Source organism: Mesorhizobium sp. NZP2234 (assembly GCF_013170765.1).
GTDB lineage: Bacteria > Pseudomonadota > Alphaproteobacteria > Rhizobiales > Rhizobiaceae > Mesorhizobium > Mesorhizobium loti_D.
Genome location: NZ_CP033364.1, coordinates 5657516 through 5772858 on the forward strand (window position 1 = coordinate 5657516; position 115343 = coordinate 5772858).

At 62.8% G+C, this 115343-nt stretch carries 68 protein-coding genes and 3 pseudogenes (2 of these 71 running past the window's edge); 38 read left to right on the forward strand and 33 right to left on the reverse strand.

All coding sequences use genetic code 11. The features are described from left to right. On the forward strand, positions 1-1443 hold the 3' portion of the coding sequence (locus EB230_RS27770) for a hypothetical protein (RefSeq protein ID WP_172374319.1). 591 nt of this gene lie to the left of the window's left edge; 1443 of the gene's 2034 nt are visible here — the last part of the coding sequence; its start codon lies off the left edge, out of view; its stop codon occupies positions 1441-1443. A gap of 22 nt (positions 1444-1465) precedes the next feature. On the opposite strand, the gene EB230_RS27775 is transcribed toward EB230_RS27770, so the two are convergent. The 4 genes from EB230_RS27775 to tssH form a co-directional block, all read right to left on the reverse strand. Next, on the reverse strand, positions 1466-1870 hold the full coding sequence (locus EB230_RS27775; protein WP_056564951.1) for a hypothetical protein: 405 nt from the start codon (positions 1868-1870) through the stop codon (positions 1466-1468). Between the two features lie 17 nt (positions 1871-1887). Further along, positions 1888-3417, reverse strand: coding sequence for a peroxidase family protein (locus EB230_RS27780; RefSeq protein ID WP_162258873.1), 1530 nt, complete (start codon positions 3415-3417; stop codon positions 1888-1890). A 381-nt stretch (positions 3418-3798) separates the two neighbouring features. After that, a complete protein-coding gene (locus EB230_RS27785; RefSeq protein WP_056564955.1) occupies positions 3799-4473 on the reverse strand; it encodes an N-acetylmuramoyl-L-alanine amidase in 675 nt (224 codons plus the stop codon). A 251-nt stretch (positions 4474-4724) separates the two neighbouring features. After that, the gene (gene tssH / locus EB230_RS27790) at positions 4725-7535 is read right to left on the reverse strand and encodes a type VI secretion system ATPase TssH (RefSeq protein ID WP_056564958.1); all 2811 of its coding nucleotides are present in this window, start codon (positions 7533-7535) and stop codon (positions 4725-4727) included. Between the two features lie 336 nt (positions 7536-7871). Here tssH and tssA point away from each other — a divergent pair, with 336 nt between their 5' ends. The 15 genes and pseudogenes from tssA (at position 7872) to EB230_RS27865 (ending at position 26187) form a co-directional block, all read left to right on the forward strand. Then, positions 7872-9035, forward strand: coding sequence for a type VI secretion system protein TssA (gene tssA, locus EB230_RS27795; protein ID WP_056564960.1), 1164 nt, complete (start codon positions 7872-7874; stop codon positions 9033-9035). A gap of 6 nt (positions 9036-9041) precedes the next feature. Beyond that, positions 9042-9581, forward strand: a complete 540-nt coding sequence (gene tssB / locus EB230_RS27800; RefSeq protein WP_056564962.1) for a type VI secretion system contractile sheath small subunit — start codon at positions 9042-9044, stop codon at positions 9579-9581. Between the two features lie 3 nt (positions 9582-9584). Beyond that, positions 9585-11090 carry a type VI secretion system contractile sheath large subunit gene (gene tssC / locus EB230_RS27805; protein ID WP_056564964.1) on the forward strand — a complete coding sequence of 502 codons (1506 nt, stop codon included), beginning with the start codon at positions 9585-9587 and terminating at the stop codon, positions 11088-11090. A 48-nt stretch (positions 11091-11138) separates the two neighbouring features. Beyond that, positions 11139-11594 (forward strand): Hcp family type VI secretion system effector, encoded by a 456-nt coding sequence (locus tag EB230_RS27810; RefSeq protein ID WP_056564966.1) that lies wholly within the window; start codon positions 11139-11141, stop codon positions 11592-11594. Continuing rightward, positions 11581-12336, forward strand: a complete 756-nt coding sequence (tssE, locus tag EB230_RS27815) for a type VI secretion system baseplate subunit TssE (RefSeq protein ID WP_172375183.1) — start codon at positions 11581-11583, stop codon at positions 12334-12336. The genes EB230_RS27810 and tssE overlap by 14 nt, the downstream gene beginning before the upstream one ends. 1 nt (position 12337) lies before the next feature. Then, positions 12338-14212, forward strand: a complete 1875-nt coding sequence (gene tssF, locus EB230_RS27820) for a type VI secretion system baseplate subunit TssF (RefSeq protein WP_172374320.1) — start codon at positions 12338-12340, stop codon at positions 14210-14212. Further along, positions 14176-15279: a type VI secretion system baseplate subunit TssG gene (gene tssG / locus EB230_RS27825; RefSeq protein ID WP_056564972.1), complete on the forward strand. Its 1104-nt coding sequence runs from the start codon at positions 14176-14178 to the stop codon at positions 15277-15279. The genes tssF and tssG overlap by 37 nt, the downstream gene beginning before the upstream one ends. Then, positions 15276-16741: pseudogene (tagH, locus tag EB230_RS27830) on the forward strand (type VI secretion system-associated FHA domain protein TagH). Before tssG ends, tagH (EB230_RS27830) begins: the two are co-directional and overlap by 4 nt. 3 nt (positions 16742-16744) lie before the next feature. Beyond that, the gene (gene tssJ / locus EB230_RS27835) at positions 16745-17197 is read left to right on the forward strand and encodes a type VI secretion system lipoprotein TssJ (protein WP_056564974.1); all 453 of its coding nucleotides are present in this window, start codon (positions 16745-16747) and stop codon (positions 17195-17197) included. 39 nt (positions 17198-17236) lie between these two features. After that, a complete protein-coding gene (tssK, locus tag EB230_RS27840) occupies positions 17237-18571 on the forward strand; it encodes a type VI secretion system baseplate subunit TssK (RefSeq protein ID WP_056564976.1) in 1335 nt (444 codons plus the stop codon). Positions 18572-18575: 4 nt separating this feature from the next. Further along, entirely contained in the window at positions 18576-19898 is a 1323-nt protein-coding gene (gene icmH, locus EB230_RS27845) for a type IVB secretion system protein IcmH/DotU (RefSeq protein WP_056565768.1), read from the forward strand. 1 nt (position 19899) lies between these two features. Next, positions 19900-23436, forward strand: a complete 3537-nt coding sequence (tssM, locus tag EB230_RS27850; protein WP_056564978.1) for a type VI secretion system membrane subunit TssM — start codon at positions 19900-19902, stop codon at positions 23434-23436. Beyond that, positions 23418-23960: a type VI secretion system-associated protein TagF gene (gene tagF, locus EB230_RS27855; protein ID WP_244493915.1), complete on the forward strand. Its 543-nt coding sequence runs from the start codon at positions 23418-23420 to the stop codon at positions 23958-23960. Before tssM (EB230_RS27850) ends, tagF begins: the two co-directional genes overlap by 19 nt. Positions 23961-24040: 80 nt before the next feature. Further along, a complete protein-coding gene (locus EB230_RS27860) occupies positions 24041-25096 on the forward strand; it encodes a DUF2169 domain-containing protein (RefSeq protein WP_056564982.1) in 1056 nt (351 codons plus the stop codon). Next, positions 25096-26187: a beta-ketoacyl synthase N-terminal-like domain-containing protein gene (locus tag EB230_RS27865; protein WP_056564984.1), complete on the forward strand. Its 1092-nt coding sequence runs from the start codon at positions 25096-25098 to the stop codon at positions 26185-26187. Before EB230_RS27860 ends, EB230_RS27865 begins: the two co-directional genes overlap by 1 nt. Here EB230_RS27865 and EB230_RS27870 read toward each other — a convergent pair. The 6 genes from EB230_RS27870 to tssI are packed head-to-tail and all read right to left on the reverse strand — an operon-like array spanning position 26174 to position 32530. After that, positions 26174-27196: a type VI immunity family protein gene (locus EB230_RS27870; protein WP_081294657.1), complete on the reverse strand. Its 1023-nt coding sequence runs from the start codon at positions 27194-27196 to the stop codon at positions 26174-26176. The two genes, EB230_RS27865 and EB230_RS27870, sit on opposite strands and share 14 nt — an antisense overlap. Next, positions 27165-27719: an SMI1/KNR4 family protein gene (locus EB230_RS27875; RefSeq protein WP_056564989.1), complete on the reverse strand. Its 555-nt coding sequence runs from the start codon at positions 27717-27719 to the stop codon at positions 27165-27167. The genes EB230_RS27870 and EB230_RS27875 overlap by 32 nt, the downstream gene beginning before the upstream one ends. Positions 27720-27729: 10 nt before the next feature. Next, positions 27730-28689 carry a DUF4150 domain-containing protein gene (locus EB230_RS27880; RefSeq protein WP_065004919.1) on the reverse strand — a complete coding sequence of 320 codons (960 nt, stop codon included), beginning with the start codon at positions 28687-28689 and terminating at the stop codon, positions 27730-27732. Positions 28690-28693: 4 nt separating this feature from the next. Beyond that, complete coding sequence (locus EB230_RS27885; protein ID WP_056564991.1) at positions 28694-29767, reverse strand: HEAT repeat domain-containing protein; 1074 nt, start codon at positions 29765-29767, stop codon at positions 28694-28696. Further along, on the reverse strand, positions 29767-30192 hold the full coding sequence (locus EB230_RS27890) for a DUF6484 domain-containing protein (protein WP_056564993.1): 426 nt from the start codon (positions 30190-30192) through the stop codon (positions 29767-29769). Before EB230_RS27890 ends, EB230_RS27885 begins: the two co-directional genes overlap by 1 nt. Before the next feature lie 10 nt (positions 30193-30202). Further along, positions 30203-32530 (reverse strand): type VI secretion system tip protein TssI/VgrG, encoded by a 2328-nt coding sequence (gene tssI / locus EB230_RS27895; protein WP_056564996.1) that lies wholly within the window; start codon positions 32528-32530, stop codon positions 30203-30205. Between the two features lie 246 nt (positions 32531-32776). Here tssI and tagH (EB230_RS27900) point away from each other — a divergent pair, with 246 nt between their 5' ends. From tagH (EB230_RS27900) to EB230_RS27930, 7 genes are all read left to right on the forward strand, one after another. Further along, the gene (gene tagH / locus EB230_RS27900) at positions 32777-33832 is read left to right on the forward strand and encodes a type VI secretion system-associated FHA domain protein TagH (protein WP_172374321.1); all 1056 of its coding nucleotides are present in this window, start codon (positions 32777-32779) and stop codon (positions 33830-33832) included. Positions 33833-34132: 300 nt separating this feature from the next. Then, complete coding sequence (tssL, locus tag EB230_RS27905) at positions 34133-35614, forward strand: type VI secretion system protein TssL, long form (protein ID WP_056565002.1); 1482 nt, start codon at positions 34133-34135, stop codon at positions 35612-35614. A gap of 22 nt (positions 35615-35636) precedes the next feature. Further along, positions 35637-39194, forward strand: coding sequence for a type VI secretion system membrane subunit TssM (gene tssM / locus EB230_RS27910; RefSeq protein ID WP_172374322.1), 3558 nt, complete (start codon positions 35637-35639; stop codon positions 39192-39194). 159 nt (positions 39195-39353) lie between these two features. Beyond that, entirely contained in the window at positions 39354-40127 is a 774-nt protein-coding gene (locus tag EB230_RS27915) for a protein phosphatase 2C domain-containing protein (RefSeq protein ID WP_172374323.1), read from the forward strand. A gap of 5 nt (positions 40128-40132) precedes the next feature. Next, the gene (locus EB230_RS27920) at positions 40133-42715 is read left to right on the forward strand and encodes a serine/threonine-protein kinase (protein ID WP_172374324.1); all 2583 of its coding nucleotides are present in this window, start codon (positions 40133-40135) and stop codon (positions 42713-42715) included. Between the two features lie 12 nt (positions 42716-42727). Continuing rightward, on the forward strand, positions 42728-43228 hold the full coding sequence (locus EB230_RS27925) for a DUF1036 domain-containing protein (protein WP_244493916.1): 501 nt from the start codon (positions 42728-42730) through the stop codon (positions 43226-43228). Next, positions 43225-45633 (forward strand): M23 family metallopeptidase, encoded by a 2409-nt coding sequence (locus EB230_RS27930; protein ID WP_056565012.1) that lies wholly within the window; start codon positions 43225-43227, stop codon positions 45631-45633. The genes EB230_RS27925 and EB230_RS27930 overlap by 4 nt, the downstream gene beginning before the upstream one ends. A 179-nt stretch (positions 45634-45812) precedes the next feature. Here the strand turns inward: EB230_RS27930 and EB230_RS27935 are convergent, their stop codons facing one another. Further along, complete coding sequence (locus EB230_RS27935; RefSeq protein ID WP_172374325.1) at positions 45813-46349, reverse strand: OmpA family protein; 537 nt, start codon at positions 46347-46349, stop codon at positions 45813-45815. Positions 46350-46538: 189 nt separating this feature from the next. Here EB230_RS27935 and EB230_RS27940 point away from each other — a divergent pair, with 189 nt between their 5' ends. Beyond that, a complete protein-coding gene (locus EB230_RS27940; protein ID WP_171883327.1) occupies positions 46539-47117 on the forward strand; it encodes a hypothetical protein in 579 nt (192 codons plus the stop codon). Positions 47118-47161: 44 nt separating this feature from the next. On the opposite strand, the gene EB230_RS27945 is transcribed toward EB230_RS27940, so the two are convergent. From EB230_RS27945 to EB230_RS27960, 4 genes are all read right to left on the reverse strand, one after another. After that, positions 47162-48400 (reverse strand): caspase domain-containing protein, encoded by a 1239-nt coding sequence (locus EB230_RS27945; protein WP_246738862.1) that lies wholly within the window; start codon positions 48398-48400, stop codon positions 47162-47164. Between the two features lie 7 nt (positions 48401-48407). Then, on the reverse strand, positions 48408-49436 hold the full coding sequence (locus EB230_RS27950) for an OmpA family protein (RefSeq protein WP_246738863.1): 1029 nt from the start codon (positions 49434-49436) through the stop codon (positions 48408-48410). Between the two features lie 274 nt (positions 49437-49710). Continuing rightward, positions 49711-50034 carry a hypothetical protein gene (locus EB230_RS27955; protein WP_210261322.1) on the reverse strand — a complete coding sequence of 108 codons (324 nt, stop codon included), beginning with the start codon at positions 50032-50034 and terminating at the stop codon, positions 49711-49713. Positions 50035-50051: 17 nt separating this feature from the next. Beyond that, positions 50052-52601, reverse strand: a complete 2550-nt coding sequence (locus EB230_RS27960; protein WP_172374327.1) for a caspase family protein — start codon at positions 52599-52601, stop codon at positions 50052-50054. A gap of 397 nt (positions 52602-52998) precedes the next feature. On the opposite strand from EB230_RS27960, the gene EB230_RS27965 reads away from it, so the two are divergent. Beyond that, entirely contained in the window at positions 52999-53472 is a 474-nt protein-coding gene (locus tag EB230_RS27965; protein WP_172374328.1) for a hypothetical protein, read from the forward strand. Between the two features lie 86 nt (positions 53473-53558). Next, positions 53559-55637, forward strand: coding sequence for a sigma-54-dependent Fis family transcriptional regulator (locus tag EB230_RS27970; protein WP_172374329.1), 2079 nt, complete (start codon positions 53559-53561; stop codon positions 55635-55637). Positions 55638-55744: 107 nt separating this feature from the next. Here the strand turns inward: EB230_RS27970 and EB230_RS27975 are convergent, their stop codons facing one another. From EB230_RS27975 to EB230_RS28010, 8 genes are all read right to left on the reverse strand, one after another. Next, entirely contained in the window at positions 55745-56788 is a 1044-nt protein-coding gene (locus EB230_RS27975; protein WP_027045789.1) for an NAD(P)-dependent alcohol dehydrogenase, read from the reverse strand. 37 nt (positions 56789-56825) lie between these two features. Further along, positions 56826-58457: a molecular chaperone GroEL gene (locus EB230_RS27980; RefSeq protein ID WP_172374330.1), complete on the reverse strand. Its 1632-nt coding sequence runs from the start codon at positions 58455-58457 to the stop codon at positions 56826-56828. 77 nt (positions 58458-58534) lie between these two features. Next, the gene (locus EB230_RS27985) at positions 58535-59332 is read right to left on the reverse strand and encodes an iron-sulfur cluster assembly protein (RefSeq protein ID WP_172374331.1); all 798 of its coding nucleotides are present in this window, start codon (positions 59330-59332) and stop codon (positions 58535-58537) included. A 5-nt stretch (positions 59333-59337) separates the two neighbouring features. Continuing rightward, positions 59338-60360, reverse strand: coding sequence for an amidohydrolase family protein (locus tag EB230_RS27990; protein WP_172374332.1), 1023 nt, complete (start codon positions 60358-60360; stop codon positions 59338-59340). Between the two features lie 75 nt (positions 60361-60435). Further along, positions 60436-60807 carry an MmoB/DmpM family protein gene (locus tag EB230_RS27995; protein WP_056565037.1) on the reverse strand — a complete coding sequence of 124 codons (372 nt, stop codon included), beginning with the start codon at positions 60805-60807 and terminating at the stop codon, positions 60436-60438. A 17-nt stretch (positions 60808-60824) separates the two neighbouring features. Beyond that, positions 60825-61883, reverse strand: coding sequence for an aromatic/alkene monooxygenase hydroxylase subunit beta (locus EB230_RS28000; protein ID WP_172374333.1), 1059 nt, complete (start codon positions 61881-61883; stop codon positions 60825-60827). A 47-nt stretch (positions 61884-61930) separates the two neighbouring features. Then, positions 61931-62992, reverse strand: a complete 1062-nt coding sequence (locus EB230_RS28005) for a 2Fe-2S iron-sulfur cluster binding domain-containing protein (RefSeq protein WP_172374334.1) — start codon at positions 62990-62992, stop codon at positions 61931-61933. 51 nt (positions 62993-63043) lie between these two features. Beyond that, positions 63044-64711 carry an aromatic/alkene/methane monooxygenase hydroxylase/oxygenase subunit alpha gene (locus EB230_RS28010; RefSeq protein WP_056565045.1) on the reverse strand — a complete coding sequence of 556 codons (1668 nt, stop codon included), beginning with the start codon at positions 64709-64711 and terminating at the stop codon, positions 63044-63046. Between the two features lie 121 nt (positions 64712-64832). Between EB230_RS28010 and EB230_RS28015 the strand changes: the two genes are divergently transcribed. The 5 genes from EB230_RS28015 (at position 64833) to EB230_RS28035 (ending at position 67422) form a co-directional block, all read left to right on the forward strand. Next, positions 64833-65036, forward strand: coding sequence for a hypothetical protein (locus EB230_RS28015; protein WP_172374335.1), 204 nt, complete (start codon positions 64833-64835; stop codon positions 65034-65036). A 245-nt stretch (positions 65037-65281) separates the two neighbouring features. Further along, positions 65282-65755 carry a hypothetical protein gene (locus EB230_RS28020; protein WP_172374336.1) on the forward strand — a complete coding sequence of 158 codons (474 nt, stop codon included), beginning with the start codon at positions 65282-65284 and terminating at the stop codon, positions 65753-65755. After that, on the forward strand, positions 65752-66075 hold the full coding sequence (locus EB230_RS28025; protein ID WP_056565051.1) for a hypothetical protein: 324 nt from the start codon (positions 65752-65754) through the stop codon (positions 66073-66075). The genes EB230_RS28020 and EB230_RS28025 overlap by 4 nt, the downstream gene beginning before the upstream one ends. Next, the gene (locus tag EB230_RS28030; RefSeq protein ID WP_210261323.1) at positions 66038-67216 is read left to right on the forward strand and encodes a WD40 repeat domain-containing protein; all 1179 of its coding nucleotides are present in this window, start codon (positions 66038-66040) and stop codon (positions 67214-67216) included. The genes EB230_RS28025 and EB230_RS28030 overlap by 38 nt, the downstream gene beginning before the upstream one ends. Positions 67217-67248: 32 nt before the next feature. Beyond that, positions 67249-67422, forward strand: a complete 174-nt coding sequence (locus EB230_RS28035; RefSeq protein WP_171883328.1) for a hypothetical protein — start codon at positions 67249-67251, stop codon at positions 67420-67422. Between the two features lie 12 nt (positions 67423-67434). Here EB230_RS28035 and EB230_RS28040 read toward each other — a convergent pair. From EB230_RS28040 to EB230_RS28075, 8 genes and pseudogenes are all read right to left on the reverse strand, one after another. Next, positions 67435-68377 (reverse strand): IS630 family transposase gene (locus EB230_RS28040; protein ID WP_156394344.1). Its coding sequence is split into 2 segments (ribosomal slippage): positions 67435-68040 and positions 68042-68377, totalling 942 coding nucleotides; the frame shifts between segments, so codons are not numbered across the junction. A gap of 616 nt (positions 68378-68993) precedes the next feature. After that, a pseudogene (locus EB230_RS28045) lies at positions 68994-69475 on the reverse strand (arginine deiminase family protein); the annotation flags it as partial. 5 nt (positions 69476-69480) lie between these two features. Continuing rightward, positions 69481-99699, reverse strand: coding sequence for an LEPR-XLL domain-containing protein (locus EB230_RS28050; RefSeq protein WP_172374338.1), 30219 nt, complete (start codon positions 99697-99699; stop codon positions 69481-69483). A gap of 118 nt (positions 99700-99817) precedes the next feature. Continuing rightward, positions 99818-100600 carry a SapC family protein gene (locus tag EB230_RS28055; protein WP_056565063.1) on the reverse strand — a complete coding sequence of 261 codons (783 nt, stop codon included), beginning with the start codon at positions 100598-100600 and terminating at the stop codon, positions 99818-99820. 89 nt (positions 100601-100689) lie between these two features. Next, positions 100690-101628: a radical SAM protein gene (locus tag EB230_RS28060; protein WP_056565065.1), complete on the reverse strand. Its 939-nt coding sequence runs from the start codon at positions 101626-101628 to the stop codon at positions 100690-100692. Positions 101629-101646: 18 nt separating this feature from the next. Continuing rightward, positions 101647-102510 carry a hypothetical protein gene (locus tag EB230_RS28065; protein WP_244493920.1) on the reverse strand — a complete coding sequence of 288 codons (864 nt, stop codon included), beginning with the start codon at positions 102508-102510 and terminating at the stop codon, positions 101647-101649. Then, positions 102503-103945, reverse strand: a complete 1443-nt coding sequence (locus EB230_RS28070) for a hypothetical protein (RefSeq protein WP_172374339.1) — start codon at positions 103943-103945, stop codon at positions 102503-102505. Before EB230_RS28070 ends, EB230_RS28065 begins: the two co-directional genes overlap by 8 nt. Continuing rightward, complete coding sequence (locus EB230_RS28075; protein WP_246738864.1) at positions 103936-104964, reverse strand: methyltransferase; 1029 nt, start codon at positions 104962-104964, stop codon at positions 103936-103938. Before EB230_RS28075 ends, EB230_RS28070 begins: the two co-directional genes overlap by 10 nt. Before the next feature lie 215 nt (positions 104965-105179). On the opposite strand from EB230_RS28075, the gene EB230_RS28080 reads away from it, so the two are divergent. From EB230_RS28080 to EB230_RS28110, 7 genes and pseudogenes are all read left to right on the forward strand, one after another. Then, positions 105180-106487 carry an outer membrane beta-barrel protein gene (locus tag EB230_RS28080; protein ID WP_172374340.1) on the forward strand — a complete coding sequence of 436 codons (1308 nt, stop codon included), beginning with the start codon at positions 105180-105182 and terminating at the stop codon, positions 106485-106487. Between the two features lie 262 nt (positions 106488-106749). After that, positions 106750-107067: a DUF3467 domain-containing protein gene (locus tag EB230_RS28085; RefSeq protein WP_172374341.1), complete on the forward strand. Its 318-nt coding sequence runs from the start codon at positions 106750-106752 to the stop codon at positions 107065-107067. Between the two features lie 13 nt (positions 107068-107080). Further along, positions 107081-108964, forward strand: coding sequence for an HlyD family efflux transporter periplasmic adaptor subunit (locus EB230_RS28090; protein ID WP_172374342.1), 1884 nt, complete (start codon positions 107081-107083; stop codon positions 108962-108964). 1 nt (position 108965) lies between these two features. After that, a complete protein-coding gene (locus EB230_RS28095) occupies positions 108966-111119 on the forward strand; it encodes a PqqD family peptide modification chaperone (protein WP_172374343.1) in 2154 nt (717 codons plus the stop codon). Continuing rightward, a complete protein-coding gene (locus EB230_RS28100) occupies positions 111112-113100 on the forward strand; it encodes a preprotein translocase subunit SecA (protein WP_172374344.1) in 1989 nt (662 codons plus the stop codon). The genes EB230_RS28095 and EB230_RS28100 overlap by 8 nt, the downstream gene beginning before the upstream one ends. A gap of 4 nt (positions 113101-113104) precedes the next feature. Beyond that, positions 113105-113929 carry an efflux RND transporter periplasmic adaptor subunit gene (locus tag EB230_RS28105; RefSeq protein ID WP_172374345.1) on the forward strand — a complete coding sequence of 275 codons (825 nt, stop codon included), beginning with the start codon at positions 113105-113107 and terminating at the stop codon, positions 113927-113929. A 122-nt stretch (positions 113930-114051) separates the two neighbouring features. Beyond that, positions 114052-114299: pseudogene (locus tag EB230_RS28110) on the forward strand (ribonuclease activity regulator RraA); the annotation flags it as partial. A gap of 119 nt (positions 114300-114418) precedes the next feature. Here EB230_RS28110 and EB230_RS28115 read toward each other — a convergent pair. Then, entirely contained in the window at positions 114419-115012 is a 594-nt protein-coding gene (locus EB230_RS28115) for a DJ-1/PfpI family protein (protein ID WP_056565099.1), read from the reverse strand. 63 nt (positions 115013-115075) lie between these two features. Beyond that, positions 115076-115343: the 3' portion of a substrate-binding domain-containing protein gene (locus tag EB230_RS28120; protein ID WP_172374346.1), read on the reverse strand. Its footprint extends 683 nt past the window's final position; the window shows 268 of its 951 coding nt (coding positions 684-951); its start codon lies beyond the right edge, outside the window; the stop codon is at positions 115076-115078.

Consider the following 115343-nt stretch of genomic DNA (forward strand, 5'->3'; position numbering starts at 1 on the left):
GACCCTTTCCATGAATCGGCGGTCATCACCATGTTGGGCGCGCTGCATCGGGAAGGCGGCTATGCCAGGGCCCGCGTTTTCTTCGAACGCTATGTCAGCGATCTGAGATCGGAACTCGATCTCGCACCGCCACGCGAAATCATTCAGCAACTGGAGCGGTTCAAGACAGCGGCCGTGGATGCGACGGATGCGCAGCCGCAAGTCGCCCTCGACCCTGCCGCGCCGCGCCAGCTTGTCGAAAGGCCGACGATCGTGCTCGTCACGGAAAAACACAGGAGCACCGACGCGCACATTCAGTTCGCCCTGGTCAGTGAACTTTCCGCCACCCTCTCGCGGTTCAGGCATTGGACCGCAATCCACACCGAGCTTGATCGCGACACGATACGATCAGGGTCTGTCGAGACGCTTCGTGCCGCCGTGGGGGAAACCGCTGACCTTGCCGTGGTCATAACCGCGTCCGACGGCGAGGACGAACCGCATTTCGATATTTCATGCCGCACGATCGCAACGGGCGTCTTGCAGTTCTCCACCACCGCGCCTCGAGAACCGGCGGCATGGAGACCCGTCTTCAATGAAATCTGCGCGCGGGTTGCTTCACGCCTCCAGTTGGTGATTTCCACCACGCGCCTCCATCGCATCGACGAACAGTCGCCAAACTACATCTCGGCCTATGACAATTGGCTCGACGGACAGCGGCTTTCGACGTTGTGGCGCAAAGACACCGACGCCATCGCGATCGCGCGTTACGAAGAAGCCATTCGCCAGGACCCTAGCCTGGCCTGCGCCTATTCGAGCCTGGCTGTGATCCTGAATTCGCGGTGGATCGTGCTGCCCGGCTATCCGGTCGAGAGCGCCGACCTCGACCGCGCATTCGACCTCGCCAAGAAGGCGGTCGCGATCGATCCTCTCGATCATCGCAACCAGGTCAACCTGGCTTGGAGCCACCTCCTGGCGCGGCGCTGGGAACTGGCGGAATTTCATTTCGGACTGGCGCACGACCTCAACGCCGCCAATCCGGCGACCCTTATCGCCTATTCGCTTTTCAGCGCGTTCATCGGAAACCATCAGCGGGCGGTCGACCTGTCGCGACGGTCGTTCGAGCTCAACCCGCTGCATGAGCCGCACTACCACGGTTACCATGCGACCGTTGCATTCCTGGCGGGCGACCTGCAGGGCTGCGTCGAGGCTGTCGAAAAAAGCGACGGCCTGTTTCCCGATATCCGAGGCTGGTCGGCTGCCGCGCATGCCTTCATGGGCGATGACGCGAAAGCCGCCACCGACTTCAGAATATTTCTGAAGGGTATCACGACCGCATGGCACAATGGCGAGCGCCCGACCCGGCGAAGCGCGATCGACTGGTTCAAGAACGTCTTCCCGATCCGCCTGGATGCCGACCGCGCGAGACTGAGCGAAGGCATCGACCGCGCCTCACGGCTGGCATGACGCGGCCGAAGCCCGGCGCATCCTATCTGCAGCGCGACATGACATAATCGCCAAGCCGGCAACGGTAGCCCCGGAGCCGGTTTGCCTTCTTCTCCTCGACCGTCGCGCCTGCATTGGGATCGAATTTGTAGTGGGCCGGGAAAGGATAATCCTCTCCGGGGCCGACCTCGGGCGCGATCGTCCGCACGGTCTCCTCGACGTCCCCGGTGAAAGGAAAGGCAATGTTGACGACGTTTTCTTCATCGAAATGCGCGATGATCTCGATCTCGTCCCAGGTCTTGCCGCGCGGGTTCATGAACCCTCTGAGCAGGTCTTTCTTCTCGTCCTGCGTGCCTTTCCTGAATATCTCCATGGTGGCGGGATCCTTTATGGCTTCTCGAATAAAGGCTCCCAACGCTTCGAACTGCACATTCTCGAATTTGGCCATGACCCCTCTCCATTTCTTCAGGTTGCGACGTTGCCGGTTCTTCGATAGGCCCGCCCCGGCATGTCCAGGTTAGCGTACCGCTGGAAGTATTCGTAGAGCTGGTCGTCTGAAACCAGCCTGTCGTCGGCCAACCCCAAGAGCCCCGCCAGATTGCCGGGTTCGGCCGATGACAGGGACAGCGGCATCTGGATTTCGCTGTCTCCGGCATTGAACAGTGCGGCGGCGACGGTGGCCGCGACGATGAACGAGCCGGTCGGTCCCAGCCGGTTGCCGTCATCGCCGAGCACGGCGGCTTCCTGCATGATGTAATAGGACAGAGGGGTCTCGGTCAGGAACTGCGGATGGGCCAGCAGCGTCTTCTCAAGCGCGCCAGCCTGGAAGCTGTAACGCTTCCTGCAGCTTTGCGTGGGCAGCATGGCAGCGCCGGAAAGTACAGGCACATCCGCGGAAAGCGCAGCAGCGACGGCGCCGGCAATCGTCTGGCCTGATGCGATGCCTAGATCGTAACAGCGCCAGCAATCCATGAAGGCGATGGACCGAGGGGCCCCGTCGAAGTCGGCGGCGTGCTGAACCACCGCCATCTCGTAGTTGAGAAACGGGCTGATACGGCGTGCCTTCAGCGCCTTCGCATCGTCCGACTCGATGAAACGGCTCCAGTCGACGGCCCAATTCACGCGGACCGGAACGTCACCATTCGGGCGCTGGCTCGAAAATGCCAGGATCTCGCGCAAGGTGCCGGCTTCCTCTTCGAATGCCTTGTTGAGGGCATAGCGGTCGCGGACCATCGAATGCGCAAACCGCGAGGCGCCAAATGTGAATTCGATCGGCAAGTCCGCCAGCGGCCTCAGCGATGCGACGCCGGGTCCGCGAAACTCCTCGCCATCGAAGAAGTGCGCCCAGACCGCCGGGGCCAGAATTCGCCTGAGATAGTCGTCGACGACGACGCGGCGATAGACACCGGTCAGGTAAAGCCGCGCTTGGTCGAAGGCGGTCTGCGGCGGTACAGCGCGTCGCGCCATCAGCAAATCGACGAGACGGTTGTGCACCAGCATCAACGAGCATTGCAGCTGCGAGAGAATGAGATTGTCGTCGTTCCTGGGGTCGCCGATCAGCGGACGGTAAGGCGCCTTTCGTCCGCACACGCTCAGAAAACCGCTGGAGGCGTCGACGCGCGGGACGTCTCGCGCCCTTTCGACCGCACCATCGACGGGAAGTTTGACCTGCTTGTCGCTGACCCCGGGCAGGCCGATCGGGAATCGACACAGGGTGGTGTCGCTTTCCGATGCGGAGTCATAGAGATGCGAGTCCACAACCAGGCCTCGTCCATAAAGGCCCGACAGATCGAGACTGCCCGAGACGGCGTTCCTCAAGGTGCGCCCGGCATGATCGCCCGGCATGCCAAATATGCGGCTAAAGACGATGTCGTGAAAAGCGAACTGGCCGAAATAGGTATAGGCAGCGGGATTGTCGCTGAGGTCGGGGGAATCGATGGGACCGAGCATGGAGTTCGAGATGTCGGTGAGCGCCGCCTGGGTTCTCTCCGTCATGGAGCCATCTTCTCCAGCCGGCATGAGGCTTATCGGCTTTTCGGCGAGATCGGGAAACAGGAGCCGGCGCCGAAGAGCGTCGCCCGCGTCCGCACCTGCCGCTTCGACGGTTTGACCTCCAGCAGTCCTCGCCATCGCGTTGAGCGCGCGGCGGTGATTTACCAGGGTTTCATATGCCGCATACTCGCCGTGTCTCATCACCACCTCTTTTCGTCAAAGACTATTCCATTCGCACGCGCTCGGCGATGCCAGCCGGCCATATCTTGCGCCCCCGGCCGAACGGCCCAGTCCGAGGGCGGGACGGATTATGTTGGGAGGCCCAAAATCCGTCCCGCCGCCGACCCCCCGGCCGACTTGAGATGCATGGTTGAAGCCTGCCGATCACCCGGTGCAACAGGTCCGGACATCAGTTGGCGCAAGTTTGCCCATCGGGGTCACGCCGCCAATCATCGACGACACGGATTCCGTGCCGGGAGGCGATATGACGAGCTGGCGAAAACGGTTCCAGTCGAAGCTCATGCCTGGATCGGGCCGGCGGGCCGGATCGAGCGCGGCATGCGAAACGATGGTCTTGAGGTTCGGGTATTTCGCCCAGCAATAGCGCACAATCCTCGCCGTCACTTCGACCTGCCAGCTCGAGAATGGGGCCGCGACCTGGCTGTTGACGACTTCAATGCCAAGGCTCCAGTGATTGACGCGCTTGGCGCCGCCATTGACCCGCGGATGGCTCTTGTCGTTTCCTACATGCCAGGCCGCCCGCGATTCCGGCGCACACGCCCAGACAATGTTTCCGTGCTGGCTTTCGTTCTCATCGGGAACCAGCCAGTGAAAACTGGCGGTGCCGGCCTGCATCACCGACATCGCCCCGGCCGAGCTGCCGCCGGCAGTCGCATGAATGACAACCGCCTCGATGCCGAGGATCGGATCGAAACGCCGCAAGGACGTCGAGCCCGCCCAGTAATCTTGGACGCCGGGATAGAGCACCTCCGGGATCGCAAATGGTGCCGGCCTGCCCGCGGCCGGCAAATCGAACAGGTACGTCTTCGGATCCGGCATTGCTTGCTCCTGCAAAGCTCGCGTTTGACGCCCCGGTATCGCAACGTTGGCGTGAAACCAGCGTGAACCATGTTCCGCCGCCTCGGAGGCATCACTGGCCATCAAGAGATGGTCCATCGGCCAGCAGCGCCTGATCAATCCGATTCTCGATAGAATCCAGCACGTTCTGGGAGTATGATCGCCGCGGATACGCTATACTCGAAGCGGCTGCGCCACCATGGCAATCCTTGCTTGACCGGCATTCGCCCGAGCTACTCGAAGGAATAGGTGAAACCTTCCTTAGAGGCGCCAACGGTGACCTTTGACATTTTCTCGCCCGCGAGCGACCGGTCGAGCACGCCCCGGCTCAGTTCCGGCAGCAGCGTGTTGGTCAGGATGGCATCGATCATCCGTCCGCCGGATTCGATCTCGGTGCAGCGGGCCTTGACCAGATCCATGACACCGTCGCCGATTACCAGTTCCGCATCGTTGGTCGTGCGCAGCCGGCGAGCGATCTTGGCAAACTGGTGACGGGTGATGGCTTCGATCATCCCGTCCGAGAGCGGGTAATAGGGAATGGTCACCACCCGGCCGAGGAAGGCAGCCGGGAAGACCTTCAGCAGCGGGCTGCGCAAGGCGATGTCCAGATCGTCAAGTCCGGCCCGTATAGTGCCGTTCCCGGTCCGCTCCATGATGACCTCCGAGCCGACATTGGAGGTAAGCAGGATCAGCGTGTTCTTGAAATCGATCCGTCGCCCCTCGCTGTCGTCCATCATGCCCTTGTCGAAAACCTGGAAGAATATCTCGTGGACGTCGGGATGCGCCTTCTCGACCTCGTCGAGCAGGATCACCGAATAGGGTTTTCTGCGCACGGCCTCGGTCAGGATGCCGCCCTTGCCGTAACCGACATAGCCGGGCGGCGCACCTTTCAAGGTGGACACCGTATGCGCCTCCTGGAACTCGGACATGTTGATCGAGATCAGGTTCTGTTCGCCGCCATAGAGGGTTTCGGCCAGCGCCAGCGCGGTTTCAGTCTTGCCGACGCCCGAGGGGCCGCAGAGCAGGAACACGCCGACCGGCTTTTCCGGTGCACCGAGCCCGGCGCGGCTGGTCTGTACGCGCCTGGCGATCATCTCCATGGCGTGATCCTGGCCGACGACCCGCTCCGAGAGCGTGGTGGCGAGCTTGAGCGCCTTTTCGGTCTGGCTCGACAACATCCGTCCAGTCGGGATTCCCGTCCAGTCCTGGACCACGGCGGCCACGGCATTGCGGTCAACCGAGGGCAGGATCAGCGGTGTCTCGCCTTGCGCCGTGGCCAGTTCGGCCATCAGCTCGCGCAACCGAGCAAGGTCGGCCGCCGGATCCGACGGCGCCGGATCGGCAGCCGCCGGCGCCTCGGCCCTGGCTTTGGCCGCCTTGGTCTTCGTCGTTTCCGCCTTCGCCGTTTCCGTCTTGGGCGGCTCAGTCTTGGGCACCTTGGTCTTTTCCGCGTCCGTCACTGCCGTTTCAGTGTCAGCCTCAGCGGTCGCCTCCGCATCGAGCGGCACGCCCTCACCGCGCAGCCGCGCGCGCAATTCGAGTATCTCGGCGACCAGCGCCTTTTCACGCTCCCAGCGCCCCTCGGCGGCAGCCAGCGTGGTCTCGGTTTCGGCTAACCCGGCTTCAACCCGCGCCTGCCGCTCCGCCACCTCGATGCCGATCGCAGCCTCGCGACCGATGATGCCGCGCTCGACCTCCAGCGCCTGGCGGCGGCGAATGATGTCCTCGACCTCGGCCGGCGTCGCGTGCTGCGATATGGCGACACGGGCACAAGCGGTATCGAGCAGGCTCACCGCCTTGTCCGGCAGTTGCCGCGCCGGGATGTAGCGATGCGACAGGCCGACCGCCGCCTCGATCGCCTCATCGAGTATCTGCACCTCGTGATGCTTCTCCAGAACGCCGGCCACACCGCGCAACATCAGCACGGCCACCGCCTCCGACGGTTCGTCGATCTTGACCACCTGGAAACGGCGGGTCAGCGCAGGGTCTTTCTCGATGTGCTGCTTGTATTCGGCCCAGGTCGTCGCCGCGATCGTGCGAAGTTCACCGCGCGCCAGCGCCGGCTTCAAGAGATTGGCCGCGTCGCCTGTTCCAGCCGCGCCGCCGGCGCCGATCAGCGTGTGCGCCTCGTCGATGAACAGGATGACCGGCGTCTCGGACGACTGAACCTCGTCGATGACCGCCTTCAGCCGTTTTTCAAATTCGCCCTTCACGCTGGCGCCCGCCTGCATCAATCCGACGTCAAGCATGCGCACGCTGACGCCTTGCAGTGTGGGCGGCACGTCGTCCGCGGCGACACGCAAGGCAAAGCCCTCGACCACCGCGGTCTTGCCGACACCGGCCTCGCCGGTCAGGATCGGGTTGTTCTGCCGGCGCCGCATCAGGATATCGACGATCTGCCGGATTTCCGGATCGCGGCCGACGACCGGGTCGATCTTGCCGTCGCGGGCGCGCTGGGTCAGGTCGGTGGCGTATTTCGCCAGCGCCGAATCCCCGCCTGGCCCCCGCCGCGGCGCTTCAGGGGCGGAGACCGTGGTCGAGGCGCCGGCTTCGAGCGAACCTTCCACGACGTCGGCGAACCGCGCAATGACCGCGTCGGCGTCGATCTTGTCGAACTCGCCGCTGATCTTCGACAGCAGGCCTTCCAGCACCGGCGTCCTCAGGCAGGCAAGCAGAATATGTGCGCTGCGGACTTCCTCGACGCCGAACTCGAGCGTTGCCAGGTTCCAGGCCTCCTGGATGGCATGAAAGATGTGGTCGGAGAATTCCTCGATCGAGGTCGCGCCATAAGGCAGCTTGTCGACGGCGCGGGTCATGTCGGCCGTGAGCCGGCTCGCATCCACGCCCGCATCGGCGATGATCATCTGCACATCCGAGCGGTCGGAAAGCACCAGTTGCTCGATGAAATGGACCAGTTCGACATAGGGATTACCGCGCAGTTTGGCGGCATCGGCGGCAGCCTTGAAGGCGCGGACACCGACAGGATTGAGCTTGCCGACCAGTTCCTTGCGTTTGAAAGTCTGCGATGACCGGCGCTGTTCCATCGAACGTGCTCCTGCAGTCTGCCAGCTGATAAACTGCCACATAAGACGTCACTTGACAAAGAGCGTCATGGACGATGTCCCGATGCCCGGTTTAGCCGGCTCCTTTCCATTTGTGGAAAGTCCCGCACCCTTGACTGCAAAAAGCCACGGCACTGGACGCCCCTCCGCAACGCGGTTCGCATGCTGCCAAGGCAACCGCGCCGTGGATTTCAGCGCTCGTGAGGCGATCGCGTTTAGCTTCTGTTAATTTTTGAGCGCTCGTTGAATTGTGGTAAAGTGCAACCGTGTGATAACGTTGCGTCACATATGGCTTGAGGCTGGTCGCTGGGGGTTTGTGTGATTGATGTCGCACTCTGGCTTAGTCCGCTCGACGGTGAAAATCCGTCAGGGGAAGACTTGCGCAACGACCCGGCTTTTCACGAGCTGGAGCGCCTGACCGAACCCGAGATCAAAGTCGTCCACGACGGCAACAACAAGCCCACGTCGCAAAGCACCATTCCGGTCGACTGGTCCGCCGTGCTGGCGAAGGCGGGGGAATTGCGTGCGCATGGCCGCGACCTGCGGCTGCTGGTCATCGTCACCCGCGCGCTGGCCAATGAAGAAGGACTGGCCGGGCTCGCGCAGGGGCTGACGCTTATTGCGCAGACCTTCGACCAGCATTGGGAAACCATGCATCCGGCACTGCGGCCCAACGCTTCGCCTCGCGATGCCGCCTTGCGCCGTATCAACGCGCTGCTCGACCTCCAGAACAGTCAGGACGGGTTGTTGGCGAACCTGAGGCAAATGATTTTCTTTACGCCACGCTCGATCGGGCCGGTCAGCGGACGCGACCTGGAACAAAGCGCGCTCGACGACCGCGTCATGCTCCAGGAAGCCGCGTCGGGATTGAACACCGCGGAAAAGGCCGCACTGGTCAGCGCACACGGGCAATTGTTGAACCGGGTGCGCGCCGGATGCGCGGCACAGATCGATCAGGCCGGTGCGGAGATGGTCTCGCTCGTCGCCGACGCCCGGGCGGCGATCGCGGCCCTCGACGCGGTCGAAACGGCGCTGGACGCCCGTCTCGAAGGCGGCGGCGCTCCCGTTCCGGAATTAAAACGGTTCCTGCAGCGTTTGCTGACGACCCTCGAACGGAATTCGGCAGCCGGCGCCGTGGCGAATGGCGTGGCCAAGCCGGCTGAACCGGTAACACCTGCTCGAAACGGTCATGGAGCCGAGACTATGACAAGTGCGGCAAGCTACGCGGACTCGAGCACGGGGCTTCCCGACCGGATCTCCTCTCGCGACGACGTGGTCAAATGCCTGGACCTGGTCGTCGCCTTCTATGACCGCACCGAACCGTCGAGCCCCATACCGCATCTGGCGCGGCGCGTGCGCCGGATGGTGCACATGGATTTCGTTGAACTGATGGAAGATCTCGCCCCGTCTGGGCTGAAGGAATTCCGGCTTCTTGCCGGCGTTCCCGATGTCAAGAAGACGGCTCAGAAGGATGAAAGGTAACAGCACATGCCAGCCGAAAGCAAAGCGAAGGTCATCGAACGAAATCGCGCGCCGCGGGTGCAGATCGCCTACGACGTGGAAACCTACGGCAGCCCGACGACGATCGAATTGCCGTTTGTGATGGCCGTGATGGCCGACCTTTCCGGCGCTTCGCAGACCAGGGAAGCATCGAAATCGGTGCTCGACCGATCCTTCGTCGAGACCGACGCGAACCGCTTCCCCAAATTCATGGAAGCGCTCGGGCCGCGCGTCAAAGCCCGGGTGAAGAACACGCTGCCGCAGGCCGAAGGCCAGGAGCGCGACGAGGAACTGGCGCTCGATCTCACCTTCACCAAGATGGGTGATTTCGCCCCCGACAAAATTGCCGAACAGGTGCCGCAACTGGCCGAGATCCTGAAGATGCGCCGCCAGCTCGAAGAGTTGCTTGGCTTCATGGACGGCCGCGTCGACGCCGAAAAACGCATCGCGCAGCTTCTGAACAACGAGCCGCTGCTTGGCAAGATCGCCAGCCAGGCACTGGCCGACGACGACAAGGCAGGGGAGTAAACCATGGCCGAACAGCAAAAGACCGCCGCCGTCACCGCTGATGCCGAAGCCATAAACCTCGACGAATTCAGCGGGCTCCTCGAGAAGGATTTCAAGGTCAAGAAGGACGACAGCGAGAAGCTGCAGCAACTCGTGCGCAATCTCGCGCTCGCGGCGCAATCGCGTTCCGACACCACGACCATCTCGTCCAATGCGATCAAGTCGATCAAGTCGCTGATCGCGGGCATCGACAAGATGCTGACGACACAGGTCAACGAGATCCTGCACGCGCCGGAAGTGCGCGAGATGGAGGGCACATGGCGAGGCCTCTGGTATCTCGTCAACAACACCGAGACCGACCAGAAGCTGAAGATCCGGGTGATGAACATCTCCAAGGAACAGCTGGCCGACACGCTCGAAGACTATGAAGGCCAGATGTGGGACCAGAGCCCGATCTTCAAGAAGGTCTACACGGACGAGTATTCGATGCTGGGCGGCGAGCCGATCGGCTGTGTGATCGGCGCCTACGAATTCTCCAACCACCCGCGCGATGTCGGCTTGCTGCGCAATATTTCCGGCATCTGCGCCTCGGCGCACACGCCGTTTATCGCCGCCGCCTCGCCCCGCCTGTTCCGCATGGACAGCTGGCAGGAACTGCCGAATCCGCAAGACCTGCAGCAGATCGTCTCCAACCCGGCCTATGCCTCGTGGCAGTCGCTGCGTGAGAGCGAGGACGCACGCTATATCGGCCTGACCATGCCGCGCGTCCTGGCCAGGTTGCCCTATGGCACCGATACCGTCCCGGTGAAGGGCTTCACCTTCGAGGAAGAGGTGCAGGGCGATCACAACAAATATGTCTGGATGAACGCCGCCTTCCCGATGGGCGTCAACATCAACCGCAGCCACAAGCTTTTCGGCTGGGGCACGCAGATCCGCGGCGTTGAGAATGGCGGCACAGTGCTTAACCTGCCGGTGCACAGCTTCCCGACCGACGACGGCTCGATCGCGATGAAATGTCCGACCGAAGTCGCCATCGACGACCGGCGCGAGGCCGAACTGGCCAAGCTCGGCCTGATGCCGATCCTGCACCGGAAGAACACCGATCTCGCGGCCTTCATCGGCGCCCATTCGCTGCAGGACGACGAAACGCGCGCTGGCCGGCTAGTCGACCCCGATGCCCAGTCGAACGAGCGGCTGAGCGCCAACCTGCCCTATCTCTTCCCGGTCTCGCGCTTCGCGCACTACCTCAAGGCGATCGCGCGCGACAAGGTCGGCTCGTTCAAGGAACGCTCCGACATGCAGATCTGGCTGACCGAGTGGATCAACCGCTACGTGCTGGCCAACCCTGCCTTCGCCGACGACAAGGCGCGCGCCAAGCGCCCGCTGGCGGCGGCGGAAGTCCAGGTGGACAGCGTGGAGGGGCGGCCGGGCTACTACAACGCCCGCTTCTACCTGCGCCCGCATTACCAGCTGGAAGGCATCAACGCCTCGCTGCGGCTGGTATCGGAACTGCCGTCCGTGAAGACCTGATTTGCAGCAACCAAACCTTGTTTTGTTTGAAAGCGGTGGAGAAAGACAATGCCAGTCAAGATTGATGGTTTTCTGAAGGTTCCCGATATCAAGGGCCCAAGCACCCGCGACGGCCACTCGGACGAAATCGAAATCCATGGCGTCGACTACAAGATGGTCGCGCCCTATGACCCGAATTCGCTCTCACGCCGCGGGCGCGTGTCGATGGGCATGATCAAGTTCATCAAGCATTACGACAAGTCCTCACCATACCTGGCAAAGGCGTTGTTCGAGAACAAGGCGCTGGATGAAGTGGTGTTCTCCGCACGGCGGACCATCGATGGCGAGACCAAGGATTACCTGGTCGTCACGCTCACCGACGCCTCGATCATGGAATACGACATGTCGCAGGCCGAGGACGAGGAAGACCTGATCCAGGAAGAGGTCAGCTTCGCCTACAAGAAGATCAAGTTCGTCTATGACGGCAATGATGAAGCCGAAATGGATGTCTATGTCGGCAAGTGAGGTTCGGCGGCCCGGCGCGGGCAAGCAGCAGATAGCCGGCAGCTTGCGGGCAAAAAGCGAGGCCGTCCAGCCATCGCTATGGGATCGTCTTGTCAACGACCTGCCGGGCCTGACCTCGGAGATAGACGGGCTGCGCCATGTCCTGCTGGACGAGCTTGGCGCGGACCGCCTCGACACCTTCGTTGCCGGCAGTGCGCGGACCATCGACGCCGATGCGGAGCTGACGCCAGACCAGAAGCGGCGTCTGCATCGCCTGGCCTTCCAGACCCAGCACCGCGCCGAGATCGAAAGCCGTGGCGTGGTGGTATCGGCGCGCGTCCTCAGGGAAGCAGTGCGGCGCGACATCGAGGCTCTGTTCAACACCGAGCGTTTCGAGGCCACGCCGTTGCTTTCCGACCTGGAAAACGAGCAAATGGCGGACAATCCGCCGTCGCTCGCCGATTTTCCGGAGGTCCGTCGAAGCGTGGTCAATTACGGCGTGCCCTCCTTCTCGGGCCGGTCGTCCCGCGACTTTGACCGCGACGTGCTGGCGCGCGAAATCCGCTTAGTGCTCGCCACCTTCGAGCCCCGCCTCAAGGAAAGCGCGACGAAGGTTACCGTCACCCTGGGCGACAAGACCGTGGGCCTGAAGATCGAGATAGACGCCGTGCTGATCATGACGCCCACACCGGAACGCATGCGCCTGCGCACCACGATCAATCTCGACAACGGCTTGGCGCGGACCGAAATTAGGGACGCCTGAGATGGATCGGGTCTTCGTCGAATATTACGAGGAGGAACTTACCCATATCCGCGGCCTCGCGGCGGAATTTGCCGACATGCATCCGGCGGTGGCGCGCAACCTTTCCCTCGATACGGTGCCCTGCCCGGATCCGTATGTCGAACGGCTGCTGGACGGCGTCGCCTTCCTCGCCGCGCGCACCCGGCTGAAAGTCGACGCCGAGCGTTCGCGATTTTCGCGCAGCGTGCTCGAAGTCCTCTATCCCGATCTGGTCACGCCGGCGCCGGCAACGGCGATGGCCGTGCTGAAACCCGGCCAGCAGGTGCAGACCATGCCCGCCGGCCACGTCGTCAAGCGCAACACGCGGCTGGTCTCCAGCCTGCAACCCGGACTGTCGACGCGCTGCACTTTCTCCACCGCGCAGGACATGACGCTGTGGCCGATAGCGATCACTTCGGTCAGCTATTCTCAGGATCGAAGCGCGCTAGCCGCGGCCGGCATAGGACCGATCGGCGGTACCGGCGGCGCGGCGGCGCTGCGCCTGGGGTTGACGCGGACGGGAAAAGGCAAACTCGACGAATTGGCGCTCGACCAGCTTGACCTCTATTTTGCCGGACGCACCAAGGCGCCGCTTCTGTTCGACGCGATCTTCGGCGCCTGCGTGGCTGTTGGCGCACGGCCGGAAGGCAAGACCAACCGGCTGTCGCCCTTGCCGGCACCCGAAATGGTCGGCATCAGCGACGACGAGGCCTTGATGCCGCGCACCCGCCCGACATTCGAAGGGTACCGCCTGTTGCGCGAATACTTCGTCATGCCGGAGCGCTTTCACTATGTGCGGGTCCAGGGGCTGCAGACCGTGGTGCGCAAATGCGAGGCCGGCCTGGAGATCATCTTCCTGTTCCGCCGCCCCGTGCCCGAACTCGCCGACCTGACGCCGGCGGATTTCGAACTTTTCGCAACGCCGATCATCAATCTGTTCGAGCGTGAGTGCAATGTCGTAGAGCTCGACGCGCGCAAGACGCGGCAGGTGATCCACGCCGACCGCACACGGGCGCGCGACTTCGAGATTTATCGCGTGATCCGCGTCGAGGATGCCGACAGTGAAGGCAGCGACGCCGAGATACCGGAGTTGTTCAGCCTCGGGCAGAACCGCGGCAGTGGCTGGGTCTATTCGACGGAACGACGCCCTAGGCGAGCAACGGAGGATGAACGGCGCGAAGGCCTGACCCGCACATCATACACCGGGGACGACGTTTTCCTGGCCGTATCGCGGCCGCTCGCAAGTCCCGCGAACCGGCCGCTGAAGCGTCTCGACATCATGGCGCTTTGCACCAATCGCGACCTGCCGATCCTCGACGACAATCCGACCTTGACGCTCGAGGCCGGTGACCCGGTCGAATCCGTTCGGCTGCTTGGTGCGTTGCGTCCGCCACAGGCAGCCATCCCGGCGGCGCTTCCCGCCGGAGCCGATGGTGAATCCCGCGCCGACGATCTCGCCTGGCGGCTGGTCGCGCAGCTGGCGCTCAACTTTCTCAGCCTTGCCAGGGAAGGCCGCGGCGTCGATCCGCTGCACGCGCTGCTTGATCTCTATGCCGACCGGGGCGACCCCGGACTTGCCCGCAACGTGCATTCGATCGTGCGCATAGACTCGCGGTCGGTGGTCGAGCGGCTGCAGATCGATGGACCGATGTGCTTCGGGCGCGGCACTGAAGTGACGCTGCATGTCGATCAGTCGGTGCTGGCGGGGCAAAGCACCTTGCTGCTTTCGGCCTTGCTGGCGCGGCTGTTTGCCCGTCATGCCGGAATAAACGGCTTCGTGCGAACTCGCACGCGGCTATTGCAGAAGCAGGAGGATGTGCCATGGCCGATGACGCCCGGCAATCGCTACCTGATCTAGACAAGACACCTGAACCGGACAAGACACCCGAGCTGGACAAGACTGGCCCGGACCGGGCCGAAGGTCTGTCCGAAGCATTCGACTTTTTCGAATTGCTGCGCCGTCTTGAACAGCGCAGCGGTCTGTTCGGCCATTCCGGACGACCCGACCGCGAGCCCGCGAGGCTCGGCCAGCATGTGCGGCTCGCCTTTTCCGCGCGGGACCTGGTTCAGTTCCGCGAAGCCAACGACAAGGCGCCGGCACGGGTCACGGTTGCAAATCTCGGCCTGTTGGGCCCCGAGGGCCCAATGCCGCTGCATCTGACGCGCTGGGTACTCGACCGCCTGTCGCAGCGCTGGTTCGCCGGCGCCGACGCACAGCACACCAGCGACACGACATTCGTGGACTTCGTCAACATCCTTCAGCACCGCATGATCGCCCTCTACTACCGGGCCTGGGCGGATGCGCATCCCGCTGTCCAGGTCGAGCGCGCGGTGGGTGGCCGCGTTCGCGCCATGCTTGAGGCGATGGCGGGGATCGGGCTTCCCGGCACCCAAAATCCTGATCTCGACACCGTCAAGCTTCGCCAGGCCGCGGCGCTCGCCAACCAGGTCGACGGACCGGAAAGGCTCACGTTGTTCCTGGCCGAAGCGTTCAAGGTACCGGTTCAAATCAAGGAATTCATCGCCGCCTGGATAACCATCCCGACGGGGCTCCAGACCCGGCTCGCAAAAGCCTATGCGGGGCTCGGCCGGGGAGCGACCATCGGTCCGCGCGTTTTCAACCGCCAAAGCAGGATCGAACTGCGCATCGGCCCTCTCGGGCTTGAGGAATTCAAGGCATTCCTGCCGGGAGGGTCGCGCCTCAAACTGTTCAAGCAGGCGGTTCGCGACATGGTTGGGGAAACGCTCGACGTCGACCTGCGCATCGTGCTGGCGCGTGAAGCCGTGCCGCCGCCTTGTATCGGAACGGTCCAGCTTGGCCGGACCGCCTGGCTTGCGCGGCCCACCGAAAGGGGGGATGCTGACGATCTGCGGCTGCGGACAATTGTCGGATGGCGGCCGGAAATGGCGGAGGGCGCGGCATGAGCCTGCTGCTGACGCTGGAGCAAGGGCCACGCACCCAGACGGTACGGCAGACCCGGCTGGACGAGGGCGAGCTGGTGATCGGCCGCAGCGCGGACGCAGGCTGGCAGATAAACGATCCCGACATGTTCGTTTCCCGGGCTCATTGCAAGATTTCGGGCGGCGGGACGGTTATTTCGTCACCGACACGTCGAGCAGCGGACTGTTCATAAACGATTCCGACAGCCCGCTTGGCCCCGGCAAGTCGACGCGCCTTCAAAACGGCATGCGGCTGAGACTGGGCGACTACGTCGTCCATGTCGACTTGCAGACGCCAACCGCCCAGGCACAAGCAGCCAGCCTGCCCATTCCGGAACGCCTGCCGCCGGCATCGCGGGCGCCGGTGAGCATCGGCCGGGATGATTTCTTTTCCGCCAAGGTCGAGGAAGAGCCGCGACGGCCGCGTCCGGCCGATCTGCCCAACCCGTTCGAGCAGCCGATTGCGGGCGCGTTCGAGCGTGCCGCGTCCAGCCAGCGCAGTTCGCCTGCTTTCGATGACCCGTTCAGCCTCGATCCGGTTTCGACGCCTGTGTCGAAAGACGCCGCTCCTTACCTCGAACCCGGCGGCCACGAGAACCAAACGGACCCGTTCAGCCTCGAGCCCTTGCCATCCCTCGGACGCGGATCCCAGCTCGCTCGGGGAAAGCCGTCCGATTTCAATGATGATTTTGGTTTCGGGCCAGCCGCCGCAACCGGGTCGGCAAACGGCGCCGGATCGGCCGGACAGCGCGAGCGCGTTGTCCAGCGATCCGCCAATCCCTGGGATTTGCCCGTGCAAGCGGCAGATGGTCCGTCTCCGGCGCGCGCGGGCGCCGCTGCCGCGCCCGCTCGCCTGCCGGCGGCGGCCCAGCCGGGAGGCATGGCGCTTCGTTCCGCGTTCCTGCGCGGCATGGGCGTCGAGGAAGCCGATTTCCCCGGACGCGACAGCATCGCGGAAATGGAGAAATTCGGCCGTGAATACCGGCTGATGATGGAAGGCCTGATGCAGCTTCTGCGCAAGCGGGCCGAGGAAAAGGGAAACGCCCGCGTCGCCCAGACCATGGTCGGGGCTTCCGAGGTCAATCCGCTCAAGTTTCTGCCAACGGTCGACGACGCCATCGTCACGCTTATCGCCGAGCGCAGCCCCGGATTCCTCGCCGCCGAAGCGGCCATCGCCGACGCGGTTCGCGATCTCGCCCAGCATCACGTGCGCGCCTGGCGCGGCGTGCAAGGCGCCTTGCGACGGATGATCGACCGCTTTGACCCGGCGGCGATCGAGGAAGAGCTGAAATCGAATTCGGCGATCGGCACCCTGCTTTCGGGCGGGCGCGGCGCCAAGCTGTGGGAACTCTACCAGAAACGCCATCGTGAAATCGCCGAGAGCGCGGAGAAAAGCTTCCTTGGCGAAATCGGCGCTGATTTCCGGGACGCATATGAGGAGGAGTGAAACATGATCGATCGACGCGAATTTATCGTTGCCCTTGGCGCAACGGGGCTGCTTGCGGCTTGCCAGAGCGGCCCGCCAAAACCTTCGGTGATCACCGTCAACGTGTCCGGCGGGGCCGGCATGAACCCGGGACCGGGCGGCGGTGACCGGCCAGTGACTGTCCTCGTGATGCGGCTGCGCGGCACCGGCAAATTCAATTCCGCCGACTATTTCGCCTTGCAGGGCGATGCCGGTACGGCGCTGGCAGGCGATCTTATCGGATCCGACCAGATCGCCGTCGGGCCGGGAAAATCCGCGTCCAAAACCATCACCGTCGAGCCCGATGCCACGGCGCTGGGCTTCGTTGCGCTGATCCGCGAGCCCACAGGCAGGAACTGGCGGACGACCAAGTCGGTGTCCCCGGGATCCAAATTCACAATCAACGTCACGCTTGGCAGCGGCGGTATTTCCGCCTAGCGGCCAGGGCAAGGAGAGCTCGATGCAGAGAGCAGCGGCATGAGCGATGCAAACAGGGTGCTGTGGTCCGAAGGCCTTTTCCTGCGGACCCAGCATTTCCAGCAGCAGGATCGTTTCTTCGAGGCGACGGTGCGCGGCGCGTTGCAGGCCGGGCAACTGCATACGTTCGGCTTTCAACAGCTGACGCTGGACCAGGCATTGCTGGAAGCCGGCCAGGTCTCGATCCTCTCCGCTCGGGGCATCTTCCCGGACGGGACGCCGTTCTCCATTCCCGACATGATGGATGCGCCGCGACCGTTGCCGGTCACCCCGGACACAGGCGCCGGACCGGTGCTGGTCGCCTTGCCGCTGGAACCTCCCGGCGGTGTCGGCTTCGATCCGGCACACGCGGCCGCTTCGGGAGCACGCTATCATGGGCGGATCGTTTCGGTGCGCGACGCCGTCCAGGGCGGTTCAGACCCAGAAGAAATCGAAATCGCGCGGCCGCAGGCGCTGCTGCTTGCGCCCGGCAGGTCGGTCGGCGGCTACACGGCCTTGCCGATAGCCGACCTCAAGGGAATCCGAGCCGATGGCGGCGTCTCGCTGGACGAGACCTTCCTGCCACCGACACTGGTTACCGGGGCGGTGGCCTGGTATCGGCAATTGCTTCTGGAAGTGGTCACGGGTCTCGATCAGATCGCCGAGGCGCATGGCAAGATGGTGATGGGCGGACCGGGGCGCAGCGTCGAAGACCTGCTGATGCTCAACCTCGCCAATGCGGCGCGGCCGCGGCTGGCCCACATGCTGGCGCAGGATGTCTTCCATCCGGCCGAGCTTTACCTGGAGCTTGCCGGGCTCGCCGGTTCGATGGCCACATACGGATCCAGCTCGCGGCGGCTGGGCGAGTTGCCGGCTTACGATCACATGGCGCCGGGGCCGGCATACATGGCGCTGGCGGATGCACTGCGCTCGCTCATCCTCAGCCTGCGCTACATCGAGCCGAAATCGCGGGCGCTGCCGGTCATGCGGCATTCGACCAACGTCTGGAAAATCCGCATCGACAATCCGAAGTTGCTGGTCGCCAGCCGCATCGTCATCCGGGTCGGCTCGGAGTTGTCGGAAGACGCGCTGCGCAAGATCTTCGTCAATCAGGCGACTGTCGGCTCGGCCGATCAGTTCGAGGGCCTGTGGAAATCGCGTTTGCCCGGCATTCCGCTGAAACCGCTCCACTCCCAGCCGCGCGAGATCCCTTACGACGGCGATCGGCTATGCCTCGAACTGGACCAGAAGAGCGAGCACTGGGCGTCGCTGCTCGATGCTCCCGGCTTCGTCATCGGCGTTTCGGGCGTGTTGCCAAGCGAGCCGCAGGTGGACTGCTATTCGGTGAACAGGTGAGATGATGAGCCGCGATGATCCTTTCGGACTGTCGGAGGATCGCGAACGAACCCGCATACGGCTGACCGGCGCGCCGATGCCACGGCCGATGGCGCCGCTCTTGCCGGGCACGGCGGTCAAGCGATCGCGCACGCATCCGAACGCGCTTGTCAACGCGTTCGCGCCCTTGCTCGAATTCGCGCCCGAGCTTGAAAGCGCGCTGGCGCCGGAGAACCCGGAAGCGCTGCGCACCCGTCTGCTCGAAGAACTGGTTCGGGCACGCGACACGGCGATGGCTACGGGGTCCTCGCTGGAGCGGGCCGACCAGGCAGCCTGGGTGGTGGCGGCGTTGCTCGACGATCTCGCCCTGAACACGCCGTGGGGCGGGGCCAGCGCCTGGCCGCGGCAGCCGCTCGTGGTCATGCTGCGCGGCGATGTCGATGCCGGCACGCAGTTCTTCACGCGTCTCGACGAACTGGAACGCCATCCCAACCGCGATCGCGAATTGCTGGAACTGCAATATGACTGCATGGCGCTCGGCTTCCGCGGCAAATATCGCGTGCCCGGCCGGTCGGGCGACCGCTCGCTCAACGCCGTTCGCGTGGCCGCGGCACGCTTCCTGCGCGACGCCGACGCCGAGGGCGCGCCCCTGTCGCCAAACTGGAAGGGGGTGATCGCCTCCGACGAGCCGCAGCGCTTCATCGTTCCGATCTGGGTCATGACGCTCGGTGCGGCGGTTGTCGCCACGGCCGTCCATATCGGGCTGTCGATGGGGCTGAGCAGCCAGGCGGTCGAGCTTTCAGCGCTTGTTCGGACCTTGCCGCCGCCTGAACGCGGTGACATCAGCCGGACCTCGCCCAAGGTCGATGCTCCGCCACCGGAGAAAGTGGATTTCGCGCTCTTGCCGGAATTCCAGGCGGGGGCGCCGGCCGACCTCAGGTCCGCCCTGAGCGGCACCGAGAGCGTCTCGCTGGCCAAGCTGATCATCCAGGCCTCCAACCCGGAACTGTTCCAGTCGTCGCGGCCACAACTGACCGAAGGCTTCGAGCCGCTGATCGGTTCGATCGCCAAGGTCATCCTCGCCAATCGGGAGCTGATCGGGAACATCACGGTGATCGGACATACGGACGGCGTTCCCCTGCAGAAGACCAATCCGCTGTCGACCAACCAGCGGCTGTCGGAGGCCCGCGCCCAGACGATCGCCGACATGCTGGTCCAGAACGGGGTGCCGCAGGACCGCGTTCATTCCGAGGGTCGCGCGGCGACCGATCCAGTGGCCAGCGACAGCACGCGCGAGGGGCGAGCCTTGAACCGCCGCGTCGAGGTGCTCGTCGAAAAGAGGCTGTGAGATGTTCATCCTGCGCTTCCTCTGGGCGGTCCTGACATCGCGCTGGCTGTGGACGCTGGTCGGCATCACGCTGCTTTCCCTGGTCATCTGGGTGTTCGGTCCGATCGTCAGGGTCGGTCCTTACGAACCATTCACTTCCGAAAATGTGCGTATCGTCATCATCGCGCTGCTGGTCATCTTCTGGCTGATCTGGCTGATCGTCGCCCAGCGCCGTGCGATCCGCGCCAACCGCATGTTCGTCGCCGAGATCGCGGCGCCGGTGGCGGAAAAGCCGCTCAGCCCCGGCGAGGAAAACGTCGCCGCCGTTGGTGCCAAATTCGCCGAGGTGATGGCCGAACTGAAGCGCCGCAAGCTCGGCGGACGCAAGTTCCTGCGCGAGATGCCGTGGTACGTGATCGTCGGGCCGCCGGCCACCGGCAAGACCACGGCCCTGCGGCAGTCCGGACTGAATTTTCCGATCGACCTCACCGACGACCTGCAAGGGGTCGGCGGCACGCGCAACTGCGACTGGTTCTTTTCCGAGAACGCGGTTCTGATCGACACCGCCGGCCGCTATGTCCAGCAGGAAAGTCAGCCCGATGTCGACGCGGCGGAATGGCTGGGCTTCCTCGACCTTCTGAAGAAACATCGCGGCCGCCGCGCGCTCAACGGCGTGATCGTCGCGCTTTCGATCGACGTGCTTTCAGAGGGCGACGAAGCCATCAAGGCACACGGCCGCAAGATCCGTCGCCGGCTGGCCGAACTCAACGACCGGCTCGAAATCCGACTTCCAGTCTATCTGATGCTGACCAAGGCCGATCTGATCAAGGGTTTCGAGGCTTTCTTCGGCGGCCTGTCCACCGCTTCGCGCGAACAGGTATGGGGAACGACCTTCGCGCTGGATGCGCGCGTCGATGCCAAGACCATCGAGCGGGAAATTTCAATACTGGCGACGGAACTCGAGCGGCGGCTGGTACCGCGCCTGGAGGACGAAGACAAACTCGCCGCCCGCGCCGAGATCTTCAGGTTTCCCGCCCAGTTGTCCAGCCTGTCCGAACCGATCCAGGTGCTGGTCGAAGCGATGTTCGGCGAAAGCCGGTATGAAGAGGCCGCCTGGCTGCGTGGCCTCTACCTGACATCGGCGACGCAGGAGGGGGCGCCCATCGACCGGCTGACCGCGGCGCTGTCGTCGTCCTTCGGCCTGCCGCCACGACGCGCCCTGCCCGCTCCAAGGGTGGAGAAACGCAGCTTCTTCCTGAAAAACCTGCTCACCGAAGTCATCTTCAAGGAAGCCGGCCTCGGCACGTTCGACCCGCTGGCGCAACGCCGCCGCGCCTGGATCTGGCGGGGCGCCGCGGCCGCGTGCGCGGCCGGCGCCTTGCTGGCCGGCGGTCTGTTCACCTGGTCCTATTTCGACAACCGCAACGCGATCACGGTGCAGGCAAGCCAGTTCGAATCGTTGCAAGCGCCGCTGACCTCGGCTGCCGCAAGCCCGGCATCGGTGCAGCAGCCCGCCCTCGACGGCGCGCTCGAAGCGATGGACGCGGTCGCGAATGCCCGGACCGCACCGCCGGGCGCCGCCCAGGATCTGCTGGGTCCATCCGCCTCGGCCGAACTGGTGCGAGCGCAGAGCGACACATACGACCATGCCTTGCGCAATGTTCTCGAGCCACGCATGGTCGCACTGCTCGAGGCGACCATGTGGCGGCAGATCCGCGATCCGGATTTCATGCTGGGAGCGCTGAAGACCTATCGCATGATGACGGGCCTGTCGCAGATGGATGCCGATTTCGCCCAGAACTGGTGGGTGAACAGCTTGCCGGAATTCGCGGCCGCGGCGCCGTTTCCGACCGCCGACGCCGAAGAGCATCAGCTTGCCGCCATCCGGCGCATGGCGGTCGACGAAAGCTATGTCGCGCCCGACCAGGCGCTGGTCGCCGAAGCGCTGAAAACAGTCTGCACGATCTCGTTGCCGGCGCGGGCCTACAAGCAGTTGCTGGCCGATCCGGAGGTGGCCGGTCTCAAGGAGTGGATCCCGGCCAATTTCGCCGGCCCCAATGGCGGCAAGGTGTTTGCGCGGCGTTCCGACAAGACACTTCGCGTCGGGATCGCGGGGGCATTCACCTATGCCGGTTTCCACGACGCCATTCTCGACCGCATCGACGATGTCGCCGCCCAGGCGGCACTCGATCGCGCGGTTTTTGCCGGCGGCTGTTCGGAAAACTCCGAGACCTCGGTCTCGGCGCTGTCCGAGGATATTCTGAAGCTCTACTATGACGACTACATCGCCCAATGGGACAGCTTCCTGCGAGACATGCGGCTCGCGCCATTGACCGATCTCAATGTCGCCAGTGAGAATCTGAAGGATCTGTCGAGTGCCGATTCAGCCCTGAAACGTCTGCTGACGGCGGTCGTGCAGGAGACCGAACTGACGCGCTCCGACGAAGCGCCCGCCGACGACAAGGCAGCGGCCAAGGGCGCTTCGAAACTGCTCGGCAAGCTTGGCAAGCTCGGCAAGCTGGCGACATCGGGGGCTAAGCTGCTTCCCCGCGCCGGATCAGCCACAGAGGTGGACCTGACCGGCAATCTGGTGGCGGTACATTTCAAGCCGCTGAAGAGCACCATTGCCGAGGTCGACGGCCAGCCGCCTGCACTGGATGCCGCGGTCGTCGCGCTGACCGCGCTGTCGAACGTCCTGCAGACCGTCACCGCTAACCCCAATCCGCAAGATGCCATCAAGAAACAGGGCGGCCTTGCCGAACTGACCGGCGCGGTCGCCAGGCAGGCGCAGATCCTGCCCGACCCTATCAACGCCTGGCTCAGCGGGATTGCCGGCGACACCAGCAATTTGACGCAGAAGGCGGTGACCTCTGAGCTCAACGCCATCTGGCGGGCGGACATACTGCCCTTCTGCCAGGCAGCGCTGAACGACCGCTATCCGTTCAGCGCCGACAGCGCGGTGGACGTCAATGTACGTGATTTCGCCCGCTTGTTCGGGCCGGCCGGACTGATCGACGGTTTCATCAACGACCATCTGATCAACTATGTCGACACGACCAGCCAGCCGTGGAAATGGCGCGCCGATTTCGGCCTCGATCCCTCGGCGCTGGCGGCATTCGAGCAGGCCAGGCATATCCGCGACGATCTTTTTCCAGGCGGCACCGGACCGGTGATGAGCTTCACGCTCGAACCGAAGGACCTGTCTCCGAACGTCACGCGCGTCACGCTCAATCTCGACGGCCAGACCCTCGTCTACTACAACAATGCAACGCGGCCGCAACCGATGACCTGGCCCGGCAAGGATGGGACAGGGGTCATTTCGCTTGCCTTCCAGCCCATCGACGGATCGCCTGAAATCATGCTCAACGAGACCGGCAGCTGGGCTTGGCTGAGGATGCTGCGCAGCGGCCGTTTCGCCGGCACGCAGCTGTCCGATGTTTACAGCCTGCGCCTGGGCACGAAGGGCATGTATGCCGATTTCGAGCTCAAGGCCGCCAGCGTCGAGAACCCCTACAATCTGCAGATGTTCAAGAAATTCTCATGTCCGCCGCAGATATGATCCAGCCCGGCTTCTACGGCAAAATGCCCGCAACCGGCGATTTCGTGACGCGGCGGCTGTCGGGTGAGTTTGTTCGCGGCTGGGATCGCTGGCTGGCGCAGCACCTCGTTCCGCTGTTCGGCTCGCAATCCTGGCCAAGCACGACCGCGCTGCGCTTTCTGGCTGGCCCGGCGTCCTTCGGCGCCTCGGCGGGCATCATCGTGCAAAGCGCCGACAGGGTGGGCAGGAAGTTCCCTTTGAGCGTCGTTGCGCAGCTTGCCGAAGCGCCCATTCAGCTGGCTGCCGCCGAGGCGTGGTTTTCCGGCATCGAAGCGGCGGCCGTCACCGCCCAGAACGGCGAATTGACGCCGGACGAACTGGATGCCGCGCTGGCCGGACTGCCGGTGCCAGCCGTCGAGCCGGGCGACGAGATCATCAGCAACATGGTGATGTGGACGGCCAATTCGGACATTTTCGACATCGATCCGCAATCGCCGCAAACGACGCTGGAACAAATCCTCGCCGCCAGCTGGGAGACCAGCTGATGGACGAGGCGCCTTTGGCGGATCGCGCTGCCACGCGCGGCGGGATGCCGCCACCCGGGACCGGTTGAAAGAGCGCGTCGATGTGGCTTTTGTCGAACCAGACGCCATTCGCCGTAGAGCGCAACTGGACACGCGACGAACGCGGCCATGAGGTCTGGCTCGTGGCGATCAAAGGCTCATTCGAGATCGATCCTGACGGCAAACAGACGCTGCTGAAAGACCAGACCCCGGTCACCAAGGCTCCGCTTCACGGCGCGGATCCAAACGAATTGCTGGACGAGAGCGATTTCAATATCGAAAAGAAACATTCCGATGTGCTGATCGAGGGGCATGTTTACGCACCGGGCGGCCAGCCGAGCCTCGATACCGTCGCCCGCGTCAAGATCGGCGATCTGGACAAGACCGTCAGGGTCAGCGGCGACCGTGTCTTCATGCCCGGCCCGGTTTCGGTCCGCATGAGCCGTCCGCAATCCTTTGTCGAGATGCCGATCAGCTGGCGCCGAACCTATGGCGGCATGGACATGGAGGCCTCGACGCCGGACTGGGATCAGCGCAATCCGCTCGGCACCGGCTTTGCGGTGAACCCGCAAAGACTGGTCGGCAAGACGGCACCGAACTTTGAATATCCCGACGCACCCTATCGCGATCATCGCAGCGGCAAGCCGGCAGCTTTCGGTCCGGTGGCCCGGCATTGGCAGCCACGGGCAAAGCACGCCGGCACCTATGGCGAGGAATGGAAAAAGACACGGGACCCGCTTTTGCCGCATGATTTCAGCCGCCTGTATTATCAATGCGCCCCTCAAGACCAGCAGACCAAACTACCGCTCGTCGGCTACGAGGACGTGCGTCTCGGCAACTTCACGACTGACGGCTTCTGGCGGTTCCTGCTGCCGCGCGTGACGTTCGTGATCACCACCGAGTTCTACGGCCGGGCGGACCGAAGGCATGACGAGGCGCCGATCCACACACTGCGCATCAAACCCGATTTGCGGCAGTTCTCGATCACGTGGATGTCAATCCTGCCGGTCCCCTATGACGAGGAGCATCTGAAAAACACGACGGTGCGGCTGAAGAGGCGGATCGGTGTATCACCGACAATCGCGGCCACCGGAGTGTGGTCGGCGGAGGATTCGTGATGGCCGGGGGCGCGGTCATCGTGGTGGTCGGCGTTGGCGCGCGCACGCCTCTTGGCTTCGACGCGTCGTCAAGCGCGGCAGCGGTACGTGCCCGTCTTTCGGCGATCCAGGATCACCCTTTCATGGTCGACCGCTTCGGAGAATTGATGAAGGTAACGCGCGACACCGGGATCGATGTCACCCTCAACGGTCCGGACCGTGCCGTTGAAATCGCAATCTCGCCGGCGCTGGATGCGCTTCGGCCCTTGCTGGCGAGCACGCCGTCGACCGAGGTTTCGCTCATACTCTCCACCGGCGAACCTCGCCCGGGTCAACCGCAAGGCTTCGCAGCTGAAGTGAACTCCAAGCTGCGCAGGCGGCTTTCACAGCACGTCATATTGGAGGGCGGGGGCTCGACCGCGGGCGGTCACGCCGGCGGTTTGCTAGCGATTTACCACGGGTGCAAGTTGCTGCGCGAAGGCAAGGCCAAGTTGTGCCTCGCCGGAGGGGTCGACACCTATCTCGAACCCGAAACGCTTGAGTGGCTCGATGAGAACGGACAGCTGCATTCGGAGGGGAATATCTACGGATTCTGCCCTGGCGAGGCGGCGGGATTCTGCCTGTTGACCACATTGGCGACAGCTCGCGCGCTCGGTTTGCAACCGCTGCTCGAGGTTGTCGCGACGTCGGCCGCGGGCGAAGAAAACAAGATCAAGACGGAGACCGTGGTGCTTGGCGAGGGCTTGGGAGCGGCGTTCCGGACTCTGTTCGAGGATGCGCCGACAGACCCCGTCGATCGCATCATCTGCGACATGAACGGGGAACGTTACCGCGGAAACGAATATGGCTTCGCGGTGATCCGCAATCCCGGCCGCTTCCGAGACGCCGCTGATTTCGAAACCCCGGCCGACTGCTGGGGCGACGTCGGCGCGGCATCCGGGCCGCTATACGTCAGTCTCGTCACCGAGGCGCAAGCGCGTAACTATCAGAAAGGCCCGCTGTCGCTGATCTGGGCAAGTTCCGAGAACGGCTCGCGCGCAGCCGCCCTGCTCGGCTCACCGGGCGTCCGGCCGAGTTCCGGGGCTGACGGCCCCCGGCCTATTGCACGGTAGGCAAGGTCAGCCATTTCGAATCGATCGAGAAGCGGTGAAGCCACTCGTCGGTGGATTCGGCGTTGGATATGAAACCGTCGCCGGCCAGCGGGCCGACGCCGCTGAGGACAAAGCCGTCCATCACTTTGGCCATTTGCTGATAGGCAAGCACCTTCCTGGCCAGCCGGTTTCTATCGAGCGAGTCGGGTTCGGCCGCCAACATGAACACTGTTCCGAACCGTTGCTCGAATATGGCGATATCGGCGTCCGCACGAAGGTCCTGGATGCGGGCAGCCACGCCCGCGTCGTCCATGAAGGACGTGCCCAACAGGTTGATCCAACATGGTGATTTCAGTTCGCTTCGCATCCGGAACGGAATGAGGTCGAGCATGTCGATATCGACGCCCCAGAACCGTCGGGCCTTGGCGTAGATTTCCGTGAAGGCCTCGTCCTTTTTGTCCCTCGCGAAGGCGAAGACGGGCCCGCCATGCCCCGAATAGATATCTATTCGATCCGCCAGAGTGCGCAGAAGACGCGTCAATTGCTCGACGGGAAAATCCAACGGAAAGAGAAAACGGACATACCAGGCCAACCCCAGCGATCGTCGCTTCATCGCCTCGATGTTGAGGCTGAATGTTCCCCGGTCATCGTCGATCTCACAACCGTCCCAAAGCTGGGCCTCAAGGCCCCTGCCCTCGCGGATCCGCTTTCTTGCCGCTTCGAAGAACCGATAGTTCGATCGGTCAGCGCTTCGCGCCGCCTGCGTCAGAACCGGATCCGCAACCGACGACCAAAAGGGCAATTCCGCTATCTTGAACAGCTTGATGCGGCTCTTCGGGCACACCGCCTCATAAACATCCAGAATCCAGTCGAAATCGTCGACCGTCAATCGTTTCGGGTAGATCACAACCTCAAGCAGGATCTTGTTGAGTGGCGCATCGTCGACCACTCTCGATCGCAAGAGCGCCGCGGGGAATCCCGGCAAGGGCTTTCCTGGATCACTGTTCGTCGGCATCGCCGCGGTCCGCACCTTCGCGCTCCACTTCGATGGAGTGCCTCAACGATTTCAGGAACTCCGTGAGGTATTCGTCAAAATCAGCGTATTCGCGCGTCAGCTTTCCGTCCTCATACTCCTTGAACGTCGCCTTGCCATCCGAACCCTCCTGCGGCGGCCACATGAACAGGTAATTGTTGGTGTCCTCGCCGAGCACGACGGCGACCGCGTCGTCGGCCGGATTCTCGTCACCAAAATCCTCGAACACCTCCCAGACCATCTCGAGCGTGTCCTCGAACCATTCCTCGTTGCTTCCTCTCGTCCCCAGGATCGCGGCGTCGCCGTCGAAGTCGGTCCAGCCGTCATGCATCAAGAGGAACTCGCGATAGGACGGCTCGATGGGGAACCCGCATTTCTTCTCGAAGCGTGCGATGTCCTTTTCCGTTGCCGGCTTCGACGGCGGATCGGTCATGTCCTCATCCAGCGTGAGCATGTCGAGTTCCCGCTTGGCCTCCAAAAGCTGGGCCACAAGATCCGTGCGCTCTCGATCGTTCAGCATGGCGGCTCCATCAGCAGCAGTCCCCGCGAACGCCCGTATGTCGGTTCGGGCCGCTCGTTTTCAGATCGCTCATCGCACCACCGATCCATTTGTTCGGCCGGCGTGACATCCAACGAAGATTGGATCCCCGGGTAGGATGGCCGTTGTGCTGGATTTCCTGGACGTGATCCGGGCTGAACAGCCTGTATTTTGGCCGCGTGCTCTCGGCCTTCTCCTTGAGTTTCTTCTGACAGTCCGGGGAAACGTCATGGAATCCCATGTCCTCGGGCTTTCCTTCCCCGCCCGGACCCTTGCCCAGCCTGGCGTAGCGCTTGATCGACTTGCAGACGTTGTTGCCGGAATTTCTCGTTCCGTCGCCATCCGGCCCGTATCTCTTGCCGGCCTGCTTGACCTCGGTGAACTCCGAACTCTTTCTGCCCTTGAGCGCGGCATCGTACGCCTTGATCTTGGCGCATATCTCTTCCAGCTCGCACTCGTCGTACTTCTTGCGCGGCTTTCCGGATTTCGTTTTTCCCTTCGGCGCGTCTTCGCACAGGATCACCAGAACCGTGCCTTCGGTCTTGCTCCGGGGATCCACATTGCCCCCAAGATCCACCGTATTCTTGTCGTTGTGAAACTTCTTGTCCGTGTGGCGGCAGGCGTTCTGGCCGTCCATTTTCACGTCGAAGGAGTAGGTGATCCAGTCCGTCGCCTTCATGTTGACGTTGGATTTTACGCCGCCAACGGTGCCGGGTTCGTCGCCATTGCTTCGGCTGTAGTGGGATCCCTTGATGGCAATCATCTTGCCCTTTGCGAACACCGTCGTCGTTCCATCGGAGAGCGATGATTGTTCCGCGATATTGGGGTAGGGAAGCGGGACAGGCCCGCCGGGGCTTGGCGTCTTGCAGACATCCGGGATTGTCGCCATCGAGAGGCCGACCGTGCCCTTGTAGGTCAGGCCAAGGTTGTTGACGGAGATGTGTGACGGCATCGCCTTACAGCCCCCTTGCCCAATCCTTCACCCGGTCCGCTACCGGCAGGTAGGGTGGGTTGTCCTCGAAATACGTCGCGAAGGCGTCACCGAGCACTGCCGGCTCGACGGAAAACAAGCTGTCCTCCAGCCGTGCCTCGGGAAACAATTCTAAAAATGCCGCCCCCGCGGGCACCGCCAGCGCCGGTGTGCGCATCTGGTGGATGAGCCAGTGCAGGAGGGTGCGATCGCCGAGCATACCCGCGCCTCGCACGGCCAAGGGCGCGTTTTCCGGCGTCTTGAGCAATCCACCCATCCAGCCGCGCACATCCTTGTCCGGCTCGGCCTTGATCACCGCGCGCAAGGCCGTCATTGCATCGGCACCACCACCGACCGCCACCTTCCGCAATTCAGGGCTGGCCAGATCGCCTGAGCCGAGTTCGGTCAGCGCCCAGGCCGCCCAGAACCGCGACTTCTCGTCGGCATCATTCAAGGCGGCTCTCAGTTCCTCCACAAGGTCCGCACGTTTCAGCTTTCCGGCGAGGTGCAGGCTGGTGGCGCGAACCCGTGCATCCGGATCGCGGACAAGTCGAACCAGCATCTGCCTGGGATCGACATTGTGCCCGAGGCAGGCGGATACACCGAGAAATCGCTTGAACGCATCCGGCGCTCCGATCCAGTCCCGCACCAAGGGGGCGATCGTTGTCGGCTCGTGCCAGGCCAGCGCACCGATCAGCCCGCGAGCGTCGTCGCCACCTTGACGGCCGAACTCGACAGCCTCGGCAACACGGCGACCATCGGTCTGCTCGATCCCCATCCATCCGTAGAGGAACAGTTCGCCCTTTTCGGGAAAGTCATCATACGCCGCCAAGATATACGGCCAGGCGGCGGGACCGGCGATGCGCAAACCATCAAGGTTGGCCTCCAGGCGCCTGTCGACGCTGGCGACCACATCGACATCGGGCGGATCGCTCTCCATCAACGTGTCGCGCTGCGCCCAGAAGAACGCGGCCTGCTCGGCATGCTGCCGAACGATATCCGGCACTATTCGCCGCTCGGGCGCGCCTTCCGCTTTCGGTTTGTCCTGTGCCGCCAACATCAGTTGAGATCGATCGATCCGCCCCGGATACGATTGGCGGCGCTGGCCTGGCTGGTGACATAGGTGCCGCGAATGGTGATGCGGCCGTCTTTTTCCATCAGGATCGCCGCCTCGCCGCAACGCAACTCGATACGCTCCTTGCCCACAATCCGCACAATCTCGCCGTCGCGAATGATCTGCGGCGAGGCCGCCTTGCGGGCCGGCTCGACTACGCGCCCAACAATCAAAGGGCGACCCGGATTGCCATCTTGAAACAGCAGTGCGACTTCGGCACCGATCATTTCGGAGCTGAGTTCGGTCAAGCTGCGGGCCGGGATGGCTATCTCTTCTGGATTGCCGGGGAAGACGACAAGCGGCGCACCTTCTCCGAACCCCAGGAAAATCCCGATCACGACCCCTTCGATACGCTCACGTGTTTCGACCATCGTCACATCCTCAGTTTTCACTGATCTTCGAACCCTTCATCACAATGTCGCTGGAAGCCTTGATGGTGATCTTGCCGGACCCGTTCACCGAAATGTCCTTGCCCTCGATGCCTATCGAACCGTCCTTCTTCATCATGATCTTGGCCGATCCGCATTTGATCAGGATTTCGTCACCGGCGTCGATCACCAGCTTCTTGCCGACCTTGATGGAGCTGTTCTCGCCGACGTTGATCGAACTGCCTTTCGCAACACCCAAGGAATGGGCGCCGCCGACGGTCGTGGAATCGTCGGCGGCGATGCTGGCGCTGCGCGCCGCACCGACGTTGAACGTCTGGGCGCTGCCGATAGTCACGCTCTGATCAGCGCCGATATTGACGCTTTGCGCCGCCGCGATGTTCCAGCTGTCGGCTGCCCCGATGTCGTGGCTTTGCGCTGACCCCACGGTGACCGACCGTGTCGCGCCGATCGTATTGGCTTGCGGGCCGCCAACGCTTCGTGTCTCGGAGGCCCCGACCGTATCGATGCGCGCCGCGCCAACAGTCACTGTCTGGACAATCCCCACCGTCTGCGAGTGGTTGGAGCCGATCGTTTCCGTCGAGTTCGAACCGATGCTGATCGTCTCATTCGCCCCCACTGTCAGTGAGCGGTTCTTGCCCACCGTCTCGGTGTCGTTCGAGCCGATATTCGTGGTCTGGTCGACGCCGACCTTGACCGTCTTGTTGTTGCCGACGTCCTCGTCGAGGTTGTGGCCGACGGAGTGCTTGGCGTCGTGGTCGATGCGGTCGGATTGATCGTGCTGGACCAGCTTGGCGCGGTCGTGCTTGATCAGCAGCTTGTGGTCCTTCTGGGCCTGGAAATTGACCAGTTCGGAGCCGGCCTTGTCCTCGAACATCAGCTCGTTGTAGCCGCCGCCGCCTTTCGAGGAGTTGGATTTCCAGCCCGATTGCGTCGCGTTGCCCGGCAAGCCGTAGGGCGGCATCTGCGAGGCGTTGTAGACCCTGCCGGTGATGATGGGCAGGTCGGGATCGCCTTCAAGGAAGTCGACGATCACCTCCTGGCCGATGCGCGGTATCTGGATGAAGCCCCAGCCGCTGCCGGCCCAGGTCTGCGAGACACGCACGAAGCAGGAACTGTTTTCGTTCTTCTTGCCCAGGCGGTCCCAGTGGAACTGCACCTTCACCCGGGCATATTTGTCGGTGAATATCTCCTCGCCGGAAGGGCCGACAACCGTCGCCGTCTGCGGCCCGCGCATGATCGGCCGCGCCGTGATCCGTGGCGGGCGATAGGGCAAGGCAGTCGGCGCGACGCCGAGCACGACCTTGAAATTCTCGCTGTGGGCCTCGTTCTGGGTCCTGTAGCCCGGATCGAACAACCTGTATTCGGCGCTGATCACCAGATATTCCTGGTTCTGGTCGTCGCGCGGAAAGCTTTCCAGCTTGAAGGTACAGCCGGAATGGAGGCCGCGCACGGTTCCAACGGCGGTGATGCGCTGATGCGCGGCCTGGAGTTCCTCGCGCCGGATGCCGGCCAGGGTGTCGCCGCGCCCCACATCGAGATGCGCCCCAGGCTGGCGATAATTCTCGCCGGAGGCTTCCTTGTGGCTGAACGGCTGGGCGGACTTCGCCATCAGATCGGCGCCAGGTTTCTGGAAATCATAGTCGGTATGGGCATAGGCCCCGGGCCGCACCGAACTGCCTGGAATCCATTCGGTGATGTATTCGACGTCGCGCCGCGAGCCATGTCCCTCGAAATTATACAGTATCTTCTCGTAGCCCGGCGCCGGCTTCAGCTTGCTCATGGCGTCGCACAGCACGAGCGTGTGCTTGCCCTCGTCATGCTCGAAGAAATAGAAGATGCCTTCGTGCTCGAGCAGGCGCTGCACGAAATCCAGATCGCTTTCATCATACTGCACGCAGTATTCGCGCGAGGGATACGACCCTTGCAGCCGCTTCTCGAATTTCGCCGCACCGTATTTCGAGAAGATCTTTTCGACGATCTCGACAGCGGTCATGTTCTGAAAGATCCGGCAATCGGTCGCATTGCCGAGGAACCAGAGCCACGGCCTGATGATCGCTTCGTAGTAGGCCAACCGGTCTTCGATGCGGGTCAGGCGAAACTCCGACACCAGGCCGCTGAACCACCGTTTCGGATCGGATTCACCTTCGACCGAAACCACGCCTCCCAGCATCTTCAGCGGATCGATGTCGGAGCTGGGGCTGACGAACCCGACCGTATAGGCAAAGCAACGGCTGATCTCATCGCGCCCGACAAGATGCGTGAAGGTCAACAGCTCGGCGCCAACCGGTGTCTGTACAACCGTGGCACGTTCGTTCGGCATGGGTCGTGCCCCTCCTGGACGCGGCCGCCGACGCGGTGGATCTGAAGTTCCATCCGCTGAGGAACCTTTAAGACCCGCCGCGCCAGGCCATGTTGAGCCTACCACATATTGTCCTGCCAACCAAAGAGGGCGCACAGCGGCCAAACCTTGCCCTGTCGATGCATCGGCTCGAAACACTGCTGTCCTGTTGTATGTGCAAACTGCTAGAATGTGGAGTATCGGTCAGCGTTCGACGGCGATCCTTGGATGTACATCAGTCTGCAAATCAACAATGTCGACGCCTTGCCCGCCGGCATCTCGACCGGCTACGCGGCGCGCGACCGCAGCTTCGAAATCGGACGCGATGCGTGTGACTGGACCTTGTCGGACCCCGACAAGTTCATCTCGGGCCGGCATTGCGAGGTCCGATACGAGGCAGGCGCGTTCTGGCTGCACGATGTCTCGCGCAACGGAACCTACATCAACGGATCAAGCCAGCGCATGGCCGGCCCGCATCGACTGGGTCATGGCGACCGGATGCTAATCGGCCGTTATGTGATCTTCGTGTCGATCGACGACGAGCGCGCGGCGACAGGTCATCCCAGCCGCGGCTCGACGCAGCGAGAAATGCAGGCCGCGACAAATCGGTCGCTGGAATTCGGAGAAGGGCCCTTCTTCGATCCCGCGGAGCAACGGTCCGGGCAGCGGGTTGCGGCTCCAGCATTCTCGTCGCAACCCTCGCCGATTCCCTCGGCGCGAGACGAGGTGCTGCGGGAAATCGCGATCGCGGCCGGTATCTCGCCGGAATTGCTGCAATCGCGCGACCCGCATGAAGTCGCCGCCGAAATCGGCGCGGTGCTGCGGACGGTGGTCGAGGAGGTGACCTTGCTGCTGAAAGCACGCGCGGCCGCGAAAATGCTGGCCAAGAGCACACAACGAACGATGATCAGCGCGGCCGACAACAATCCCCTGAAGTTCGTCCCAGGAACCGACGACATTCTCGAGATCATGTTTGCGCGGCGCCGTGCCGGCTATCTCGATGCCAGGCGCAGCATCGAGGATGCGTTCCGCGATCTCAAGACGCACGAATTCGCCACCTATGCCGCCATGCAAGCGGCGCTGTCGCGGCTGCTCGACGACCTGTCTCCCGAAGCGATCGGAAGAAAGCTTCCGCCGACGTCGTTCTCGTCGAAAAAGAGCCAGGCCTGGGACGCTTTTGTCGCGACCTGGCGAACTATGGAGGAAGCGCACGAGAACGGCATGCTGGACATATTCCTGGCCTATTTCAGCGAAGCCTATGCCAAGGCCGACAAGCAGAAATAGGCGCTTCAGGAGAGCCGTGGCGCCGCAGCCGACGAAGATACCTCTTCGGTGCGCGGCATCCGGTTCCAATCGGGAGTTTCTGAGACTACGATCGCATACGACAATTCGCCAAGCGGGTAAGGCTCATCGACCTGGGGGTCTGCGGCAAATGTCATCCTACGGCGGGATAGCAAGATGTAGCCAACCGTCCTCAAGATACTGCCCTGCCACGCAGGGCCCGGCTTTGTTTTACCCGACCGCGAAAAGCTCTGCGCCTGTCCGGCAAGGGCGCAGGAGCCAGGCACGGACGGACGATCGACGATGAGCTCGAAGGACGATCCTTTCGGCCCGGCGGGCAAGACCGTCATTCGCGCCACGCCACGGCGTGAGCGAAAACCGGCCCCTAGTCCTCCCGTCGCGGATAGCGGACAACCCTCGCAGGTCAAGGATTCGACCGTGTTCGATCCCGGCGTCGGCCAGCATACACCACCCGGTTGGACATCCGGAACCGTGATTTACCAGGGGACTCCTCCCGTGGCGGCGCCGGCTCCGGCTCTGTCGCAGGAGACCCTGCTCAATGTCACGGACAGTGTCCGATATTCCGCGGCAAATCCGATCCTTGCCGCGGCTGCACCGTTGCTGATGCTGTTCGGCCAGTTCAGGCTTATCCCGGTCGAGAGACAAGCGGAGCCGTTGGCGGAACACATCACCGAGGCGATCGACAAGTTCGACAGCGCACTGGAGAAAGCAGGCGTTGCCGAAGAGGATGCGCGGATTGCGAAATTTGTCCTGTGCGAAACCGCCGACGATCTCATCGGCAACCTGCCCTGGCCACGGAAGGACGCCTGGGCGCGGCACAGCATGCTATCGCGGTTCTTCCACGTCGAGCCCAATGGCACGGGCTTTTTCGAAGCGCTGAACAAAATCCTGGCCAGCCCGGAGGCACATTACGATCTGCTCGAACTGATGCATGTGTGCCTGTCGCTGGGGTACGAGGGCCAATATCGCGGCCTGACACGCGAGGATACCAATCTCGAACGCGTTCGGCGCGACGTCTACGAAACGCTTCGCTATTTCAGGCCGCGCGCGGACGAAGACATCTCGCCTCGCTGGCAGGGCCTGGCGGCAACGATGACGCAGTCTTCGACACGCCTGCCGCTCTGGGCCGTTGCGGCAGCGGCAGCGGCGCTGCTGACGGCGGCATTCTTCGCGTTGCGGGTCTTCATCACCAATGAAGGCGACGCCACCGCTGGTGAATTGCTGGCCCTCAACCCGTCGACACCCATCACCATCGAGCGCGCCAGCGTGGCGCCTTTGGCCGAGCCGGCGAAAGTCACCCCTCCGGCAGCCACGACCACGCAGATCGATCGCATCCGCTCGGCCCTGGCCAAGGATATCGAGGCCGGCGGGCTGACCGTCGGCACGAAGGGCGACTTCATCGTCGTTGAAATCAACAATCTCCTGGTGTTCCAGTCCGGCAGAGCCGACGCGAAGCCGGAGTTCCAGCCCATAGCCGCCGACATCGCAGCCGCCCTGGAACCGGAGCGCGGACCAATCAGGATCGTCGGCCATACGGACAATGTGAAGCCACGAAAGTCGAGCCCGTTCAAGTCCAACTTCGATCTTTCCGTCGCCCGGGCGAAGGCCGTCGAAACCATGATGGCGCAGAAGTTGAGCGATCCTTCGCGACTGACGGTCGACGGCAAGGGCGAGGACGAGCCGATCGCCGACAATGCTACACAGGAAGGCCGCGCCAGGAACCGCCGTGTCGATGTGATGATCGCCAAGGAGGAGACATTGTGAGCAGGGCCGGTTGGATGCGCCGATGACACGTTGGCTGCCGCGGATATTCAGCATGATCGCGCTGGCCGGTTTTTCAGCGGCAGTGTGGTTTGCCGGACCTCTGATCCGCTTCGCCGATAGCCGTCCTCTCGGGCCGGCCTGGCTGCGCGCGGCAATCATCGGTGTGATCGTGGCGGCCGTAGCGCTCTTCCATGGATTGCGTTTCTGGCGGATGCGCAAGGCACAAAAGGCGCTGGAGACCGCCGTTGCCCGCAATGATGACAGGGATGACGACTCACTGGTGCTCGAGGCGCGCATGAACGAAGCCATCGCCGCGCTCAAACGGTCGAGCGGCAAGCGCAATTTCCTCTATGAGATCCCCTGGTATATCATCATCGGCCCGCCCGGAGCGGGCAAGACAACGGCACTGGTCAATTCGGGTCTGAATTTTCCGCTGGCAGGTTCGGGTGATGCCCAGCCGGTCGCCGGTGTCGGCGGAACACGTGCCTGCGACTGGTGGTTTACCGACGAGGCCGTGCTGATCGACACCGCTGGACGCTACACGACGCAGGATTCCAATGCCGAGAGCGACAAGAAGAGCTGGCTCGCCTTCCTGTCGCTGCTCAAGAAATACCGCACGCGGCAGCCGATAAACGGCGTCATCCTGGCTATCAGCCTCGCCGATCTCATCAGCCTCGACGATCAGCAGCTTGATGCTCACGTCGTGGAGATACGCAGCCGGCTGCGGGAAATCCACGAGACGCTGAAGATCCAGTTTCCAGTGTATCTGCTGTTCACCAAGGCCGATCTCGTTTCGGGGTTCATGGATTACTTCGGCGCTTTCGATGAGCCCCGCCGACGCAAGGTCTGGGGCGCGACGTTCCAAACCACGGATCGCAACAAGAACATGGCGGCCGAGGCCCCGGCCGAATTCGATGCGCTGGCAAGACGCCTGGTCGAAGAGATGCCGGACCGCCTTCAAGAAGAGGTCGATCCGGTAGCGCGCATATCCGCTTTTGGCTTTCCGGCGCAGTTTGGGGCGCTGAAGAGCCGAATTGCGCGTTTTATCGCCGGCTTGTTCGATCCGGCCCGCAGCCAGGTGAATGTCAGCCTGCGTGGCCTCTATTTTTCGTCAGGTACGCAAGAGGGAACGCCAATCGATCAGGTGTTGGGCGCGATCGGCCGCAGCTTCGGCGGCAATTCCCGCGCCCATTTTTCGGGAACCGGCAAAAGCTTCTTTTTGCATGATCTGCTGACGGGCGTCATTTTTGCTGAATCCGGATGGGTCTCCTACGACAAATCGGCTGTAAGGCGTGCGGCGATCGCCAGATTTGCAGGACTTTGCGCCATCGCGTTGATCGCCGCGGCGGCCCTCGGCACCTTGGCCCTGAGCTTCACGGCCAACAGGTCGCTGATCGCCTCCACAACGCTGGCCATGGGCCAGTATCGCGCGACGGCGGACGCGCTGCTCAAAACTACCGAGGTCACCGACGTCGACCTCGAAAACGTCATCGGCCCGCTCGACCAGTTGCGCGATCTGCCGGCCGGGTTCGAAATCGGCGACGTGTCGACACCGATCGAGGAGACCTTCGGCCTCGGCCAACGCGAGAGACTTGTTTCGGCGTCCAGGACGGCTTACCGGCAAGCGCTGGAACGCATGTTGCGGTCGCGTTTGCTGATCCAGGCCGAGCGGACGATCCAGGCCAGGATGGCCGATCCCGCCGCGCTTTACGAGCCGTTGAAGATCTATCTGATGCTCGGCGGCAAGGCGCCGAAGGTCGACGACGCGCTGATCGTTTCCTGGATGAAGCAGGATTGGGAGCAAAACCGGTATCCAGGCGAGAACAACCGCGCGGGACGCGAGCAACTCGAAAAGCACCTGCGCGCCATGCTTGCCCTGGACGACGCCTATGATCCGGTTTTCGAACTCAACCAGCCCCTCATCGAAGCCGCTCAGCGTTCGCTCGGGCGCATGAGCCTCGCCGACCGCGCCTCCGTCTTGATCAAGTCGGCGGTGTATTCGGCGGCGCTGGACGATTTTTCCCTTTCCATGAAAGGCGGACCGGAAGCGCGGCTGTTGTTCGAACGTGTCGATGGCAGCGATCTGTCGGGCCTTCGCGTGCCTGGCCTCTATACCTGGGCCGGTTTCAACCACTTCTATCTCGGACAGCTTTCGCACATTGCGCAGATGCTCGTCGACGACCAGTGGGTGCTCGGCGGCGGCGGCGAGCAAGGCGGCATCGACCAGGAGTTGCTCAAGCTCGGCCCCGAACTTCTCGATCGTTACGGGAAGGAGTTCGCAACGGCGTGGAACGGCGTTCTCGACGGGTTGAAGTTCAAGGCGATGCTGAAGGACAAGCCGCATTATATCGCGCTTTCCGCCGTCGCCTCGCCATCCTCGCCGATCGAACAGCTGTTTACGGCGATCGCCGACGAGACAGCACTGACGCGAGGCACTGCTTCCGGCCAGGACTCAGGCACCGAAGCCGGCACGGTTCAAGGCCAGTCACAGGAGGCTGTAAACATGGCCAGGGGCCTGGCTCGAATCGGCATACAAATCGCCACCGGAAAATCGCAAAGCCGTGCCGGCACAGGATCCGCAAACGCGCAAAACCAAAATCCCGGGGCCAACATCGAAGCGCAGTTCAGGTCATTCCAGGCCTTGGTGAGCGGTCCTGCCGGACACCGCCCGATCGATGCCTTGACCCAGAATTTCCGCGATATCTACCAGAGCCTGAAACTGGCGACCGACGTTCCCTCCCAGACGGAACGCGTCAACGCAAACCTGCAACTCCAGATAGCCACCCTTCGCGCCAATGCCTCACGCCTGCCCAAGCAGCTCGCCAGAATGGTCAATGCGACGGCGGACGAGTTCGAAGGCAACGTCACCGAGACCTCGGTGGCGAATTTGAACCAGATGCTTGATCAATCGGTCACGGCGCCCTGCGAGGCGGCCGTCAACGGCCGTTACCCTTTCTCCGGCAATGGTGCCGAGGACATGGCAATGGCGGATTTCGCGAAACTGTTCGCCCCCGGCGGGCTGATGGACCGGTTCTTCGCCCAGAATCTCGCGTCGCTGATCGACATGACGGGCCAGGACTGGAGCTGGAAGCAGGATGCGCGCTTCGGGCGCGGCCTGTCTAAGTCGACGCTGAAGAACTTCCAGCTGGCGGCCGAAATCCGCAGCGCCTTTTTTCCCCAAGGCGGTTCGGTGCCCTCGGTCAGCGTCACCTTCACGCCGTTCTCACTGCATGGCGACGCCGACGCGGCGGTCCTCGATGTCGATGGCCAGACCGTCCAGAGCAACCAGGCGGGCAACACGCCGAGCACGGTGACCTGGCCGAGCGGCACGGCTTCCGGATCCGCCAGTCTGAGCCTGACGCCGGAGATGCCAGGCCGCGAATCCGCCCTCAAGTTCGAAGGGCCGTGGGCGCTGAAACGGCTGCTGGACAAGGCGACCATCAGCGGCAACGACCCCAATGTCGAAGCGCGCTTCGTGATCGGCGGGCGCGACGTCACCTATACGATCCAGACCGGCTCCGGGCCCAACCCCTTCTTCCTTCCCGCACTCTCGGGATTCAGCTGTCCGAAGGCGTTTTGAAATGAGCTTCGAGCTTTTCAATACAATGACAGCCTGTATGAGCCTCACGCGCCCGGACCTTAATTTCTATACTTTAATGGTCGAGCCTGTGGCAAAGTGGCGAGAGCGAGCGCCCGCGAGTGCGCCGCAGAGGACGCGCAAGACGCGTTTGGTGGCAAGTTGAGCAATGTCGCCCTTCCCTTTGACAGCTTCGGCGTGAGCCACAAAGGCTGTGTCCGCGAGGTCAACGAAGACAACTATCTGCTGGAGCCACGAACCGGGCTTTGGGTGGTGGCCGACGGGATGGGTGGGCATGATGCCGGAGAGGTCGCCTCGGCCAGCATTGTCGACCATCTGGCCACGATCGGCATCGCAAGCTCCGCTCCGGACCTGCGGGCGCGCTTCGAGGACAGGCTGAGCCGGGCCAATGCCGAGATCCGCAGGATATCGGAATCGCGCGGCATCACCATCGGCTCCACTGTCGCCGCCCTGTTGGCGATGGACGGACGGTTTGCCTGTCTGTGGGCGGGTGATAGCCGGATCTACCTGATCCGCAACGCCTCGATCTCGCAGATTTCGAAGGACCATACCGAAGTGCAGGAACTGCTTGACCGAGGCATGATCAGTGCAGCCGAGGCGCTCACCTGGCCACGCCGCAATGTCATCACGCATGCGGTCGGCGTCAGCGATGACTTCATCATCGACTTCCAGCAAGGCGAACTGATGCCGGGGGATATTTTCGTGCTGAGCACCGATGGGCTGACAGCGCATGTCACAGACGCGGAGATCGAGGCAGCGGTGGTGTCGGCAACGCCGCAGGGGGCCTGCGAAAATCTTTTGGAAACGGTGCTGGCGCGAGGCGGAACGGACAATGTCACCATCGTGCTGGTCAAGATCGGAAACGGGCGCAATGGACAATCGCTCCGCGCTGACCTGTCGAGGGTGGAGGGCTGAGGCTGATGAGCGCCGACGACAAGACGCGAATATCGCCGCAGGTGGCCAACACCGCCGTGGGCACGCAGCTCAGCGGCATCTACGAACTTGACGAGCGGATCGCATTCGGCGGCATGGGCGAGGTCTACCGTGGCCACAACATCCAGACCGGAGATCACGTCGCGATCAAGATCGTCCTGCCCGAGTTTGCCCGTGACCAGACGATCCTGTCCTTGTTCCGCAAGGAGGCCTCGATCCTCAACCATTTGTCGCATGACGCGGTCGTGCGATACCACGTCTTCACCATCGATCCCGGGATCGGCCGTCCCTACCTTGCCATGGAATTCGTCGACGGCGAGTCGCTGTTCGACATCATGCGACGCGGGCCGATGCCGGTGGAAGAGGTGCGCAAGCTCTGCCATCGCCTCGCATCCGGCCTGAGCGCCGTGCATCAGGCGGGCGCGATCCACCGCGACCTTTCACCCGACAACATCATCCTGCCGGGAGGCCGCGTCGACCGTGCAAAGATCATCGATTTCGGCATTGCGCGATCGGCGACCGTGGGCGGTGAGACGCTGATCGGCGGAAAGTTCGCGGGAAAGTACAACTACGTTTCACCCGAACAGCTCGGCCTTTACAGCGGCGACGTCCGTGAACAGTCCGACATCTACAGCCTTGGGCTGGTGCTGGCCGCCGCCCTGCGCGGCAAGCCGATCGACATGAGCGGATCGCAGTTCGAGATCATCGAAAAGCGCCGGACCGTGCCCGACCTCTCCGACATCGACGAGGACTTTCGCGGCATTGTCGAAGCCATGCTGCAACCGGATCCGCGGGACCGGCCGGTCAGCATGGCGGATATCGCCAGGATGACGCGCGACGAGGACGAAGGAACAACGCCGCCGACGTCGATCACCCCCCGCGACCGGCCGGGCTTGCCTCGAGCCGGGCAGACCCTTGCTCCCGATCCCAGAGCGCAGCCCCAGCCATCCTACGTCCCGGGACACGGTGCGCCAGCGGCAGTGGGCGCGGGCGCGCAGCCCTTCGTGCCGCATGTCCGGCCCGCGCTTTTATCCGAACCGCAGCCTCGGGCGAATCCCAGCCCGCCCCGTGCTGCCGCACGCAACGCTCCAGGAAAACCCGGAAGGACCCGCACCGCCGCGATCGCCGCCGTGGCGATGCTGGCTGTCGCCTCAGGCGCGGGCCTTTACTTGGCCGGCTTCATGACGCCTGCGCCGCCGATTGCGGGCAAGACGTCGCTTTCCGCGTCCGAACCGTCAAAGCCTGCTGCGGAAACGGCAAAGCCGCTCCCGGCCGACAAGATCGCGAACGCCCCGGAACCGGCAAAGCCGGTTCCGCCCGCACAGCCGGAAGCCAGCGTGGCTCCGGCTGAAAATCAGCCAGGGGCAGAGGTGGCTCAAAAGCCACGGCCGGCCAAACCCGCGGAAGCTCTCTCACCGGCCGAGGCACCCCCGAAGCCGTCGGCAATGGCGGCGCAACCGCAAACAGAAGCGGGCACGCCGTCGGCTGAAAGCCAGGCTGATGCCAAGCCGGTGCAAGCGCCGGAGCCGGCGAAGCCCACAGCCTCCGCGCAAACCGAAGAACCCCCGAAGCCATCCGCAGCGGAGGTGAAGCAGCCGTCTGAAACGGCATCGCCGGCAATCCAGCCGGATACGATGGCCAGCAACAGCCAAATGTCGGCCCCAGCATCCGGGACGACAGCTCCAACCCCGCCAGCCGAGAAGGTCGCAACGCCGCCGCCGGCCCAGCCAGAGGCCGTGCAGATCCCCAAGCCTGAGCCACAGATCAGTCGGCCGGAGGCACTCGAGGCGGCTGCGCCGGCCCCCAAACCCACTGCAAGCCAGACGGATGGCGCGAACGCCGAGGGTCAGAACGCATCGTTGCCGTCAACCAAACAGCCGGACCAAGCTGTCGTCGCGTTGAACGTGCCCAAACCAGCGATCCCCTCGCCTGTCGACGACAGCGCGCAACGAGTCTCCTGGGTTCGCGACTTCAGCGGCGGTGACTGTTTCTATGCGACCATGACGTCATCAGCCGACAAGCCCCCCGCGATCGAAGGATTTGGCACGGCGGTCCAGCCATTCGAACGGATGCTGGGCGCTTTCCAGGCAAAATTCCGTGTCGAGCCGGACATCAGCGTCCGCCTCATTGAGCAGAGCCAATGCGAAGTCACCAACTTTCTGCGCTTTCTGGGACAGACCGCGGCCGACAGACCGCAACTTGTTCTCGACCGGACATCGGTGCCGGATGGTACGCCGATCCGCGGTACGCTGGTGACGCGTGGCGGGCTCATTTCCAGTGTGCTGCTGATCGACCACAAGGGCATGGTGTTCAATCTCGACGACCGCATCGTCGTGCAACCGGACAAGGCCACTTTCAGCATTCCGATCGGGCTGGGCGCCGCCGACAAAGCCACTGGGAAGGCCGTGCCGCAGATCATAATGGTGATCACAGGCCCGCAGGATATTCAGGCTGCTGCCTTCTCCACGCCAACGCCAGCCTCGGTGCTGCTGCCAAAAATTCTCGAGGAGATCGAAACCGACGGATCTCAGTTTTCAGCCACTGCCAAGTATTTCCGGCTCGGCGGATAGCATGGGCGCCCGATGGAACCCAGCCGCGCGTGTTTGCCCCCTGCCGGCCTGCCCATAGAGCAGCGTGATCCGGCTCGAACCCTGCCTGCCCTGACTGGCCGCATCAAGCTCGCGGTCATGGCGGGAGCGGCACTGCTGGCCATGCTGGCATCCAGCGAAGCGCGCGCCGAATTCACGGTCTGCAACCAGACACTCGACGTCGTCAATCTGGCGGTCGGCCAGAGGGTCGACAATGCGGACCAGACCGACGGCTGGTGGACCATCGGCGCAAATCAATGCGTGAACGTCATCCGCGAGGAACTGACGAACCGTTACATCTACATCTATGCGACGGATGTGTTTGGTCACGCGATCCTTACCGGATCGACCGAGATGTGCATCGAGCGACGACGCTTTTCGATACGCGGCATCGACGATTGCTGGCAGCGTGGCCATATCGCGGCGCAATTTCTCGAAGTCGATACGCTTGAACAGGTGCGGTGGACCTTCTTCCTGACCGGAAACAGTCCGTGACGCACAGCATCGACACGAGCTTCAAGCAGAAGAAGCAGGCGCGAGCCGCGCTGCGCAGGCGCACGCTTTGGCGCAGGCTCATTGCCGGTTTCGCTGTGGTGATCCTGCTGTCCATCGCCGCCGGTTTCTACTTAACCGCGGACTATTGGTCGTTCGGCGACGAAGACGAGGAATTGCACGCCGTCGAAGGTGCGGACGATGTGCCGGCCGATGCCTCCGTCTACGTGCCCGCCATCATAGACCTGGCTGGAGATCCGATGTGGATCACCCTGGCACCCGATGCCGACACCGCAAGCAAGGGCCATACGGTGGCACGGCCGGCCGAGCTCGACAGTTCCGGCGCCTCGCCGCAGATCGAGATCCTCTCCGACGTGATGCTTAGCGCCAGCGAAAAGTTCATGACGACGATCCCGTCGACGCAGGAGGACTTCGCGTTCTTCCAGGCGCAGCGGCGGACCGCTCCGGCATCTCCGGCTGCCGCACCCACAGAGCAGGCCGCCCCGCCTGCCCCGGCGTCGCCACCGGACGACCAGCAGGGCGACCTGAATAACGACCTTCAGGCGGCACCCGATGCGGGTGGGGCCCCGGCTGTTCCGGTGCCCAAGCAGGATGCCGACGACCCGGAGGCCGGCTGGGGAGAGACCGTCAATCAGGGCGAGGCAGCGCTGCCCGCTTTCACGAAGACCCAGATCGAGAACAATACGACCGTGGCAACCGTGACCAACGAATACCAGCGCTTCGAGGCGACCGAAGACACGTTCGTGAAGATCCTCAACGACCGCAGCCTGGACAGCGTTGTGCTCGATGCACATTTCTCCACCGACGATGCCAAACTGGCGGGCGAAGCGCTGAAGGCGCTCTTCAACCGGGACGGGCTGGAACCGGGTTATGTCGTCGCCATGCGCGGGTTCCGGCCGAACCGCGGCACGGCCACGATGTCGCTCATGCAGGTTTCGGTCTACGCCAAGAATGTCTTTGTCGGCACGCTGACGCGCGACGCCGCGGGCGCCTTCGTGTCGGGTGTCGACCCCTGGGTGCGCGAGGACCTGTTCAACTATTCCGGTACCGATCAAGGCGGGCCCAAGCGGCAATACCGCCTGCTCGACGCGATCTATTCGACGGCCGCGCGCAACAAGGTCCCGACGGGCGTCATCGGCGAGGCGATCATGTACCTGTCGCGAGGACAGGACCTCGACGCCTTCGCCAGCGAGGACCAGCGCCTGGTGCTGATCTACTCGCAGACGCCGCGCGGCAAGGACGAGACGTCCGGGCGGGTGCTTTATGTCGGCGTCCAGGGCGGTGAGAAGACCATCGACTGTTTCGTCTTCCAGCAGAGCGACGGCCAGTTCGCCTGCGTGACGGGCAATGACGAGGTGCGCTCGCTGACTGTCGCCAACGGCATGGTCACGCCGGTGAACGGGGTCATGACCTCGACGTTCGGCCCGCGCAAGCACCCGATCCTCGGCGTCGTTCGCATCCACAAGGGTGTCGATTGGGCAGCCCCTGTCGGCACGCCGGTCGAGGCGGCCTTCGATGGCGAGATCAGTTTCCAGGGCGACGGCGGCAGCTATGGCAATCTGGTGAAGATCTCGCATGCGAACGGGCGCGAAACGCGCTACGCGCATATGCAAAAATTCGCCATTGCGAGCGGCGTCGGCACCAAGGTGAAGGCCGGCGACGTCATTGGCTATATCGGCACCACCGGGCTTTCGACCGGCCCGCATTTGCATTTCGAGCTCTACCAGAATGGGGAGGCGATCGATCCGCTGGGGACCTCCACCACGGTCGCCACCTATGATGCCGGCAATTCCGGCGATGTCGCCGTTGAAACGCTGACCGAGCGGATCGTTCACGTCGAAAGCGGCGGCAGCGCCCGCGCCAAGAACCCGAATTCCTCGGCGACCGGCGCCGGCCAGTTCATAACCAAGACCTGGATCAGGATGATGAATACCTATCGTCCGGAACTCGCGCGCACGCTGTCGACCGCCGACCTCTTGGCTCTGCGCTACGACGCCACCATTTCACGAGAGATGGTGCGCAATCTGGCGCGCGAAGGCGAGGCCTATCTTCGGGCGCGCGGCCACCAGATCACGGCCGGCCGGCTCTATCTCTGTCATTTCCTGGGAATGGAAGGCGCGCACCAGGTGCTGTCGGCGCCAGCTTCGGCGCAACTGAGCGCCGTGCTGGGGTCGGCCGTCATCCAGGCCAACCCGTTTCTCACCGGCAAGACAGCCAGCTATGTGGTGGACTGGGCCGAAAGGAAGATGGGCCAAAAGCTGAGCCGTGTGGCCACCGACGCCAGCCCGCAGACGACGACTACGGAGATCCGCCAGACATCGCCGGAGTTCGAAAAATACAAGCAGGCCGTCACCGCCCTCATAGGTTCGATTCAGAATACGCTTTGAGGCTCCCATCATGGGTCAAGATCACATACGCCCTGCAGGTCGTTGAGAAGTGGCGCAACCGCGGCCGTGCGGCGGGATGATCCCGCCACCCGGGCGCAACAACGACTTCATGCCAAGGGCACTGACCTTCGGCGCCGGTGTGGCCGGGGGTGGCGCGCTCAACCAGCGACCGGTGCGCGCTACTGCGTCTTTATCCGCATTTCCACGCGGCGGTTGACCGGATCGTAAGGGTTGGGGCTGCGTGGATTCTTTTCGCCCATGCCAATGGCGTCAATGCGGGCTGCCTCAATCCCCTTGGCCCTCAGGAAGGCTGCCACCGATTGTGCTCGTCGTTGTGACAAGCCTTCGTTGTAATGCACAGTGCCGGTGGCGTCGGTGTAGCCTTCGACGACGAAGCTGAAGGTGCTCAGCCTGCTGTCCTTGAGAGCCTTGGCGAACTCGTCGAGTTCAGCGCGCGCTGTGGTATCGAGCGCGGCCGAATCCAATCCGAAATTGATCAGCATATCGAGGCTGGATTTTTCGGCCGGCCCGTCCTTCGCCTTGCTCTTGCTTTTGCACTCCTCCTCGGTGCCGACACAAATTCCGCGCGACTTGCCTAGATCGGCCGCGCCGGCAAAAAACTTCACGATGTCTTCTGATTTCTGAACGGGATCGGCGGAAGCGTGGGTCGAGAAAAACACGACCGCCAACACAAAGGCTGTACTGCCCCACTGCATAGCGGTTACTCCTGTTTGAGCATCCGATTTCGACGATCGTGATGATATCAAATCGCAAGGCAATTGTCTGTCGATAAACGCTGGAGCACGATAGTGCCGACGGGTCCCGCGGCGTCAGAGGTTCAGACTTGACCCGCGCCGCGCCTGAGGCTTGAGTGGCCAGGGCTTCTCGATGAAAGCGTGGCGGTCATGGCCAATGGGCTTCGATTCAAGACGGCACGGGATCTTTTCATGGCTTGTCCCGCCATTGCCAGGGACATGGGAACACCTCCAACCGAACAGGACTCGATCGCATTTTGCCGCGACCTCCTTGCCGGACGCGTTCCCGAGGAAGCGATCACCTTTTGTGCCTACCTGCTTCCCGAGCGGGCCGCGGTCTGGTGGGCGCATGAATGCCTGAGCCACTTGACCGACCTGTTCGATGGAACCGATCAAGAACTGCTTGCGCATGTTCGCGACTGGGTGGGTGAACCGGACAATCCCCGCCATCGAGCAGCCGTCGGCACAGCCGCGGCCGCACCACCGACAACGCCGGTCGGCTGGATCGCTCTCGCCGCCGGATGGCGTGACAGCGGCTCGGCCATGGCCACGACCGAGATGGCGGCCTTGCAACCATTTCCTGCCGCCCATGCAGTCAATGCGGGGATACTGGCCGGACTGGCCCGTGTCGCTCTCACGGACCGGTTTGCCGTGCTTTCGGCATTTGTCGACATGGGCATCCAGATGGCCGAGATCGAGGCGTTGCGCCAATCGGCGGATGCCTATTAAGGCCGCCATCCCGGCGGAATCGACTGGAGCCGCCACTTTCCTGCCTATTTGCAGCCGCCCTGCGCCCATTTGGCAAGCGCCACCTTGAAGCGTGTGCCCAGCGGATGTTGCAGGCGCAGCACCGAGACATCGTTGGCGGCAAAATTCTTCGCCTGATCGCACAGCCGGGCCTCGTTCCATTCGTGGCAACCGTCGCAGTGCTTGCCCTCCCAGACCGACTTGTCCAACCCCTCCACCGGGCTGAAAAGCGGCTTGCCCTTGATCAGTTCGGCGATGCTCTTGCCGTCGATCGCCGCATCGCCGAAGTCGATCGGATGGTCGAAAAGGATCGGGGCATCCGACGCCAGTTTGGGGATTTTCCGACGCAGCGCATCAAGCGCAAGCTGGTCATCGCCCTGGTTCGCCGCCGCGCCGGTGTTGCGCGCTTCGGAGCCGCTTTCCGCCTGAGGCGCGCTCGCCTCGCCAACGATCAATGGCGCATTGAGATCGACCTTGTGCAGGACGACCTCCGTGGTCAGCGAAACGTTGATCCAGGGACGCTGCTTGCCGGCTGTTGCCTTGAAGACGTCGCTGGTGACCCTGTTCATGGCCTCGGTGATGGAGACGTTGGATTCGCCGATGTGCTGAAGCAATGCCGCTGTGAAGGGCGAGTGCTCGCCCGACCCGTCATAGGCGAGTTGGTTGGGGCTGGCGGCGAAGGCGACGAGCGTGCCGGCGCCTCCATTCTCGATCGGAATCTCGGCTAGGCCGCTGCTCGCACCGTTGACGCCCGCGGTCTTGGCCAGCGCCTCGGCAAGAGGATTGTCGCGGCAGGCGTCGAGAAATACCAGCCTGATGCTGGTCTCCCGCGACATCTGTCGCAAAACGAAATCAACCGACACAGCCTCGAAGTCGAGAGAGGTCTCGTCCTCCAGCGCGGCGTCGACCGGAAGCAGGTAGTTCTTGCCGGAAACCTGCAAGCCGTGCCCGGCATAGAAGAAGAGCGCGATGTCGGCACCACGCACCTGTTTTGCGAACTGGGCGATCGTCGCCTGCGTCTGCAATTTGGTTTCGTCGAAACCGGAAACGACCTCGAAGTCGAGCTTCTTCAAGCGTTCGGCCATGACCTGGGCGTCGCGCACCGGATTGGCGAGCGCCGCCGCGTGCTGGTACTGGGCGTTGCCGAGGACAAGCGCCACGCGGCGCTCGGCGCTGGCGCCCGTCAAACTCAACAGCAAGGCGAGCGCCGCAAGACAGGCGGCGCGAAAGAAGCCACCGCAACGGGCGATCGGATCGGACTTCACCGCGACCTCAAAGCTTGGTGGCGGAAAACTCGATCCGCCGATTGAGCGCCTTGTTCTTGGGGGTATCGTTGGCGGCAACCGGCCGCTCCTCGCCGTAGCCCGTGGAACTGACCTGGTTGCGTGGAATGCCGGCGGCAACCAACGCATCCGCAACCGCCTGGGCCCGGCGCTCCGACAACAGCTTGTTCGCCTCCGGCGATCCGTCTGAATCGGTATAACCGGAGACCTCGACCTTCAGGCTCGGGCATTTTCCGACGACGCCTTCAACCTCGGTCAGCAAGGGACGGCTTTTCGCGTCGAGCCGCGCGCTGGCAGGCCGGAAATAGATGGCGCCGGTGCGCGAGAGCACGGCGAACCTGTTCAGGCATTCCTCGTCGCTGAAGTTCGCCTTGGCGGCATCCGTGGCAACCGGACCCACATCGGCCGAACTCGCCGCGGCGACCTGGGTGGCGGCCGGCTTGCTGCCGTCCGCGGTAAAAACGAAATCGAACGATACCGACGCGGTTGGCACGATGTTGGTGACGTTGGCGGCCTGCTGCAGCTTGTCGATGTTCGGCAACAGGCCGAAATCCTCGACATGGACCGCGACCGGAGCTTCCGAGGCAACCGACACCATGGTGTCGCTGATCATGGTGACGACGACACTGGCCTCGAGGTCCTTGTCGACGCCGTGCAGATTGAGGCGGAAGGGCAGCGTTGCCTTCACCCTGCGCTTTGTCGCGAGGTCGCCGAATGCGGCAGGATCCACCTTCGCCGTAAGCTCGGCGGTCGGGTATTTGAATGTCTCGAAGAACAGGAAGCGCATGCGGACATTGCGCAGATCGACGCCGGTATCGACCGAATTGAGGTCGAACGTGACCTTGGCATCACCCGCCGAACTCAGTGTGCCGGTGATGTTCCTGATCTTGTTGGTCTCGACGATCGTGTTCTTCTTGACCGACTGGTATGTGATCACCGAAGCGGTGGGATCGAGCGTCCAGTTCGGCGCGGCGCCTGACGCTTGCGATCCGAACAGCAGCAGCCCGGAGAAAGCCACGACTCGGCCAAGAGCCCTTAGGGTGAGGTTCCCAGACCCCGTTTTCCACCGGAATGCGACGACTTCGAACATGGAACGCCCCTGCCCAGGACAACCGTATCGACACGACACCAATCGCGAGCATAGAGCACTTGCGGCTGGTTGGCGAGCAACTCCCGAGAATCCCGATACTACCGGAAAATCGGCCAGGAACTGCCGCATTCGTGCAGGCCGTAAACTAAGCCTCTGTGAAAACGGTACGGGAGTCGGCTACGACCAAAATCTCGAGGCTTGCTCAACCTCCCCAGCCGCCTCCGCCGCTGCTGCCTCCACCACTGCTGCCTCCGCCGCTTCCGCCAGCGCCGCCGCCTCCACCCGCCGTAGGAACGACAGGCGGGGAAACAATGGATTCCTCAACCGGCTTGATCACCTTCTTGGCGGTGACCTTCTTCTGCTGGCCGATCTTTGGCGTGGACGTCGTGCGAACCAGCTTCGGCCTGTGTTTCGTCGTCGTCACCGTCGGTTCGGCCTTGGGCGCGACGGACATGCAGCCCGTTAGCGCCGCAAGGGCACCGGATAGAACTGCCGCAATCAATGCCTGCTTCACTGCCCTGCCCACAGTTACCTCCTTGTGCGTCAAAACAAGTCCCGTCGCGGGTTGGCTTGCTCCCAAACCGCTCTGGCTGCCTTGACCAGTTGGTCGTCCAGCGAACCGTTCGCCGGGATCTTCGACTTGAGTTCGCCGCGCAACTGCTTGAGCGCCGCGGCTTTTGTTTTCGCCCCGAATTTTGTCAGCGCCGTCTGGGCGCCCGGCAGTTCCTTGCGAAGATCAAGTGCGACCGCGAAGGCCAGATAACGCACCGCTTTCGCCTGGTCAGCCTTGTCGCCCTTCTGCATCTCGAGCGCGGCGCGATCATACGCACCGGATTGATCGCCGCGAGCGGTGGCCAGCTCGAACAGTCGTTGCGCTTCATCGAGGTTTTGTCCTACACCGACACCGTCGCGATACATGCGGGCGAGGCTAGCCGGAGCATAAGGCTGGCCGAGATCCATGGCCTGCTGGAAAAGCCCTTGCGCCTGCCTGGGATCCTTGCCGACGCCCACGCCGGCCAAATAGTTACGGCCGAGCAGATTCATCGAATACATGTCCTGCCGCTCCACGCCAGCTTTCAGAAAAGCCACGGCGCGGGACGGATCCGCAGGCACGCCATTACGGCCCTCCGTGAAGATCGCGGCGAGATCGTTCATCGCGTAGGTATGGCCCATGGCTGCCGCCTTGAGCAGCAGGTCCAGCCCCTTGCCGGTATCGCGCTCGACACCATAGCCATTGAACAATGCACGGCCCCAGGACGTCATCCCGTAAGGATCGCCCTTGTCGGACGCGGCGGCGTAGAAGCCATTGGCCTGCTTGCGGTCGACGGGCATTCCCGTTCCCGTCGCATTGAGGTAGCCTAGCTCGAACACAGCGCGAACGTGGCCTTTGTCGGCTGCCGCCTGGATCGCTTTCTTGGCGTCCTCGACCTTGCCGGCCGCAAGCAGCGCCCGGCCCAACTCGTAGCGGAAGCGGGCGACATCGGGATAGGCCTTCACCGCCGCCTCGCAGGCCTTGACCGCCTCGGCGCCAATTTCATTCGGCAGCAGACCGGGAACCACGCCTTGCAGATCGAGAGGCTCGCCGGCGGCCTGGTCGCACGGATCGACGCTTGGCGACAGTTTCATCGTAGCGGGCTTTGAGGAGCTGCTGTCGGCCCGGATCTCGAAGCCGACCTCGACAGCACCGGCAGCACCAATCTGGGGTTCGTAGCGCAGCAGGTCGACCTCATCCGCCATCAGGCTCGACTCTGGCGACAGAGCACGGTCCGGCAGGGACAGGGTTCCCGTTGCCGGGTAGCTCGCGAGTTTCAGGCTGACCGCGGGATCCCGGGTCGGGAAGTCCAGCTTCAGCGGAACCGGGCCGACACCGACCGGAACGCTGATCTCGCGGTCTTCGATCGCCTCGGCGGCGCCGGTGATGTGGATGCCCCGCTCCAGCACCTCCTGCTTCTGCTCCGTCTCGAGCGAGGCCACGATCTGTTCGCCCTCGGCGCCCTGGCCGTCCTTGACGCGGAACACCATGATGCCCTGGGCCTGACCGCCCCAATTGTCATGCGTGGCGTAGGCCAGCATGTCGACCTCTTCGGGCGCACCGACGCCCTTGGGCACATCCATCTTCAGGCGCGGCAGGTCCCTGCCGTCGATCTGTTCGCCGACCGCGACAGCCTTGCCGTCCAGCAGCAGGCGTCCAAGCGCGGGCGGCCTTTCGATGCTGACCGTGATCGATCCGCCATCGACATCGACCGGTTCCGGCAGATCCAGGGCAACAGGTCCGACACCCGAGGGCACGACTTTTTCGAGAACCGGCGGCAGCGAAGGTCGGCTGGCGCGGCGCATCAGGACAACCTCGTCGATGAGCGACGAATTCTCCCAGGGAACCTGCTTGCCGTCGGTGGCCTCGACCACATCGCGGCGCACCGCGGCCATGACCGTGCGTATCTCCTGGTTGGGCGCCAGCGCGCGATGCGAGAATGCGGATGAAAACGGGCTGAGGTCTCCCGCTCCATCATAAGCGACCGCTCCTGGCTCGGTGGCAAAGGCAATCAGTGTGTTGAGCGAGCTTTTGACCTGAGCAAGACCGGTATTGCCCGCCGTGATCAGCTGATCCCTCAACCAATAATCCTTGCGCGGAAACGGGTTGTTGCGACAGGCATCGAGGATGATCACCTGGATCTTCGATTTCGCGCGCAATTGCTGCAGGACATCGTCCAGCTTGACCGCCTGGACCTCTATGTCGGCCGCATTCTTTAGCGAGGCATCGACGGGGATCAGGAAATTCTCGCCGCCGATCTGAAAGCCATGGCCGGAATAGTAGACGACGGACAGATCGGCGCCATCCGCCGCCGCGAGGTAGTTGCGGAACTGCTTCTCGAACTGCAACTTTGTGAGATCCTTGGCGACGAACACTTCGAAGCCGGCCAGCCGAAACGTCTTGGATACGTCCTCGGCATCCTTGTCGGGGTTCTTGAGAGCAGGGATTTCCCGGTACTGGGAATTGCCGATCACCAGGGCGACCCTTCGATCGGCCGACGCATCGAAACTTGTAAGGGCCGCGACAAGGACGACCGCGATCAATCCGCAAAGCCGGAGCATGGCAACTGCCTCAACCGCCGCGACCTGACGACCACAAGCTCCCCAGATTGTGGCATCAAGATCTGTTGAAGAACTCACAATCCGCAGCGACAGGGACAGAAACAAGACCGGAAACCTGTCGCCGCAGCTGGCACCTTCCTCATCCGAATGTGTAAACTACCTCACGACCGAACCATCCGCAATGAGTGTCGAACCGCTCGGCCAGCTGTCCGGCTCACCTTTTTTTGAAACAGCAGGATACGGCAGGTAATGGTGTAGCAGCCACCTGCTACCAACGACGCGAATTTCGGCGCTACCTATTGTGAATGGCGCATCTGACGATGGCAGTGTAGGGTTTGCCGCACATAAAAATGACCGTACCTGCGGCACCGCCAAGCTGACGAATCTGGGAGGATTCATGGTCGAGATCATCTCCAAGCGGGACGGCCCGCGTCGCGAGGATGTTAAGGTCAAGCGGCTGATCGAGCAGAACCGCTCGACCATCGTTCGACTTGCCGACCAGATCAGCGGCGGCGGCTATTCGGCTTCCAGGAAGCCACGCCAGCAACCCAAGGCTGAAGGCCTGATCATCCACGTTGGCGGCGGCGCGGCCACCGTGGCCGAGGCCAAGCCGTCCATCCGCGTCACCATGAATGGCCGTGTGATCTCCAAGGACCAGAATACCGGCCGCCAGCTGCATCATATAGGCGATATCCGCAATCGGGATGGAGAGCAGATCTTCGTTCTGGGAACAAAGCAGAACGGCTTTTTCTCGCCGGTCGACGAAGCCATCGGCGAGGCGCTCACCGAGTTGGACGGGTCCCGGCTGACCTCGACTTACACCGAGGAGCAGCTTGCAGCCGATATCGGCGCGAAACTCGGCATCGACTGACGGCAGGCTGTTGGGCGTCGCTGAGCATGCCCAATCCGCGACAGCATACAGAAATGGCATACCTCAAAAGGTACTGTGATGGCTGAATGAGACACGCGAACGGCCCCGATCAGATGAAGACAAAGGCTATTCCGGCGCGTGCGTCGATGGCCACCGGACAGTTGGTTCTGGACAACGTCGACTATGACGAGCGCGCCACCATGCGCGCCTGGGAAAGTTTTCTGGCTGACGCGCCGAAGTGCGCCCGCGATCCGGTCCATGTCCGCTCGCTGATCCACGATTCCTGGTATCGCAGCGCCACCGGCGGCATCGACGCTCAAGGCATCGAGGCACCGCTCTCCAGCGACCGTGACGAGATCGAATATCTGACCCGCGCCAACGCCGAGCTGCTTTCGGCGGCGCGGCGATCGTTTGCCTCCCTTGGCCCGTTGCTGGAGGGGACGGGAGCCATGCTGGTGCTCGCCGACAGCGACGGCGTGCTCATCGACGCGATCGGCGACAAGAAGACCCTGCATAACGGCCAGGACATTCATCTGGGCATCGGCGGCAAATGGAACGAGGATGCCGTTGGAACCAATGGCATCGGCACCGCGCTGTGGACTGGAGAGCCGATTTTCGTCCATGCCGCCGAACATTTCTGCGCCGGCATCAAATCCTGGACCTGCGCCGGCGCGCCGATCCGCGATCCCCTGGACGGCAAGATCATCGGCGTTGTCGACCTGTCGGGCTATTCGCCGATCTTCCGGCCGCACAACACGGCGCTGGTCGCGGCCACCGCCAGGCAGATCGAAAAGGCCCTGGCCGAACAGCAGCAGGAACAGCGCACGCGCCTACTCGAAGCCTTCATTTCCTCGGCACCCAGCTACCGCCGCAAAGATGGGTTGGTGATTGTCGATCATCGCGGCCGCGCGATCTTCTGCAACAACGTGCCCAATGGCGACACGACAGAGATGATGGACGGCCCGATGGAACCGGGGCGTGGTCGATGGCTGATGAACCTGCCGGCCTCCGGCTGCGACAGCGATCTCGCCAACGCGCTGCCGGCGCATCTGCGATCCTGCCATGTCACACCGCTGAAGCTTGACGGCGATCTTCGTGGCGCGGCCCTGGTGTTTCCATCGGTGCCGGCCGTCTCGAGCATGACGGTGATCCGCCGAGAAGAAAACAAGCATCTGCGGACAGCCGCGGCGATGATCGTCGGCGAAAGCGAGAAATTGCTGGCTGCCGTCGATGTCGCCTCCCGGGTGGCCGGCTCGAACGGTGTCACCTCGTTGCTGATAGAAGGCGAAACGGGCGTCGGAAAAGAGCTGTTTGCCCGGCTTGTCCATGCCGGCAGCCGACGCACCGAAAACGACCCTTTCATTGCCATGAACTGTGGCGCGATCACCAAGGAACTGTTCGGCAGCGAATTGTTCGGTCACGTCGGCGGCGCCTTCACCGGAGCTTCGCGCGAGGGCAAGCCGGGCATCTTCGAACTCGCCAATGGCGGCGTGCTCAGCCTTGACGAAATCGGCGAGTTGCCGCTCGAGATCCAGCCCTTCCTGTTGCGTGTCCTGGAAGAACGTGTCGTCCACCGCATCGGCGATTCCAGGGGCCGGCCGGTGGATGTGCGGCTGGTCGCCTCGACCAACCGCGACCTCAAGCAGGAAGTGGCGGCCGGGCGCTTCCGCGGCGATCTCTATTACCGCATCGGCGCGGTTTCGATCCATGTGCCGGCGTTGCGTGAACGCGGCGACGACGTTCTGCTGCTGGTCGAGCATTTCAACCGGCGGATCGCGAAGCTGGCGGGCAACGACCCGCTGGAGTTTTCAAACGACGCCCTCGACGCGCTGCTGGCCTATCGCTGGCCGGGAAATGTGCGCGAATTGAAGAACCTGGTCGAGCGCCTGCATATACTGGCGCGCGGCGGCACGATCGAACTCCAGGACCTTCCCGGGGAAATCAGTGCGGGCAATCGCGACGCAATAGCCATGCATGGCGACCATCCCGCGACCATGCTCGAAGCACCTGTATGCACCTTCGAGGATGCCGAACGCCAGGCGATCAAGAATGCGCTTGTCGCGGAGAGCGGCAATCTCAGCAAGGTTGCGCTGAGGCTCGGCATTTCGCGGCCGACGCTCTATCGCAAGCTCGGCCAGTACGACATCCGGCGCGGGTTCCTCTGACACGCAGCAAAAAGAAGAACCCCACGGCATTCGCGCCATGGGGTTGGGGGAATTGCGGCTGATGGATCGGACTGGCGACTGGCCTGCGCCCGCATTCCGGCCGGGCGTCAGGGAACGATGACGCCGCGCCCGGTGAACCGCCGGTTCTTGAAATCGTCGAGTGCGGTGTTGATGCTGGCGAGATTGTATTCGGTGTAGTGCATCTTCACCTTGCCGTCGGCGTTGAGCTCCATCAGTTCGACAAGCTCGGTGAAATTGCCGACCAGGCTGCCGCCGATGTTGATCTCCTCGATGACGAGATGCGCGGTCGGCACATTGATGTTGCCGCCATAGCCGACGACAAACAATTGTCCGCCCTTGCGCACCATCTTCCAGCAGATGTTCTCGACGCCGAGTTCGCCGACGAAGTCAATGACCACATGCGCGCCGCCGCCGGTGATCTGGCTGACCTCCTCGACGACGTTTGGCCCGCCATCAAGGATGAAGTCGGCACCGAGATCCTTGGCCAGCACCCGTGCCGCCGGTTCTCGATCGACGGCGATGATACGGCAACCCGAGATCGCGTGCAGCGATTGCAGCGCGATGTGGCCGAGCCCGCCTATGCCGAGCAGCACGCAGTAACTCCCCGGCCGTAGCAGCTTGGCGGCGCGTTTGGCGGCGCGGTAGGCGGTGATGCCGGCATCGGCCAGCGGCGCCACCTCGATCGGCGTGATGTTGGCATTGAGCTTGATCAGCGAGCGTTCGCTGGTGATGAAGTATTCGGCGAAGCCGCCATTCATGCCAAGACCGGGGAATTGACCGTTGTCGCAATACATGTCCTCGCCATGGCGACAGTTGAGGCAGATGCCGCATGAGCGGAAAGGATGGCAGATCACCGCATCGCCCCGCTTGACCGATTTGACGCCGCTGCCGACCTCTTCGACCCAGCCGGCATTTTCGTGACCCATGATGTAGGGCAAAAGCGTGCCCTCCGGGTCCATGGTCGGCTTCCAAACACCCTCGATGATGTGCAGGTCGGTGCGACAGAGACCGGCGGCGCCGACCCGTACGATCACCTCGTCGGGCGCGGTGATTGTCGGCGCCTTGACCTCCTCGATCTTGAGCTGGACGTTCATCTTCGGGTCGTATTCGTAGAGTCTGGCAGCTTTCATGGTCGTATCCTTCAACGTCGGGATTGTCTGGATTGCTTCAGGCGCGGCCGAGCTTTTCCGAGCCGCCGCCACGCGCCGGACCGGCCGTCGGATCCTCATCCTCGGCGAGGTCGCCAATCAGCGTCTCGGTGGTCAGGATCAGCGTCGCCACCGACGCCGCGTTGGCGAGCGCGGTGTAGGTGACACGAACCGGATCGATGATCCCTGCCTCGAACATGTTCTGATAGGCGCCGGTCGATGCGTTGTAGCCATAGCCGCCGTTGATGCGTGTGACCTCGATCACCACGGCTTCGGGATCGGCGCCGGCATTGGCGGCGATGCGCCAGAGCGGTCGCGTCAGGACCGAGCGCACCAGGCGCACGCCCTCGGCGACGTCGCCGTCGACCCCGGCCGCCACCTTGTCGAGCAACGGCGCGATCTGTGCGAGTGCCGAGCCGCCGCCGGCGACCACACCCTCTTCGGATGCGGCGCGCACCGCATTCAAGGAATCCTCGATCAGCTGGATGGTCCGCTTCTGCTCGACCGGCGTGACGCCGCCGGCATAGAGGATCGCGGTGCCGCCCGAGAGCTTGGCAAGGCGTTCGCGCAGCTTGTCCTGGTCGATGTTCGGCTGCGAGGCTTCATACTGCCGCTGGACCTGAGCGCGGCGCGAGGCGATCGCCGCATGGTCGCCGCCGCCGCGAATGATCGAGGTGTAGGACGAACTGGTCTTCACCCGATCGGCGGTGCCGAGATCCTCGGCGGTGACATCCTCGAGCCGGCCGCCGAGATCGCGCGCGATCACCTTGCCGCCGGTGATGATGGCCAGATCCTCCATCATCGCCTTGCGCCAATGGCCATATTCCGGCGGATGAACGACGAGGTATCGTCCCGGCCCCTGCTTGCCGAGCAGCGTCACCACCACTTCCGGCGACATCTCCTCCGATACGATCAGCAAAGGCCGGCCATTCTCGTTGGCAATGCGGCGAACCGCATCGAGCTGTCCCGGCTCCTTGATCTTGAGGTCGGTCATCAGGATGTAGGGCCGATCGAGAACCGCCTCCATCTTCTCCTGATCGGTCACCATGTGATGCGAGAGATAGCCGCGTTCGAAGGACATGCCTTCGACGACGTCGAGCGTGGTCTCGGTGGTAACGCTGAAATCGGTGGTGATGACGCCTTCGGCACCCACCCGCTGATGCGCCTCCGCCACCAGGGCGCCAAGCCTGGCGTTGGTCGCCGCGATGTTGGCGACCGACGCCAGGATACCGTTGCCCTTGGCGGGTTTGGCGGAAGTCTTGAGCGCGGCGACCACCGCCGCCACGGCAAGGTCGATGCCCTTGCACAGATCGACGGATTTCACCCCGCGCTCGTTCGCTTCGACGCCGCCCTGGATCAGCGCATTGGCGAGCACGATGGCCGTCGTGGTGCCATCGCCGGCGACCTCGTTGGTCTGCATCGATACTTCGCGGACGACTTGCGCGCCCATGTTTTCGAAACGGTCGTGCAGCTCGATCTCGGAGGCGATGCTGACACCGTCGCGGGTCACCATCGGCGTGCCGATCGGCCGGTCGATCATGGCGTTCATGCCTTTGGGGCCGAGCGTCGGCTCGACGGCGGCGGCGAGCCGGAAGACGCCACGGGCGAGAGCGCGGCGGGCTTCGGAATTATGAAGCATTATCTTGGGCATGGTTCCTCCTTCCGCCTTACGGGCGGGTTGTTGGTTAGGGGCCTCGTGCAAGGGAGGCCGTTGCTGTCGGCTCTGCTTCAGGCGGTTGGTGCGACTCGCACCGGCACGCGATCCATGATGAAATCGACCAACGTTGGTTCGCCGTCGACCACATCCAGTTCCTTGTACCTGGTCTGCTTGAGTCCCCGGCACAGCGCGCCGTTGAACTCCATGTTGATGCGCACACCGCGCAATTCGGCGAGGTAGGCGCTGAGCGCGGCAGGCGGTACGGGTCGCCCTTCCCAGGTCACGAAGACGGGTTCGTCCGCCCTGCGGCCGGGAAAACGCTCGAGCAGGGCCGCCCGGTATCTCGGCTTCTGTTTGGCTGCCTCGCCCGGCTCGAAACGCGCGACGTCATATGCCGGCAGGTCCATGCCGAGGATTTCGCGATCGGTGAGACCGTGCGCCTTGAGGCCGCGCAGAAGTGCCTCCTGTCGCCGCCTGAAGGCCTTCATCGCGAAGGTTTCGCGCAAGGCGCCGAGATCCTGATCCTCGGCAAGCACGGCGAAGATGTCGCCGAACGCCTTGCCGGCCTCCATGCCGCGATTGACCTCTTCGGCGAACATGTGATCGTGCAGCTTGACGCGATAGGCCGGTGACCAGGAAAGCTGGTCGAGTGCCTTGCGCACACCGTCCAGCATCAGGAACGCGAAGTTGGGCGAGCACCAGTAGGTTGGCAGCCGGAAATCTATCTCCACGCTGCCATCGCCCTTCACCTCGCCCCGCTCAACGAAACCCATCTCGGTGATGGGTTCGTCGAGTTCAGGGTCATTGACCTCCCCAAGGCGCCGCCAGAGTTCCTTCTGGCGGTCGCCGGAAACGGTGGCGGTTGCCATGGCCCCTACTCCGCCGCGATGCTGAAGGGCGAGCTGGCGAGCGCCTTCTTCTTGGCTTCGATATCGATGTTGTAGAGACGAGCCACGTTGAGGCCGAGGATCTTCTCCTTGATCTCGTCGGTCAGCTGCACGCCCCGTTCGGCGGCGATGTCCTGCGGGATCTGGTAGGCCCAGAATTTCTCGACCAGCCAGCGCGGCGTCCAGATCGCGTAATCCGAGCCGAACAGGATCTTCTCCGGCCCGAGCCAGAACAGAAGCTCGGCGATGACCTCGCCGAAATAGCGCGGGCGTGCGTGGATGAAGGGCAGTGCCACCGCCAAGCCGCCATAGACGTTGGTTTCCTGCGTCGCGATCCAGCAGAAATCGTCGAGGCGCGGCAGGCCGCAATGCTCGATGATCCAGTTGAGGCCCTGGAAATCCGTCGCCGCATGGTCGACGTCATGAACGTCGAACGCATCCTTCGAGAGCGGCAGGATCGTCGGGCCCTTGTGGACGTGGATGTTCCTGATGCCGAGCTTGTCGCAGAGCTCGAAGCATTTGTAGGCATCGGGATCGGTGAGCTTCCAGCCCTTGGAGGCGCCGTTCCACTCGGCCGTGTACATCTTCACGCCCTTGACGTTGTAGGTCTCCTTGAGGAAGTGGATGTATTCCAGCGCCTTCTCGCCATCGCGCGGATCGAAGGCGCCGTTGACGATGAACCGCTCGGGATAGCGCTTGGCCACCTCGGCATTGCGCTCGATCGTGTTGAAGCCGTTCTTGTAGAAGTCCTTGAGATAGGTCGACTGGACGATCGCCACATCGTCGGGACCGTCGATGAACAGGTCGCGATAGAGATCATCGGCGCTGTATTTCTCGAACTTGCTCTTCTCCCACAGCTGCTCCTTCGGACTCAAGCCCGTGTGGTAGGCATAGAAGCACTCGATGAACTGCTTGCCGTGGATGTTCTTCTGGTTTTCCGGGCTGCCGTCCCAGAAATGGGTGTGGCCGTCGACTATGAAGATGTCCTTGCCTTCCGGTGTTCTGTACATGTTTTCCTCCGCAGCAATCGCGTTGATGGGTTGGGCGCGCCGCACCCGGCGGCGCGCCGGATTTTTTGGCGATGGCTATTCGATGTATTCGAACATCTCGTCCATGTTGCCGAACAGGATCACGGTGTTGTCGTCGACCCGAACCATGCGGCCGTAATGGGTGGAGGTATTGACCTCGAAGGTCTCGGCCGACATCTCGCGGCCGAGATATTCGCCGATCGCGTCCATCTTGAAGATCAGCTTGCCGTCGCCGTCGATGCGGATCAGTGCCGGCTGATAAGTGATGGTCACCCCAGGCTTCTGGCCCATGAATTCGGCGATGGCGCGTGCCTCGACCGAGTCGTTCATGGTGACGCCGCACTGATGCGAAATCGTCTGCTCGAAGGTGATATCCTTCATCGCCTTGAAGATGTTGGAATGCGTTGCGTCGCGTGCAGATAGTGACATGACGATTTTCTCCTGTTTCAGCGCTTGAGGCCGAGTTCGCCGAGGATCTGGCCAATCCGCTCCTCGGATTTGGCACGGACATCGACGAATGCGACGGGCTTGGAATGCGGCATCGACCAGATCGGCTGCAGGCCGGTGGCTGCCTTGTCGGCGAGTGCGCCGTGCTTCTTGACCCAGCCCTGGAAGAGCTTCTTGTTCGCCGCGCCGTATTTCTCGTCGTTGGCGAGCATGTGGATCAGGTCGATCGTGTTGGCGAGGTTGCGCTCGTAGTCCGCCTCGGCCGCCGAGATCACCGCGGGCGTAATGAAGTCATGGTTGGCGGCGGCGATCTGCATCAGGAAACCGGAGCGGAACGCCTCGCCAACCAGCGGCTCGAAGACGATGTTGATGGCGAAATACTGCTCGAGATAATCGGTCGCGCCCATGATGGTCTCGATCGCTTCGCGCGTGCCCTGCCAGTTCTTGTCCTCGAGCCAGGCCTTCTTGCCGAGTTCGTCGTCCCAGCCCGGCAGGTCCATGCCGATCTCGGCAAGGTAGAGCGTGATATCCTGGGCAAGCCGCAGCTTGTAGGACGAGTTGGTCAGCGTCGCGTTGTTGATCATCTGGGTGTAGCCGTAACGCTGCGCCTGCATCAGCGAGGTGCCGAGCCCGAATTCGGCATGTTTCCAGGCGCCGAGCTGCGTCTGCAGGATCTTGACCCAGGCCTTGTCGAAGGTCTTCGGCGCACCCGACTTGCGGGCATTGTTGATGACGCTCTGCACCATCGTCTCGATCTTCGACTGGCGCTGGTAGTGCGTGCGCTCCCACTCCTGGTCAGGGGCGCGGAAGGCATGCCAGTTGGAGCTCTGGGCGGCGGTGTTCTGCTTGACATAGGCGCCCTTGCCGTCGGCGAAAGAGATGATCCAGTCCTGGATCAGGTAGCGTTCCGGATCGGGCTGAACGTCGACCGTCATGTCCTCGTAGTGTGTGGCACGCTGGCCTTTCGGCTCGAAGTACCGGTATTTCCGGCTGTCGGAGTCGGCGAAGATCGCGGCACCAGCGGCTCCGGAACCGACTGAACTCGAGGTTGCAGGCATAGTCTCTCTCCCTTGTTGCAGTTGTGGTTGGCTTGGCACGACCGCCCTCAATGGGCCGGCGTTGCGCCTGCCGATGTGGTGAACTTGTCGAAGAAGATCCGCTCGGTCTCGAAGCCGTTCATGAACAGCACCGGCTGCAGCGCATCGATCATCGGCGGCGGGCCGCAGGCATGGACATCGCCCTGCCCGTCGACCGCCAGTTGCTTGAGCTTGGCATCGACACTCTGGTGCACGAAGCCACGCTCGCCTTGCCATTCGGCGTCGTCATTGGCGTGCGACAGCACGGGAATGAAGGTGACGTCGGAATGATTGCCGACCAGCTCGGCGATCCTGTCGAGATAGAACAGGTCGCTGCGGGTGCGGGCGCCGTAGAAGAAATAGACCGGACGTTTCTCGCCGCTCTTCAGGTGGTCGTTGAGGATCGACCAGATCGGCGACATGCCCGATCCGGCCCCGACCAGGATCAGTGGTCCTTGCCGTTCGTCGCGGCGGAAGCAGGTTCCGTAGGGTCCGACGACGGTGACTTCGGCTCCGGCCCTGATGCCTCCGGAATCGAGTTCTCCCGAGAACTTTCCTTCGGGGTATTTTTTGATGATGAAGGAGAGTTTTTGGGTTTGGTCCGGCGTATTTGCCATGGAGAACGAGCGCGTAATCGTCTCCCCTTTTTGCGTGGTAACCGTGATGTCGACATATTGCCCCGCCCAAAACTTCATCGGCGAGCCGAGTTCGATCTCGATGCCGCGAATGTCGTGGGTCAGCTGCTCGATGCGAGCAATCCGGCCCTTGTACGTTTTAACGGCGATCGCCTTCGCCAGAATCTCCTCGTCGTAGTTGAGAAGCTCGACCTCCAGGTCGGAGTAGGCGATGCAACGGCACAACAGGACGTGCCCGCTTTCCTTCTCCATGTCGTTCAGCGCGAAGGTCGAATATTTCAGCATGTCGACTTCGCCTTCGAGCAGCACGCTTTTGCAGGCCGAGCACTGCCCTTCCTTGCAGCCGTGCGGCAGCGCGATGCCCTGACGAAACGCGGCGTTGAGCACCGTTTCGCCATTCTCGACATCGAACTCGACACCGACTGGGCTGAGCCTGACCGTGTGGGTTTCCGACATACGGACCTCCAGTGAAAGCAAGGGGCGGGACGAACCCGCCCCCTGGCCTGATCAGTTGCAGGGATTGATGGTGAAGCCGGCCCGGTATTCGGCCAGATGCTTCTCACGGTCCGCGGGCGACATGGCACGCAGGGCGTTGAGCGGCGAACCGAGCGTGTTGCCGCGCACATCGTCAAGCGTCCACATCTCCTTGTCGTCGAAGCGCAGATGCGGTTGCGGAACCAGCGTCTTGCCGTCGGAGCGGACGAAGTTCAGGTCCTTGATGGCATCAGCCAGATCCCAGCCGTCATAGAGCGTCTCCCACTCGCGCTTGCCGCTGAAACGCCCCATCGCCGGCGTCGGACGGCCCTCATACTCGTCGTTGAAGGCGACCATCGTGGTCCAGCGGTCGAGCTCGTGAGCAAATGTGTAGAGTTCGCCGTTGATCTCGCCGACCACCATGTCCTCGCGGATCAGGCAGGGGACGAGGCAGGACCAGCAGCGGTGCGGATAGACGTAGCCGACGTCGCTGTTGAACAGCAGCACCTTCTCGCCCTTGTGGCTGAGCTTGGCGTACCATTTCCAGAAGTCGCCGAATTCGGCGTACCAGCCCGGATACTTGTGCTCGAACCACTCGAAGTCCTTGTCGGTCTGGGCCTCGATGCGCCAGAAATTGACCGGCCAGCCGACCGCGAAGAACTGCCCGACCTTGTGGACGTAGTTCTTCTTGGTGATGCGCTCCCAAGCCGCCTGGACGTCGTCGTGATGGACCTTGATGCCGTATTTCTCGAGCGGCAGCATGTAGGTGCGATAGTAGTCCTCGTAGATCCAGCGGTGCCACATTTCCGCGTAGGACTCCTTGTTCTTGTCGCGGTTGGTGGTGCCGTATTCGATGAAGGTGCCGATGGCGGCATCGACGATCGCGTGGTTCTGCCAGAAGGCGTAGCGCAGGTCGCGTTCGAGCAGCAGATGGTTCTCCGGCTCCTTGAGCGCCGCCATCAGCAGCGAATGGCCATTGCCGATATGCCGGCTCTCGTCCGACTGCACCGACAGGAAGACGGTCGGCAGCGCGTAGTCACCGTTGCGGGCGGCCTCCGAAGGCATGGCGACGAACAGTGTGTTGGTGAAGGCGGTCTCGGCCACCACGGTCAGGTACATGCAGGCGGCGGTCATCGTGTCGCCGGTGATGAAGCCTTCGGCGAACTGCCGGCCGATGGTGGTGGCATAGCACTTTCCGAAGGCTTCCTCGGTGATGTCGAAGCCGGCCGGATCGATGTAGTTCTCCATGTACCATTTCTTCAGATTCATCTGGATCGTCGAGTGACGGAACTCGTCGATCATCTGCATGGTGAAGCCGGTTCTGAGTTCCTCACCGGGCGCGATGCGGGCAACCATCGCCATCGATCGGGCGGCGGAGATTTCCGGGAAGGGAATGATGGCCAGGAAGAGCTTCATCCACTCGACCCAGCGCGGTTCGACGTTGCGGAACATGTCGCCGCGCAATGCCGCGTCGAGCGCGCCATAGACGCGGTTGTCCTTCTCTTCCTGCATCGGGAAATAGGACCGCAAAACCTGTTTCATCGGGTCGCGCGGCGTCTTGTTGATCTTGTAGTCGGTCGGAAACGTCATCGCTTCCTGCACGTAGGAAGGATTCCAGCCGAGGTCGGCAATCTTCTTGGTCGCCTCGCCGACGGAGATTCCGCGCTGCGAGGTAATCTTGTTGAGCGTCAGAGACGTCATGGTCATAAGCCTCCACCAGGTTTGAGCCGCGGGTCCCTTGACCCCGGCATGAAGCGGCACAAAACGCCGCCAGTGAGAGTGCGAACGGCATGACAAGGGGTCGCGCATCGAGGCGCGACTCATGGTCCAGCCATTCAAGTGGATCGCGGCAAAGGTTCTCGAGGCGTTTGCAGAAACCCGCGGCGCCAACCGCATGTGCGGTGGGCGTATCGAAGCGGAATGCGTCTCTGCTTCCTCCGTTCCTTCGTTCTTTTGGCACCGCGCCAAGCGCGATGGGCTTCTTATGAGAATGAGCAAAGCAAGCAGCGTGCCAGTTCCGGAATAGCACTCATGGCCGGGACTGAAAACAAGATCGCGACCCCTTCGGCGCGCAACCCCGAATTCGAATGTAACGTTTCTTTACACCTGTAACTTACGGCTGTAATATTTGGCGTGTATATTCGCACTCGCAACATATTTAGTTAGCAATTGCAGCAAATATCAAAATCAACATCACCTGTTTAATTATTCGTCTTTCTCTATTATTTGAAAGCCACAGCCCATCGACGGGCTTCGCGCTGGAGAAAGACCATGCCGAACGATGAAGACAGAAACGGGCCGCCCGGACCGATGTCCAGCCATGCCGACGGCATCGCCGGCGATCTTGTCAAGCTGATGCCCCGCGACCTGGTCTTCGTCATGCGTTTCATGGGCGAGAGCCAGCACCGCCTGCAGGCCCATTTCCAGGACTTCATCCGGGCCGAACTCACCGCCGGCGGCGTCACCTCGGAGACGCATCCGATGGTCCATCTGTTCATAGAAAGCCATGCGATCCTGTTGCGGGAATTCGTGTTTTCAGGTGTTTCGCTGACGCGTCAGTTCCGTGTCGAGGAGATCGAGCGCTTGACGGGCGACACGACGTCGATGATCCGCGTGGACATCTGGGACCAACTCAAAAGCCATATCGAAACGGCCGAAAAGCAGTTCCAGTCGCAGGCCGGCACGCTGCCCAAATTGCTCTCGGCTTTCGAAAAACCAGCCGGGCCTTTGGGGAGGGAAAAATGACCAAGGGATCCGAAACGGCCAGGCGTGGCGCGCTGCTTGCGCGCCGACTCGATCTTGTCGCCAGCGTCTCCGCTCTCACCGCGGAAGCGTTGCGGCTGAACCAGAAGCGCGCCGGCATCGAAATGGACGTGCTGCGCTTGGAGCTGGAAATCGGCAGAAGTGGGGCCAGTGCGCAACTGGTGCGGGACTTGCATGACGCAGAGCAGAGCGCGGCGGCAATCATGCAGGCATGCGCGGCGTGCGAACAACGCATTGTCGCGGCCGAAGATGATGTCGATGACGTTGATCGCCGGCTTGCCGCAACGACGAACAAGGACTGATGGGAGAGACAGCATGAACCAGCAGACGACGCAGAACCTGACCTTGTTCGATCTCTTGGCGCGCACCTGGCAGCGACCGTCGGCGATCGCGGAGCTGGGCTTCAGCGCCGACGGTTCTGCTGTCGCTTTCACTTCGGTGGACGGAACCGTCGCCATTGCCGCGGTCGCGGACAACGAGCCGCCGGAAGCGCGGATCCGGGTGAGCAACGATCTCGGCCAGACGACGATCCGCCCCCGGGAAAAGCCCCCATTGCCATTGATTGCCACGGCGGCATTCGCGGAGGGCGACGTCCCGCTCGCCACCCATCCGCATTCCGGCTTTCTGGTTGGCGCGGCCAGCGGCGAGGTGCTGCATCTGACCGCCGGCGGTGAAGTCGCGAACCCCCTGATCAGAATAGACGGGCCGATCGTCGCGATCGACCACAGCGCGAGGGCTGGCACGACAGCGGTCAGCAACGGGCATGATGTATTCCTCTCGCAGAGCGAAAGCGGCACCACGCGACTGGAACGCGATGTGACATCGTCGACGGATTGCCTTGCCTTCTCGCCAGGCGGCCGGGGCCTTGCCTTGGGCCTTGGCGAGGGGCTGTCGATCTGGGCGATCGAAGACGACGCGGCCCTGATACGCGATGTTTCCCTCCCGGCACGCCCGGTGTCGATCCGATGGAATCGTGACGGCACGTGGCTGGCCTGCGGGCTGGAGACAGGAGGCCTTGGCCTGGTCAGCATCGCCGGTGGCCAAGCTGACATCGTCGAGGGATTCCCCTCGCCTGTTCGGACCGTGTGCTGGAGCTCGCCGGCAAATGCGCTGTTTGCCTCGGGCGCGTTCCGGATCGCCGGCTGGTCGATGACAGCCCCGCCGGTTGGTGGCGAAACCTCGGGTGCATTGGAAACGGGTCGCGCCGGGCTGGTTCTGGTCGAGGTGGTGGCGGCACACCCGGAAAAGAAGCTGATCGCGGCCGGCTACGCCAATGGCCGCATCACCGTCGCCCAGGTCGGCATGCGTGACGAGCTCCTCGTCAGGCCGCTGGGCAGCGCGGTAACCGCGCTTGCCTGGTCGGGCGATGGTCGACATCTGGCGATAGGCGCCGTCGACGGCACCGCCGCGATCGTCACCTTCCCCGCGCAGATGTTCAAATAGCGGACGCTGTCCGCATGACACAGGAGGATGAAATGCAGACCGAACTCACCGCAGAGGACAAAAGCAAGGACGATTTTTTCGAACGGCTTGCCAATCTGTCGGAAGAAATGGTGGCCAAGCATGGCAAGGATTTCAGCATGGGCGCGCTGGTACTGGCCGCCCGCTGGATCGCCGAGAACCGCGTCGGCAAGCTAAAGACCAACTAGAGCGTGTTTCACTTACATTGAAGCATATCCAGCGTTGACGAGATAGTTGGCGCATTCAGCGGGTTGAAAGCTTTCGAGGAGTGTTCCGATACGTCGCCATGTGGCCTCGACGGTCCGTTCTGAAGCCTTTCGCATGAGGTGCTTGAGCTTGGCGAAGACCTGCTCGATCGGGTTTAGGTCTGGACTGTAGGGTGGCAGGTAGAAAAGCTTGGCTCCGGCCGCGCGAATGGCACGACGAATGGCTTGCCCCTTGTGACTTCCAAGATTGTCCATGACGACGATGTCACCGGGCGAGAGCGTCGGCACGAGGAACTGCTCAACCCAGGCCGCAAAGCTTGCACCGTTGATGGGACCATCAATGACGCAGGGCGCGTCGATGCGCTCGCAGCGCAGCGCGGCCAGGAAGGTCAGCGTGCGCCATTTGCCATGCGGAGCCTTGGCGACCAATCGGTGCCCACGAGGCCCCCAGCCTCGTAGCGGCGCCATGTTGGTTTTTGCCCAGGTTTCGTCGATGAACACCAGGCGCCGTGGATCAAGCCTGCCTTGATACTTCCTCCATTGTGCCCGGCGCCGCGCAATCGCCGGCCTGTCCTGCTCGCTGGCGAACAGCGTTTTTTTTGAAGCTGAACCCGGCCTCCTTCAGCACCCGCCACACCGACACCGGGGCTGCCACGATGCCGCGCTCGGCAAGCTCCGCCGACAGCGCTCGCACGCTCACATGCGACTGTGAGGCTACCCGCTCCAGCAGCCACACGCGATGTGGCTCCAAATCCCGGCCGGATTGACGCCCCATGCGCAACGCCGATGCGCTTCCGCTCAATCGTTGGCGTTGCGACCACTTCACAACACTCGCCACGCTCACCCCGAACAATGCAGCCGTTTCCCGGCATGTCCGGCCAGCCGCAACCGCTGCCGCAACGCGCTCACGAAGATCGTTTGAATAGGGTCTTGGCATCCGATGCTGGCCTCCGCCCAGCCAGCATCTTGAATCACAAAATCACCTCGGCGTGAATCCCAACCGATTCAAATCAACAGCAACACGCTCTAGAGCAATTACAGGAAAGCGTGAATGGCTTCCCAGGGAATTGCGTAAAAACAAATAGCTGGAGCAGTTTGCCGTTTCCGTCAAATGGTGAACCGCCCCAGCCGGGGAAAGCGAAGGTCAGGGCAGTGACGTCGACCAGTCCCGGACGATCGGACGGCTTGCCGAAGCGTGGTCATCGAGCGCGGTTTTTATAGGCTTCAAGCTTCAGCAATCTTGCGCCTTCTTTATTCTCCGAACGATTTTATGGCTCTGAGTTAGAGCTATCATCTTGAATTATTTACTATTTCAACAGGCGACGCATGAGCGGGAAGTCCAAAAAATGTGTGCCCGGTCTCTGATTCACCTGCGCTCCAGCCCAAGCCCGAAACGGTGGAATCGTAAGCGCGCCAGAAGCCGCCCGATAAAGGCCCGCGCACTTATGGGTTGACAGGATGCCGCCGCGGCCTCTTGCGCACCGGGAGTGTCGAGTTGGGCCATGTTCCCACCTCGACCGGCTCAACAACGTCCGCGTCTTGATCCTTGACGGTCAATAATCGACGACGTCGCGGATGATCGGGCGGGTCATGCAGTGACCACCTCCACGTCCACGCCTGAGCTCGGCACCGGTGATGGTGATGACCTCGATGCCTTCCTTGCGAAGCAGCGTGTTGGTGTAGGTATTGCGATCATAGGCGAACACCACGCCTGGCGAGGCACAGACAAGGTCGGCGCCGCTGTCCCACTGGGCGCGCTCACGCATGTAGTCGTTGCCGCTGGTTTCAACGACGCGCATCCTTTTGAGACCAAGCGCATCACGCACCGTCTCGACGAAACTGCCCTTGTCCTTGTGGAGTTCGACGCCGCCCTTCCCGTCGGGGCGATAGGAGAATGCATCGATGCCATCGACGATGTCCGTATACAGCAGGACACAGTCATGATCGGCAAGGTGAACACCGTGTCGAGGTGCATCGCCGCGCGTAGCATGGGAATTGCTGCCACGTCAGATGCGCTCGGTCTATCCGATGATCCAAGACTTAGTGAAAAGCGATATCGTCGTCATGATCGGCGGGCAGCTCAAACGAACCGGTCTCGGCATCGAAGAACAGGACGTCGCGATCGATGTAGGGGGCGGCCTCTTCCCTGATCCGGAATGTTACATTGCCAACACTGCGAATGACATCTTTCGAAGGCGTCGGAACGACTGTGGTGCCCTTGATGGTGATGTCGCCGCTGCGAATGCCCGATATCAGTTGAGACGGCGCCGCTGTATTTTTCTTCTTCACGGGGGTAGCCAAAGCCTTCACCGCAGGCGCAACCGCAGCCTTCACTGCCGGAGCCGCCACTGTCTTGACCACTGGCGCAACCGAAGCCTTCGCCGCCGGAGCCGCCACTGTCTTGACCACGGGCGCAACCGCAGCCTTCGCCGCCGGAGCCGCCACTGTCTTGACCACGGGCGCAACCGAAGTCTTTGCCGCCGGAGCCGCCACCGTCTTGACAACGGGAGCAACCGAAGCCTTCGCCGCCGGAGCCGCCACTGTCTTGACCATGGTCGCAGCCGCAGCCTTCGCTGCCGGAGCTGCCGCTGTCACCACAGGCGCAGCCGGAGCCTTCGTTGCCGGAGTTGCCGCTGTCACCACAGGCGCAGCCGGAGCCTTCGCAGCCGGAGCTGCCACTGCCGGAGCAGCCGCTGGCTTCACCGCCGCAGCGGAAACCTGCACATCCGTTTGCGGCTTGGCAGCCGCAAACGCCATCAGGAGTCCGGCCGCGTTGGGCAGCGTCGTTTCATCGAAACCCTTTATGAACGTCAAGTCGGCGGTCGGGCGATAGACCGGCGGCTGAGCGACCGTGTTGATGATTTTGGGCGTTGTGCTGATGCCATTTGCCGGGGCTGATGCGGCGCCAACTCTGACCGAATTCAATCCGATCGGGTCCAGCGATGCTGCCGCGGTCCTGACATTGGCGCCAAGTTGCGTCATCAAGGGGCTGATCCAGGAGCTGCCCAGCACCAGGCTGCTGGAGCCTGCATCCAGCGACTGACGGACCACATCCGTGCCGCCGCCGGCCTCGACTTTGTCGCGTGTCCGATCGAAGGCATAGATGTTGGTGCCGATGCCGCCATTGACGGTATCGAAGCCGTTGCCGCCGGACAGTTGATCGTTGCCGGCGCCGCCCGAAATATAGTCGTCGCCGAGCAGACCATAGAGAACGTCGTCACCGTCGTTGCCGATAAGCCGATCAGCATCGATCTTGAACAGCGATGGCGTGTTCACATCGGTCGCCAAGGCGCCATGCAAGGCCCCGAACGCGCCATAGTTGTAGACGTAACGGAGCGTCGCCGTCAGCGTAGCAGCGGTTTCTCCGACAGGCAGGACCCGCATGCTCTGGATCATGCCGGCGCCCGTGGTGCCGGTGACGATCGGAACGATGGCCGCCATATCCCCAAACATCAGGTCATTGCCAATGCCGCCGTCCATGACATCGCTGTCGAGGACGATGTAATCGGCGGCAGGACGCTGAGACTGGCGCTTGTCCTGGGTATTGAGCAGCCAGGAACTCCTTGACCCGTTCTGCGACCAATCGATGGTCTTGGAAGCCGTAAGCGTCGACTGTACGCCCCAAGCCTCGGCGCGCGCCAGCGTCGCGCTGATATTGCCCAGATAAAGCCGATCGATCGTCTTGAAGAAGGCGTCTTGCAGACCGTCGGCAATCGGCTTGGCGGTCGACGACGTGCTCGCGATCGTCAGCATCGGCTGCTCGATCAGTCCTACGTCGCCGATCAGGACATCGTTGCCGGCATCGCCGAATATCTGGTCGTTGCCGACATTGAGCGCATAGCCCAGACCGTTACCGAACACCCAGTTGCCAACATTGTTGGCGTTGGCGTTGATGGCATGGTCGCGCGCCATATGGGCCGCCAGAGCGGTGGTCCGGGTTTTGTCCTGCGCCGCCAGCGCGGCGTTGACGGCGGAGAGTTCGGCCGTCGAGACGCCGGCCAGCGTGGCTGAATTCGCCGCGCTCACCGCCGGCAGCACGACGATGCCGTTGTCGCCGACGACGAAATCGTTGCCCAGGCCGCCATGGACGACGTCATTGCCGATGTTCAGCCGATAGGTTGCGCCCCGCAGCGTCGACTGACCGGCAACGAAGGTGGCATTCGTCGTATTGGTCTTGACGCCGAAATCGGCGATCACCTGTTCGCCGGCGGCATGCGCCGTGTACGACATGTCAGTGACCACGGTCTGGAAATCCATCAGCCAGTTGTGCAGGCTGAGCGCCCCAGCGGTGAGGTTGGTGCCGACCATGGTCAGCGCGGTCGCCGGCACGATTATGGTCCCGGTATCGCCGAATATCGTGTCGTCGCCATCGCCGCCGGTGATCTGGTCCGCCCCAACCGTCACATTGACGATGGCCGCTTTTGGAGCCGCATCGAGCGCATTTTTGGCAAATCCAAGCGATGACAGGTCGAGCAGCAGGTCGTTCATCGAAACCGACAGGCCGGCAACCTCGTTGTCGATAGCCGCCAGGCCGGTCTCGGTGATGGCGGTGATCCGTCCGTCGTCGCCGAAAATGCTATCGTTGCCGGCGCCGCCGTCGATTATGTCATTGCCGTAAGCCAGGTCCTTCACCCGCGTCACATCCGACAGTACCGAGGCAAACACCTCGATGTGCTTTCCATCGACGCGCATGATGTCGTTCTTGGCCGAGAACTCGCCAAGGAAGCCGCTGGCCCCCGGCAGAATCTCCAGCTGCGGCAAGGAATTCGTCAATTCCGATGGCAGCAGGTTTGCACCCGGCACCACCAGCTGGCCGCCGATCGGCAGCGAGATGTTGAGACCCGCCGCCGCGCCGATGATGTGATAGGCATTGACGATCTTGGGCAGGTCCGTCTGGAAACCGCTCCCGTTGGAGGCGCGGTCGCCGAAGATCGTGTCATCGCCGAGCCCGCCAAGCAGCGTGTCGTTGCCGCGCTGGCCGAAGATCACATCGTTGCCGTCGCCACCGTCGATGTGGTCATCATAGGCGGCTTCAAGGTCTATGCCGATCGCCTGCGTGTCCCATGTCCCGCCAGCCAACGTCACCTGGACGCCGTTGGCATTGACGACCCCGCCGACAAGCAGCATGTCGGGACTGAGCAGGTTCGATGCCAGATTGGCGCGCGACACCGTCTTGCTGGAACTGATCGAGACGATGCTGACCATCGTGGCGACTTCTTCCAGCACCACATCGCGGTGCCAGCTGCCGTCGCTGTTCAGCAACGCGGTGCCGTTGGGGTTGAAAGCTCGCAGAATCTGGCCTTCGTCGCCGAGCAGATAGTCCACCCCAGCGCCGCCTTCGATCGTGTCGGACCCGAGGCCGCCGACGATCTCGTCGATACCGTTGTCGCCATACAGGCGGTCGTCGCCACGCTGGCCAAAAATCCGGTCATCGCCGTCGCCGCCGTGGATCTCATCCTTGCCGCCGACACCATCGATCAGATCGAAGCGGATGACGTCGCGAAGCAACGACGGCGCTTTTCCGGGAATTGCCGGATCGAGTTGCCATACGGTGTTCTTCCAAGACGTTCCGCCGATCACCTTGCGGGCGATCAGGCCATTGTCGCCGAGCACGACGTCTTCCCCGGCCCCACCCTCGACATAATCGTCGCCGTCAGCGCCGCCGATTACATTGTGGCCGCCGATGATGTCGTCATCGCCGTCGCCTCCGAACAGCCGGTCGTTGCCTTGCTGGCCGACGATAATATCGTTGCCGGCATCGCCGTAGATCGTGTCGTTTCCAGCGCCGTCCTGATTGGTGGTGTAGATCGAGATGATCCGCTGGTTTTCCGGCAAGGTCAGGTCGAACAGCGCATGATCGCCGAACAGGCGGTCGTCGTTCGCGCCACCGTGGATCTCGTCCGCGCCGGTGCCGCCGACCGCAATGTCGTTGCCGCCGCCCGCATTGATCAAGTCATTGCCGCCATCAAGCGGATTGATGGTGAAGCCTCTCTGCAGGTTGGCAACACGCTGTCCCAGGACCGTTGCGATCGCGAATTCGAACCGGGCATTGTCACCGAAGATGACATCGGCACCATTTCCGGTGGTTATCGTGTCGCCAAAGGCGCCGCCAGCCACGATGTTGTCGCCGTCGCCGGTCGTTATCGTGTCGGCACCACCCTTGCCCGTGTCGATCGAATAAGCGAGCGTCGGCAAGGTGTTGTCGAACTCGGCATATCCGCTGTCGCCGAAGACGACGCTGTTGCCGGTACCGATCTTTATCTTGTCACCGGCGCCGCCGCCGAACACGACATGGCTGCCGTTGCCCGCCTGGATATCGTCGATGCCGTCGTCCTTGGTCCATGCACTGCGCACTGACGTCATCTTGCCACCGACGTAGCGGGCAATGCCGTTGTCGCCCAGGATGACATCGTTGCCGCCGCCGGCAACGATCTTGTCGGCGAACGAACCGCCCATCAGCACATGATTGCCGCTGGCGATGGTGATGGTGTCGTTGCCGCCATAGGTGACATCTGTCGTCTCGACCGAGACACGCCGGCCTGTCGCGTCGAAAATCGCCAGGCCGTTGTCGCCGAGGATGACGCTGTCGCCGTCGCCGGCGGTGATGTCGTCGTCGCCATTGCCGCCGAAGACGACATTGCGGCCCGATCCGGCCTTGATCGTATCCTTGTAGCCGATCAGCACAGGCAAGCCGTTCAGAAGCGGTGCGAAATCAGCGAAGGTGCTTTCGATGCGGAGAAGGATGTTGTTTGCGAACGTCGCCTTGCCATTGTCGCCGAGGATAACATCGTCGCCGCCCTGCGAGGTCACCTTGTCGTTGCCCGAGCCGGCAATCACGATGTTGTCGCCCGCACCCGTCTCGATCACGTCGTCGCCGTAGTAGATCGGGTCCGTGCTTTCGATGCTTGTGACATTGCCGATGGCGTCGAACAGGATCACGCCATTGTCGCCGAGCACGACGTCGCCGATGTCCATGGCGCTGCCGCCGAGGACCTTGATGGTGTCCCCGGCCGAGCCGCCGACCAGGATGTTGCGGCCGCCGGCGCTGGTGATCTGGTCGGCGCCGCCGAACTGCGGATAGGTGGTCTTGACGATCTTCGGCAGACCGTTGGCGAATTCGGCGCTGCCATTGTCGCCGACGATCAGGTCCTGACCGCCGGTGCTCTTGATGATGTCGGCGCCGAAGCCGCCGAAGACAATATTGGGTCCCTTGCCGGCGTCGATCTGGTCGTTGCCGCCCACCGACGGGTTCGAAGTCTCGACCTTGATCACCGCGCGGTCAACCATCATGTCGAGCGTGCCGGGCACCAGAACGAGGCTGGAACCGGCGATGGTCGCAACCTGCGTGATGATGCCGTGATCGCCAATGATGACGTCACCGGTGTCACCACCGGTGATGATATCGGCGCCGGCCGTTTCGGTGACGCCCTGGGCGTTGATGCCGTCATCATCGATGATGACGGTGCGGTTGAGATAGTCGACGTCGAAGGACGAGTCGCCAATGATCCAGTTCTTGCCGGTGATGCCACCGAAGATATGGTCGGCGTCGGCGCCGCCAGCGATGAAGTTCGTGCTGTGGCCACCGGTCAGCGTGTCCTTGCCGGCGCCTCCGTCGATGACGACGATACCATGGGCGCCCGATGCGTCGATGATGTCGTCACCGGTATTGAGGAACGAATAGGCGGTGCCGTTCGGCGTGCCCGGCGTCGAGCTGTACCGCAACCCGTTTGCCGAGGTGTCGCCGAACAGGACGACCGGTCCGGTGCTGTCGTGGACAGTCAGCGTATCGCTGCCGCCGCCGCCATGCACGACGGTCAAGGTCTGGTCCTTGGTGCTGTTGATGGTGAAGTTGTCGTTGGCCACGCCAAGCAGAACCTCGACCACCTGCAGGTTGGTGTAGGTGATGCCGCGCGGCACGTCGACCGGCGGATTGCCGTCATTGTAGTCGACCGACAATGGGTTCGCCGGCATGCCCAGGCCGGAAATGTGCGTGTCGGTCAACACGCCGGTCAGCGGCGCCTGGGCGGTGTCGCTGAATACGACGAGCTGGTCCACATCAGTGCCGTCATCGACCTCTATCTGCCGGATCACTTCCGGGTTGAACTCGTCCGGCAGCGCCACCGAAGGCGTCAGCGAACGGTCTTCCGGTCCGACGCCGCCTTCGACGAACAGGGGGCCGCCGATGCGGGTCAGGTCATGCGGCTGCTGGGAGAATACACGGATGCCTTCCGGCGGCGCCTGGCCGGCGGCGTCGAAGACCAGGTTGACGGTAACCGGCTGATCCCAGTTGGTGTCGTTGAATGTCACGAAATAGCCGCTGGCGTCCTGTTGCACGCCTGGGGAAGCGGCAAGATCGACGCGCGCCTGGCCGTCAATGGCAATATGGACCGTGACCGGCGCTGTCGGCTTGGTCGTCAGCACGATCTGGTAGCTGTCGGTTTCGCCTGCCTGCGACACGACGGTGCTGCCATTGGTTTCGATGATCCGAACCGCTGCCGTATCGGAATCGACCACCTCGACACTGACCTTCTGGGTATCGACGACAGCATAGACGCCATCCGCCTTGTCCGAAGTGACGACATTGCTGATGGTGGCGACGATGCGGTTCTCGGGCGTGGAATCGGTCGGCGAGGACACAAGCACGGTCTGCGCGTCGTTCCAGGCGAGGACATTGTTTGCGGCATCCGCGACCAGCCCGAACTTGATGGTTGTGCGCGATAGATCGACCTGGTTGCTGCTGGAGGACAATGTCACGGTGACGGTTTCGCCGACTGCCGGCGGCTTGTTCAGCACGACAGTATAGCCATCGGTGGCGCCGCCTTCGATCACACTCGTCGAGCCGCCGCTTTCGGTGATGATGGCGTCCGGTTTGTCGTCGTCGATGACGGTGACCAGCACGTTCGGGATCTCGAGATTGTTAAGCGGCTGGGCGACGCCATTGCTGTCGACATTGATGACCGAATGGCTGATGGCAACGACAGTCTTGCCCTCCTCGGCGTTGTCGGAGATCGCCTTGACGAAGATCTGCCGCCCTGCCTGCCAGTTCGAACCGTCGAAGGCGACTGTCACGGCTTCGTGCCAGTCATCGGCGTTTCCGGTCAGCGAGACCAGGATGGTCTGGCCCTGCTTGGCACGCTGCTGGGCCGACGCCTGCGCGGCCGAAACCGTGACATAGGCGATGGTGCCGGCGACCGGCGCCATCGGCAGCGTCAGCGTGTAGCTGTCCACCGAGGTCGCGTCGTCTTCCTTGACCGTGAGCCCGTCGCCGATATTGACCGCAACGGCCGTGCTGCCCTTGGTGGTGAGATCGACACCCGGCGTGAACAGGCCGCTGTAGCGCGGGTCGGCACTGGTCACCGTATGAGTGATCGTGCCGCTGTCGCCATTGGTATCGTCCGACACAACGGTCTGCGTTACGTCGCCCGCGACGTTGAAGGTGTCGCTGCCGAGACCGCCAATCAGGGTGGTGACGATGTCGTCGGCGGTCGACAGCACGTAGAACGTGTCGTCGCCCTCGAGTCCGTCGACATCCATCGCCTCGGCGTTGCTCACCTTGACCGTCAGGCCGGCGCCGTAGACGCCGTCCTTGGTGATGACAAACGTGTCGGCGAGCTCGGTGCCCAACACCACGACCCTGTCGAACCCGGCGCCGCCATCGATGTTGACGGGCGCGTTGACATTGTACTGGATGACGTCGTCGCCATTGCCGCCATTGACCTTGACATTGACGCCGTCGGCCAGCGCGAAGGCGCGGATGATGAACTCGTCATTGCCGTCCTCGCCCTCGAGCCTGAGGTCGGCGTGGTTTGAGTAGACGACGAACATGTCCTCGCCGCTGCCGCCGTAGAGCACGGCCGGCACCGTGATGCCTTGCGACAGATAGCCAAGGGTCGTCTCGATCGTGGCGAAGCGGTCTTCTTCCGAGATGATGGCATAGGCGCCGTTCGGGTCGAGTTTGCCGTTCGCATCGACTTTCTGGTCGCGTGAGCTCCCGAATATCTGGCCGACCTGGAAGAAGTCGTTGCCGATGCCGCCGTCAACGGTGAGGATCGCCGAATTGTCGTCGAAATAGAAGCGGTCGTCACCCTCATTGCCTTCGACGATGACGCGGCCATTGCTGCTGGCATCATAGTTGATGCGCTCGACGGCGGACCTGTAGCCGCCGCTGCCATCCGGCACCATGTGGGCGATGAAGTTCTTGCGGAACAGGAACGTGTCCGCGACGCTCGTGCCCTCGATTGTCAGCGTGTCGACGCCGTCACCGCCGGCGCCGCTGTCATGGATGTTCATGACATAGTCGGCATTGCCCTCGATGTTGACGACCACGGAATCCGTGCCGCCCTCGCCGTCGATCGTCAGTTCGTCGCGAATGATGCGACCGGTGGCGTCGCGACCGAACGCCGGCAGGCCGTTGGCGCCCGGCGCCACGTCCTTGCCCAGGTAGGTGGTCATCGACGGCAGCTTGTTGACGGTGATGAGATCCTCGTCTCCCCCGCCATGGACAAGCGTGTTGCCGCGCAGCGAGGCCACGTCGATCAGGATGTTGTCCTTGTCGCCGCCGCCCGCGATCTCGATCTGCGGCGCCTGCAGCGTGCCGTGCAGTTCGATGCTGGAGCCCACGCCTGGATCGGGATCTGTCACAGCCGGAGCCTGATAGTCGCCGGCAATCAGTATCTTGGTGGGCGAGATGATGACCGAGGTCGCATCCGTATAGACGTTGTCGCCCGCCAGGATACGAACATCGCCAACCGAGGCTTCCAGTATCACGCCCGCCGCGACGGTGATGTCGTCCGGCAGGTCGTCATCGCCGATGTGTGTGCCCTCAAGGTCGTCCTCGGCCCAGAATTCGAGCGTGGCGTGCTGGGCGATACTGCTTTCGGTGATCAGGATCGGGCTCGACGCCATGATATAGGCGCCGCCCCCGGCATTGACGCCGGAAGTCTCGGCGCGCACGCCGCCAACTTCGAGCGCACCGAGATTCTGAATCCACGTGTCGTTCTGGTAGGACCAGGATTCGAGGTTGGCGACAGAGGTTGTGACGCGCTTCGAGGACGTGCCGATGCTCTTAGAAGCGAACAGATAGGTTTTCTTCGAAATGACGTTGGCAAGGCCGTCGGTGCGACCGTTCAGGATGCTGCCGTTGACCGCGGTGATGAAGGCCACCGCGTCGGCGAACGCCGCTGCATTGGCCATCCCGGCGCCGACCTCGTTGAGGACGAGATCGCCCGAGGTCTCGATGAAGTAGATGCTCTCGAGATCGGTGTGCGCACTGACAGTGCCCGGCCCGGACGCGGAGCTGTCGATATCAAGCTCGTTGGCGACGGTGCCGATGCCGAGATGCGCGGTGAGATTGATGTTGCGGCCGATGACGTCGGCCTTCGGCAGCACGACCGCCCGTGTCGGATGCGACGGGTCGATATTCGAGTCCGGAATGGTGAGATTGTAGTTTGGATCGGGAAGCTCGGCATCGATGATCGATCCCTCTTCGGCGACCAAAGTGACATCCCCGTTGATCGAATGGATGCCGCGGACATTCATGTCGCCGTGCGTTTCCGTCAGGAATATCGAGCCGCCCGCGATCGCGATGATCGTGCCGCGGTTCGTCGCATTGATCGCAGGGTCGCTCGACAGGTTGCCGGTGACGTCGATCTCGAGCGCGTTGGTGCTCGTTCCGATGCTTCCGCCGGCGCTGAGTGATATGTGCTGCGCCTGCACCTTGGTCGCGGTCGAGCCCGGCAGCGCGTCGAGGATCGACTGCGCCGTCGCGGTCAGGAAGGCGTCCCCGCTCTTCGAATAGACGGATTCCACCCTGAGGTCGCTGGTCGGAGCGGTGATGCGGACATCGTCCTGTGCCCTGGCGATGAGCCCGCCCTGGCCGCGCATCGTCACGGTGACGGCAGCGCCGGCCTCGCCAATGTGGCCCTTGCTGGCTTCCAGCAGGATGTTGGCGCCGTCCAGATTGACGCCGCTCGTCGCGCCGTTGATCAGACTGCCGCTGGTCTTGATGCGGATGTCGTCGCCGTTCGCGTGACCCTCGCCGGCAACCACATTGCCGAGCTTGATGGTGGTTTCGGAACCGAGATAGATAGCGCCCCCGGCCTTGGCCGTAAGCAGGTTGCCCACCGTCACGTCGACGTCTTCGCGGCGATTGACGATGATGCGGGTGATGCGCTCGGTCGTGCTCAGCGGATCGTCGACGACGGCGGCGAGCGTGACCGTGCGACCGAGCTCGGTGACGAACGACTGATCGGGAGCCAGGTTGACCGTAATCACGTTGCCGACCACCGAGGCAACGGTGAAATAGGCGTCGTCCTCGGTCGTGTTCTGCGTGTTTCCGGCGATGTAGAGCAGGTCACCCGGCTTGAACATGCCCGCCGGCCAGGCGCTGGCAGCGGTGATCGTACCCTGTGTGCCGCCGGCCACGGCGGCAAAGTTGACGACCGTGGAGGCGATGTAGGAGCTGGCGACGACGCCAGGCGAGGTCTCATAGCCGCCTACATAGACGATGTCCTGCCGCTCGGCGGCAGCGAGCGCGACGCGCTGGTCATCGGTGAGGATGATGTGCTTGTTGCCATCGCTGAGATCGATGTTGAGTTCGCCCAGCACGACGCCGATGTTCTGGCTGGTGTGAATCTCGATGTTCTTGCCGACGATGTTGGCGCTTTCGATCACCACCTCGGTATCGGTCACCGACTTGGTCAGTCCGGATCCGAACGCGTTGAGCAGTTCTGCCTCCGACCAGACCTTGATCGTGCTGGTGAGTTCGGTCGCCTTGTCTCCCACGGCAAACAGGAGCTTGTATCCGAAGGTTCGGCTGGCGTCCTTCTGCGTCTCGTTCAGCGTACCGAACTGCTCGTTGAGCTTGCGGTATTCCGTGGTGCGGATATCGCGCTCGGTCTGGATCCCATCGGCGACATAGGCGTCGAGTGCGCTGCCGGAAAGACCGCTAAGCTGGCCTTGCGTGGTCAAGTCACTGGTGAGCGCGGTCAGTTCGGCGCCGGTGATGGCCACGACATATTCGGGATCGAACTTCGTCGGATCGGTCTGGCCGCTCCGATATCCCCAGTACCGGTCATAGTCGGCATTGATATCGGCGCTCATGAACAGCGTCGTGTCCTGCTGCGCCTCGCCGAGGCGGCCGAACATCATTTGCAGGTCGGCATAATCGGCGAGTTGGCTCGCCGTCAGGCCGACGGTGGTGCCTGGATTGTAGGTCGTCGAATTCGCCTGTGTATGGCGATAGGCCCAATATTGTTTGTAAGCGACCTCGATGTCCGCACGGTAGATGGAGCCGTAGCTTGCGTAGATGGCATCAAGAGCGGTGAACTGGGCTGTCCTTGAGGCTTCAAGCGTCGCTATCGCTGCCGCGGCGTCGGCCGGGGAAAGCGTGTCCTCGTAGTACTGCCGCTCGGCATCGCTGAGCTTCACCGTCCCCGAGACCTGATCGTAGTTCGCCTTGAGGCGCCAATAGGTGTCGTAATCGCCACGCTTCAGCAACTCGTAGCCGAGCAGCGTCGAGTTGATCTTGTCCTGCACGCCGGTGGTCCCGGTCAGTTGCAGGTCGGTCCAGACGCCGGCCTTCAGTTCGTCATAGGTGCGCTTGTCCTTGACCGAGACGTCGTCGCAATCGAGCAGCGAGCCGTTCTGGACCTGGATCCAGACGTCGCCCTGGGTGATGGCGCGCTCAAGGTGAAGGTCACCGGCAACCTCGGAAACGAAGACGTCGCCCTGCGCTCTGATATTGACCTTGTCGTCGTTGGTATTGCCCGAGTCGAGCAGCAGCGGACGCAGCGCCGAATTGCCGACGCCGCCCTGCGCGCCAGCCGGCAAGGCACCCTGCCCGTCGACATAGGTGTCGGCGACCAGCGTGATCTTGGCACCCTTCACCAGGCCCTGCAGGTAGGTGCCGGGCCCGGAATCGGCGACGACGATGCCGGCCTGGGCCGTCAGCGTCACATTGCCCTTGTCGGCAACGACCGAATTGATCGACATGTCGCCGGTGCGTTCCTTGATATAGATGTCGCCATTGGCGGAATGGCCGGTCAGGTAGGCGTAGGCGGTCGGCTTCACGCCGGACTGCCCCTTGTAGCCTTGGGGATAGAGGTCGACGAGATCGATCTGCAGTGCCCGTTCGGCGGTCCCGACGCCCAGATTGCCGTCGAGCGTGACGCGCACGCCCTGCACGACGGAATCGTCGTTGCTGGCCTCGATCGTGGTGTTGGAGACGATCTGGGTAAGGCCCGTATCGTTGTAGATGCCGTTGTCGATGATGACCTTGCCGGCCCCGGTCGAATTGACCTTAACCGTTGCTTCCTCGTAGCCGATGAAGCTGATCTGCACCGGCAGATCAGCCTTGATCGAATTGGTCGCCGTCGTCTGCGTACGACGCTCGACGGTGAATTTCTGATAATAGGTCTTCTTGCCGTACCAGGTGCTGGTCGTCCACTTGTCGCCAGGCACTGGATCGGTTTGGCTCAGCGTCACGGTCGACGAGCTGTGGGTATAGGGGTCGGAGACGTTGCTCTGGTAGAAATAATCGCTGCCCGGGACCAGGGTCGGCTTCTCGAGCAGCGTGTATTCCGTATTGACGACGTTGTCCGGATCCCTGGCAAGGAAATCGATCCCCAGCCAGGCCGACGTGCCATAGGTGGTCGTCACGCTTTCCAGTGTCTTGGTCGCAACCGACCAACCGTAGCGCCATCCCGCCTGCGGGTTGTACTGCGTGACGTAGTCCCAGGTGCCGTTGTGCTGGCCTGTATAGGTGTTGAGTGTTGCCGCTCCGGCTTCGACCATCTGTTTGGTCGGTACGGGCTGGCCATTTGCGCCGAGCGCGTTCAGCACCGGCGCGAAGTCGACAACGCGCACGTCGACCGTGCCGTCGATCTGCGTCTGGTACCAGGTTTGGGTGTAGCCGCCATCGGTACGCTTCGACTTGTCGTTGAGGATGATCGTGCCGAGGCCGCGCTCCGTCACGTCGATCCGCTTGATCAGCACGTCGTAGTTAGACGCATTGTTGACGGTGACGTTGACATAGGCGCCGAGCGCCTTGATCTGCCCGTTGCCGGTGTTCATCAGCTTGCCGGTGATCGTGATCGATCCGGCCGGCGTCCTGAACTCCTGGATGACGATCTTGCCGAGGTCGGAATCCCAGTACGCCTTGAATTCGTTGTACTGGGCGGTCTTCAGCATGACCTTGCCGCCCTGGATCTTGCCGCTGGCAATGTCCTTCTTGATCTGGTCGATCTCGGCGATCGTGTCGGCGCCGATGTTCATGACATAGTCGCTCGAACCGCTCTGGATCAGGCCGTTGAGGTTCACATATTCGGCGTTGATCGAGATCAGGCTGGCATAGATGCCGCTGGTCGGCTGCTTGGCGAGTTCGGCGTCGCGGTTGGCGTCGGTCGCCGCGCCCATACCATCCGGACTGGTGATCTGCTTCCAGGCAATATAGGGGTCGCCGCCGGTGTTGAGCACGCTGCCCGGCGGCAGGTCGATCACCACCATGCCGGCGGTGATGACCTTCAACGAGGCGCTGTGGATACTGCCGGTGATGGTGATGTTGCCAGAGCCGACGCTGTTGTCGATCGTGACGTCGGCCGAGATCGCGTCGATGTCGCCGGAAATCGTTATTCCCGGCCACGGGTTGTGGTTGGTATCGACGATCAGCGTGTTCTGGATAAGCACCTTGTTGACCGGCGCAACACCAAAGGTACGGGTGATGTCAAGGTTGACGAGGCCCGGCACCAACACCGGCTCGCCGCCGCGCTGGCCGTCCGAATTGTCGGAGTTGGCATTGGCCTGGTTCTGGGCGGCGATTACGCCGTTGAGCAGGCCGCGCACCACGACCGGATCGGTCGCCGGATTGTCGATCTGCGAAATCTCGTTCTGGAAGCCGTTGAAATAGACGCCGCCATTGTTCTCGGGGATATAGATGCCGCCGATGTCGAGGAAGGCGACCGTGTTGTTGACGATCGTGACGTTGACGTTGCCGGGCGCGTCGAGCTTGCCCTGGCCCTGCAGCACATCGCCCCGGATATCAATGTACCCGGCCGCCGCCAGGATCGGGTCGACATGGATTGTCAGCACCTTTTTCTGGACCGCGAAAAGCGCGGTCTGGACATGCCCGTTCGAATCCAGGATCGGATTGCCGTTACCGTCAACCAGTGTTTCCACCTTGGCAAGCCCAAGGAAGAGCAACTCGTTGGTCATGCGGGCGATCTCGCGATCGTAGAAATCGACGAGGTCCTGGTTGTCGGCGTATTGGGCCTTCTTGCTTTCGGCATCGGCGATCAGGTCGAAATAACCGGAAACCAGCGGCGCCTGATCAACGCTCAGCGAGACGGTCTCGGAGCCGGGACCGCTATAGTCGATCGTTGGGTTGGCCGCGGTCCCGCCGATGCTGTTGATGGTGATATTGATGTTGCGGTTGAGGCCGGTCCTCACCGTGCCGTCGACGGTAACGAAGGCGTGCGAATCGGTGTGCGCGGTGCCGTCGAACTGCGCATAGGCATTGCCACCCAGCGCCTTGTCGATGGCGCCCGACAGCGAAGACGCCCAGTTGACCGCCTTGCCTTGCGAAGTCATGTCGGCGAAGGCGGATTTATCGGCGAACAGCCTGACATTTCCGCCCGTTTCGACCAGCGCGGCGGCATAGATGGTGATCACGTTTTCCTGGTACAGGAGCGCGTCTGAAACCACGTGGTCGATCGGGATGACGCTGCCGGCGAAGGTGTCGCTGTAGACCGCCACGCGATAGACGTCATGGTTGGAGTTGGCATCCATGCCCGACAGCATGTTGACGTCGGACAGCGCCTTGATGTGCGAGCCGTTGCCGACGAGGATGCTGTTGGTCGGGCTGAGATTGATGGTGGCGTCGGCCACGGACACGGTCACGCCGCCATAGTTGTCGACGCTGACATGCAGTTCCGCGTTTGCGTTGGTGTCGGCCTTGAGATCCATCTCGCCGACGGTGCTCAGCTCGACATTGCTGTCGACGGCCGTGTTGGTGCCGATCTGGACGGTCGCGAAGACATTGTCGGCGTCAAATGTGCTCTCTGCGCCGATGCCGGACCCGAGACCGCCGCCCTTGTAGGAGACGTTCTCGTAGAAGGTGATGTCGTTCCGCGCCGCGAGCGTGAACTCGCCGGCGTTGATCGACGTCCCGATCACCTTGAGCTGGGCGTTGTTCTTGACCAGCGTCTTGGTGTTCAGCGTCAGGTGCGTGTCGCTGCTGACGCCCGCGCCGTTGACCAGGCCGCCGGTGCTGCCGTTGACGTTGTCACCGATATTCGGCTTGTCGAACCGGTTGAGCGACGTAGCGTTGATCGCATAGGCGGTAACCTTGGCGCCGTCGCCGACGATCACGTTGGAGGTCGAGTTGATGTTGTTGTCGGCCTCGGCGCCCGAACCGGAAAGCAAGCCATAGGCACTGGTGACGATCACCGTGTTGGCGCGCGCCAGATGGTCGGAGGTCATGGCGAAACGGCCGGCGATGCCCTGGTAGGCGGTGAAGGCCGCAGCGCTCTCGCCCGCCAACTGGGTAGCGGCCTTGGACAGCGTTACCTGCGTGTTGTTTCCCAGCACCGCCTGAGTGACGGCGTTGGAGGTCGTGTCGGCCACCGCAGCGGCGATGCCGACGAGGCCGCCGGCGCCCGGCGAGCTCGATGCCTTGTTGTCGTCGCTGCCCAGCGCCGAGATGCTCATCGCACCAGCGCTGATCGTGACATTGTCGGCCACCTGGGCCGTGGTGTTGGCCACCGGCACGCCATTGTTGGAATGCTGCAGCGACTGCGCCTTGGCCTTGGTGGCGCCCGCGGCGACCAGACCGTAGGCAGCGCTGTTGGAATCGGCGCGCTGGCGGCTGTCGTTCTGCGCCGCGACGCTGACGCCGCGGGCCGCCGTGATCAGCGTGCCGGCGCCGAGCAGAGCGACCACCGTGCTGGTGTTGATCGCTTCGGTAATCGTCGCATCGACGCCGATTAGGCCGCCGGCAAGGCCTTGCGCCTTGGCGTTGGCGGTATCGCCGATCGAAGGCAGCGTCTGGCTTGCGGCGATGCGCAGGCTGTCCACATTGAACGTGGTGCTGCTGGTCTGGGCGCTCACATGCGTGTCGACATAGGCCTTGGCCACCGACACACCGACCGCGGCGGTGCCGGCGTTGACGCCGGCCGCCTGCGAGCGCGCTTTCGGTGTCATGACCGCCTCGACATCGACCGCCCCGGCCGTGACCGTCGAGCCGGAAATCTCCGCCGAAACGCTGGAATTGACATTGGATTGCGCCGATGCGCCTCCGGCGGCAAGGCTGAAGATGCCGATCGCCAGCGAAATCGCCTCGACCTCAGTGACCACAGAGGTTACGTCGCGCGCGCTCATGGTGAACGCGCCGTTGACGTTGATGGTGCTGCCGGTCAGCGAGACCGCCGTGCTTGATGAGGCGGTGTTTTTAGTGACCGCGCCGCCACCGGCGACGGTGACGCCGATATCCGTCGATGCCGCCAGCGAGGCCATGATGGCGGCGGACGAGAGCGAGGCGCTTTCCCTGGCGGTGATCGCCAGCGACCCAGTTTTGGCCTGATAGGCCGGCATGACGCGATCGTACACCGGCGGGATAAAGACGAGCACGTTGTTGACCACGGTCGAGATGCCCGTGCCCGGGTGAACAGCGCCGGGCAAGGTGTAGATATAGCCGTTCGACTGCACCGGAATCTGGCCGGTCGCGGTGATGTTGGTGTTCTCGGCGTAGGCCGAGATGTCGTTGGAGATCAGGTTCTCGGCATAGGCGACGCCCAGCGCCAGCGCGCTGCTGCCGCCGCCGAAGCCGACGGAGATGGCCACCGCGGCCGCGCCGGCAAAAGCATCGATGGAAGACGAGTCGATCGCTTCGATGGCAACGTCGCCGGCTTTGATGATGCCACCCTCGATGAAGCCGTGCACGTCGGCCCCGACGCGATTCAGCGTCGTGGCGGCCGCGCCCGCGGCGCTGAAGGAATACATGCCGAGGGAGAGGGCGACCGATGCGGCGGCGACATTGGCATCGATGGACTGGTCGGAGTTCGCCGACACGCCGAGCGCGCCATATGTGTCGACATTGGTGTCCTTCAGATAGGCTGAAACCTCGACAGCGGAGCGCGCACCGCCGACCGTGTAGCCGATGGAATTCAGCGCGACGCCGAAACCGAGCGAGGCACCGACCGCAACGCCGCCGATCGCCACGCCAACGGCCGCGGCGACAATGTCCGCCGTGATGGCCGATGTGTTCGCGGCGCTGAAGCCAATGTCGCCGCCCGCGTCGAGGACGCTGTCGAGCGCGTAGGCGCGGGTTCCGCCGAGAATGACGTTGGTCGCGACGGCACCGCCGCCAGCGACGGATACGGCCACCGCACCTCCGGAAATTGCGACGGCGGCAGCGGCCGAAATGGCGTCGATCGTCGCACCTTCCGTAGCCGAGACCGTGATGGTGCCCGGTGCGGCGGCGGGTGCCGGCACGTTCGTCTCGACACCGCTGGTGTAAGTCGGATTGTGGATCGGTATGTCGGTGACCGCCACATCGGCGAAATCGAGATGGGCGTCGACATCGTTGGCGATCGTGTTCTTGGCGATCGCGACACCGAAGCTGACGCTGGCGCCCACTAGACCGACGGCCGCCGAGATCGCGGCGGCGCCGGCCTTGGCCGTGATGTGCGAGGTATCTTCCGCGCCCACCGTCACATTGGCCGCCCTGATCGTCGCCTTGTCGGCGGCGGACTTGCCGGTGATCGAGGCTTCGGTCAGCACGCCGATCATGTTTTCGGTGTAGACGCCCGCGCCGGCGACGCCGACACCGACGGTTCCGGCACCGAGCGCTACGGCGCCAGAGATGACCAACGCGTCGATTGTCTGGTCGGCCTTGGCATGAACCGTCAGCGTGCCGCCCGCCGTCACGCCGCTGTTGATGATCGTGGCACTGACGCCACCGCTGCCGGTCGCGTTGAAGATCGGCGCCAGGGTCGGATCATTGTCTGGATTGTTGGGAACAGTCCAGTTGCCGATCCGGTTGATGGCGGCCGAGACACCGATGGCGGCGCCGATACCGGGACCTGCCGACGCCCCGACCGCGAGCGACAGCGCGGCGATCTTGGCGGTGATGGAGGATGTCGAAAGCGCCTCGACGGTAACCGCGCCGGCGCTGACCAGCGTGCTGCCGACGACGGTCGCGATCGTGTTGTCGTTGATCGTGTTCTTGGCAGCGGCACCCGCGCCCGAAAACGCGATGCCGCCGGCGCCGCCGATGCCGATGCCGATCGATGCCGCCACCGAGATGGCGTCGATCGTGGCGTTCTGGGTAGCCTTGACGGAGATCGCGCCCGATGTCGTGGTTAGTGTCTGCCCATCGAGGATGCCCGCATAGGTGTCGTTGTGGATGTCGTTGAGAGCGACCGAGATACCGATGGTGACGGCGACACCCACGGCGCCGAAGCCGGCCGCCAGCGACGCCGCCCCGACGATCGCGTTGATGTGGGACGTGTCGGTGGCGCCGATAGCCGCCGAGCCGACCGTGATGACGGACCCGGCCTGATCGCTCGGATCGTCGAGGAACGCGGCGGTGCGCACCGCGACCGTGTTGCGGGTACCGGCGCCGGCGCCGCTGATGCCTACGCCGGCCGTGCCGGCGCCGATCGCGGCCGACCCGGCGGCGACGATGGCGTCGATGGTTCCGCTCGAGGTCGCGCCCAGCGTAAGCGCGCCGGTGGCTTCGATGGAACTGCCGCGCACATAGGCCTGCACCTGGTCGCGGTCCGCCTCGCCATGGCCGATCTCGTTGACCGCCACTGCCGCGCCGAAGGATGCCGCGCCGCCGACATCGCCGCCGATACCGAGCGAAAGCGACACGGCGAGCGTCTCCGCCTTGATGGTCGAGGACCCGCTCGCGGTGACCGAGATGGAATCCGCCTGTGAAATGCCGCTCGCCTCGATGAAGGCATTGGTGTCGGTGGCGATGTTGTTGAGCGCCACCGCGCCGCCGCCGCTGAACGAAATACCGGCGGAGCCGCCGATAGCCACCGAGATGGAGGCGGTGGCAACCGTCGAGTGGATCTTGGCGGCGTTTTCGGCGCTTATCGAAATGCCGCCCGCCGTCGCGTCCACGCTGTCGGCGTTCTTGAGATAGGCGGCAACGTTGTTCTCTATCTTGTTCTGCGCCATGGCGAAGCCGATCGACACGGCGACGCCGGTGGTGCCGGCCATGCCGGCGGCAAGGCTTGCCGCGCCGGCCAGCACGTTGATCGTCGTTTCGTCCTTGGCCGAGATGTCGATCGATCCGACGGAGACGCTGCTGGCGTCGGTGATATAGGCCTGGGTCGCCACCGCGACGAAATTCAGCGTGTAGACGCCCGCGACGCTGACGCCGACACCGGTCGACCCGCCGCCGGCGATCGCAACCGACCCAGCCGCGACAATGGCTTCGATCGAACCGGTGGAATGCGCATCGACCTTCACCTGGCCGTCGCTGTTCACATCGGTGTTGCTTATGAAGGCGCGCACACCGTTGGTGCCGTCGCTGGCAAGCGTTGCATTGCCTGTCGGCAAGGTCTGGCCGCTCGCATCGTCTTCCTCTTCCTCGACCGACCAGTCGCCGATGCGATTGATGGCGACGGCGGCGCCGATCGAGGCGCCGATGCCGGCATTCGCGCCCACGCCGATGCCGACGGACGCGGCAAGCACGGTGGCGGTAATCGTCGATCCGCTCAGCGCCTCGACATCGACGCTGGCGCTGTCGATGATGTCCGAGTCCACGATCGAAGCCGAAGTATCGACGTTGATGATGTTGGACAGCGCGGCGCCCGCGCCGCTGATGGCGATCGAATTGTTGCCGGAGAAACCGACCGTTATCGACGCCGCGGCGCCCTTGGCATCAATGACGGCGTGATTGTCGGCCTTTACCTTGACCGCTCCGTCCGAAGTCACATCCGTGTCGGCGACGCCGGCGCCAACGCTGCCCTTGATGTCGTTGAGCGCGACGGCAAGGCCGATCGATATAGCGGTCGCATTTTTAGCGGCAAAGGACGCGGCGACCGTTGCGGCCGCGGCCAGCGCATGGATCTCGCTTGTGTTCACTGCCTCGACATCGACGCCGCCGGCGCCGGCGGTGATGGTCGATTTGCCGTTGGCGACAGTGCCGCCGTCGATCAGTGCCGTTGTGTCGGCTGCGATGCTGTTTTGGGCAAACACGCCACCGGCGCTGAAGGATGTGCCGTTGCCGGACGCCGAAATGCCGACCGCGACGGAACCTGCAACGGTAAGCGCATCTATGGTCTGGCCGGACGTCGCCGACACGCCGAACTTGGAACCGCCGACGCTGGAATTGCGGATGCGCGCCTCGGTTTTCAGCGGTGTCGCCACTCCGGGTGCTTCGATACTGCCGGCATAGCCGACATAGTTGAAGGCAAGCACGATCCCGACGGCAATCGCGGTGCCCGACGAATTGAAACCTCCGGCGACCGAGGCGGCCGCGGCCGCAATGGTGGCGTCGATGTCGGCGCTGTTGGTGGCGGACACGGTGACGTCGCCGGTCGCCTGCACATCGCTGTCCTGGATCAGCGCGCCGACCGCGCCCAGTATGGTGTTGAAGGCAATGGTGCCGGCGACGCCGACTGCCAGCCCGCTGCCAGTTCCGGCGGCCACCGACACAGAAGCCGCCGCCGCCGTGGCATCGATCTTGCCAGCCTGGGAAGCGGTGACCGAGACGCTGCCCGCATTGAGGTCGGACACATTGTCGATGGTGGCGGAAACCGTGGCGTCGATCGCATTGCGCGACACCACCAGCCCGATCGAAACGGATTTACCGTCAGGATCCTGGCCGTAAGTGTAGTTGATGGCTATGACGGGGAGGACCACATGCGATGTGATCTCGCTGATGTTGCTGGCCGAGACCGTGACCAAGCCGTCGGCGTCGATGCCGGTCGAGTCCTCGATCGCCGCCTCGACGGAATTGATGACCCGGTTGAGGGCGAAAACGCCGCCCACGCTGACCGCCGTCGGGGCACCGCCGCGCAGGGTCTTCACGTAGTTGGAGATTTCCGCGTTGATCGTCTGCGAAGCCGTCGCCGAGACGGTCAGGGCACCGCTCATGTCGGTGGTCGAATTCGAAATCCGCGCACTGACCTGCGCGGCCGGATCGTGGCCGTAGATGGTGTCGACAAGATTGGTGCCGACCAATGCATCCACGGTGTTGAACAGGAAGTTCTGCCCGGCGAGCCCGATCGTGTTGAAAGCCAGCGTGATGCCGGCCGCGGTCGCCTTGGCGATCGTGTCGGCGTCGATCGAGGCGTCGATCGACGCGTGGCTTTCCGCCGTGACGGCGAGGTCGGCGCCTTCGACGTGACTGTCCTCGACCAGCGCGGTGGCATGGCTGACGACGTTGTTGGTGGCGATGACGCCGTTGACGGCGATCGACTTGCCCTTGGCGCTGCCCGTAGCTTCCACGCGCGCCGTGGTGGTGGCGGTGATCATCCCGGTTTGCAGCGCCGAGACCAGCACGTTGCCGGTGGCGATGATACTGGCAGCCGTGACCGTGGCGGACGCACCGCTGTCAATGTCGTTGCGGGTGGCAATGCCGCCCGCCGCGATGGCGCTGCCGCCGGCCAGGCTGGGCACGAGGTTGGTGTTGATCCAGTCGACAATGTCGGTAGCGATGAACTTGGACCAGTTGCCGTCCGAGAAATCGATGCTCGACAGATCGATCGACGCGCCGTCGGGGCCGTCATAAACCCATTTTTCGCCGGTTGCCGGACCGTTGAGGCCCGTATCGTCGTCGATATAGACGAGGTCGCCGCTGTTGACAGTCTGGACACCGGACTTGGTGGTGAACTGATAGCTGCCGAGCGCCGAATTGATCAGATTGGTGACCACCGAGGCGCCGTAATCGTTCTTGATCTCGGCGAGCGCCTGAACTTTACCGTCGGACGTGATCGAGGCATCGTCTGTCGAGGCCACCGTGACGTCCGTGCCTTTGACCTGGGCCGTCGAGGCACCGCTGTTGTCGATGGATGCCGTGGATTCGCTGGCGATCTTGTTCATCGCCAGGATGAAGCCGAAGGCCTTGCCGTCCGTGCCCGAAATCGAGGTCGAGGACGAGGTAGCCTTGTTGCCGACCGTAGCGTCGATGATCGACTTGTTGTCGGCCGTCACCGAAACGGCGCCACCGGCCGCGATGTTGGAATCGACGATGGTCGCCTGCGTCATCGCCGGATTGCGGCCTCCGAACGCGTCGGCGATCAGGTCGTCGCCAAGCAGGGCGTCGACGCCGTTGAAGAGCACATTGCTCGCCTTCCAGCCGATCGTGTTGAAGGCGAGCGTCACGCCGCCCGTGTCGCCGCCGCTTGTGTAGGCCGAACTCTGCGTATCGGCCTTGATTGCAGACACGTTCTGCGCGGCCACGGTCACGGCGCCGGCGCTGGTCACGTCGCTGTTGGAGATCGTAGCCGTGGCGCTGCTCTGCACGATGTTGGTGGCGATGGTGCCGTTGATCGCCAACACCTTGTCTGCCGGTGTCTCTTCCTTCGGATCGGCCGGTGTCACAGGATTGGCCGGATCGGCCGGCGAGCCCGGCTTGTGGTCGGTGCCGGGATCCGTGTCGGCCGGCTTGCCGTTGCTGCCGTCGGTCTTGGAATCGCCGTCCCAGTCGATCGAACTGCCGCCATTCGCCGTGATCGACGTGTCAACCTTGGCTTTGATGTCGGCGCTTTCCAGCGCCACAACCTGCACGTCGCCGGCAGTGGTGGAGACGGTGGCGTTCTTGATCGAGGCGTCGGAACCGCCGCGCACGTCGTTCATGACCACCAGGCCGCCAACCGCCCGCGAGGGCGCCGCCGACAGGTTCAGATCCTGCAGCAGGACAGTCGCCTCCGGCTCTTCCTTCCAATAGCCGAGATTAGTGAAGTCGGTGCTGGCGAGATCGAGCCCCTGACCGCTCGAGTTGTCGCCCATGTAGATATAGATGCTGCCGGCGTTACCGCCGATGCGGGTCCAGTTAGGATCGTTGTCGATGTCTTCCGTGCCAGCGTCGATTGCATTGACCAGCGCCTCGAGATCGATGACGCCGTCCTCGCCATTGTACCGGTAGATCGGGCCACTGTCCTCGCCTTCGGGAGCCTCGAACTGGACCGCGTCGCCGTTCGAGATCGGGAATTTCGACGGCGGCAGCATCTGGTCGAGATTGATGACCACATTACCGGTGTAGTCGTCGGCGATGCGCACACGGTCGCCAAATTTGATGTCGCGGATCTTGGTGCCGATGCCTGCGTCAGGCTTCGTGTCGTAATCGGCCGGCAGGATGTCGTTGATGGTCTCCTGGATGATCGATGCGCCGCCATCGGTGCTGACCGAGGTCTCGGCGACCAGCTTGGAATTCGAATAGATGCCGGAGGAATCGTTGGCCGTGACGGAGATCGTGTCGCCGGCACTGATCGTCTTGCCGGTCGTGCCACTGTTGTCGATGGTCGCCTTGGCGGCCCCCGAGACCTTGTTGCCCGATATCACCGCGCCGTAGGAGGCGCCGGATGCCCCGTACAGCGCCGCCGTGTCGGTCACGGCCGCATTGGACACGGTAGCGTTGATCTGCGCGTTGTTGAGCGCCGAGACGTCGATGCCGCCATCGGCGTCGACGGAACTCCTCAGAATTGAGGCGGTGGCGTCGGCGCCGACATTGCCGTCGAAGGCATTGTCGGCGAGGTAAGGCGAACCGATCAGCGTGTCGAGCGTGTTGAACAGAATGTTCTGCGCTTCCCAACCGACGGAATTGTAGGCGAGCGTCACACCGACAGCCGTCGCGCCGGATACGCCCGACGAATAAAGCCTGGCGTCGATGCGCGCCTCGTTATCCGCCGACACGACCAGGTTGCCGCTGGCGGTGACCGAACTGTCCTCGATGCTGGCCGAGGTCTTGCCGAGCACGACATTGGTGTCGATCTGGCCGCTGAAGCCGAGCACGTCGCCGGAGCCGTCGATGCCGCTGCCGCCGGCGGCCGAAACCGTGTTCGTGGTGTAGGCCGTGATCGTCGAGGCGCCCTTGGCCGCAACCGTCAAGTCGCCGCCATTGGCCGCGACAGTCGTGCCCTTGATGTAGGCTTTGGCATCGCCACGGGTGTCGTTGTAGGCGATGGACAGGCCGATCGCCTTGGAATTGGTCGTCACCACATTGCCGATTGCCGGGAAGAAGATGTCCTCGAAGTCGGACGTCTTCAGCTGCTGCCATTTCGTGATGTCGGAATAGTCCACGGAGCCGCCACCGAGGTCAGCGGTGAACGGCGTGTCGCCGATATATTTGTAGACCTCGCCCGAATTGACATCGAGGGCCTTCCACTGCGCCGTGTCGGTCAGGGTGATGCCGCTTGTCTGGGTGATCGGATCGTCGCCGAGATAGCGGTAGATAGTGCCGCCCTTCTCGACCAGATCGCCATGCGTGATGTCGACGGCCCCGCTCACCGTGTCGAGATCGTATTTGGCGTCGAGATAGTCGAGCGCGACACGGACCTTGTCGCCGTTCTCGACCGTGCGTGTTCCGGACTTGGTTGTGTATTTGTAATCGCCGGCGCCCAGTTCATCGGCCACTTTGCTGACGACATCTTGCAGCGCGCCGAGCGTGCTGCCCGGCGCGGCTGTCGACACCACCGATATGTCGGCCGATATCGTCGCCGCATTCGAGGTCTCGATGTCGACCGCGCCGCCCGCGGTGACGGTCCTGGCCGGGGTACCGCTGTTGTCGATATAGGCGGACGCACCCGAACTGACCTTGTTGCTGGCCAGGATCGCTCCGGCCGCGGTGCCGCTGACGCCATATTTGGCGGAAGGCGTGAACGTGTTCGTCCAGTCCATCGCCGTTTCGTTGCCGGTCGTGGCGGTGATGCCGGCCTCATTGACGGCCGACAGATCGATGTCGCCGGCGATGTCGATGCTGGAGTTCGTGATGAAGGCGGTGGTCAGCACCGGTGTTTCGTTGCCGAGCGCCTTGCCTATCTCGGGTGATCCGATCAGCGTGTCGACCGCATCGAAGAGCAGGTTCTGCGGCTGCCAGCCGACGGCGTTGAAGGCGAGCACGAAACCGTAGACGCTGCCCGAGCCATAGGCCTGGCTGAGCGCCGTTGCGTCGATTGTCGCTTTGGTCGTCGCCTTGACGGTCAGGTCGTTACCGGCAATCCCACTCGTTGCCTTGGTGACTGAGCTGTTCTCAACGGAAGCCGACGCACCACCCTGCACGGTATTGGAAACCGAGACGCCGCTGGTCGAATCCCAGGAATCGATGACGCTGGTGTCGACGGCGGTGATGGTGGCGGACTCATCCGCCGTGACCGAAACCGCGCCGTTCGTGGTCACCGACGTGTTGACGAGCTTGGCGATCACATTGCTCTTGACCTGATTGCGGTCGAAGATGCCGCCCAGGCCCGTGGCATTGCCGACCACGGATTTCTCCGACATGCCGGCCGCCAAAAGGCCCGTCTTGGCCAGATCCGCCGGGATCAGGTTGTCGCTGTTGAGCTTCTTCCACAGGCCGAAATCGTCGAAATTGGCCGTCGCCAGATCGACAGCCGCGCCGTCCGGTCCCATGTACTGGTAGATGCCGCCCTTTTCGCCCGTGCCCGCATAGTCGTCCGCGTCGCTGATACGAACGGTGTCGCCCAGGTTGAGATGAGGCGTGCCCGACTTCGTCGTGTATTTGTAATCGTCCAGCATGTCGCCGGCGATCTCGTTGACGATGTTGACACCATTGGTGTTGTCGAGCTGGGAACTGACGCCAAGGCCGGTTGTGGCTTCGATTCCGGCCTCGTCGGCGGCACTGACCGCGACCGTCTTGGCGACGACCGTGCCGCCGCTGATGAACGCGGTCGCCGTGCTGCTGACCTTATTGCCGGAAATGACCGCGCCGTAGCCGGTCGTCGCACCGTCAAACAGGGCTTCGACCGAGGCGGAGGCCTCGTTGGTGATCGTCGCGGTGATCAGCGCGCTCGATACCGCCTCGACAAGCACTTCGCCATCGGAGGTGACGTTGGAATTGGTGATCGAGGCTTCGACATTGAACGGGTTTTCATGGCGAAGCGACGTGTTGGTATCGCCCGTCGCGCCGGCGACATCGGCGACGACGTCTCCGAGCAGCGTCTCCACCGTGTTGAACAGGAAGTTGCCGCGCTCCCAACCGATCGTGTTGTTGGCGATCTGGAACGCCGCGGCCTTTTCGCCTTCTCCCACTTCGGCGACGGTCTTGTTTTCGGACTCGATCAGTGAATGGTTCTCGGCGTGGACGGTGACGTCGCCGACCGTGTTAGCACTCGTACCGATGGTGGCGTTGGTGATCTTGGCTGAGGTCTGCCCCTGGATAAGGTTGGTTGCCACGATAGCGCTCTGCCCGCTGGTGGCGCCTGCCTTGAACAGGAAGCCCTTGACCGAACCGAGCGCCTTCTGGACCAGCGCATCCTGGTTGAACGGCGAACCGCCTTCGGCTTCGCTGAGCACATCCGCCATGGCCTGGATGGCGCCGGTCGAATCCGCCGTCACCGAGACAGTGGCTGCTTGAACTTTGGCCTTGTTGATGAGCGCGGTCGCGCCGCCACGCACGTCGTTGAACACGATGGCCGCGCCGATCGCGCTGCCGCTGGTCGCGCGCAGGTTGAAATCGAGTATCGAATAATCGAGATCGGCCTTCCACAGATCCTTGTCGGTGAAATCGACCTGGCTCGGATCCGTCAGGTCGAGCGTCGGATTGTCGGCGCCCAGATAGGTGTAGGTTTGCCCGCGTTCGCCGGTCAGCAGGACGAAGGCGGGATCGGTCACGAAATCGACGGTCGTGGAGCTATGCGTGAAATCGATATGCTTGTCGGGGCCGGTATATTTGTAGAGATGGCCGGCGCCGCCCAGCACCGAAACATAGACGATATCGCCGGTCTTGACGTCGATCGAGCCGGTGTTGCCATCGGTCTTGACGTCGTAATCGAGTCCGACCTTGGTGCCATAGGCCAGCGGCACCACCTTGTCGTCGGTCAGCAAGCGGTCTGTGTCGGGCTTCTGCCCGTCATCGAACAGATCCGCAAGCGCGTGCAGCCCGCCGTCACTGGAGGCGATCGCCGCCGTCTCGATCTTGGTGTTGGAATTGATCGTGGTGTCGTCCCGGGCGCTGACATCGAGTGCGCCGCTCGCGCTGACCTGCTTGGAAGTCGAACCGCCGTCGATCGTCGCCGAGGCAAGCCTGCTGACCTGGTTGCTCGACAGGATCGCGCCGATCGACTTCGCGCCGCTGGAGAGAATGCCGCCTTCGGAGACATTGCGCGAGGCATTGCTGACGGTGGCGTTGACGACGCCTTTCGAAAGTGCCGTGACCATCAGCGCGCCGGCTGCCGCGACCACGGAATCCGAGATCGTGGCACTGACCTTGACCTGTTGCTCGTTGGTCCAGAACTGGGTGCCGAGCAGGACATCGAGCGTCGCCCTGGCGATACCAGCGGCCGTGCTGCCGACATTGAAGCCGATGACGTTGAGCGCCTCCAGCCCGGTCACAGCCTTCGAAGAACCCATGGCCAGGCTGACCGGACCACGACCGTCTATATCGACATAGATGGTTGCGTCGACGAAGCTGTTGTCGGTGGCCGAAACGACGACGTCGGCGGTGCCGGTCGTCTGGACATCGCTGAGATCGATCGTTGCCGTGGTCGAGCCATTGACGACGTTGACAGCCAGAACGCCGGCGACCGCTGTCTTGGCGACAATCGGGGCATTCGCATCCTCACCGACCGGGGCCGAGGACGAGTAGGCCAAAAGGTTGGTCTGGTTTATCGCGGCGACCGTGACCGTGCCGTCGCTGTCGACATTCGACTGCGAAATCGAAGCGGCGGTCGTCTTGGTCACCATGTTTATGACGCTGACGCGCGCGACCTGCGTCGAGGGCGCTGTGTCGTTGGGGTTCACGCGCGGCTGGAAGGGTGTCGCGATCGCGATGAAGGTCGAATAGTCGCCGGCCAGCACAGAAACGCCGCCAGTGCCGGCGTTGACAACGCTCTCGTCTATCCCGGCGCTGGTTTCGCCAGTGACGCGATTCTCGGCGTCGAGACCGGTCGAACGGTAGGTGGTCGCACTCTCGGCCGTAACCTCCAATCCACCGGCATTCACGGTGATCCCACGGGCCAGAGCCTTCGTTGCATCGGAGGCGACATTGGTTACCGAGCCGAGCGAGCCCGAGACAACGGCGTTGCGCACCTCGCCCTTGCTGGACGCGGCAACCGCGACATCGCCATGGGCACTGATCGCGACTGGATGCGTGGAGACGGCGGCGGTTGCGGGACCGACAGTGACGCCCGTGGTCCGATTGACATTGGTGTCCGAACTGACAGCCGAGAAGATGACTATCCCCTCGGTGCCGGGAATCAGCACATCGGTTTCGGTCTGAAGATCGACCGCAACGCGGCTGTCGTCGGCGGCCGAGATTTGCACGTCCGTGACGCCATCGTTGATCGTGCCGCCGGTCTGAATGATCTTTGCTGCGGCATCGACCGACGTTGCCGTCGTGTTGGTGACAGTGACGTTGGATTGAACCTGCGAGTTCGTAAAACCGTTGATGACGGTCTTCGCCATCGTCGCCAGGTCTTCCGCGGCAATCTCGCCGCGCGACAGCGCGTCATTGAAAGCCTGCGAGCTGGTATCGAAAAGGCCGCCGGAGCCGGCCTTGATCTGGGCGATCGTGTCTTGCGGGATGCTGGTAAGCGCAAGAACGTTGTCGGGCACGACGACTTCGGTAAGGCCGAGGAGGTTGGGGATCGGAACCTCGGTGATCATCAGGTCTACATCGACACCGGTGTTGGCCGCTATCGTTATCGCCGATCCGGTGAGCGACGCCGTGGCAGCCAGCGTCACCGTCGATGTGTCGGTCAGCGTCGCGGCGATGGTGCGCAGGGTGCTCTGAGCCTTGCCGTGGGCCTTGACCGTGTTGGACACCTGAGACGAAACCGTCACCGCGCCGCCGGCCGCCGCAAGCGATCCGGCGATGGTGACGGTTGCCGACGTCGCCGTCGTTGCACTGAGCGTCGAAACGATCCCGGCCGCGTCGATCGATGTGCGAGCCCAGTCAACGGCCTCTATGTCGATCGACTGTGCGCTGATCACGGCGGAGGAGCCGATGTTGATGTCCTCGGCGCTCAAGCCAAGGCTGCCCGTGGTTGAAACGGCCGAATTGACGGCGATCTCCTCGCCGGCATCCAGCATCAGCGAGAAGCCGGCATTGCTGGGCAATGACGAAAGCGTCGTCACATTGGCGCTGTCGCCGAGATAGAGCCAGACTTTGCTGGTCGCCGCCGAATCGTAATTGGTGCCGTCGATGATCACGCGCAGGGAGTTGGCGCCGTTCGCCTGCACGGTGACGTTCTTGTTGGCTGCCGCCGAAACCGTGGCCGAGCGGTCGACGACGAGCACGCCGCCACCGACGGCGAAAGGCTCCATGTTCTCGAAGGCAAGCGTCGAGCCGTTCGGATTGGCGAACGTGACCTTTCCGGAACCGTTCGCCCCCAGCGTCGCGCTGCTGGCGGCCAGGCCTCCCGAATAGACAATCGTGTCCTGCCCGCCGAAGCCACCGTCCATCGTGCCGCTGAGCTTGCCCGCGGCCGCGATCGTGAAGGTGTCGTTGTTGCCGTCGGCGCCCTTCAGGTTCTCCGTGCCGGTGAATGCCACATCGACATGCGCGCCATTGATGGTGCCGGCATTGTTGCCGTTCAGCGTCCAGGCGGTGTTGGCGGAGCTGTCGAACACCACCTTGTCGTTGCCGCCGCCGCCGTCGAACAGGATCGACTTGGAAAGCGTATTGGCGCCAAACGAATCCTCGTCGATTTTCAGCGTATCCCTGCCGCTGCCGCCGGTGATCGAGATCGACGACGTGTTTGCGCTGGCATTGATGGTGCTCAGGTCGCCGAATGCCAGCACCTTGCCGCCATCGGTCTGGTCGATGATCTGGACCTGCTGGATGGTGGTGGCGACGTTGTTGACCGTCTGCACCTCTTCGATCAGACGGACCAGGATTTCATGGTCGACGTTCGGGCCGTCGGTTGCCAGATTGACATTGAGGTCGGCATTGAGCAGCAGGCGCGGCTCGAGTGGATCGAAGATCAGCCGAATGCGGTCGGCGAGTTCGCGCTGCACGCGCGAGCCCTTGACCAAGCGCGCCAGTTTGGCTTTCAGGATTTCAGAAAGCTTCGCCCGCCGGTGCGATATAGGCCTGCCGGAAATGCCTTCCGACTTGAACGGAAATGCCATCTTCGCTTACCCCCCGCTCGCGCGCTCATCTCATGAACCGCGCGGAACGCCCCAAATTCCCTGCCCATTTCCATGCCCAATGGCGAAAAAGGGCGCATTGAATGCGCCCTCCTTCAAATCATGCGTCCGCAGGCTCCGGAGCAGTTTCCGGCTCGGGCGCTTCATCTTTCAGCCCGACCGCTCCCGCCCCCATGCGCTCGGCCGTCGCCGACAGATGGCGCATCGACTGCAGATGCAAATAAATCAGTTCCAGGTCGTCGGCCCTGGCAAGCTCGGCCAGTTGATCGCCAGACAACGCCTTCAGCCGATCGCGGTTGACCGCGAAAAATCCCGACAGCATCAGCGTCTTGCCGTCGCGCAACGTGAAGCGGGCCTGCATCGCCTCGAACAGGTTGAGATCGTTGAGCCGCTTGGTCAGCGCCTGGGTGCGCTGGAACTGCACCTGATAGGCCTGCAGGAAACCAAGCACGTTTTGCAGGTACAATGTGCGTTCGCCGTCGCCGTCGAACAGCCGCTCGCCACGTCCCTTGCGGTTGCAGCCCTCGAATTCCTCGTCGACGCAAAGCGTGAAATTCGCACCGTCATCGGTGCTCGAGAAGACGAAGGGATAGCGGCGCAGGAACGCCGGGACATAGCGCCCGCCCCAGGATCCGTCCTCATTGACAAAGAGATTCTCACCGTCGCGCACGCCGAGCAGAACCACAGGAATTATACTTTCGCCCTGTCCGGCGAAAACCACGGCATATTCTGCCGCGGCACCGGAAAATTCGGCGGCCATCAGCGGCACCGAGTTAACCTGCCTGGCGAAAGCAAAATTGTTGCCGGTCTTGACCGACAAGTCGCCGTGGCTTTGGCGTGATACCGGTACCGCGCGCTCATATATTAAAAGTTGCTTAACCATTCCCCACCCGTATCAGCACAAAAAAGCAACCGAACGATCTCGTTCGGCTTCCGTCCAAAAAAACATTAAGGAAACCCTTTATTAGGAAACTAGACGATGGTTTCCGCAAGGGCAACAGCTTCTTTTGAAGAATTGATCAGCGGGACCAGTCGATCTGCATGATCGCCATATCTTTTGACATAAGCGCTGTTGAGGCCAAGGCATTGTGTTGACGCGCAACTGTCCCTGTAGGGGCATTGATAGAAGCCGTTTTTTGCGAACTCGTCCCAGAAGGCAGGGTCGATGTAAAGTTGCGGCTGATCGTTAACCAGAAGTAAAGAATCGTCGCCGAGCAGGCACTCGGGAAAGTTCTTGATCTCCACCGAACGACCGTATGCGCGCGCTTTGCGCGCCGCCTCCTTCAGGTAGGGCAATACGTCCAGATGGTTGGCGGCCAGGCCCTTCTCGTCGGTCTCGGCCATCGGCCAATACAACCAGAATTCCATCTGCGTGAGCCGCTTCAGATGCGCAAGCCTGTCAACAACGGCCGGCAACAATCGATAGCTGGCTTCAGTTACAACAGTATTGGTGATTGTAGCGACGCCCGGATATTCGTCGAGGATCTCCAATCCGCGTACCGTCTTTTCAAACGAACCCTTGACCGTGGTTATCGTGTCGTGGGTCATGGCGTCGCTTCCGGCGACGCTCACGAAAAATTCATCTATACCCGCTTCCACGAGGCTCTCACTGTACGCCCGGCGGCCCAGGTGCATGCCATGCGTCTGAATACGGACATGGTCGAAGCCGGCGGCACGTGCCTGGCGAGCCAGGTCCGGCAGGTCGCGGCGAAGTGTGATTTCCGAGCCGGTGAGGATAAGGCCCGTCCATTGGCGGGTGCGGCTGTTGTGGGCGAGCAACTCACGGAAGCTGTCATCGCTCTCGGGCGCAAGGCGATCCATCGTGCCCTCGATCATGCAATGCACGCATTTGAGGTTGCAGCGGAACTCCATCGTCAGCGACACGTATTTGCTATGATCGTAGATTGCCATCACGCGCCCATGAGAAATCTACAGAACGCCGTAATAGGCGCTTTTGAGAATTTCCAGCCTGCCGTCGATCATACGGTAATCGATGCCGACATCATAGAGCATGTGGTCGAGCCGGGCTTTGTTGGCGGTCAGGAAGGCCTGGATGGCGTCGGGATAGCCTAGCCTGTCGACGAACCAGATCAGTTGGTCGATGCGTATCCGGGAGAAATAAACACCGTCATTGTACTTCTTGTTGGCAACGACGATGATGCCGCAGTCGCAGAGTTCCGGCCACAGGATGGAGGAGATATCGAGGCCGTCGAGGTCGAGATGCGCCGACGCCGCGACCTTGCCCACAATGTCTTCCCAATCATCCTTGGCGTCGAAGAAATAATAGAGGTTGTCGAAGCGCAAGCCGGACGGGCTGAGCTGGTAGCAGAGCCCGGACGAAACCACGCCGCTCGGATTGCCGAGATAGACGCTGATCTCTTCGATCCCGCGTTCCTGCGCGCCGAGTGCGGCATCGAGATCGAGCGAGAACATGAAGTAGGGGCGCTTCGGCGACAAGGCGAGCGCCGACGGCGCATAGGGCGCCAACGCAGCCAGCACCCGTTCTATCGAGACTTCTCGCTCAAGGCGCTCGTAGTCGTAGAAATAGAGCTCCCAGCTGAAATCGCTGCCTTTTTGCTTGACGCCCCACACGGTCCGGAACGGACCGATTTCGCCCTGTACCGCGCGCACCATCTCGTTCAGCAGGGGCGGAGCGCCAAGCGCCTCGAAGGATTGCCAGAGCAGCGTCGAGGAGCGCAGCTTGCCCGCCGTGGCGGCCACCGGTTCGTAAGGCCAAAGGCAATAGTCGAACTGCTTGTCACCCGGCTGCGTCCACTCAAGAAAGTCAGCCACGGCCAACGCCCTTTCTTGCGGATGCGCCAAAATAAAGCGTCGCGAAATCCCGGCCATTGCGTCCAATTCCGCCGGACAGATGACCGAGCGGTTCGCCGGCGATCCGCGAAAGCCATCCATCAATCTTAGCCGGCTCGATACCATAGGCACGCCCCAGCCGCCTGACCGTGTCCTCCACCGAGGCAACCTGCAGACCGGCCGAGTAGAAGTTGATGTCGAAGGAATGCCGAGGCGATCCGTCTTCCTGCACCTCCATGAAGAAAATCCGATCGTCCGGGCAATGGTGGCGTGCCGCCTCGATCATCTCAAAGGCGGCATCGACCGAGGGAAAGGCAGCGGCATTGGCACGCAATCCGGCGAGACGCTGCCGGATTGCGGCGACACCACGTGCTTCGGCCGGCCAGAGATAGCGCGAAACCCTGGCGGATTGAGGGTCGTCGGGTCGCCATTTGACGGCGACATGGACCAGCTCGGTCACCGGTTTCGCCCCCTTCGCCAGACCGCGCCGGACCCGTCCGGAAAACTCGACATAGATCTTGTACAGTCCGGCCTTGCCGCCCTCGTAACCGAAATGCACGATCTCGGCCTCACCAAGATGTTCGCACAACATGGCAAGCATGGCTTCCGGCAGCGACAGCTTGCGGGCAATCGAACGAAGTCCGGCCTTGGGATCGGTTCCCAGCGAATCCTTGTGCACGATGGCGAGGAACCGATCCTCGTTGATCTCGCCATCGCCAAGCTTGGCCGATCGCTCGAGCCCGAATGGGCAGTTCAAATCCTCGATCAGCGAAAGCATGCGCTTGCCTTGCGCTTCGATCGGCGTCCGCTTCGGGTCGCCGGCCTCGGCAAACCGATCCAGCCGCTGCAGGATCGCAAGCACTGCCTCTTCAGCAAGCCTGTCCACTGAAGCCTGGCCATCCATGATGATGTCGGCGGCGGGCCGCACCCGTTCGCGTTGCATGGCATAAGTGCCGGCGATGAATCCCGTGTAATGCGCCAGGTAAGACTCCAGCCATCCCATGAAGGCCGGCGCTTCGCCAGGGGTCGCGCGTGCCCTGCCCGCCGCTTCGCCGATCTTGCGGGCCAGCGCTATGTCGGGCGGCGTATCGACCCAGATCAACGTGTCGATCAGTTCGCCGGTAGCGCCGTGCGCGCGCCCGAGCAGCGTGTCGAGCAGGACGCATTTCGGGGGTGGCGTCGTTTCGGCAAGCCGGATCATCTCCCGGACCAGCGGCTCCAGCATGATCTCGTCGTAGTTCGACCCGCGTTCGATCCAATCCCTGATCTCTGATGGCGGGGATGCGGTGATGGTCTCGAAGTCGTCATAGTGCAGGGCCGGCACGCCGAGCCGATCCTGCAATGCCTTGGTCAAAGAGGTTTTGCCGCTGCCGGGGTGGCCTGATATCGCGACAATCGGCGCCCGCTTCATTGCCATTTCTTTCTCGCGGTGATCAGCGCAAAAGGCATCTCGATCCCGACGAACTGGACACTGATATCGATAAAGCCGAGTTTGTCGAGTTCGGCCGCGTAAAAATCCGGCTTTCGAAAAAACGGCAGGAAGACAAGGTTGGCGACCATCGAATAGGGGAGCCTGATACCGGCGGGTTCGATCGGCATGCGCTCGAAGATCACCATGCGCCCACCGGGGTCGAGCGCGGCCGCGGCTTCTCGCATGAACGTGGCGGCATCGTCCCGCGGCCAGTCGTGCAGCACCGACTTGAAGCTGATGATGTCGTGGCCGGCCGGCAGCCGGTCGCGGCGAAAATCGCCCTCCTCGAAGGTGATCCGCGCCGCCTGTGGCGAGCCTGAGACATGGCGCCGGCCGAGCGCGCAGACGACGGGCAGATCGAAAACCGTCGCCTCCATCGACGGATTGCGCTCGCATATCTGCCGGGCGAATTCACCGCTGTTTCCGCCGACATCCAGGATCCTCCTGTGTCCGGCGAGGTTCAGCCGGTCGAGACAGGCCGGCGCTTCGTATCGGGTGAGCGTTGAGGTGTAGCCTACCCATCGCGCCGTGGCGGAGAGGTTTTCCGGCGTCACCTCCATGCAACGGTCGTAACGGAAAAGCTCGAACACCTGGGCTCGCGCCATGAACTGCGGAATATCCGAAAGCAGTTCCGCAAAAAGGCCATGAACGTCCGGCGCCGCCAGATTGGCGAACCAGAGCTTTGCCTCCAGCAGGTCACGGTGGGCAAGCGCTTCGCGGAAATCCGGCGTCAGGCGGAGCGGATCCTCGCCACGAACCACTCCATTGCTTGCCAGCAACTGAAGAAAGAAGTCGAAAGCAGTCTCGGGCATTTGAGCCAAGCGATAGATATCGCTTCGAGCCACCGACTGTCGGCCAGCCAGCAGGTCGACCAGCCCACGCGACAAAGCGAGAGCCAGGGCCCGCGACTCAATCTCGGTTTCGAGGAAACGGTCTACCTGCCGTATCGGATCGATATTGATCACGCCCAGTCCTCGCCCACGTTCCACTTGCCCAGCCTCATCGGTTCGAGCTTTCGACAGTTAAGGCCGTCTATTTTCACCGGCATCGTCATCTATTGTGGCAGATTCAACACAGTACATCGCAAGCGTATAGGATCGAGCCCAATCCGCGGACAATTTTTTGACACATTTCAGAACCGCGTGTTAGTCGCAATAACATTGGGTGAGGGAGTGACTTTATGGTCCGCAGTCTATTCGCAGCGTCGGTCACGATCGCCGCGCTCGTTTCCGTCACCTCGCTTTCACGAGCCGCAGACCAAATCGTCGCGCCCCAGGAAGCCACCGGCCCGTCGTGGACCGGATTCTTTGTCGGCGTGCACGGCGGTGGTGCCTTCGGCAATATGGGCTACGACCAGTTGCCGGTGTCTGCGGGAGATAGGACCGTCAGCTACAAGTTTGGCGCCGCGGACTTCGCCTACGGCGTCCATGGCGGCTTCGATTACCAGTTCAGCAATCGCTGGGTGGCGGGTTTTGAACTGGACTATACGCAGATCGACGCCGACTATTCGCCTAACGTCGCCGGTGGCTTCGGAACGCTGGTCAAGGCAAAATCGATCTATTCGGTATCCGGTCGCGCGGGCTACCTGGTGACGCCGCAGACGCTGGTCTATGGCCGGCTGGGATATGCCGGCATCAAGCTTGACGATATCGAGCAAGGCTTTTTCGACACTGTCAGCAAGACTGTTGGCGCGGCTGAGATCGGCATCGGCGCGGAAACCTTCCTGTTTGGCAATCTGACGGGGCGGATCGAAGCGAATTATTACCACCCCTTCGACAAGTTCACGAACACTGATGCCGAATCCTTCGATCCCCACTATCTCCTGGTGACGGCGGGCCTGTCCTATCGCTTCAACGCGCAGAACGGCTCCGCCTACCCGGTCCAATCGGCACCCGATATGAATTGGGGCGGTTTCTATGCCGGCGTCGATGGTTCCTACAATTTCGGCAACATGCAGCGTGAGATCGACGACGCAGGGTCGAGCGTCGGTCCTTTTGGAGCGCAGAGTCTCGGCGCCGGCGTTTTCGCTGGTTATGACGTCGTCCTCGGTTCTTCCTATCTCATCGGCGTGGAAGCGGGATTCGATTATCTCGACGCGCGTTTCGAGGATCCCGCGGGGAACTCGTTCCTGTTGGACTCGCCGACACTGTTCGGCACAGTCAAAGGCTCGCTATCGGCCACCGTACGCGCCGGCTATTTCGCCACGCCTTCGACGTTGGTCTATGTCAAGGGCGGCTTTGCCGGCTTGTTGACCGAGGCCAATGAAGACTTCTTCGCGCTCGACTCCGGAGGCAACAGCAAGATGCTGTCGGCTTACCAGCTCGGCGCCGGCATCGAATCCGCCCTGACCGACAAACTGTCGCTGCGTGTCGAAGGCCTCTACACCAAGGCGGTCGATGGCCTCACCGTCAACAACAGCCAGATCGGTCAGGTCGAACTGAAGCCGTCGCTGCTGAGCGGCAGGATCGGCCTCGCCTACCATTTCTAGCCGAGGCCGGCTCTCGGCTCGCACGCGATTCTTCGCGGTCCGAGCCGTGCGCGGGCCGCGGTAACGTTACCTCCCGCTTCTCCCTTTACGCTGCGAAGACGTCTTTCGGTCCCGACCCATTTGAATTATTGTCCGCCTCGGGCGTGTCGACCGAGATGGTCGGTGCCTTTCTCGGGGCGAGAATCGTAAAAACCGGCAGCGCATTCGACGACCGTGGTTCTCGACCGCGATCGAGGCAGCGACGACAGGCATGGGAGACCAAATGGCCAAGACACCAGCATCCGCTAAGCCCGCAAGACCCAAAAAGGAAGACGGCACGGCGCGCAAGGGCGTCCAGTGGCTTGAAGACCAGATGACCACCCACTTCGCCAATGTGGTCAACGTTCAAGGCACAAGGGAGCAGGTCGACCTGTTCTTCGGCACCAACCGGACCTGGAATGTCGAGGATGGCGGCTCCGTTTCGGTCGAGCTGTCCAATCGCATCATCCTGACGCCCCTGGCGGCGAAACGGTTGTGGACCGTGCTCGGTGGCGTGCTGCGCGAGCATGAGGCCCGCTACGGGTCACTCAACGTCGAGTAAGCGACCGGGAAAAATGGCCAAGGTCACGCAAAGCGACGATGCGGATGCGGCCGAAGAGGCCGCATCGGCCAGTTCCTTGACGCTTCTTGCGCCAGCGCTCTGGAAGCGCCTCTCCGAAGCAAGCACATCCGAGGATCTGGCCACCGCATGGCTCGCCTTGCAATGCAGCATGATCCCCGGTGCGTCGAAGGGCATTGTGCTCGTTGAGGCGCGTGGAGGAATGCGCCTGCTGTCGGCATGGCCCGAAGCGAACGACGAGCCAGCGGACCTCAAGAGCACGGCGGAACTGGCCCTGTCCGAACGCCGTGCCGTGGCGCGCGGCACGACCGCCGATTCCGTCGCCAGTCCCTCCGTGGCCTTTCCGATCCTTCTCGACGATGCCGTCATCGCGGTGGTTGCGGTCGGTATCGCCGTCGCCAAGCCGTCGCAGGCCAAGGAGGCGATGCGGGCCGCCATCCGCCAGATCCAGTGGGGCTCGGCCTGGCTGCGCGATCATCTGCGCGGCCAGCGGGCCAGCACCAATGTGCGCCAGCTCGACCGTTCACGCGCCACGCTCGACCTGATCGCTTCGGTTCTCGAACACCAGCGATTTGCTCCCGCGACCATGGCGGCCGCGACGGAACTCGCGATCCGTTTCGACTGCGCCCGGGTCAGCGTCGGCTTCACGCGCCGCGGATCGGCCCGCATCGCCGCCATTTCGCACACCGCGCAGTTCGGCCGCCAGATGGGCCTTGTGCGCGCTATCGGTGCGGCCATGGACGAGGCCATCGACCAGCGCTGTTCCATCCTCTATCCGATCGGCGTCGATGAGCCGATCGCCACCCACGCCCACGGCGAAGTCGCCCGGCTGCAGCATGACGGCCAGGTGCTCACGGTGCCGATGTTCGTCGTCGACGCCTTTGTCGGCGCCATCACGTTCGAACGCCGGCGCGGTCATGCCTTCGAGCCTGAGATCGTGCAGATCCTCGACATGATCGCCACCGCCATCGGTCCCATTCTCAACGAGAAACGACTGAACGACCGTTGGCTGATCTTCAAGGTCGGCGAATCGCTATGGCAGCAGATCAAGCGGCTACTCGGGCCTGGCTACACCGGCCGCAAGCTCGCCGCGATCGGCCTCGCCGCGGCGGCGGCCTTTGGCTACTTCGCCACCGACACCTATCGCGTCAACGCCGACGCGCAAATCGAAGGATCGGTTCGCCGCGCGATCATTTCCTCCTATGACGGCTTCATCCAGGAAGCCAAGGCGCGGGCCGGCGATGTGGTGACATCCGGCGATGAACTGGCGACGCTCGAAGACCGCGAACTGGCACTCGAGCGGCTGCGCTGGGCGACCCAGCGGCAGCAATACAGTTTCGAATACGACAAGGCCCTGGCGACCCGCCAGCCGGCCACGATCAATGTCGTCAAAAGCCAGATCGACCAGGCCGACGCGCAGCTCAAGCTGATCGACGAACAGATAGCGCGCACCAGGATCGTGGCGCCGTTCGATGGCCTCGTCGTGTCCGGCGATCTCAGCCAGCGGATCGGCGGCTCGGTCAGCCGCGGTGAACTGCTTTACGAGATCGCGCCGCTGACCGATTACCGCGTCGTCATGCAGGTCGACGAACGCCAGATCGCCGACGTCAGCGAGGGCCAGAAGGGCGAAGTTATCTTCGCTTCCCTGCCGGAAGAGCATTTTGAGCTGACCGTGGGCAAGATCACGCCGGTGGCGCAGGCCAAGGATGGCAAGAACCTTTTCCAGGTAGAGGGCAGCCTGACGCAGACATCGCCGCGGCTGCGGCCCGGCATGATCGGCGTCGCCAAGATCGCGATCGACCAGCGTCGGCTCGTCTCGATATGGGCGCGGCCGGTGCTGGAATGGTGGCGCCTGGCAAGCTGGCGCTGGATGCCGTGACGTGGCCAAGTCGCTGTTCAGCCCGTCCTGGTATCGCGTCGCCGAGCTGAAAGTCAGGCTACGCAGGCATGCCCAGATTCACCGGCAGAAATTCCGCGGCGAGATCTGGTATGTTTTGCAGGACCACCAGACCGGGCGCTTCCACCGGCTGTCGGCGTCCGCCAATCTGATGATCTCGCTCATGGACGGCAGGCGCACCTTGCATGAGATATGGGATCTCGTCGGGCGACGCGCCGGCGACGACCCGCCGACGCAGGATGAAGCAATCCACCTGCTTGCCGAACTGCACGCCTCGGACCTTCTGCAGGGCGAACTGCCGCCCGATTTCCAGGAACTGACCGACCGCTCCGCCAAGCAGGCGCGCAACGAGGTGATCAACAAGCTGCGCAATCCGATGGCGCTGCGCATGCCGCTGTTCGATCCGGACCGGTGGCTCGATCTCACCATGCCGCTGGTTCGGCCACTGTTCACGATCTATGGCCTGATCGCATGGCTGGCACTGGTCGGAACGGGCATCGCGCTGGCGGTGCTTCATTGGTCCGAACTGAGCTCCGACGCATCGGATCGCCTGCTCAGCGCCGGCAATGTCGCCTTGATCATCGCCATCTACCCGCTGGTCAAGACGTTCCACGAAGCGGGCCACGCCTACGCCACCAAAGCGTGGGGCGGCGCGGTGCACGAAGTCGGGCTGATGCTGCTCATCTTCGTTCCCGCGCCCTATGTCGATGCAACCGCATCGACCGCTTTTCGCGAGAAGTGGCGCCGCGTGGTCGTCAGCAGCGCAGGCATCATGGTCGAATTCGCATTGGCCGCCGCCGCCATGATCTTCTGGGTCAACGCGGAGCCTGGCCTTGCCCGCGCCGCCGCCTTCAACGTCATGGTCATCGGCGGCATCTCGACGCTTTTCTTCAACGGCAACCCGCTGCTGCGCTTCGATGGTTACTACATTTTCGCCGATCTGATCGAGGTTCCCAATCTCGGCACCCGCGCCAACCGTTACTTCTGGTACCTCGTCCAGCGTTACCTTCTGGGGATCACGAATATCGACAATCCGGCCTCGGCGCCGGGCGAACGCAAATGGCTGTTCGGCTACGCCGTGCTGTCCTTCTGCTACCGCATAATGCTCAGCCTCACCATCGCATTGCTGGTCGCCACCAAGTTGTTCTTCATCGGCGTCCTGCTTGCCCTGTTCACGGTTTTCGGCACCGTCGTGATGCCGATCTTCAAGGGCCTGAAATTCCTGCTGACGACGCCTCGCCTGCAAGGCCAGCGCGGACGCGCCATCGCATTGACCGGAGCCGCTGTCGCCGGGCTGGCCACGCTCGTACTGTTCGTGCCCATGCCGTACGGCACGGTGGCACAGGGTGTGGTCTGGATACCGGACCGCGCCGAAGTGCGGGCCGACACCGCCGGTATCGTCACCGAAATTCTCACCGCACCGGACACGATGGTTTCGGCCGGAACGCCGCTGCTGCGGCTGGAAGATCCAGGTATTAGCGGCCGCGTCGCACTGATCGAGGCGCAGCGGCACGAGTTGCAATTGCGTTACGAGGCGGTGCGGTTCTCCGATCGCGTCGAGGCGGACGTCCTGCTCGAGCAGATAAAAAACATGGAGGGCGTGCTCGCCTCGGTGAAGCAGCGGCGTGACGGACTGGTGGTAAGCGCCCATGACGCGGGACGATTCATCCTGCCAAAGGCGGCCAACCTGCCCGGCCGGTTCCTCAACCAGGGCGATCTGGTCGGCTATGTCGTCTCGACCACCACGCCGCAGTTGCGCGTGATCGTGCCGCAAAGCGAGGTCGATCTGGTGCGCGCGCGCACTGACGGCGTCGAAGTCCGGTACGCGGGCGAGTTCGGAAAGCCGGTGCCGGCCCGTATCAGCCGGGAAGTTCCGGCAGCCCAGTTCGATCTGCCAAGCCTGGCGCTTTCCGTGGAAGGTGGTGGAACCGTCGCCATGCGGTCCGGAAACGACGCCAGCGGCAAGCCTCGTGCGCTGGAAGGGCTGTTCGTTTTCGACGTTGCCCCCCAGCGGGCAGGCGAGCATCTGCTTCTGGGCAGCCGCGTCTTCGTTCGCTTCGACCACGGCAGGGAGCCGCTGATCTGGCGCTGGGTGCGCACCGTGCGCCAAACCTTCCTGAGCCGCTTCAATGTCTGACGCCGCTCTGATCAGGCCGCCGCTGCCGATCCTCTATGCCGAACGCGAAGATGCCAAGCGGGCGCCACTCGATGAATTCGCCTCGCGTGTCCTCGCCTATGCCGTCGTCGCGGGCTCGGGACGCCGTGCACGCCGGCTCGCCAATATCGTGCCCAGAGCAGATGCGTTCGACGGCGAGATGCGGGCGTTGTCGGACGAAGCGCTTCGCCTGCGAGCGCGGCATGTTTCGGTGTCGCTCAGGCGCAGGCGCGGCTTTCCGGAAGAAACCGTCGCCGAATGTTTTGCAATCATCCGCGAACTGTCGGCGCGCTTGAGCGGCAGGCGCCACTACCCCGTCCAGATGATCGGCGCATATGCGATGATCCGCGGCTACCTCGCCGAGATGGCCACCGGCGAAGGCAAGACGCTGACGGCGGCGTTGGCTGCCGGCACGGCGGCGCTCGCCGGCATGCCGGTTCATGTCGTGACCGTTAACGACTACCTCGCCAAGCGTGACGCCGAGCTTACCCAGCCGATCTACGATGCGCTCGGCCTGTCCGTCGGCGTCGTCGTCAGCGGCCAATCGATGCAGGAACGGCAGGCGGCTTATGGTGCCGACATCACCTATTGTACCAACAAGGAACTGGCATTCGATTATCTGCGCGACCGCATCGTGCTTGGCCAACGCGACGGGAACCTGCGATTGAAGCTCGAGGGCCTGCAGGACGAGACACCGCGCTCGAAGAAGTTGCGCCTGCGCGGCCTGCATTTTGCAATTGTCGACGAGGCCGACAGCGTGCTGGTCGATGAAGCTCGAACGCCGCTGGTCATTTCGGGCGAAGCGAAGGGCGAAATCTCGGCAGAGGCGGCGCTGGAGGCGTTGGAACTCGCCGCCACGCTGGAAGCAGGCACCGACTATCTGCTTTTGACCGAACAGAAGCGAGTGGTGTTGACCGATGCCGGCCGCGAACGTGTCGCCGAGTTCGCCGAGGCGCATGGCAAGGAATGGCGCGGTGTCATCGTCCGTGAGGAATTCGCTCGCCAGGCACTGTCGGCGTTGCATCTTTTTCATCGCGCCGAGGAGTATCTCGTCCGTGACGGCAAGGTGCAGATCATCGACCAGCACACCGGTCGCCTGATGCCCGACCGCGCCTGGACCGACGGGCTGCACCAAATGATCGAGGTCAAGGAGGGCTGCAAGCCCTCGGCGCGGCGCACCACCATAGCCCGCATGACGTATCAGCGCTTCTTCCGCCGCTACGCACATCTTTCCGGCATGACAGGAACGGCACGCCAGGTCGCCCGTGAATTCTGGAATGTCTATCGGCTACCGGTGGTGGCGATCCCGACGCACCGGCCAAGGCGGCGCAAGAACCTGGTCGATCGGGTACTGCCCGACGAAGAGGCCAAATGGGAGCTCGCGGTCAACCGCATCGCCGAGCTGCACGCACGTGGCGTTCCGGTTCTGATCGGCACAGGCTCCGTGGCCTGCTCGATGATCGCCAGCGAGCATCTTGCCAATGCCGGGCTTCCGCACCTTGTTCTTAACGCCGCGCAGGACAGCGCGGAAGCCGCCATCGTCGCGCAGGCCGGTGAACTCGGCCGCATCACGGTCGCCACCAGCATGGCGGGGCGCGGCACCGATATCCATCTGGCCGAAGGCGTCGAGGAACTCGGCGGACTGCACGTCATCATGATGGAGCGCCACGAGGCGCGCCGCATCGATGACCAGCTCGCCGGTCGCAGCGGTCGGCAAGGCCAGCCGGGGTGCTTCCAGGCGATCCTGTCGCTTGACGATCCCCTTGTCGAGTTTGCTGCCAGCCGGGCGTTCAAGAACCTCGCCCGGGCAGCTGCTCCGATCCTCGGCGAACGGCCGTCGCGCTGGTTGCTGCGCCATGCCCAGCGCCGTGCCGAACGTGTGCACGCGGGCATGCGCAAGGACCTGTTGGCTTCCGATGAAAAACAAAGCCGCACCCTCGCCTTCTCCGGCCGTCCAGAGTGAACCAATGAAGCCAATCGTCGCCGTTGCAGCCGCCCTTCTTTCCGTTGCCGCCACCGCCGTCAGAGCCATGACGTTCGACTGCGTCGCCGAGCCGGCGCAGCGCGTCCAGATCGGTACGCCGGTCACCGGTCTGTTGGCGTCCGTCGCTGTCGGTCGCGGCGCCCTCGTGCTGCCTGGCGACGTGGTGGCGAAGCTGGAATCGACGGTGGAGGAGGCCAATGTCGCGCTTGCCAAGGCGCAGGCGGAGGCCGACGAGGCCGTGCATGCGCAGCAGACACGGCTGACGCTGGCCGAAGCAGATCTGTCGCGCTCGAAAAAGCTGGTGAACTCTGGATCCGTCGCCACCTCGAAGGTCGAGGAGCTGGAAGCCAATGTCGAGATCGCCAAGCGCGACCTCGACACCGAGAAGCGCAAGATGCTGCTCGCGCAGATCGAGCTTCAGCGCCAGCAGGCACTGCTTGATCGGCAAAGCATCCGCAGCCCAATCAAGGGATTTGTCGCCGAACAGAGCCTGCGCGCCGGTGAATTCGTCCGCCAGGACAGCCCTATCATGACGATCGTGCAGATCGATCCCCTCTTTGTCGAAGCCTATGTTCCCGTCGATCTGTGGGGCAAGATCATCGTCGGGACTCACGGCTCGATCATCCTCAACCAGCCTGACCAGCAGAGGCGTGGAGCAGCGGTCACCGTGGTGGATAAGGTCTTCGACGCCGCCAGCGGTACGTTCGGGGTTCGATTGGAACTTCCCAATCCCGATGACCAAATTCCGGCAGGCCAGAGATGCCAGGTCGATTTCGACGTGCGGTCGCAGGCAACCGTCTCGCCCTGATCGCCACTTGGATATCGGGCTGCGTAATTGATACGGCAGTACGTTCGAGACAGGGCGTCGGCTACCTTCCGGGCGTCAGTCGCGCGATTTGTTCAAGAAGGAGCAGTAATCGATCCACGACCGCGTGATCGACGCCGATTGCCTGCGGCGGTGTCACGTTGATCCCCGGCGACTTTATCGTTGCCGACGACGGGGGGTGGTGGTTCCCGTCGCGATGGCGGCGCAGGTCATCGAAGACTCGAAGAAGCATCACGATTGGAACGAGTTTTCGCGAGAGAAGCTCATGCAGGGCGCGCCGCTGCAACGCTATTATCCGCTGCATGAAGACGCCCGCGCAGAGTACGAAGCGTGGCGCAGCGCAGGGCGCTAGTACAACCAGCTGACGTATGGATCACCAGCGCGTCTCGACCAGGGCTTTGTGCACTTGGAGCGGTGCAACTTCAAACCAGGGTGGTGAACCGCTCCAAGTACTTTCTGCCTGGACTATCTTTAGTTATGCCGGATTTCCGTGCCGAGCACTTTCAGGCATTCCCGGATGAAGGCTGCCAAGGCCGTCCAGCCTTTGGCCGAAACCATCGTCCCGTCGACATAAGCCTCCGTCGGAGACAGGTCGATGTAGGTGCCGCCGGCGAGTGTGACTTCCGGCTCGCAAGCCCCCAATGCGCCAACCTTCTTGCCGCGCACGACGCCATCGACCGCGATGAGAATCTGAACGCCATGGCAGATCGTAAAGATAGGCTTTTGGGCTTCATGGAAATGACGCACGATCGCCTGAACGCGCTTGTCGGTGCGGATATACTCAGGGCCACGACCGCCGGCGCAATAGACCGCGTGGTATTGGTCGAGCTGCTTCTCAGCGTCGGAAAACGTCTTGTTGATCAGCGCGTAGTGGCCGAGCTTTTCGGTATAGGTCTGGTCGCCCTCGAAATCGTGCAGCGAGGTCTTGATCACGTCTCCGGCGTTCTTGTCCGGGCACACGACGTGGACCGTGTGACCCACGGCTTCCATCGCCTGCTGATAGACGAAGATTTCGTATTCTTCGGTGAACTCACCGGTCAGCATCAGTATCTTTTTGCCTGGCATGGCTCTTCCTCTCGGTTTTGGCTCGGCAAGGCGCGGATCGCGCCTTGCCTTCTGGGGATCGGATCAGAATGGCGAGTCAGGGAAATAGTATTCCTTGGCGTTGGCCTGGGTGATCAGCGGCGCATCGAGCTTGACGGTGCCGCGGACAGGTGCCTGGCCGATCAGATTGGCAACAGTCATGTAGATCGCTGTCTTGATCATCGACGGCGGATATGGGGTCTCGACCGGCGTCATCGCGTCGCCATCGATCACCTTCTTCACGATGTCCTTCATGCCATTGCCACCGAGAGCCAGCTTGATATCGGTCCGGCCCGATTGCTTCACGGCCTCG

What these genes read in the sequence shown, in the direction of transcription:
- EB230_RS27775 (WP_056564951.1), bottom strand. Translation starts at nt 1,870, where the DNA reads ATGGCCAAATTCGAGAATGTGCAGTTCGAAGCGTTGGGAGCCTTTATT.
- EB230_RS27780 (WP_162258873.1), bottom strand. Translation starts at nt 3,417, where the DNA reads ATGACGGAGAGAACCCAGGCGGCGCTCACCGACATCTCGAACTCCATG.
- EB230_RS27785 (WP_056564955.1), bottom strand. Translation starts at nt 4,473, where the DNA reads ATGCCGGATCCGAAGACGTACCTGTTCGATTTGCCGGCCGCGGGCAGG.
- tssH (WP_056564958.1), bottom strand. Translation starts at nt 7,535, where the DNA reads ATGGAACAGCGCCGGTCATCGCAGACTTTCAAACGCAAGGAACTGGTC.
- tssB (WP_056564962.1), top strand. Translation starts at nt 9,042, where the DNA reads ATGCCAGCCGAAAGCAAAGCGAAGGTCATCGAACGAAATCGCGCGCCG.
- tssC (WP_056564964.1), top strand. Translation starts at nt 9,585, where the DNA reads ATGGCCGAACAGCAAAAGACCGCCGCCGTCACCGCTGATGCCGAAGCC.
- EB230_RS27810 (WP_056564966.1), top strand. Translation starts at nt 11,139, where the DNA reads ATGCCAGTCAAGATTGATGGTTTTCTGAAGGTTCCCGATATCAAGGGC.
- tssE (WP_172375183.1), top strand. Translation starts at nt 11,581, where the DNA reads ATGTCGGCAAGTGAGGTTCGGCGGCCCGGCGCGGGCAAGCAGCAGATA.
- tssF (WP_172374320.1), top strand. Translation starts at nt 12,338, where the DNA reads ATGGATCGGGTCTTCGTCGAATATTACGAGGAGGAACTTACCCATATC.
- tssG (WP_056564972.1), top strand. Translation starts at nt 14,176, where the DNA reads ATGGCCGATGACGCCCGGCAATCGCTACCTGATCTAGACAAGACACCT.
- tssJ (WP_056564974.1), top strand. Translation starts at nt 16,745, where the DNA reads ATGATCGATCGACGCGAATTTATCGTTGCCCTTGGCGCAACGGGGCTG.
- tssK (WP_056564976.1), top strand. Translation starts at nt 17,237, where the DNA reads ATGAGCGATGCAAACAGGGTGCTGTGGTCCGAAGGCCTTTTCCTGCGG.
- icmH (WP_056565768.1), top strand. Translation starts at nt 18,576, where the DNA reads ATGAGCCGCGATGATCCTTTCGGACTGTCGGAGGATCGCGAACGAACC.
- tssM (WP_056564978.1), top strand. Translation starts at nt 19,900, where the DNA reads ATGTTCATCCTGCGCTTCCTCTGGGCGGTCCTGACATCGCGCTGGCTG.
- tagF (WP_244493915.1), top strand. Translation starts at nt 23,418, where the DNA reads ATGTCCGCCGCAGATATGATCCAGCCCGGCTTCTACGGCAAAATGCCC.
- EB230_RS27860 (WP_056564982.1), top strand. Translation starts at nt 24,041, where the DNA reads ATGTGGCTTTTGTCGAACCAGACGCCATTCGCCGTAGAGCGCAACTGG.
- EB230_RS27865 (WP_056564984.1), top strand. Translation starts at nt 25,096, where the DNA reads ATGGCCGGGGGCGCGGTCATCGTGGTGGTCGGCGTTGGCGCGCGCACG.
- EB230_RS27875 (WP_056564989.1), bottom strand. Translation starts at nt 27,719, where the DNA reads ATGCTGAACGATCGAGAGCGCACGGATCTTGTGGCCCAGCTTTTGGAG.
- EB230_RS27880 (WP_065004919.1), bottom strand. Translation starts at nt 28,689, where the DNA reads ATGCCGTCACACATCTCCGTCAACAACCTTGGCCTGACCTACAAGGGC.
- EB230_RS27885 (WP_056564991.1), bottom strand. Translation starts at nt 29,767, where the DNA reads ATGTTGGCGGCACAGGACAAACCGAAAGCGGAAGGCGCGCCCGAGCGG.
- EB230_RS27890 (WP_056564993.1), bottom strand. Translation starts at nt 30,192, where the DNA reads ATGGTCGAAACACGTGAGCGTATCGAAGGGGTCGTGATCGGGATTTTC.
- tssI (WP_056564996.1), bottom strand. Translation starts at nt 32,530, where the DNA reads ATGCCGAACGAACGTGCCACGGTTGTACAGACACCGGTTGGCGCCGAG.
- tagH (WP_172374321.1), top strand. Translation starts at nt 32,777, where the DNA reads ATGTACATCAGTCTGCAAATCAACAATGTCGACGCCTTGCCCGCCGGC.
- tssL (WP_056565002.1), top strand. Translation starts at nt 34,133, where the DNA reads ATGAGCTCGAAGGACGATCCTTTCGGCCCGGCGGGCAAGACCGTCATT.
- tssM (WP_172374322.1), top strand. Translation starts at nt 35,637, where the DNA reads ATGACACGTTGGCTGCCGCGGATATTCAGCATGATCGCGCTGGCCGGT.
- EB230_RS27920 (WP_172374324.1), top strand. Translation starts at nt 40,133, where the DNA reads ATGAGCGCCGACGACAAGACGCGAATATCGCCGCAGGTGGCCAACACC.
- EB230_RS27925 (WP_244493916.1), top strand. Translation starts at nt 42,728, where the DNA reads ATGGAACCCAGCCGCGCGTGTTTGCCCCCTGCCGGCCTGCCCATAGAG.
- EB230_RS27935 (WP_172374325.1), bottom strand. Translation starts at nt 46,349, where the DNA reads ATGCAGTGGGGCAGTACAGCCTTTGTGTTGGCGGTCGTGTTTTTCTCG.
- EB230_RS27940 (WP_171883327.1), top strand. Translation starts at nt 46,539, where the DNA reads ATGGCCAATGGGCTTCGATTCAAGACGGCACGGGATCTTTTCATGGCT.
- EB230_RS27960 (WP_172374327.1), bottom strand. Translation starts at nt 52,601, where the DNA reads ATGCTCCGGCTTTGCGGATTGATCGCGGTCGTCCTTGTCGCGGCCCTT.
- EB230_RS27965 (WP_172374328.1), top strand. Translation starts at nt 52,999, where the DNA reads ATGGTCGAGATCATCTCCAAGCGGGACGGCCCGCGTCGCGAGGATGTT.
- EB230_RS27970 (WP_172374329.1), top strand. Translation starts at nt 53,559, where the DNA reads ATGAGACACGCGAACGGCCCCGATCAGATGAAGACAAAGGCTATTCCG.
- EB230_RS27975 (WP_027045789.1), bottom strand. Translation starts at nt 56,788, where the DNA reads ATGAAAGCTGCCAGACTCTACGAATACGACCCGAAGATGAACGTCCAG.
- EB230_RS27980 (WP_172374330.1), bottom strand. Translation starts at nt 58,457, where the DNA reads ATGCCCAAGATAATGCTTCATAATTCCGAAGCCCGCCGCGCTCTCGCC.
- EB230_RS27985 (WP_172374331.1), bottom strand. Translation starts at nt 59,332, where the DNA reads ATGGCAACCGCCACCGTTTCCGGCGACCGCCAGAAGGAACTCTGGCGG.
- EB230_RS27990 (WP_172374332.1), bottom strand. Translation starts at nt 60,360, where the DNA reads ATGTACAGAACACCGGAAGGCAAGGACATCTTCATAGTCGACGGCCAC.
- EB230_RS27995 (WP_056565037.1), bottom strand. Translation starts at nt 60,807, where the DNA reads ATGTCACTATCTGCACGCGACGCAACGCATTCCAACATCTTCAAGGCG.
- EB230_RS28000 (WP_172374333.1), bottom strand. Translation starts at nt 61,883, where the DNA reads ATGCCTGCAACCTCGAGTTCAGTCGGTTCCGGAGCCGCTGGTGCCGCG.
- EB230_RS28005 (WP_172374334.1), bottom strand. Translation starts at nt 62,992, where the DNA reads ATGTCGGAAACCCACACGGTCAGGCTCAGCCCAGTCGGTGTCGAGTTC.
- EB230_RS28010 (WP_056565045.1), bottom strand. Translation starts at nt 64,711, where the DNA reads ATGACGTCTCTGACGCTCAACAAGATTACCTCGCAGCGCGGAATCTCC.
- EB230_RS28015 (WP_172374335.1), top strand. Translation starts at nt 64,833, where the DNA reads ATGGTCCAGCCATTCAAGTGGATCGCGGCAAAGGTTCTCGAGGCGTTT.
- EB230_RS28020 (WP_172374336.1), top strand. Translation starts at nt 65,282, where the DNA reads ATGCCGAACGATGAAGACAGAAACGGGCCGCCCGGACCGATGTCCAGC.
- EB230_RS28025 (WP_056565051.1), top strand. Translation starts at nt 65,752, where the DNA reads ATGACCAAGGGATCCGAAACGGCCAGGCGTGGCGCGCTGCTTGCGCGC.
- EB230_RS28035 (WP_171883328.1), top strand. Translation starts at nt 67,249, where the DNA reads ATGCAGACCGAACTCACCGCAGAGGACAAAAGCAAGGACGATTTTTTC.
- EB230_RS28050 (WP_172374338.1), bottom strand. Translation starts at nt 99,699, where the DNA reads ATGGCATTTCCGTTCAAGTCGGAAGGCATTTCCGGCAGGCCTATATCG.
- EB230_RS28055 (WP_056565063.1), bottom strand. Translation starts at nt 100,600, where the DNA reads ATGGTTAAGCAACTTTTAATATATGAGCGCGCGGTACCGGTATCACGC.
- EB230_RS28060 (WP_056565065.1), bottom strand. Translation starts at nt 101,628, where the DNA reads ATGGCAATCTACGATCATAGCAAATACGTGTCGCTGACGATGGAGTTC.
- EB230_RS28070 (WP_172374339.1), bottom strand. Translation starts at nt 103,945, where the DNA reads ATGGCAATGAAGCGGGCGCCGATTGTCGCGATATCAGGCCACCCCGGC.
- EB230_RS28080 (WP_172374340.1), top strand. Translation starts at nt 105,180, where the DNA reads ATGGTCCGCAGTCTATTCGCAGCGTCGGTCACGATCGCCGCGCTCGTT.
- EB230_RS28085 (WP_172374341.1), top strand. Translation starts at nt 106,750, where the DNA reads ATGGCCAAGACACCAGCATCCGCTAAGCCCGCAAGACCCAAAAAGGAA.
- EB230_RS28090 (WP_172374342.1), top strand. Translation starts at nt 107,081, where the DNA reads ATGGCCAAGGTCACGCAAAGCGACGATGCGGATGCGGCCGAAGAGGCC.
- EB230_RS28100 (WP_172374344.1), top strand. Translation starts at nt 111,112, where the DNA reads ATGTCTGACGCCGCTCTGATCAGGCCGCCGCTGCCGATCCTCTATGCC.
- EB230_RS28105 (WP_172374345.1), top strand. Translation starts at nt 113,105, where the DNA reads ATGAAGCCAATCGTCGCCGTTGCAGCCGCCCTTCTTTCCGTTGCCGCC.
- EB230_RS28115 (WP_056565099.1), bottom strand. Translation starts at nt 115,012, where the DNA reads ATGCCAGGCAAAAAGATACTGATGCTGACCGGTGAGTTCACCGAAGAA.